Source organism: Dermatophilus congolensis (assembly GCF_900447215.1).
GTDB classification, from domain to species: Bacteria; Actinomycetota; Actinomycetes; order Actinomycetales; family Dermatophilaceae; genus Dermatophilus; species Dermatophilus congolensis_A.
In genome coordinates, this window is record NZ_UFYA01000001.1 from 2,303,373 (window position 1) to 2,418,715 (window position 115,343).

The following is a 115,343-nucleotide window of genomic DNA, read 5'->3' on the forward strand; positions in this document are numbered from 1 at the left end:
ATATCTGTGGTCACCATAGCCACTCGTTTTCCCGATTTCTGATCAGCCACGACGAAAGCACGTGAGTACAAGCGCATATGCAAGCCATCGACTTCTTGTGATGCCGCATACCCGAACATTCCTGTTTCCGCAGCAGCACCGGTGATGTCATACATACCTGAACCAACAAGATAGGAAGCTGACCCATCAGTCTTCACCGCAGACGTGTGAACGCCATGTGGTTGTGCAGCAAAAGCTGTTCCTACAGGTAAGGCGAGCGCAACAACCACTGCTGGAGCCATGATTTTTGACAGGGTGATTTTTCGAGTACTTCGCGTCATTGCGGGCCTTTCAATTCCTGTGGGCATGAGGTCGATCTCAGATCGGGAGTACATCGTCCGCTGTGTGGTTCGAACTGTGTGGTGCACCACAGGAATCCAGGTTTTTTGATGTGCCAGGAACCATATGAAGTTCACTTACGCAAGCCTGGTTCAAAGCTGGTGGTATTAGCGTTAGGTATCAGTGATGAATGAGCACACATCCGTGGTAGATGTTTAAAGACTTTGCAGGCTTCAAGATCGAGTGAGTTTTCTTTTAAATAAAATTGGGGGTGATGGTTCCAAGAGTCGAACATCTCCCATGAGCAGCTAATGACGGGAGGCGCGCATATGGGACGTCATGTTTTTCGCGGTTATATTGCCGGGGTTGGAACGCAAGAAGGCACTCGGCTCGTTGTTGGCCGTTGGGTGGAATCTCCTTTAGGGACGTTTACTGATGTGATGGTGGAACGCGCCAATGGCTGGCGAATATTACTTGCTCCCTCAGCTGAGGTGGCTGATTTTGTGACAGCCACCTACACATTCGACGAGGTCATCACAGTGCCGGTTTCCTGTGAAGTGACCACCGTTTCACCAGGCGTAGACCATTGGGGCCTGAAGGCTGGGCCATTGGAGCTGTCATTGACGACGGGAGAACGCACTCCGTTGGGATGGCTGCTGCACCTGATCCCCACCTACGTCGCCACAAGTCCAGCATTTTGTCGTTTAACTGACGTGCCTGCTCGTCTCGTCGGGTTACGTACTGCAGGTACGGCCGGTCATGGGCGCCGAGAGTTCTATGGGGCATGTGATGTGCACGCCATCACCGACTCGATTGCTTCGTGGCAGGGACAGGATCTGGGCTCGTTGCAACGGGTGGCTCCCCCGGTGCGTTTTGGTTTTGGGTCCACTCCCCCACGTCCTGCGATGACGTCAGTAACGACAACGATTATTGACGCAAATTAACGATCAATGATCGCATCGCTACAGAGTTCAGCCCCAGAGCGTCCACGCTCTGGGGCTGAAGAAACGGCTGATTCCGGAGGCGTTAAGCTGCTTCGCTCTCGTTGAAGTTATCGATGATGGAGTGCATGCGGCCGATGAGGGTAGCAAGGCCAGCGTCGTCGTGGCGGTCAGGCAGGTGGAAGCAACGCGCCGCAACATCGTAGAAGCGGCCAAGTTCAGCGAAACCGGAGGCTGAGTTTTCCGTAAGCGCAGCCAGTGCCGGAGCAAGTGCAGCAGCAACGTCTCCCTCGGCTTCACCAGCTTCACCGCGCCACTTTGTGGAAAGACGCAAAGTGCGGTCAGCATCACGCACAGCGTCTTGAACTTGGTCAGGAACAGCCGCCAAAGCCCCACGCACCTGGGTAATTGCCGCAGCAAGCTCATCAGCCTCTTCGCCGAGGGCCTGGGTCAGGATCCGCAATGAGGGCAGAGCATCGAACGACTCTTGACTGTCGATGACCTCAACGCAGAAGCTACCGATCATGCGGTTGTGCAGGCGCAGCAGCGCAATCCGGAACCGAAGACGCGCAACGTCGGTGGCCAGGGCGGTCAGTGCTTCATCCAGCCCAGCGAGTTTGTCGATGGCTGATTCGACTTTCTCCGTCAGACGTGTGGTGAAAGTAGCAATCATCTCCGGAACATCTTCAATGTTTGCCCCGTTTTGTGCAGCGTCAGCGATGATGGTGAGCCGGTCAGAAGCAGGGCCTGCATCAGCAGCAGAAGCTTCCAAGACAGAAATGAGTGAGGCGTACTCATCGAGTTGTGCGACAGACCCGGCAGTGATGTCGTCAATTTCATGCATGAGGTGCAGCATTTCGGCTGCATAACCAGTTGCTTCAGGACGCTGAGGAATGCGTCCTACACGCTCGTGCGCTGCAACCTCTGCGGGAAGAATGCGATAGGCGAGATCTTCAGGAGACCTAATACCTGTTTTAGACAGCTCAGCAATCATGAGCTCCAGGCCCATTGTGGCCGCCTCATCAGCGCTAGCCCCGTTTTCACGAGCCTCATGCTCAGCAGCACGAATATCGGCGTATAGCTTTTCGGCGGCTTTTTTGGACTCATGAACGAGCGTGCCCATACGCACCGAAAGGAATTTCTCCCCCACCGGGATCAACGTGGAAATAAGCCAGTACGTGCTGCCGTCAGCAGCCATGTTTTTCATATAGGCGCAAGCAGGTCGGCCTGCTTTGAGCTGGCCCCAAATAGATTTGAAGACACCAGCGGGCATATCAGGGTGTCGAACGATGTTGTGCGGCGACCCTTGCAGCTGATCGTGTTCATACTGCGAAAGACGGACGAACACGGCGTTCGCGAGTTCGATGATGCCCTTGCGATCAGTGGTGGAGAAGAAGTAATCACTCTCGCCAACGATAGTCTCAACGTTGGTCGGTTGCGGTGCTTCATGATGCGCCATGCCGTGTTCCCCTCTTTCCCGCCGCTACGCGGCGCGGCTCGTCCCGGTGTCCCCAGATGCACCGGTCATGGACGAGTGTCCTACTACGTACTCCACGTTAGGGGTTTTCACCCCAAAGTTGCGCGTCGCTGTGGGTTAACGCAGCGCACTTTCATGGTTTTGGTGCCGTTCCCTAACTCCTCAGTTCTGGCGGCACACGGCGCAGGGAACCATCTTCCTCAATACATGCCAGCGTCGTGAGAGCTTTGACCAGTACTTTTCCGTCCAGGCAGATCTTCTGATGGAAAAGAATCTTGAACGGTGATGGGGTAGAGAGAGAAGAAAGCACCTCTATGGTGTCCCCCAGGCGCGCCGACGCTTTGAAGTCAGCTTCAACCTTGGCGACCACAAAGACAATACCCGCTTCGTTGAGTGCCGAAATCGTTTGGCCTCGCTCGGAGAGATACTCGGTGCGGCCACGTTCGAGAAACCGAAAGTAGTTCGCGTAGTAGACCATACCGAGACAATCCGTGTCCTCGTAGTAGACCTTATAGAAGACAGAGCTGTACTCACTTTCGCGAATTTTGTTTGATTGACTCCCCATTCGTACACCCTAAAGGGGGCAGGGAGTCAAGAATTCACGACCTTGCCGACCGCTCCAACACATATGCCCGCACAGCAATAATCGCCCACGTCACGATCACAAACGGCCAGGTGTACATCGGAAAATGCGCTGCTTCGAATAGCTCTTCCAGCGGCAACGTCACCACTGCTCCTACTGCAGCCAGTACCCATGGAATCCACGCAGGCTTGACGTCAGCGGTGAAAACCGCCAATGCAGCAATCCCCACCAACACACCCGAATATTGACTTAGCCCGTGAGCCACCACATTTGGGTCTATCCCGAAAATCGGCGACACCAATGTCATGACCACCGCTCCCACCACTGCCCCGGCCGCAGCGCGCCAGGAACCTACGAAAAGTCCCAGAAGAATCAGCGCTCCGGCTACATAGGAATCAGCGAAGTGGACTTGCCCGATTCCTTCAAGAGCTTCTTCTACCAGCTCAGCAATACCGCTCACCCCCAGCATCTGCAACGGTGAGGCTGGCGGATGTGGAAAACCTCGCGCAATGATCGCGCTGATACCGCTGACAATGCAGAACGGTGCCGTCAGAACCGGTAGACCATACGCCGACAACTTGCCCGCCCGCAGCAGACGAGCCAATCCAACCTGAACCGGAACCACCACAACTGACCCCAACACGGCCGCAACGATGCCACTGCTCCCGCTACCCCACGTCACGAACGCGGCAGCGCCAACCAGTGCAGAGCAATACCCCCATAAGCCGTTCTCGATCTCATTACGGTCAACGCCCATCACCCATGCGGTGGACATACCAACGAGAATGCCAACCAGCGTGAACAGAGCCAGTTGAACATCGGCTATGCCTACACCGATCAGCATGAGCAGACCTGCTATCGGTTTGTCGATAAAAAACACCTGCCCCTGCCCGCGCAACACGGCCCGTATCCAGCGCACAAAGTCGTGACGAGGAGCAGCCTGCGTCGGAAGAGACATGAAGAAAACCTTTCTTACCCGGCCACTGTCACGCGGCCAAAAATGTCAGTATTTGCGCCGCGGTAGCGGCCCCCACCCGAACCAGTCTGCGCGGAGCTGATCAATCACCGCCCCAATGGCGCCATCAATCACGGCCGTGTTAACTCCCAAGGCACGGATGAGAACCCCGTTGATAGGCATCCTGCTCACCCCTGTACGCAAATGCAGATGCTTACTTTCGTGAGCAGCTAAAACGTCACGAATCGCATCGACAGTCTCGGTATCCACGTAGGGCGAGACGATAAGAAGACTTCCCACGTGAGTAAAGGTTTCTGCCAGCACTGTGTGCTCAGGAGAAATACCGAATCGCTCCGGTGCCAAGAAAAGGTTGTCGCGGGCTAGCAGCTTGCCTCGATGGTGCTCTGACGTAGGCATGCCAACTACGTCGAAGATTGTGTGCAGTTTTCGGTATTGGAAAAGTCGACCATCTGGAGCCCATCCAGGAGTGACGACGTCTTTAGCGAATAATGTCGCTGTTTTGGCCAGTTGGGCACGTGTGCGCTGCACATATCGGGCATCGGCATAGCCAATGAGTTCATCTGGCACGTAAGTCAACACAGCGTCGTCTTCCACGACGAGCTCGGTGTCTTGAGTCACTTCGCTGTGCGGTGTGCGGTAGACCCGGGTCGCGGACTGGGTTGTCACAACTGCTTTGGCCCCGGCTTGGAGGGTTATGTGCTGCCGATACACATCTCCGCCGACATAGCCGCCGCCAGGGTTGAGCACGGTCAGTGTTGCTTCTGCGGCAGCAGCATCATCGGAAAGATAGAAGGGGCGAATTACTTTCAATGCTCCCCGATGGTGCTGGCGGGACAGGATGGTGCGTTCGTTTCGCATCGCGAATGTCACGTCAAGACTGCCCGTTGTTTTTTCAGGCTCCGCAGAGGCTGGGGCAGATGAAGGTAAGCGGGGCTGTGCTGAGCCAGATGTGAGCGTCATGCGTCGGTGAGGTCGGTCATGAGGATGTCGTGGTCAATCCACTCAATGACTTTTTCTAGCCCTTCATCGGTGCGCAGATTGGTGAAGCAGAAGGGGCGATCACCGCGGAATTTTGCTGAGTCTTCCTCCATGACTGACAAGTCCGCGCCTACATGAGGTGCTAGGTCTGTTTTGTTGATGACGAACAGGTCAGATTTGATCATTCCCTGGCCTGCTTTTCGGGGGATTTTTTCCCCTTGGGCCACGTCAATGACGTAGATGGAGAAGTCCACTAGTTCGGGGGAGAACGTGGCGGACAAGTTGTCGCCGCCGGACTCGACAAAAATGATTTCTAGGTCAGGGTGTCGGCGCCGTAGTTCTTCGATCGCGGCGGTGTTGAGTGAGGTGTCTTCCCGAATTGCTGTGTGCGGGCAGCCTCCTGTTTCCACTCCGATGATGCGGTCTTCGGGCAGAACGGAGTTACGGGCGAGGATTTTCGCGTCTTCGATGGTGTAAATGTCGTTGGTGACTGCTGCCATCGATACGCGGTGACTCATCGCGCGGGTGAGACGTTCCACTAGCTGGGTTTTCCCAGCTCCGACGGGTCCGCCGACACCGATGATGATGGGGTCTTGTTCTAGAGGTTCGGTGTGTGTGTCTGTCATAGGTCTTCCTGCGTCAGATGGTTGTTGTTCTCGGGTGTGGATGCTCACCGTCAGCTGGTGAACATTCGAGCATGCTGTCGTTCGTGCCTCATTTGGTCGATTTCCAGACCTGGGCAGGCAGCTCCCAGCAGATCGGTGGGCAGAGTGAGAGCTTCTTCGCATACTGCGGCGATCACTGGGTGGAGGTAGGCGATGACACGTTGGCCTGCCACCTGCCCGAGCGGGACCGCACGTACTGCGTTCTGCGCAAGTCCGATACTCAGGGAGGTGGCGTAGGTGTGCAGTGTTTCAGCAAGACCGACCCCCATACCCGCGACTGCTAGGGCGTATGCGATGGCATAGTGCCCGTCCGCGTGTTTTTGTCGAACTAACTCGTCGTATGTGGTTAGCGCGGGGGTAGGGAAGCATTCGACGGCTAGCTCTAGCAGTCGTGCACCCATTGACCAGGATGCTTCTCGTACTTGAGATGCCAAGGACACGGCGGTCATCGTTGCATCCAGGTCGAGAAGCTTTCGCTTATCGACGTTTTCTTCCTTAACCAGAGCGAATGTTTCTCGCACGGCTAGCAGGTCAGTGGTCAGGACTTGCGATTTCAGGAAGGAAGCCAGCCATGCCGCTACCTCTACCTCGTCTGTGACTGTTCCATCCGCCAGGGCTGTCTCCATACCGAAGGAGTGCGCGAATGTTCCTACCGGCAGGGCGGAGTCAGCGAGTTGGATGAGGGCCAGGTGAGGGTGGGTAGCAGTGGGCGTCAGTCTGGGGGCGTGGCGTCGGGAGCGCCTGGTCGTGGGGGTGGTCACGGGTTTTATGAGTTCCGGTCAGTGTTGGTGTTCTGCGTGGCGGAAGGGGGTGTCGAGTTCGACATCTTCGATGGTGTAGTCGACGTGGAGGCTTTCGAGGTGGTCGGTGACGGTGTGGTCGTAGGGAGTGAGGAAGACGACTTGGCCGAACTGTGCCCCGAATTGCGTGCTGTCGTCGAAGAACTGAACCTGGCGGTGCCGGTTCCCCAGGGCGTGTGCGGCTTCTCCCATCTGACGAATGCAGCTGGGCCGCACAACGATGACTCGTGTGGTGGTCGTTTCGATGGTGATGAAGCTGGTGTCAGTGACGGCAATGACATCTCCGGGGCGTAGAGCTGGCGATCCGGAGGGCAGGCGTAGGGATATTTCTCGACCTTTGTCAGTACGTAGTCGCTGGACTCGTTTGGCGAGAGCTTCGTTGTGGAGGCGAATGGTTTCGCGCTCTCGGTGACCGTGATGGTCTCCGGGAGTGTGGATGAGGTGTTCAGGTGTGCCCTCAGTGATGTTGAAGATGACGGCGGTTGAGTGAATGGGGGGTAGTGATTCCTGGGTCTGTATTGCTGGGGTGATGGGTGTGTCAGTCATTAGAAGAGCCAATACCTTTGTGCGCCTGCCAGGGTGGTGGCGGGGGTGGATGTAATGCGTTCGCCGTCTACGCGCACTTCGTATGTTTGTGCATCGACTTCAATGTCGGGAGTGGCGTTGTTGAATTTCATGTCCGCTTTAGTGAGCTGACGGATGTCTTCAACGGGGGCCACATGCCGTTTGAGGCGGAGCCTGCGGGCGACGCCAGCGTTGACTGCTGCCATGGACATGAAGGAAATGGAGGATTCAGCCAGTGCGCCGCCGTAGCTGGCAAATTGCTGTCGGAAGGTTTGTGGCTGGGGGGTGGGAATGGATCCGTTGGGGTCGCCCTGCATAGCGCCGAGGATGAGTCCACCTTTAATGACCAGATCGGGTTTGACGCCGAAGAAGGCAGGTTCCCAGAGCACCAGGTCTGCCCATTTCCCAACTTCGACTGATCCGATGAGGCGGGACATACCTTGGGCGATAGCGGGGTTGATTGTGTATTTGCTGATGTATCGCTTGACGCGGTTGTTGTCGTTGTATTCGCAGTCTCCAGGCAGGTGACCGCGGGTTTTGAGCATGTGGTCGGCAGCTTGCCAGGTGCGAAGCACGACTTCACCGACGCGGCCCATGGCTTGGCTGTCGGAGCTCATCATGGAGAACACGCCCATGTCGTGCAGGACGTCTTCGGCAGCGATGGTTTCTGGGCGGATGCGAGAGTCGGCGAATGCGACGTCTTCGGGGATTTCTCGGGAAAGGTGGTGGCACACCATGAGCATGTCCATGTGCTCGTCGATGGTGTTGCGGGTGAAGGGCATTGTGGGGTTGGTGGATGCGGGGAGCACGTTTTTCAGCCCGGCCATCGTGATGATGTCGGGGGCGTGGCCACCGCCTGCGCCTTCGGTGTGGAAGGTGTGAATGACGCGTCCATCTATGGCCCGAATGGTGTCTTCGACAAAGCCACCTTCGTTGAGAGTGTCGGTGTGGATAGCTACCTGGATGTCATATTCGTCGGCAACTTTGAGGGAGTTGTCGATGGAGGCATGGGTAGCTCCCCAGTCTTCGTGAATTTTTAGACCGCAGGCCCCCATGACGATCTGTTCTGCCAAGGGGGAGGTCATGGAGGCATGCCCTTTACCGAGGATTCCCACGTTGATGGGTAGTCCTTCAAAGGCTTGCAACATGCGGCCGATATGCCAGGCGCCGGGAGTGATGGTGGTGGCCTTGGTTCCTTCGGCGGGACCAGTGCCTCCGCCGACGAAGGTGGTGACTCCTCCGGCGAGCGCGGTGGGGACTTGTTCTGGGCTGATGAAGTGGATGTGGGTGTCAATGCCGCCAGCGGTGAGGATTTTGTGTTCGCCGGCGATGATTTCTGTTGATGGGCCGATCGTCATGTCGACGTCGTCCATGATGTTGTTGTTTCCGGCTTTGCCGATGGCGCAGATGCGTCCGTCTCGGATGCCAATGTCGGCTTTGTAGATGCCGGTGTAGTCGATGATGAGAGCGCCGGTGATGACGGTGTCTGGGATCATTTCGGCGCGGTTGACGTTGCCGTCTTGGCCCATGCCATCGCGGATGGTTTTTCCGCCGCCGAAGACGGCTTCGTCTCCGTATCCGGTGAGGTCTTTTTCGACTTTGACGAACAGGTCTGTGTCGGCGAGACGGACCGAGTCGCCGGTGGTGGGGCCGTAGAGGTCGTTGTACTGGCGGCGGGGGATCCTGAGGGTCATTTTTCTGCCCCTTTCAGGGTGGTGGGGTGAGCCCAGGCTTGTTCTTCGATGATTTCGGGGGCGTCGAGGGGGCCGTTCACGCGGTTTCGGAAGCCGTAGACGCGGCGCAGTCCTGCCAGGGCGACGAGTTCGACGTTTTTGTGGTCGCCGGGTTCGAATCGCACAGCGGTGCCGGAGGGAATGTTGAGGCGGAAGCCACGGGTGGCGGGGCGGTCAAATTCCAGGGCACGGTTGACTTCATAGAAGTGGTGGTGGGAGCCGACTTGCACTGGTCGGTCGCCGATGTTTACGACGTCGATGGTTTTTGTTTCTCTGCCGTGGTTGGCAACGATTTCTTCGTCGCTGGCCACGATTTCGCCAGGGATCATGATTGTCCTTGCTGGGGGTGTTACGGCGGGTGGTGTTTAGCGGATGGGGTCGTGCACGGTGACGAGTTTGGTGCCGTCGGGGAAGGTCGCTTCGATTTGTACGTCATGGATCATTTCGGGCACTCCTTCCATAACGTCTTCGCGGGTGAGGATGGTTGTTCCCCAGCTCATGAGCTCATCGACAGTGCGGCCATCGCGGGCTCCTTCGATGAGTTCGTAGCTGATGATGGCAACGGCTTCGGGGTAGTTGAGTTTCAGGCCGCGGGCTTGGCGTCTGCGGGCGAGGTCGGCGGCTACGACGATGAGCAGTTTGTCTTGCTCTCGTGGGGTCAGGCGCATGGTGCTCCTACGGGGCGGGACGGTAGTTCGTTCAGACCGTAAACCCGGTGGGGGGCACCTATGGCACACAATAAGCGCAAATTATTTTCGCAATAATTTGCGTTTATTCAGCAAGGACTCAGTTATTCCACATGCAGGAATAGATATTAGAAATATCCATTAATAACCCGGCGAGGGCAGAAAATGAGCCCACTTCAAAAATCACCAAAAAGCTCATTTGGTTGGATTTTTCGCGAATAAGATTCGCGCAACCAAACCTCTGTGCATCTTCAGATAAAAGGAGGGAGTGGACTGTTTTTCAGCCCACTCCCTCCTTAAAGAAGCATTAATGAAAACTATTTACAGCCGCCTCACTGAAAAGCGTGGTATTTGCGGCTATTTCCAGACATCGGTAGGGATATCACGCGGCAAATTCGAGTTACCTTCACCGCAGAAGCGTGGCTCATCAATACCAGCCGCCTTTTGAGCTTCGTAGTCACGAAGCGCTCCAACAACCCACTTCGAGAGTGCAATGAGACCAATGATGTTGATGAGCGTCGTTAAAGCCATCGCGGTGTCCATGAGCGCCCACACTGTTTTTAACGCCAGTACAGACCCGACTCCGGTGGTCAACACAACCAAGGTGGCAGCTAGGCGGTTACGTGTGTTGTAACCGCGCAGGAAGTCGACGTTGACGGAGGCATACGCGTAAGCACCCAGAATCGAGCTGAATCCGAAGAAAAAAATCATGATCGACATAGGCCACACGGCCCAGCTGCCCAGCTGTGAAGTAACTGCGTTAACGGTCAGGCTGGCGGCAGCATTTTCAGCTTCCGATGCAGCTGGCACTACACCTGGCACATACACGCCTGATCCGCTGGACAAAATGATGAACGCAGTGGCAGTGCAGATGATCATTGAGTCGACGAGAACACCGAGAGATTGGATGAACCCCTGCTGCACCGGATGAGCAACCGTGGCAGTGGCGGCCGCGTTGGGATTGGTTGCCATACCTGCTTCATTGGTGAAAAGCCCGCGTTGAGCGCCGTTAAGCACAGCTGCGGTGACTCCGCCTGCCACCCCGGCCAGGCCAGGTCGAATCCCAAAGGCACCGGAGATGATGTCAGATAGGAACCTCGGAACACTGCCGATGTTCATGATGACAACTGTGACAGCGATACACACGTATCCGATAGCCATCATGGGGCTGAGGATTTCTGTCGTGCGGGCTACGCCGCGCATCCCTGCAAAGACCACAAGCGCTGTTAGAGCCATGAGCAATAGGCCAGTAGCCCATGCCGGAATACCGTGAGCGTTTTCCAGAGCGAGGGCGATGGTGTTGCCTTGAACCATGGGCATGGCGATGACCATGCAAAACACGAGTGCAGACGCGATACCTACTCCCCATGCACGAGATTGCAAGCCGTAAGAGAGGTAGTAGGCGGTGCCGCCACGGTAGGTGCCGTCTGTGTTGGAGACTTTAAATACCTGGGCCAGGGTGGCTTCAAAGAATGAGGTGGCCATGCCAACAGCGGCGATCACCCACATCCAGAAGATCGCTCCGGGGCCGCCGAGCACGAGCGCCAAGGCCACACCGGTGATGTTGCCGATGCCGATACGGGTGGCCATGCCCATGGCGAATGCCTGAAATGAGGAGATCCCTCCGTTGGCTCCTTTGCGTGAAGCTAGTGAGTGACTCAGCAGGTGGTGAAAGTGACGTATCTGCACAGCACGGGTGCGCAGGGTGAAATATAGGCCTCCGCCGATAAGGAGGGCAACGAGGAAGTAGGTGTATACGAAGCCGTTGAGGGCGCCAAGGTAGGCGGTGAGGGCGTCAATCATGAGGCGGCGGGTCCCTGTGTTGTTGTGGGCGAATCGGTGTTGCTGTGTTGAGGTTGTTGTGGTGATTACGCGCTTACGCTGTCACCCTTTGAATCTCGAGCTGGATGTAGTCCTTTGAGCGAGATGTTGGTCGGGGTCTGCGTTGCAGAGTGCTAGTCAGTGCGCCAGACGTCCCAGTAGAGACTGTTCACGCAGTTTTTTGCGTGCTTCGACGGCAGGTCGGCGCCGAGAAAGTGGCTGGCATACGGGGCACCAGAAGAGGTTGCGGTTGCCGATGACAGTGCTGCGCACCTGGGTGTGGCAGATGTAGCAGGCTTGTTCGGCACGGCGGTAGACATAGACTTCGCCGCCGTGGGGGTCTTCTCGAGGTGGCCGGTTCATGGCTTCAGGCGTGTGTTCTGGGCGGACGGTGTCGATTTGTCCATGGTTGACGGCATAGCGCATGAGCTGGACCAAGTCTGTCCAGAGGTCATCGAATTCGCTTTTTTTAAGGGCCAGTCCCGGCAGCATGGGGTCTAGGCCTGCGCGGTAGAGAGCTTCAGCGCGGAAGATGTTGCCTACTCCGGCGAAGATTTTTTGGTCCATGAGGAGCAGGGCGATGGGCTGTTTGGATTTACGAACTAGGTTCCAGGCGCGATCGGGGTCTGCGTCCTCGCGCAGTGGGTCAGGGCCCAGGCGTTTGAGAACTTTGTTGAATCCGTCGGAATCGAGGATTTCGCAGATGGCGGGGCCGGATAGGTCAGCCCAGGCGGTGTCGTTTTCTAGTCGCCACCTGATCGCCCCGAGAACGGGACGGTCCGTTTCGCCAGAGAAGGCAGGGGTGGTTTGAGGGTCGAGAGTGATTTTTTCGCCGAGGCGTTCGGTGGCGTCTGTGGTGTGGTGAACGCTGATGCGTCCGGCCATGCCGAGGTGAACGTGGATGGTGCGTGGGCCGAAGTGGGCGAAAAAGTGTTTACCGACTGCTTCAGCGCAGACGAGTTCGAGGCCGTCGATGCTGGCTGCGCCGTCGCTGAAGCGTCCTTGGGGACTGCTGGAGCGGGTAATGGTGCCGGCGAATGCTCGGTCGTAGGCGCTGGCCATGCGGTGAATGACGTGTCCCTCGGGCATGGGTTAACTGTAGTGATTCAGTGGTGCGCTGATGCTGGCCAGGCGTAGTCCTCGATTGGTAGGTGTGTGGCGACGCGTGTGACTGGTGCGTCGCCACCGTTCCCCTGCGGTTCGCCGTCGGTTCCCGTTAGCCGTCGGCGGTGGCCGGTCGCGAATCCCCCGATAACGCGTTCGGCCTGCTGGGACGCTTCATTACCCGCCTTGGTTGTGAAGCGTTGACGGTGCCGTGCGCACCGGTTTCACGGTTGTCGTGCCTCAGCCAAGGTGTGGACGGACCCCCGTTCGTCTTTTCCTCGCTGTTGTGGCTGCCGTGTAGTGGTGTTCTTTCGTGTCACGTGTCTTATCGGTTTCCGGACGGGTGACTTGAACTTTTGGCTGAAATTTTTTTGGCCGGTTGTCCAGGTTGGGTGTTTCTAGATCCGATTAGGTTTTGCGGCAGGTTGATTGGCGAATGATGAGGCGGGATCCGGTGAGGGGGGCGGGCTCGATGTGGCGGGCTTTGTGCTCAATGAGGGCTGCGAGGGTTTCGATACCGGCTTGCGCCATTTCGGTCACGGGCTGGGTGACGCAGGTTAGCGGCGGGTTGGTCAGTTCGAACCAGGGTTCGTCGTCGTAGGCGGTGAGACCGACTTGGGGGCCGACGTCGATGTTGCGGCGTTGGAGCTCGTGTAGGGCTCCTTGGGCAACGAGGTTCGATAGCGCCACGATGACATCTGGTGGCTGTGGGGATTCGAGGAGTTTTGTGGTGGCTTGGGTTCCGTGTTCTGCGGTGAAGTCCCCGTGGTGGATAGGGATGGGAAGGTCGTTGTAGCCAGCACGGGTTAGCGCTTGGAGGGCAATGTGGGCGCGGCCGTGACCGGTGGATACGGAGGTGGGGCCGCTGATGATTGCGGGGCGTTGGTATCCCTGCTCGTACAGGTGGGTGGCGAGGTCTCCCAGCGCGCAGGTGGGGTCGTTGAGAATGCTGGCGTGGGCTTCGATGGTGGTGCGTCGGTCGATGGCGACGATGGGGGTTCCTGATTGAGCAATGCGGTCCAGGCTGCCGGTGCTGTTGTCTGCTAGGACGATGAAAAGTCCGTCAACTTGTTGCCTGAGCAGTATGGAAGTCACGCGGGCTTGCTCGTCAGGGTCTTCACTGCCGGTGGCGATGGTCAGTGTCCATCCTCGGGCACGACATTGGGCTTCAATGCTGGCAGCCAGGCGGGTAATGAAGGGGTTAGCTAGCGAGGCAACAACGAGTCCGACGGTGCCGGTGCGTCCCGTGCGCATTGCTGCTGCAACAGCGTTGGGGTGGTAGTGAAGCTCAGCGGCTGCGGCTTGGACACGTTGACGAGTGGCAGGGGTGACTCGATCACTGCCGGACAGTGCGCGGGAGACGGTTGCTACGGACACTCCGGCTAGTGCCGCCACGTCACGAATAGTGGTCATCGAGTATGAGCCTAAAGGGGCTGCGGGATGCCTTGTTACGCCCCACAAAACAAGGGCACACCTAGGCGATGTGTCGGTGTGCGCTGGTGTGAGCGTGTTGTGTTGTGTGTTTGCGGTTTGATGGGGGTGTGATGTCGCAGGTATTTGCTGGTTTGTGTTGATGGGTGGGCTGTGTGGTGAAAGCTCGTTGGTTGATCGGTGGTGTGGTGGTGGCGATGTGCATAGCTGGGTGTGGTGGGAAAACGTTGGAGCCGAACGGTTCATCGGGGGTGGTGACTGTGTTCGCTGCAGCATCGTTGAAGGAGTCGTTTACGCGGATCGGTGAAGAGTTCTCGCGTACGCATCCGGGGGTGCAGGTGCGATTCAATTTCGGTCCTAGCTCTGGCTTGGCGCAGCAGATTGAAGCGGGGGCGCCTGCGGATGTTTTTGCTTCGGCTAGTCCAGTTCCGATGGAACTGGTGCGTGGGGCTGGCCTCGTTGATGAGCCGGTGTCGTTTGCGCGCAATTCTTTACGTATTGCTGTTCCTGCTGGTCGCGCTGGTCGGGTGGAAAAAGTGGAGGATCTTGGGCGCTCAGAGGTCAAGGTTGCCATGTGTGAACAGTCGGTTCCGTGTGGGGTTTTGGCGGCGAAGGTGTTGGAAAAGGCGTCTGTAGATGTGCAACCGGTTACGCGTGAGGTCGATGTGAAGGCAGTGGTAACGAAAGTTGTTTTGGGGGAGGTTGATGCCGGGTTGGTGTACGGGACGGATGTAGTTGCCGCTGCTGGAAAGGTCAAAGGTGTGGAGATTCCCGAGCAGATGAATGCGTGGACTTCATATCCGTTGGCAGTGGTACGCCGGGCACAGAATGGGCCTGCCGCGCAGGCATTTGTGCAGGCGGTACGGGGAGAAGTGGGTAAAAAAATCTTGACTTCGGCGGGGTTTGGTGCGCCGTGAGTAACGGTCGTTCACCGTTGGGGGGTACGCCGTGGCCAATGCGTGGGGTTGCGCTGGTAGGGGCAGCGTTTTTGTTGCTTCCGGTTGTGGCGTTGGCGGCGCGGGTGCCGTGGGGAGAGTTGTTTTCGTTGGTGTTCGCGCCAGCGGTTTTAGTGGCGCTACGGCTTTCGTTGGTAAGTGCCTCGGTGGCGACAGCGCTGTCGTTGGTTATGGGGGTGCCGTTGGCGTGGGTGTTGGCACGGTCACGGCGCCGTGGTGTGGGGGTTTTGCGTGCGTTGGTGACGTTGCCGTTGGTGTTACCGCCAGTAGTGGGGGGAGTGGCGTTGTTGTTGGCGTATGGGCGTGCAGGGCTGGTAGGGCGGTGGCTGGATGTGTGGTGGGGGATCAGTCTTCCTTTCACGGTGGTGGCGGTGGTGGTGGCCGAAACATTTGTTGCGATGCCGTTTTTGGTGGTGACGGTAGCTGGTGCGTTTGCGGCGGTGGATCGGGGGCTAGAGGAGGCTGCGGTGACGTTGGGGGCCTCGAGGTGGCGGGTTTTTTGGTCGGTGTCTTTGCCGTCAGTGGCGCCGTCATTGGTAGCCGGGACGGTGTTGTGTTGGGCGCGGGCGTTGGGTGAGTTTGGCGCCACGGTCACGTTTGCGGGCAGTTTGCCGGGCATTACGCAGACGATGCCGTTGGCAGTGTATTTGGCGATGCAGTCAGATCCGCGGGCGGCGATTGCGTTGTCGCTGGTGCTACTGGGTGTGTGTGTGACTGTGTTGGTGGGGTTGCGTTCGTATTGGTGGCCGGGGGTGGGGCGGTGAAGGAGTTGCTTTTTGATGGGCGGGTTCGTCGTGGTGGGTTTGTGGTGCAGGCCTCTTTTGAGGTGTATCCGGGGCAGGTGTTGGCGTTATTGGGGCCCAATGGTGCTGGCAAGAGCAGTGTGCTGCGTGCGGTGGCGGGCCTGGAGGTGCTGGATCGTGGACAGCTGCGGCTAGGTGAAGTGACGGTGGATGATTCGGAAGCGGGCGTGTTTGTGTCTGCACAGCAGCGGAATGTGGGGGTGATGTTTCAGGATTATCGGCTGTTTGGGCATATGAGCGTGGTGGGAAACGTTGCTTTTGGGCTGCGGATGCGGGGGGTGTCTAGGCGAGAGGCAACGGCGCGGGCGTTTCAGTGGCTGCAGCGGTTGAGGGTTGGGGATCTTGGACGCAGGCGTCCAAGGGAATTGTCAGGAGGTCAGGCTCAGCGGGTGGCGCTGGCAAGGGCGTTGGCTTGTGAACCGGATGTGTTGGTGTTGGATGAACCGACTGCTGCGTTGGATTCATCTACGCGCCGGGAGGTACAGGGATGTGTGCGCGAGCATGTGGCGCAGTTTCGTGGGCCGGTTTTGCTGGTCACTCATGATCCGGTGGAGGCGATGGTGATGGCCGATGCGGTGATGGTTGTGGAAGAGGGCAAGGTAGTTCAGTACGGCCCCACGATGCAGGTAGCTGAGCATCCGGCAACAGAGTTTGTGGCGGATCTGGTGGGGGTGAATCTCTTTGAGGGGGTTTGGGGGCACGGCGGTGCGATACGCCTTGCCGGGGGTGGGGTGTTGCATGCGGCGGCCGGGGTGAGTTTTCCGGATGGGGCACGTGTGTTTGCTGCGGTTCGGCCAGAGTCGGTGTCGGTGTTTGGGGAGCGTCCGGGGGTGGGCTCACCGCGGAATGTGTGGTGTGGCCGAGTGCTCACGGTCGACATGGTGGGTGCGCGGGTGCGGCTTCATGTTGCTGGGCCGCCTGATATTCGGGTTGAGGTGACTACTGCTGCGTTGGTTGAACTGGGATTAGCTCCTGGCATGCAGGTGTGGCTTTCGGTGAAAGCTACAGAAGTGTCCGTGTATTTTCCAGACGCCTAAAAGGTCCTTTTCTGCGACGCACCGACCCAGCAAGTTATGCCGTACGTCTTTAACGGAATTTCTGTGACAGTAACCACGTGTGCAGATAATGACTTTATAGGGCAATGAATTAGCCTGCTTTTCTTATCAAGCTCGGTGCGTTCATCTTTTCTGCTTCGCCACAACGCAGACTCGCATATCACGTGGCCGGACAACTGTTCAGATTCACATTCTTTCTGCTCCAACGAAATACCCACCCAAAGAGCATGGACGTATACGCAGCCCACGCCGTGGGTCACTGCTGCGCTTCTAGTCTGAACCGTGAACAGGCCCACCGACTGGGTGCACTGCCCTACCGGGCCAATCCGTGTGTCAGGAACACCTCACACGACACAACACGCAGATCACGAGGTACTACCTACATGCCCACCAACACACGCCCCACCCTTGGCAAGTTCGTCGCAGCCGAATGCCTCCAGCAGATGCGTCTGCACGTCGAAGACCTCGCTGGCCCGGGTCCCGTCCTCGGCGCTGGCCGTATGCGCGGCGCTGGACTGGTCGAGCTTTTGGGAAAAACTGGCGCTTCCCCCTCTATTGATGACGCCACCGAAATCCTACAGAAAGCTCTGGGCCTGGACGGCACCCGTTTAGCCATTGTCGATGACATCACCGAAGACAACGGCACCTACACCGTGCGCATCCACGAAGGTGCCTGCTCTTTTGACCGTAAGTCCGACGAGCCAATGTGCGCTTACACCCTCGGTGTTTTCGTAGGCGCTATCGGCGGCCTTTACGGCGCAACCATGACCGGCAAAGAACTCGAATGCGAGGCCATGGGCGACTCACAGTGCGTCTACCGCATCAAGCGCCACGTCGCCCTGGACTGAAAACCTTCCATCCCCTCCCTCTCCTTTTCTTTACTCTCCAACACAACAACTGCTGGACCGAGTCAGCACGGAACGCCCTCCTGTGCTCACTCGGTTCACGCAAGCCCGCGCCAACACATCAGAACCTCACCCCCAACCGCACTACTTCAACTCCTTACTAGACTGATTACTAGACTGAGTCACCATGGCGGCAGAGAGCTTCAGCGTCCATCCCCTCGAGGCAACCACTCCCCTCATCCTGGCCATCGATATCGGATCCACCGGCAGCCGTGGCTGTATCTACGACGCAACCGGACGCCCCGTCGATAAACACCGCATTAAAGTCCGCCATGCCTTCACCACCGCCCCCGACGGACACTGCACCCTGGACCCCAGACACACTCTTCACGAAGTCATCGACATCATCGACACCCTCACGAGCAGTGACATCGCACCTCACATCGCTGGTGTCGCTATGGACACTTTTGCCCCCACTCTCATCGGCATGGACACCGATAACTACGCCATCACCCCTTGTCTGACGTACGCCGACTCACGCGCCAGCAGCCAAGCTGCTGCCCTGCGCCGTCATCTTGACCCTCACGAAATCACTCAACGCACCGGAGCCCACCTGCACACCGCTCACTGGGCAGCGACTATTCGTTGGTGGCATGACAATGACCCGCAAGTCGCTCACCGCGTCCACCGCTGGGTCACCCTCGGCGAATACATCTGGCTCCACCTGCTTGGAGTCACCAACATCGCGACCTCCACGGCTGCGTGGAGTGGTCTGCTCAACCGTTACACCTGCCAGTGGGACGCTCCTCTTCTCGAGGCCGCAGGAATCGTCGAGGAACATCTGTCTCCCATTGCAGACCCTGACCAACCCAGCTTCCCTAGCACCTCTTATGTGCCTAACCGGTGGCCAGCGCTGGCGCAGGTTCCCTGGTACCCAGTTATCCCTGATGGTTTTGCCGCCAATCTTGGGGCTGATGCCACAAGCACTGCCACTCCCCTAGCTTCATTCGCTACTTCCGGAGCAATACGTGTCATCACCGGCAACACTCCTACAGTTCTTCCTCCTGGACTGTGGTGTTACCGCGTTGATCAACAACGCAGCATCCTTGGTGGTGCACTCAATGATGTAGGCCGCATGAACACGTGGCTAGAAAATGTTCTGCGGTTACCCGATTCAAGAACCTGTCACGACATCCTCATGGCCGACCCCGCGTCCATGACTCCCCTGGTATTGCCTTTCCTGACGGGTGAACGCTCTACTGGGTGGGCAGGCCATGCTCGGGGCGCGCTGCGCGATGTGAGTTACAGCGACACTCCTGCCGCTCTTTACCGTGGCTGTTTTGAAGGGGTTGCTCTTACGTATGCGCGTTTGGCGCGGCAGCTTTTTGAGGTGGTTGGTGCACCTGATCGGCTCCGCGCTGCAGGGCGCGTCTCTACTAGTGTTCCGGCTCTGCTACAGCTCGTTGCTGATGCAACTGGGGTGCCGGTTGAGCCTGTGGCTATTAAACGCTCCACTATGCACGGGACTGCTTTGTATGGCTTGGCGTCGTTAGCGCCTGAGGTTCCTCGTTGTGAGGTTTTTGTTGACGCTGAGGCTAGGCCGTTTGCGCACCGCGAGCAGTACTACGCAGACCGGATGCGGCGTTTTGAAGATCTTTATGATGCCGCCATCGTGCGGAACATTGGAGGAGCGAATTTGTGATCCTTGTTGACTGGCCTCAGTGGCCTGCACACGGATTTTTGTGGGCGCATCTCATTTCCGATACGTCTGTCGATGAGCTTCATGCTTTTGCTCGCGCCAATGCGCTCTCTCCGCGTGCTTTTGATCTGGATCACTACGATGTCGCTGCTGAGAGCATCGAGGGGTTGATCGCTGCGGGAGCCAGGCGGGTTTCTTCTAAAGAGCTGCTGCGCGCTCTGGTGGACTCTGGTTTGCGGGTGCCAGCGCATCGTCGGGATGTTGAGAGGTTCCGATATCGGCAGCGGGATCTGTGGCAGCGGTGGGCTGTGCTTGGTGATGTGGTTCCTGTGCTTTCACGCTCGTTGGATTGGCGTGCTCGCTGGTCTTCTCTTGGTGAGCAGGTCTTGCAGTGGTGGTCAGAACCTCACCGGCATTATCACGACCTTGATCATTTGCATGATGTGCTGCAGTGTTTGCAACTGCTTGGTGATCTGGGTGTTGTGATCTCGGATGCGTGTGTGGCTGCGGCGTGGTTTCACGATGTGGTGTATGAGGCGTCTCCGGGTGAGGATGAGCGTGCTTCGGCGGCGGTAGCTGTTGATTCTTTGTGGCGCTTGTCTGTGAAGTCGTCTTTTGTGGATGAGGTGCGGCGGTTGATCTTGTTGACGGCTGAGAGCACTGCTGTAGCTGTTGATGATCCTGGGGCTGCGTTGCTGGACGCGGATTTGGCTGTTTTGGCTGGTTCGCCAGTGAGGTATCAGAAGTATGTGCAGGGGGTGCGTCGTGAGTACGGCGTGATTCCTGATGAGGTGTTTTGTTCGGGCAGGGCTGCGTTGCTGGAGCGGTTCCTGGAGCAGGAGTGGATTTATCGCACGGACGCAGGGCGGCAGCGGTGGGAGCGCTGGGCGCGGGTGAACGTGGCTCGTGAGGTCGCGGAACTGTCTGTGCAGTGAGGTGTCAGCGGCGTCGCGTGGGTGAGGTGTCGGGGTTGGGGGCGGTGCCTGCGCAGATGGCCAGGAAACGTTGGGCGACGCGATCGAGTGAGTATTCCTGCATGCGGTGGCGGGCTGCTTGGGTGAGGTTGGGGGCTTCACCGGCGAGGATTGCGCGGGCTTTGTGTTCGAATTCTTCGAGGTTGCGTGCCTTGTGGACGATTTCGTTTTCGGGTAGCCAGGAGTCATAGACGGGGATGTCGCGGACGAGGGTGGGGGTTCCGGAGGCGAGTGCTTCGAGAACGACGATGCCTTCGGTTTCTTCGTGGCTGGCGAAGCAGAAGAGGTTGGCTGCTGCGTAGGCGTCGCGGACTTCGGCTGCGGGTACGTAGCCAGGTAGGTGCACGTTGGGGGGTGCGGTGTCGATGGCTCGTTTGACGGCTTTGGACATGGTGGCGCGGGGGGTGTGGCCGAACCAGTAGAACTGGGCTTGTGGGATGCGTCGGGCAAGGTTGATCCAGTCGGTGAATCCTTTGCGGACCATGAGGTGTCCGACGGCTACGACGAGAGGTGTGTGGGGGGCGATGTTGTGACGTTCTCGGAATTGTTTTCCTGCTGTTGGTTTTCCGTGGAAGAAGTCGATGTCGACGCCGTTGGTGAGGGGGTAGATGGGAGCGTCGAGTTGATAGCGGGTGAGGAGTTTTTTGGCGTAGGGGGTGGGGGTGATGATGGCGTCTCCGCCAGCGTAGACATGTCCGAGCCAGCGCCCGAAGAGCGGTGCAATGTGGTTTGCTCCAGCCCAGGAGTTTTCAAAGTCTTGTTGGGTGGAGTGGGCGAATTGGATGACGCGGATGCCTTGTTTATGTGCCCAGCGACCGACGATGGCTGAGTCAGGGAAGACGGTGTTGAGGACGAGTACGTCGGGGTGTTCGTTGAGGCGGACGAGACGGATGCCAGGGTGGTGGAGCATGTGGCGTTGGTGGCGCATTGCTGCGCCGAGTCCGCTTTGGGTGACGAGGCGTCCGGTGCCGTTGTAGTGGTGGACGCGTAGTTGGTGGCGGGGGTGTGTGTCGGTCATCGGTGCTTCCTACGGGGCGGGTGGGCTAGGCGCCGATGCCGGGGAAGATGAGGTTGATGAGTGCGAGCACTCCGAAACTGTAGGCGAGGATGGACCACGGTTTGAGCAGGATGATGATGAGGGAGAAGGTACGTAGTCTCATCGTGGTCAGGCCTGAGAGATAGCAGAGGAAATCGTCAGGGGCCACGGGCATGGCGATAGCTATGGCGAAGTAGCGGGTGTAGTGGGGGTGGGTGAGCCAGCCGAGGTATTTGTCGAGTGTTTTGGGGCTGAAGCGTGCGCGTAAGACATCCATGCCCAGTTGTCGTCCGATGAGGAAGGCGCCGATGGAGCCGATGACGGTTCCGAGGTAGGCATAGATGCTTCCTTTGACGGCTCCGAAAAGTACAGGGGCGGCTATGACGGTGATCCCCCCGGGAAGGATGGGGAAGATGGCTTGGGCGATACACAGGCCGACATAGCCCAGGGGAGCCAGGATGCCGAGGCGGTCGAGGAAGTCTCGTAGGGCTGGGACGGAGTGGAAGATTCCGGTGAGGAATCCGTAAATGACAAATGCGGCGCAGGCCAGCAGGCTGATTGCGGTGATCCAGCGGGATATGCGCAGGAATGTGGCTGCCTGGGGGCTAGTGGCCTGGCGGCGTTGGAAGTGTGCGAGGCGTTTTTCGCGGTGTGTTTGGTGGTGGTGTTCGGGTGAGGGGGGTGTGCTGTTGTTCATGCGACGCGACCGATTCGGGGTGAGATGCGGCGGCGGTCGATGACCTCTTCGTAGGCTTTGATGATTTTGTGGACGAAGGCGGTTTCGGAGTGGTTGAGAGCGGTAGCGCGGGCTTCTTGACCGAGTTGGGTGCGCAGCTTTGGGTTGGTGAGTAGTTCGGTCATGCGGTCGGTGAATTCTTCGGGGCTGTGGTATTGGTAACCGTTTACTCCTTGGGTGACGAGGTCATCCAAGACGGGGTCAGCTGCGCAGAGGATGGGTAGTTCGCTGGCAAGGGCTTCGAGGTAGGTGAGTCCTTGTGTTTCGCTGCGGGAGGAGGAGACGAATATGTCGCCGATGCGGTAGAAGGCGCAGACATATTCGGGGTCGACAGCGCCGGTGAAAATGACTTTGTCGTTGAGTCCCATGCGGTGGGCTTGCTGGTGGAGGTTGCTTGCGTAGGGCCCGTCACCGACGACGACGAATCTCCATGGGATTTCCTCGGGGAGAGTTTTGAGGAGGTTGAAGGTTTCGACGAGGCCTTTTTCTTGGGCGAGCCGTCCGACGTAGAGGATGACGGTTTCGTTTTCGTTGATGCCTAGGCGTTTGTGTAGTTCGGGGCGGGTGGTATGGGCGTCGGTGGGGGTGGGGGTGTTTATGGGGACGGTTCGGTGCAGGTGGTTGGGCACTGATGGTCCGGCGTCGGTGGGGGTGGTGCGGGGATGATCTGTGGTACCTAGTTCGGTGTGGCCCAGGCTAGAGGTGAATCTAGTGAGATTAATGCCGGTAGGTATGACGGCTACTGGGGTGGTGACGCCGTAGCCATCGAGGAGACCTTTGACTTTGCGGGTGGGTGAGATGACAAGGTCGGTAGCTCCCATCATGTGGCGGGAACCGATGGCGACTGCCCCTTTGCCTACTTTTTCGCTGGGGCTGAAGTAGTGGGTGTAGTCCTCGTAGACGGTGTGATAGGTGTGCACGTGGGGTGCATTGGTGTGTCTGGTGAGGCGTCGTGCCCAGAGGTAGGCGGTAAATTCGGTGTGTGAGTGGAGGATATCTGGGCCCCATTCGCAGATGCTGGTGAGCACTTTGCGGTCGGTGGGGCGGGCGAGCCGGGCGCCGGGGTAGATGGCCCCGATGCCGATGGAGGCGAGTCGGTAGACGTCTCCATCGAAGGAGGAGGTGCGTGCGTCACCGGGGGTGATGACGCGGACGTCGTGTCCTTGGGCGATGAGGCCGCTTTGGAGGGTGCGCACGGAGGTGACAACTCCGTTGACCATGGGCGAGTAGCTGTCGCTGAGTAGCAGGATTTTCACAGCTGTGCTCCCTGTTCTCCTGTGCGGTTGGTGTGGCGGGCTGTACTGGTGGTCTTGTTGTGGGGGTCACATGGGGTCGACCTGCCTGTGGGGCGGGTCGTTCGAGTGTTTCGCGGACTGCTGGAGGTCCGGCTGTCTCGGGTTGCGGCCATCAGGGTCAGAATGTCATGTCGAGGTGGCGAGATGCTGAAATTGGTGGGGTGTGCCGGGCTCTGGGTCGTTGTTGGTAGCTGGTATTGCGCTGTGGGCTGGGGTGGTGGTCATGTTCTTTCGTTGTTATTGATGTCGTTGTGAAGTTGGCCTCAGGAGAGGATGACGGGTTTGGTGACTTTTTTGGGGGTTGTGGGGGAGATTTCGTTTTTTGGGTGGCTGTTTTTGTGGTGATTACGCGCTTGGCGAAGGATGACCACGGCTGCGTGTTGTGAATGAGGTTGGGTGGATTTGGTCGAGTTGGTTTGACGCATGTGGCTTTTACTATGGGGTGTTTTGAGGCTGGTGCGCCAGGCAAGCGTTTCGAGCTGCTCAATGCGAGAACGCGTTTTATGGTGTGAGTATGTCGAAGATCGGTATACGGCGTTCTCCGAGTTTGGTGATGGGTCACGCAGTGAAGGTTGCTGCGGTGACGAGCTTGGCAATTCAGGCGGGGACGGTCGCGGGCCTCATTGCTTTTGATGCATATAAGAAGCGAGGGCGGCGTAAACGCGTCCAGTTCACTCGGCCGGGAACTTTCGAAAACCGTGTGGGTGAAAATGGTGTTCAGATCTTCACATATGGCGCTGATCTATATGAAGAGATGATTTCCGATATTGAGAAAGCAAAACATTCTATTTTGCTTGAAACTTACCTATGGAAGAGCGATGAGGTAGGTACTCGCTTCCGTGATGCATTAAATGACGCAGCTCGGCGAGGAGTTGAGGTCAAAGTAATTTTTGACGGAATGGGAAACCTAGTAGTTAACCCATTTTTTTACAAGTTTGATCCCTCTGTGCAGGTATTTCGCCTTCCGATTTTTCGACCTCAGTTTATTTTTAACCCAATTGATTTCTCAGGATTAACGCATCGGAAAATGCTTATTGTTGATCATGAGTGCGCCTACGTGGGGGGCTACAACTTAGGGTCCCTGTATGCAACCCAGTGGCGAGACACCCACGTGAAGCTAACGGGACCAGAAACATGGGAGCTACAGCATTCTTTCCGCGTAGTGTGGAATAGGCTGGCAGCACGAGGGCGGGGCCGCGATGTGATGCCCCGAATCGACTCAAATGAGGCTTGGGATTCAAAAATTCGTTCGGTTGATAATATTCCTGCTCGACGAACCTACCCAATTCGGTCAATGTATTTGTCAGCTATAGATAAGGCCGATAATCACATTTTCTTGACCACTGCTTATTTTATCCCAGACCAGCAAGTTCTGGATGCACTTATTCAGGCCAGCCAACGTGGAGTCGACGTACGTATTTTGATTCCTAAGGATTCGAATCACATTTTGGCTGACTTTGTGTCGCGGGGATATTGGCGAAGGCTACTTGATGCAGGGGTGACGGTACTGCTGTACGAGGACGCCATGATTCACGCGAAGACGATGACGGTGGATGGAAAGTGGTCCACGATCGGCACTGCAAATATTGACCGGCTGTCTTTGTCCTTCAACTATGAAGTCAATACAGAAATCACTGATGCTGGGGTAGCCGCATCTATGGAGAAAATTTTCCACGCAGATGCAGGCAACGCTCACGCACTGACCCGGGAAGAGTGGCAGCAGCGTCACCGGTTAGCAAGGTTCGCGGAGATCGTGGTAGCTCCATTCGCCCCACTTATGTGACTCCTCCCCTGGGGGATCTAGTGGTTGGCAAGAATGTCTTCATAGCGTCCGCTGTTGCATTGAATGTGCTTACGCATGAATGAGCATTCCGGTACTACCCGGTAGGTTTGGCCAGTTTTGACATCTTCCAGGGCCCCTTCAACAAGGGCGGTCCCTATGCCTTTTCCTTCGAATTCGGGCAAGACGATCACATGGGTGAAAGTGATGATGTTGTTGTCGGTTGTGTAGGTGGCGATTCCAGCCAAAGTACCGTCGTGGCGAGCTTCGTAGCGTGTTTCGTTGGGGTTATTGGTGACGCTGATCTCAGACATGAGGTAAGGACTCCCTGCAGAAGCTATCGGATTAGAAACCGTGAGCGGTAAGCCACTCTTTGGCCACATCGCTAGCGTTGCGTTTATCGATGACTACTTTGGCGACCTCTTTGGTGAGATCTTCAGTGCTCAAGGCAGCGCTGACTTTATTGAGCCCTTGGGTTGCTTTCTCGTTTTTTGCGATGTCGGCGCTTACGAGTGGGGTGATTTGTTGTGATCCGAAGAGGTTTTTGGGGTCTTTGAGCACGACGAAGTTGTTAGCGGTGATCTGGGGGTCGGTGGTGAACAGGTTAGCTGCGTCTACTTGACCGTTTTTGAGAGCGGTGACAGTCAGCGCTCCGGCGGAGTCCAGGGGTTTGAATTCTTTGAAGTTGAGGCCATATTGCTTGGTTAGGCCTTGTAGGCCATCGGGTCGTTGAGCCCATTCCGGGGGGCCGCCGAGGATCATGTCACCGGCTAGGGGGGCGAGGTCTTCGATGGATGTGAGGTGATGGATATTGGCGGTTTCTTTAGTAACGACGACGGCGTCTTTATTTTCAGCTTGTGAAGGTTCCAGAGCTGCCAAACCCTCTGGTAGGGCTTTTTTAAGGGAGTCGATGGCTTCTTTGGGTGTAGATATTTCGGCGTCTTTGTTGAGGTATTTAGCAAGGTTGCCGGTGTACTCGGGAATTACGCTGACGGAGCCGTCTTTGAGTGCGCCCATGTAGACCTCGCGGCCACCGATGTTGAGTCGGGTAGTGACGTTAAGGCCGGCTTTGCTGAGGGCTCCTGCATAAATCTCTGCGAGGAGTTGGTTTTCGGGGAAGTTGGCTGATCCGACAACGATCTGGCCAGTTCCAGAGGTGTTGTTGTCGGTGGAGGCGAGGGGGTCGTTGCTAGCTCCGCAGGCGCTGAGGGCAAAGGCTGCAACAACAGATAGGGCACATATTCGGGTGCTGCGGTGCATGGTTACTCCTGAAGTGGTCGGGGCGAGGTGGGGATGAAATTTAGGTTTTTTGACGGTTTTGGGTGCGGATGCCTGGGGAGACGACAAGCCGTTCTACGGCGATGAGAGAGAGGTCGATTGCAAGGGCTAAACCGGCTACGAGGATGGCCCCGCTGCTCATCATGGCGAAGTCGCGGAAGGCTTGTCCGTCGATGAGGAATCGCCCGAGTCCGCCTACGCTGACGGTTGCTGCGATTGTGGCTGTGGCGATGACTTGCAGCGCGGCTGATCGTAGTCCGCTGAACAGGAGGGGAAGGGCGTTGGGCAGTTCGACGCGCCAAAGAATATGCATGGGGGTCATCCCCATGCCGCGTGCTGCGTCGCGGGTGGCGGGGTCCAGTGAGCTGATGCCGGTGTAGGTTCCAGTGAGGATGGGTGGGATGGCTAAAAGGACGAGTACAGCGATGCTGGGGCCGAGGAAGGCCAGGTTGCTGTTCAGGTGTGGGCTGATGAGCAGGACGGTAACGAAGAGCAGCCCGAGGGTGGGGACTGATCTCATGCCGTTGGCGAGTTGTACGCCCCAGATGCGGCCCTTTCCGGTGTGGCCGATGTAGAGGCCGAAAGGTATAGCGATGAGAGAGGCGATCAACAGACTGATTGCGCAGTATTGAAGGTGTTCTATCAGGCGGTTGGGGATGCCGGTGGTGCCTGTCCAGTTCATGGGGTCTGTGAGCCATGTCCAGATTTTGGTGATCATGTTGGGTCTTTTCTGGTCCAGGGGGTGGCCAGGGAGCTGAGGATAACGATGGTCAGGTCGAACAAAAAGTGCCAGGAGTATGCAGGCGATGGTGCCGGCGATGATGGGGGCTGGGTAGGTGCGAGCGAATCCATCGGTGAAGAGGGTGCCGAGTTGGTTGACCCCGATGATGGCGGCAACGGAGACGATGGAGACGTTGCTGACGGCAGCCACGCGTAAGCCAGCGCTGATGATGGGGGTGGCCAGGGGCAGCTCGATGGTGAAGAAGCGGCGCAGGGGCCCAATTCCCATGGCGGTGGCTGCTTGGGTGATGGTGTCGTCGATGGCGTTGAGGGCGTCGGCGATGGTGCGTACGAGGAGAGCCAGGGTGTAGAGGGTCATGGCCACGATGACGTTGATGGGGTCGAGAATTTTTGTGCCCAGGATGAGTGGCATGAGGATAAACATGGCCAGGGAGGGGATGGTGTAGAGCAGCGAGCTGGTGAGGATGATGGGCTGGTAGGCGTGGCGGTATTGGTGGGCGATTCGCCCTAGGGGGATGGCTAGGAGCAGGCCTATGAGTAGCGGGGCTGCTGCTAGGAAGGCATGGTGGGTAGTGAGATTGAGAACGTGGGTCCAGTTGTCGTAGAGCCAGTTCATGAGCGTTCCTGGCCGATGGAGTGGCTTCTCGTGTTTTCGATGGCATCCAGTAGTTGGTTGGCGTGAATAGTGCCAGCGAATGTGCCATCGGGGTGGGTGAGTACGCCGCGTCCGCTGGGTGAGGATAGGGCAGCGTCGAGGGTTCGGCGTAGGGAGGAGTTGGTGGTGGCTAGGGTGCCGCCGCGGTGGAGGTGGTGGCTGGCCAGTGGCTGATTGAGGCTGGTTGTCTCAACCCAGCCGAGTGGTTTGTTGTTGTTATCGAGGGCGAGGATCCAGTGTTGACCGGCTGCGGCGGTGGTGATGTGGGTGGGGGTGTCACCGAGGCGGACGGTTGTTTCGTGGGTGAGGGGCAGGTTTGGGGTTGCGGTGAAGGCTAGGCAGCGGTATCCGCGGTCGCTTCCGATGAAGTCGGCAACGAAGTCGTCGGCGGGGTTGGTGAGTAGTTCGGTAGGTGTGCCGATTTGAGCGAGGGTTCCCCCGACGCGCAGGACTGCGATGTGGTCGCCAAGGCGGATTGCTTCGTCGATGTCGTGGGTGACGAGGACGATGGTAGTGCCGAGTTCGTGTTGGAGTCGGCGTAGGTCGTCTTGGAGTTGGGTGCGTACGACGGGATCCACGGCGCTGAAGGGTTCATCCATGAGGATGAGTGGTGGGTCTGCGGCTAAGGCGCGGGCGACGCCGACGCGTTGTTGTTGTCCGCCGGAGAGTTGGCGTGGGTAGCGGTGGGCGTGTTCGGGGTCGAGGCCGACGAGGTTGAGGAGCTCGCGGGCGCGGTCGCGGGCTTTTTTCTTGGGGGTTCCTAGCAGGAGGGGGACGGTGGCGATGTTGTCTAGGACGGTGCGGTGGGGGAATAGTCCCCCGGCTTGGATGACGTAGCCGATACCGCGGCGCAGCTGGTCGGGATTCATCTCTGCGGTGTCGCGGCCGTTGATGGTGATGGTTCCGCTGGTGGGTTCGACCATGCGGTTGATCATTCGCAGGGTGGTGGTTTTTCCGCATCCGGAGGGGCCGACCAGGACGGTGACTTTTCCGGTGGGCGCTTCTAGTGAGAGCCCGTTGACGGCTGTTGTTCCGCGGGGATAGGTCTTGACGACGTTATCCAGGTGAATCATGCGGGTCTTCCCATGCTTTCGGAAGAGAGCCGGTGTGCTCTCTGCTGTGCTGGGACCTTATCGGAGTAGTGGCTGAGGACTCCGTTGGGCAGGTGCAGGTGGGCGTCGTGTCGTGGTGAGTTTTTGGTGTGTATTGGGGTAGTGATGGGCAGTGTTTGGTTGGTGTTTTCGCAGGATGGGTTACTTGCAGGGGGTTACTCGTCGCGTAAGTGAGGGTTTGTGCGTCCAAAAAGGAAGAGATTTTTCATCTCTGCTGAGAAAGCGTTCAGCTTATTTTTGGTCTGCTGGGAGAGAACATTTCTGTCGGATTTTTAGGGCCAGCGCAGTAAATTTCAGGCGCGTTTTTGTCTATGTCCCGATAGTTACCTGTTCTTTGAAAACACCGATCTTCTGAATGGCTGTCGTACCTTCGCTGTGACTTTTTTCAAACACAAAACCCCCGATCAGACTTGGTCTGATCGGGGGTTTTGAAGATGATCTGTGGTGCGCGAGGGGGGAGTTGAACCCCCACGCCCTTTCGGGCACACGGACCTGAACCGTGCGCGTCTGCCTATTCCGCCACTCGCGCGCTGCGATTTATCCTGGCACGTCACAACAGATTCGACAAATTCAGAGTTCGCCTCATCCGAACAGCCCATCACAGTCCCCACAAGACACCCACAAAACTGCAGGTCAACAACATCAAGTCCTCATACACCAGATACAACAGGCATACTCACACCGATAACAACGCAATTAAAGACATCACGTTCCCAAGTAGTCCACGCCATTCCGGATAATCTGGAAGGAACCGCCACCCCGGATCAACCACGTGATCCGGCACCAGCGAGAGGAGGCACGGTGGGACTCTTCGACCGCATAGAGGCCAAACTGGCCTCAACCATCAACGGAGCATTCGCACGCGCTTTTAAAGCTGAAGTGCAACCCGTCGAGATCGGCGCAGCCATGCGTAAGGCCATGGACGACAAAGCCGCCATCGTTTCCTCCGACCGGGCCATCGTCCCCAATAACTTCGTCGTAGAGCTATCCATCAGCGACTACGACCGCCTCACTGCCTACGAAGACCTGCTCACCGAGGAACTCATCGCCAGCGCTGAAGAACACATCCACACCCAGCGTTACCACCCTGCAGGGCCCATACGTGTATCTTTCATCGACCTTGATGACCTCGAAACTGGCGTCTTCCGTGTCCGCTCCACCAGCGGATATGACAGCCCTCCCCCGGCGGAACGTCGCCGCGGCCGCGGACCCGGTGAAGCCATCGAAACTCATTACCCCCACGATGACCCCCGCAGCCGTGTATCCCCCAACCCAGTCTTTCCTCCCGATGCCGTCGCTGACCCAGACAGCCCATACGACATCGCAACTAACGCAGCACACGCGGCCAACAACGCTGCCAAAGGCACCGCCGAAGTCAACCGCATGTACCAAAGACGCAACGACTCATACCTCACCCCCCACGAACGTGAAGCACAACGCCAAGACGACCTCTCTTACTGGGGGCCAGACGAGGACGACGCACGCACCGCACGTAACCCCATTATCGAGGAAGGCCCAGCACCATTTCCTCCCGACATCCTTCCCGATCCATCCAGCCGCCCTTGGATCGACGTCGATGGCGATGCTTACCCGCTTCTAGGCCCCATCACCATCATCGGCCGTGACACCAACGCCCAGATCTCCCTCGAAGACAGCAGCATCAGCCGCCGCCACTGCGAGATCCGCATCACTCACGACGGCCCCCACCTCATCATCGGGCTACGTGACCTGGGGTCCACTAATGGCACCTTCCTCAACGGAGAACGCGTCCCCAGTGCAAGACTGTCTGATGGCGACCGCATCACCATTGGCCGCATCAGTTTCGTCCTACACACGCGGAGGAGGTGAGTCCACTGGGTGAATTCACACTGACCGTCGTCCGCCTCGGCCTACTCATCGGCCTATGGCTCTTTATCTTCGCCATCGTTGGTGTACTACGCACCGACCTTTACGGAACTCGCATCGTCCACCGCACACGTAACGGCGACTCCATCATCCGCCCAGCCGCAAGCACCCCTAGCCGCGGCCGAGGCAGACGCCGAGCATTCACACACCTAGCCGTCATCGATGGACCACTACGCGGCGTCACCGTGCCTCTCAAAGAATCAGGAGTCCTCCTGGGTCGTAACCCCGAAGCCACCCTGGTCCTCGACGACGACTACGCCTCAGGCCGCCACGCTCGCATCTACTACGACGGATCCGACTGGTACGTGGAAGATCTCAACTCCACCAACGGCACCTTGGTCGACGGCGCCGCCATCGACCAACCCCAAAAAATTGGAGAACACAACCAGCTCCGCATCGGCACCACCGTTCTCGAACTGAGGCGCTGACGCATGGGTATCGCGTGGAATTACGCGGCACGCACCGACGTCGGCCTCGTCCGCAGCCGCAACGAAGACTCCGGCTACGCAGGCCCCCACCTCATCGCCATCGCCGACGGCATGGGCGGTCATGCCGGCGGCAACGTCGCCAGCTCGCTAGTCATCTCCAGAATCGCCCGTCTCGACGGAGACAGCCACGGTTGCGATGACGCCCTCGAACTCCTGGCCCGTACCGTCGCAGAAGCCAACAACGACATCAACACCGCTGTTGAGGAACACCACGAACTCAACGGCATGGGAACCACCTTCACCGGTCTTATGCGCTGCGGCGCAGACAACCTTGTTCTCGTCCACATCGGTGACAGCCGCGCCTTCATGGTCCGCGACGAGCAATTCACCCAAATCACCATCGACCACTCCTTCGTACAATCACTCGTCGATGCAGGACGCATCAGCCCCGAAGATGCAGAGAATCACCCCCAACGTTCCCTTGTCACCCGTGTACTTACCGGCGCGCCTGAAGATGAACCCGACCTATCAGTACGCCGCGCCCGCCCTGGTGACCGGTACGTCATCTGCTCAGACGGCCTGTCCGACTACGTCAGCCGCAGCACTATCGAAGAAGTCATCACCGCCGGTATGCCGCCGGTTGACACCCTCAAAAAACTTATTGACCTCGCGCTCAAAGCAGGTGCTCCTGACAACGTCACCGTCGTCATCGCCGATGTCACCGACGAAAAACCAGACTCACCCCATCACCCCATCGTCGTAGGCGCTGCCGCCGAAAACGGCGAACGCCCCGACCCCACAGCTGCCCTCTCCCCCGCCCAAAAAGCAGCTGCATTCCAGGCCCAAACTACGGGCAAACGTACCGAACCTGACACTGGCGAAGAGATCGATGACGGCTCCTCCGCTACTGACCGGCGGACCCGCCGCAGCGGTATCCTCATCACCCTGCTCACCCTCGCCACCGTCACCCTCGGACTCGTCGGTGCCTACGCCTGGACCCAACAGCAGCGATACCTCGGCATCGCTGGCGACATCGTCGGGGTGTACCGCGGAATCCCCCAAAGTATCGGCGCGATTCCCCTATCCCACGTCGAACGCGACGTCAGCGACATCAAAATCGAGAACTTGCCCGACTACTACCGCAGCAGGCTCGCCGCAGCCATCCCCGCAGCTGACGACGCCGACATCGAGAACCAAATCCAAGTTCTCCGCGTGCAACAAGCACAGTGTCTGACCCGCATGGCTGCAGGAGCCCCCTGTGGAGTCGATGCAACCCCCGCACCTCCAACTTCACAGCCAAGCCCCACCAGCACTACCTCATCACCTTCAGGGTCCGCTGCACCCACCGTGATTCCCGCATCACCGCCCACAGCCGAACCTCCGCTGCGTACTCCACGCACCGCACAGCCAGTCCCCCACACCAGCCGACACAATAAACCGCCCGCAAAGGAGGTACGACCATGAGCACCATCTCTTCATTCCGGCCACGAACACGCCGTAACCTCGAACTTCTGCTCATTCTCGCCTCCGTAGGGCTGGTCCTTCTGGCCTACCTCAACGTCGGCCTGTCCACTGTCGGCAAAGTCCCCGTGGACCTCTTCACCCAAGGCGGTTGGCTCCTAGCTTTCACCCTAGGCTTCCACGGTGTTCTTCGCTGGCGTGCCTCCTACGCCGACCCCCTCATCCTTCCCATCGTCACGCTCCTGAACGGGCTGGGAATCGTCATGATTCACCGCCTCGACGTTGCTCACCACCGTGACGCCGCCACCGCTGGCGCACCCCGCCAAATCATGTGGACCGGTGTCGCAATGGCTATCGCCATCGCGATCGTCCTCATCCTCAAAGATCACCGCGTTCTGCGCCGATACACCTTCAGCATGATGGCTTTGGGCATCATCTTCCTGCTCCTGCCGCTGACGCCCTTCCTCGGGCAAAACATCAACGGTGCCCGCATCTGGATTCACATCGGACCTGCATCTTTCCAACCCGGCGAAATCGCCAAAATCGTTCTCACAATTTTCTTCGCCGCCTACCTAGTCCAAACCCGCGACGCGCTTTCCCTCACCGGACGAAAATTCCTCGGCATCACTTTTCCCCACGCTCGTGTTTTCGGCCCCATCCTTATGGCATGGATGGCCAGCCTCTTGGTGCTGGTCGGCCAACGCGACTTGGGCTCATCACTGCTGTTCTTCGGGCTGTTCGTGGCAATGCTCTACATCGCCACTGAACGAACCAGCTGGATTGTCATCGGGTTGACGATGTTCAGCGCTGGAGCAATCGTTGCTTACACTCTCTTCACGCACGTACAACAACGCGTTTTGTTCTGGCTTGACCCCTGGTCCAAGGAAGCCCTCAGCCAATCTGACCAGCTCGTACGCGGTCTCATGGGGATGGGTGCAGGTGGCCTGCTTGGCACTGGATTCGGTCGCGGACGCCCGGATCTGACCTACTTCGCCGAATCCGACTTCATCATTCCCAGCTTCGCCGAAGAACTCGGCCTCATCGGTATCTTCGGCATCCTCACCCTCTACATCCTTCTCGTAGAACGAGGGCTACGCACCGCTCTAGGAACTCGAGACGGATTCGGAAAACTTCTCTCTGCAGGACTCGCCTTCTCCATGACCATGCAAATCTTCGTCGTCGTTGGAGGCGTCACCCGTGTCATCCCCCTTACCGGTCTAACCTCACCCTTCTTATCGCAAGGAGGATCGTCCCTCTTGGCGAACTGGGCCATCGTTGCCCTGCTGCTGCGTATCAGCGACCACGCACGCCGTCCCATCCCTGAACCTCGCCCCACACCCGAAACAAGCACCCCCACGACCACTACGGAGGTGCAAGCATGAACAACCCCATCCGTCGCGTCGCGATCCTCGCCGCAACAATGTTCGCGGCCTTACTGATCTCCACCACGATCATTCAGTTTTTCCAAGCACAAGAACTGCGAGACAAACCGAATAACACCCGCACTCTTCTGGCCTCTTACGCCACCGCGCGCGGATCAATCCTCATTGGCGGCAACGAAATCGCCTCGTCCCGACCCGTGGATGACCAATACCGATACCAACGCGTCTACCCCAAAGGTGACCTATACGCACACGTCACTGGCTACTACTCGCTCGTCTACGGAGCAGGAGCTGGCCTGGAGAAAGCAGCTCACGATCTCCTCAGCGGCCAAGCAAGCTCACTCATCTACCGACGCCTCGGCGATCTCATCACTGGCCAAAACCCCAGCGGAGCAACCCTGGAACTGACCATCAACCCAGCTGCACAGAAGGCAGCCGAAGCAGCACTCGGTGAACGTCGCGGAGCCGCAGTCGCACTCGACCCCAAAACTGGCGCCGTCTTAGCCATGGTCAGCCACCCCACATTCGACCCCAACTCCTTGGCAGGCCACGATCGCAGCAAAGTGACCAGTGCCTGGGAACGGTTCTCCAAAGCTAAGAGCAACCCCACCATCAACCGAGCTATCGGCGGTAACCTCTATCCACCCGGATCCACTTTCAAACTCATCACAGCCGCCGCAGCTCTCGAATCACAAAAATACGGAACCCAAACCCAACTACCCGGACCTGAACGACTCCCCCTGCCAGGCAGCAGCACAAGCCTTCCCAACGCGGGAGGTGGCGCATGCGACAACGGCACAGTCACTCTCGCACGCGCTGTACAAATGTCCTGCAACACAGCTTTCGGCTACCTCGGACAGCAACTCGGCGGTGACGCCATCCGCAGCCAGGCAGCAAAATTCGGGTTCGGTGAACAACTCAAAATTCCCATGTCAGTTACCCCAAGCACCATCCCTAAGAACAGCGACACAGCACAGAACATCCAAATTGCTATCGGCCAGTTCGATGTCCGCGCGACTCCCATGCAAATAGCTATGGTCGCTGCAGGCATCGCTAACGGCGGCGAACTGATGAAGCCATACCTCATCAGCAAAACAATGGGCGCAGACCTTGATGTCATCGAGGAAACACGTCCACAAAAACTCAGCACAGCAGTCAGCAAAGAAACAGCTAAAAAACTCACCCAAATGATGGAAGGCGTCGTGGAAGGCGGAACTGGCACCAAGGCACAGATTTCCGGCGTCAAAGTCGCTGGAAAATCTGGTACCGCCGAACACGGAGAAGGGCGCCCACCACACGCATGGTTCACGGCGTTCGCGCCGGCAAACGACCCACAGGTCGCCGTCGCCGTCGTGGTCGAAGACGGCGGAGTAGCAGGAAGCGAAGGGGGCGGCGGCAAGGTTTCGGCACCGATCGCCAAAAAAATCATGGAGGCAGTGATCAACCGATGAGGTACGAGACCGGTCTAGAATTCGGCAACCGCTACACACTCGGCGATCGCATCGCAGTAGGCGGCATGGGTGAAGTGTGGCGTGCCCGTGACAAAGTGCTCGAACGTGACGTCGCCATCAAACTTCTCAGCCCCACCCTTGCTGGCCAACCCGGGTTCGCTCAACGGTTCCGCGAAGAGGCTCGCAACTCCGCAGCTCTTGGCCACCCCAATATTGCCAATGTCTACGACTATGGCGAAGACTCTGGTGCTCACTGGCTTGTGATGGAGCTGGTGGAGGGAAATAATCTCGCGCATATCCTCAAAGATGAAGTACGCATCGACCCAGATCGCACCTCTTCAATCCTTGCTCAGGCTGCGCTTGGTCTTCAGGCAGCCCACGATGCAGGCGTGATTCACCGCGATGTCAAGACCGCGAACATCATCATCCGCAACGATGGCGTCGCCAAGATCACCGACTTCGGTATTTCTCGTGCTATCGATGCGGTTCCGATTACTCGCACCGGCGAAGTTATGGGAACCGCTCAGTACATCTCCCCTGAGCAGGCCACCGGTAAACCAGTAGGCCCTGCCAGCGATATCTACTCGCTGGGTGTGGTTGCCTACGAGATGGTTGCTGGGCACCGTCCTTTCGAAGAAACCAGTCCAGTTGCTACAGCAATGGCGCATGTCCAGGATCCTGTCCCACCGCTACCTGGATGGGTTCCTGAGGACCTCTCGACGGTGATCATGTCGTGTCTGAACAAGGCACCTGAGGATCGTCCTGCTTCGGCCGGCGATCTGGCCCGTATGTTGACTGGCGGCCCCTCTGCAGCTGGATTGCTCGCAACACAACGCATCACGCAACCTGGCTCTGGACAGCGCATCACCACTCGCCCCCAGACACACCCCGTCCCTACTTATTACGAAGACGACATCGAGGAATCACCTCGTAACAAATCATGGCTATGGTTCCTCATCGCCATCGCAGTCATTGGGTTGCTTATCTTCGGAGGTATGGCTTCTGGCCTGCTCGGAGGTGGCTCGAAAACACCTGATTCACCCGAAACGATCTCTCCCACGTCCACAGCTCCAACCACATCAAGCCCGAGCTCCACAACGGCAGACAGTAGCGGCGAATCCAGCACTATTGATGCACGTGACTACATCGGTCTAACTGCTGATGAGGCGAGCGCGAAACTGCGTGAACGTGGGTTTGTTCCGAAGATCAACCACATTGATGCACCACAGTCTGCTGAAACTGTTGTATCCATTGATCCCACCGGATCTGTTTCTAAGGGCTCTGAAGTCAAACTCAACGTTTCGCGAGGTAAGGGCAGCGGCAGCAGTAAGCCTGGCAGCACAGCTACCGTCACGGTGACGCAAGCTCCAAGCCACACTCGTACGCAGAACCCAGCTCCTAGTGACAAGCAACCCCCGTCAGACCAGGAGCCGGACTCTTCAGACAAAAGCCCTGACAACAGTGGGAAGCAGAACCCTGCTCCTCCCGGTGGTGGAGCCAACGGCTTCCCGCACATGCACTCGGCACAGCAGGATCAATCGGCACAGCAGGATGCAACGCCTTTGGATGAAGGAATGGCCCAAGACAAGTGACCGACGAGACCCGCAAACTCGCCAATCGCTATGAGGTCCGTGGCCTCGTAGGCCGAGGCGGCATGGCCGATGTCCACGCCGGATTCGACACACGGCTTGGGCGCGAGGTCGCAATCAAAATTCTTCGCTCCGAACTTGCTCGCGACCCTGCGTTTCTTCACCGTTTCCGCCGTGAAGCGCAAGCGGCTGCAAGTTTGAACCACCCGTCGATCGTGGCTGTGTTCGATTCAGGCGAAGATGAGCACACTGATACGCACGGTCAAACTCTTGTTCAGCCGTTCATTGTCATGGAGTACGTTCACGGAATCACTTTGCGTGAACGTCTGGCTGAGGCAGGCTGCCTTTCGCTCAAGGAAGCCTGTGACACCCTGACTCAGGTACTCGCTGCGCTCGGGTATAGTCATAGTCACGGCATCGTTCACCGCGATATCAAGCCTGGCAACGTGATGGTTACTCCCACTGGCGTCGCCAAGGTCATGGACTTTGGTATTGCTAGGGCTATTGCGGACTCTGCAGCAACAATGACGAACACTTCCGTAGTCATTGGCACTGCTCAGTACCTCTCGCCCGAGCAAGCCCAAGGCCGTGAAATCGATGCGCGTTCAGACATCTACTCGGCGGGTTGTTTGCTCTATGAACTCGTAACTGGGCGCACCCCGTTTATTGGTGAGTCGCCGGTGTCTATCGCCTATCAGCACGTAGGTGAGCCACCTCAGTCTCCTTCTGTTTTCAATGAAGAGATCCCCGCAGCGCTGGATCATGTGATTCTTCACGCGTTGGAGAAGAGCCCCGCAGATCGCTATCAGAGCGCTGAAGAGTTCGATGATGACATCAAGGCTTTTCTCAAGGGCGATTCGCCTCAGGCACATGGATCAGATTCAGCGACTGCGGTATTCGGCGCGGCCAAAAATGGCGAAGCAACTGATGTTCATCAGGTGGTAACAGCTAAGCCACAAGAACCTGCCCGCCGCAAGCGACGCTGGTTAATCCCTCTGGTAGCTACTTTCGTAGTTGTTTCTGCTTTCTTAGGGGTCCTTGCTTCTCAAGGTTTGTTGACGTTTGCTGAGAAAACTGTCGCTGTGCCCAATCTGGCGCAAAAGACAGACGCCCAGGCACAACAGGCTCTTTCTGAACTTGGGCTAGCTGCGGGGAAAGAGACGACAAGTAATCCTGCCAAGGCCGGGACTGTACTTTCTCAAAATCCGGCGGCAGGAAATCATGTTCAGGTTGGGAGCACCGTTTCGTATGTGGTCTCTTCAGGACCGGCGACTTTACAGGTGCCAGACTTGCGTAATTTTGAGCAGGCTGCTGCACGTCAGACGCTGGAAGATCGTGGTCTTGCAATTCAGGCTGTCGAACCTATCGATAGCAAGGATGTTTCGGCGGGTAACGTTGTTTCTACTGACCCGCCAGCAGGAGCATCGGTGAAAGAGGGCACCAAGGTCACACTGAATGTCTCCACTGGCCGGGTAACTGTGCCGAACCTAGTTGGTTTGAGCAGAGAAGACGCGATCCGCAAGTTGAAGGAAGCTGGGCTTGGCCGAGTGTTCACTCCCGTGCGGGGTAACGGCAAGCCAGGAACGGTACTGTCGCAGAGTTACCAAAAGGGCGAGAAGGTCCCGGTTGGTACTGTGATCGAACTCAACATTGTTTCGGAGCCGCCTCCTGCGCCTACTGCTACTGCAACTGTCACGGTTCCGCCTTCTCCTTCTCCTTCTCCCCCGGCGAGTGGCCCGATTGGAGAGGGAGATGACCCTGGTGAAGAGCCGGATCCTAACCACTCGATAAATTCGGGTAAGCCTTGATAACAGAGGCTTTAGTTGCTTCCAGGGTTTGACAGTCGTGGAGCGGCGTTGTGGTCGTACACCTCTAGCTTCATCTGGGGTGAGCGGTCAGAACGCCGCTTCTTTGATGAGGGGACTCATTGTTGCGCTAGCTTCAATAACGCCGGAGACACCGGTGGTTGCGAGCCAGTTGGCTAGTAACCGGTGGCCTTGAGCAGTCATGACGCTTTCGGGGTGGAACTGCACGCTAGATAGAGGAAGGGTTGCGTGCCTGAGTCCCATGATAATGCCGTTATCGGTGCGGGCATCGACGATGAGTTCAGGTGGCAGGGTCTTTTCGTCAACGGCAAGTGAGTGGTATCTGGTGGCGCGGAAGGGATTACTGATACCTGCGAATACCCCTGTATTGTCGTGAAATACGTCGCTTACTTTGCCATGGACGAGTTCTGGTGCACGTGTCACTGATGCTCCGTAAGCTACAGCGAGTGCTTGCAGGCCGAGGCAGACCCCAAACATGGGTACGTGTTTTTGGGCACATGCGTGGATAACGTCGATGGATTTGCCTGAGTTTTCTGGGGTTCCTGGACCTGGTGAGATAAGCACGCCGTCGTATTGGCCCACTGTCTGTGGGATAACGATGTCGTTGCGGATGACGTGACACTCGGTTCCTAGTTGTTCCAGATACCCCACAATTGTGTAGACAAAGCTGTCGAAGTTATCGACTACTAGTACTTTGCTTCCGGCACCTGTTGTCACGTGTGTTGCCTTTCTTTTCCGATCTGTTTTCGGGTCGTTGGTGACCGCGTGTAGATCGTCCACAACCGTAATCCAGGTGTGGCGTCTAGAGGATGGCCACGTTGGTCGGGCTGCTTTGTGTGTAGGCCGTAATGTTGGTCTCTGGAGCCATCAAAAGTGTTCTTTGAGAGCACTTACACTTCGATCAGCGCAGGAGATTTCGCAGTGTCTAACCTATCCCGCAATGAGCCCGCGGACGTGGCAGGCTCGCCGTCCGGCTACGCATCAGCTATGGACGACTACGACAACCTTTCTCCGAAGGAGCAGAAAGCCCTGCGCAAAGCCCAGAAGAAAGAGGAGCGAGCACAGCAGAAGATCGCTCGCAAATCGATGGGTGGCAATCGTCCTTGGTTTGTCCCGACGATGCTTGGCTTGATGCTTATTGGTCTTGTGTGGGTTGTTGTTTTCTACTTGAGTAGTTACAAGTATCCAATTGAGTCGTTGCAGAACTGGAATTTAGGTATTGGCTTCGCGTTCATCATGGCTGGTTTTTTGATGACGACTCAGTGGAAGTAAGACCGGTTCTCACTTCGACTTCATTGGATGGTGGGTGCTACTGCGGTGGCCCCACCATCGTCGTATGTGAACGCTGGGCCATCTCGGGATGGCTGTAAACCGTTTTTGTGGAGTTTCGTATCGTTCTCCACAGGCTTGTGCACAGCTGGGGATGAATTACATGGATGTAAGAGAACCTGGCCTCGTCGAGCGTGAAGCATGGTTGACCTGCACTTTCAGCATTAATTGGTCTTACTCAACGTTCTCGTAGTGTTTCTTTCCACCGATGTGGATATCCCTCCGGATGTGCTGCTGTGGAAATCAGCTGCTGCACTCACACGGTCACCAACTAAGGTGAGTGATGCTTCCGACTACCTCGTACTTGTGCCAGGCAAGGGCTATGAGTGCTGCTGCGATGGCAGCAAGTCCCAGCCAGCGCAATGTGCGGATGCAGATTTTGCGTTGGAGAGCGCAGAGGGCACCGATCATGAAGCCGGTGAACAAACCACCGAGTTGGCTTTGCCAGACGATTCCTTCAATGAAGAGGGGCAAAGTTGCGTTGATGAAAAGAGCTGCAAGTATGCCTCGTATGTCGGCGCCAACTGTTGGTGCGAGGACAAAGAGTATCGCGAAGAGACCGAAAATGGCTCCGGAAGCGCCGACTGTTGCCTGCATCCAGGTTCCGTTGGGGTCGGTAATAGAGGTGGAAAACCAGATAGATCCGACTGATCCGCCGATAGCGCACACGCAGTAGGAAGCCAGGAAAAACTTTGTGTTTATTGCTGGTTCAAGTGTGCGTCCCAGTACCCAAAGACAGAGCATATTGAACAGCAAGTGCCAGATTTGGGGTGCGTGGAGGAAAGATGCGGTCAGGAAACGCCATGGTTCTAGTGCCCCGAGGGAAGGCATAAAGGCACCATTTTGGAACAGAAGATGGTCGAGGCTGGGGATGAGTTGGGCGAACCAGACTAGGATGCAGAGCGCGATGAGGGTGTATGTGACCGGTGTGGTGAGGTATTGGCGCGCGGTGAGGGCTGCGTAGTGGCTACGGTTGGTGGGGGGTGAGGGGGCCTTCTGGTCCACCGTTGTCTCTGCTTTCGGCGTATCGCTTTGTGGGTGGGGCGCGTTGTGGTGGATAAGCGTGCGGGGCACCTGCAGCGTGTGCTGCGGATGCCCCGCACGTTATCGAGCCTAGGTGGCCATGGATTGTGCTTTCACGTGGTGTGTCAGCGTGTCGTTGTCACTCGGTGATGGTGACGGACTGGATAGTGATGTCTTCGGTGGGGCGGTCCTGCGCACCGGTCTGAGTGGCGGCGATGGCATCGACAACGTCGCGGCTTTCCTGGTCGGCAACTTCGCCGAAGATGGTGTGCTTGCCCTGCAGCCAGGTGGTGGGGGCAACGGTGATGAAGAACTGAGAGCCGTTGGTGCCGCGCCCCATGCGTTTGCCTGCGTTAGCCATGGCAAGGATGTAAGGCTTGGAGAAGTCCAGGTCAGGGTGGATCTCGTCGTCAAACATGTAGCCGGGGCCACCTGTGCCGATACCCAAGGGGCATCCGCCTTGGATCATGAAGCCGGGGATGACGCGGTGGAAAATCACACCGTCGTAGAACGGTTCCGGGGACGTTTTGCCGCCGTCTGCCTGGTATTCCTTGGTGCCGTTGGCAAGGCCGACGAAGTTTTCTACGGTCTTGGGCGCGTGGTCGGGGAACAGGGTCAGGTTGATGTCGCCCTTGTTCGTGTGAAGTGTGACGTTCATGGGGTCCATCCTTCCATGCCCTCGGGAGCGGGTCGACAAGAGTTGGTGGGATACATTTCGCCCATGGCTGCACCCCTAAGGGTGTAAATAGTGCGTTTTTGTGCAGCTGGCGGTCAGTTGCAACTTTTAGGGTTGAGCGAAATGCAGTTATTAGGACTGTCTTTTGAGTGCTTTACGTGCAGGATGGTAAATACACAAATCCGCAACTGACGCACAGGAGGCCAGTGGTGGCGAAGAAAAAGAAGACGTACAAGATTCCGTCGCTCAAGGTGACCGTGCCCACGTTGGCTGGTCTGTGGGAAGCGGCCGAGCCGAAGCTGAGCGACGCGGCCGATACGGCTAGGGAGACCGCGACCTCCGTGGCGCAGCGCGCTGAGGAGAGTTTCGAGAAGGCTCGCGTGGCTGCGCGTGACACTGCGGATTCTGTTGCAAGTCAAGCCGAGGGGCGAGCTGGTGACTTGCGTTCAAAATGGAGCGAGATCGTAACGCAGCTTGAAGAGGCCAGTGATGTTGATCCTCAGGTGTGGCGCGAACGTGCCGTTGGTGCTCGTGCGGTGATGCGTGGCGATGCGGTAGCAACTCCAGTGAAAAAGAAGTGTGCTGGTTTTGGTGGAGTGCTGGGTGTTGTTGTTGTGCTCGCGGCTGCGGGGGCGGCGTACTACGTGTTGAAGCAGCGTCAGGCTGAGTATGAAGACCCATGGGCACGTCCGTTGACTGACCCTTATGCTGCGCCCACTAGTGGTCGAGCTTCGAGCGTTTCGGATGGTGCTGCATCGGGGCCGAAGCCTGGACAGATCTCCACGTTGGGTGAAGCACCGACGGGTGATGGCGTGGCTCCAACGAATCCTGAGCAGGTGCATGACGCTTCGGTTGAGGCGCCGGAGAACCCGAAAAACAGTTAATTTTGGTGATGCGTGAGGCGGGGCTTGAGTTTCTAGGCTCCCGCCTCACGTGTGTTCAGGCTCGCCGCGCGGCGAGGTATTCGCTGATACGGCCGATGGCGTCGGTAAGGGTTTCTTCGTCGGGTAGGAAGGTAAGGCGGAAGTGGTCGGGGCGGGGCCAGTTGAAGCCTGTTCCGTGCGTGACGAGGATTTTTTTGGAACGGAGCAGGTCGATGACGAAGGTTTCGTCGTTGTCTATGGGGTAGATGTCTGGGTCAAGGCGGGGGAAGCAGTAGAGGGCTCCTCGGGGTTCAATGCAGCTCACTCCGGGGATCTCGTTGAGTAGGCGTGAGGCGAGTTTTCCTTGTTCGTAGAAACGCCCGCCGGGTTTGATGAGTTCGGTGATGGATTGGTATCCGCCTAGGGCTGATTGGATGGCGTGTTGGGCGGGCACGTTGGCGCACATGCGCATGTTGGCGAGGAGGGTGAGGCCTTCGATGAAGTTGGTGGCGTGTTCTTTGGGGCCGGAAATCATGACCCATCCGGCGCGGTAGCCGCAGACGCGGTAGGCCTTGGAAAGTCCTGAGAAGGTGAGGCAGAGCACGTCGTCGCCGGCATAGTGGGCTGTGTGGTGGTGAGTGGCGTCGTCGAAAAGGATTTTTTCGTAGATCTCGTCAGAAAAGATGGCCAGTTCGTGGCGTCGGGCGATATCTACGATGTTTTTGACGGTTTCTGCGCTGTAGACGGCGCCGGTGGGGTTGTTTGGGTTGATGAGGACGATGGCTTGGGTGTTAGGGGTGATTTTGGATTCGATGTCGGCCAGGTCGGGGTTCCAGTTGTTGTTTTCGTCGGCGAGATAGTGGACGGGGGTTCCGCCGGCGAGAGAGACTGCGCCTGTCCATAGGGGGTAGTCGGGTGCGGGTACGAGGATTTCGTTGCCGTCGTCGATGAAAGCGGATAGGACCATGCTGATGAGTTCGGAGACTCCGTTGCCGATGAAGATGTCGTCGACGTCGACGTGGTGGAGGCCTTCGGCTTGGTAGAACTGGGCGATTGCGGTGCGGGCGGAGTAGATACCGAGGCTGTCTGAGTAGCCTTGGGCCTCGCCCAGGTGGCGGATCATAGCGTTGGTGAGGGCGGGTGGGGCTTCAAATCCGAAGGGGGCGGTATTGCCGATGTTGAGCTTGAGGATTTTGTGTCCTTCGGCTTCGAGTCGTTCGGCTTCGACGAGGATGGGGCCGCGGACGTCGTAGCGGACTGATTGGAGTTTTTTGCTCTGGACGAATCGGCGCATGTGGGTCAGCTTCTCACTGGTGGATGGTTGTGGGAGGTGTTTAGGGGGTTTTCTTAAGGGTTGGTTTCTTCTTGGCAGGTGTGGTGGCTGTTCAGGGGAGGGTGGGTGCGATGGTGGGGCGGTTGGGTAGGAGGCGTTCGAGTTGGGCAGCGAGGGTTAGCAGGCGTTGTTCGTCGCCGCCAGGGGCGTAGAGCTGAATGCCGATGGGTAGTCCGTCGGGGGTGTAGCCGGCTGGGAAGGATAGGGAGGCGTGGCCGGTGGTGTTGGCGAGGGTGGTGAAGGCGACCATGGGTAGTGAGCGGATGAGTGCGTGAAAGCTGCCTGTGGTGTCAAGTTGTCCGAGTTTGGGGGGTGCTGTGGCGATGGTGGGTGTAATGACGATGTCGTATTCAGCGAAGCGTGTTTCGATGTCGGTGGCGAGTTTGGTGGCAGTGGTGTGGGCGTGTTTGAGCAGGGCTGGGGGGATGAGCCGCCCGGCATTAGCGGTGTGGCGGGTACGGGTTTCGAGGCGGTTGGGGTGTTCGACGCGTTTGCGTTCTTGGGCGAGGGCGTGGGCGAATTCGATGAGGTAGTTGGGTTGGTCATTGGGCCATCGCTGAGTGAGGTGGGTGATGGTGTGGCCTGCTTTGGCGAGTGTGCGGGCTACGTCGTGAACGGTTTTTGCGATGTGGCGCTCGACGTGGATGAGTGGATTGGCTGGGGTGGTGAGCCAGGCGATGCGTAGGCGCTGGGGGGCTTGGTTGGCGGCGTCGGTGAAGGTGTTGTAAGGGCGGGGTAGCGGGAAGGCGTCGTGGTCGCTGGGGCCGGCAATGATGTCGTAGACGAGTGCTGTGTCGGCAGTGGTGCGGGTTAGTGGCCCGATGGTTCCTAGTCGTCCCCATAGGTCTGGCGACGGGGAGGTGCTGACTCGCCCTCGTACGGGTTTGAGGCCGATGAGTCCGCAGCAGGCGGCCGGAATGCGGATGGATCCGCCGCCGTCGCTGCCGATGGCGAAGGGAACGCATCCGGCTGCGACTGCGGCTGCGGATCCTCCGCTGGAGCCGCCGGTGCTGTGGTGGGGATTCCAGGGGTTGCGAGTGTGGCCGAATGAAGCTCCTTCGGTCCATGGGAATTGGCCGAATTCGGGCATGTGTGTGGTGCCGAGGATGATGGCGCCTGCTGCTCTGAGTCGTGATACGACGGCGGAGTCATGTTGTGCAGGTGTGCTGTTGCCGTATCCGCCGAGAGTGGTGGGGATGCCTTTGATGTCGTGTTCGGCTTTGATGAGGGTGGGCACTCCTGCTAGGGGGAGGCTTGGGTCGATGGTCTCGGCATCAGCGAGCGCTTGCTCTCGTAGGAGGGTGTGGACGGCGTTGATGTGAGGGTTAGCGCGTTCGATGCGGGCTATGGCTGCTTCGGTGACGAGGCGGGCGGTGGCGCGGCCCTCGCGGATGGCTGCAATGGTTTCTGTGATGCTCCAGCGAGCCATTTCTTCGATGTGCGTGGGTTTTTCGGAGGCCATGTGCACATGGTGTCATCGTGGACGTGAAGAGGCTTTGTGCATGGAGAATTGTGGTGGCGTTCCCAGGCGCTCGAGATATTTGGTGACTTTGACCGTCTTCACAAGGTCGGAGAAAAAGCAGCACCCACCAGCTGCTGATCTGTCAGCTACTGGTGGGCGGCGGTGGAGCCTAGGGGACTCGAACCCCTAACCCCCTGCTTGCAAAGCAGGTGCGCTACCAATTGCGCCAAGGCCCCGAAGCGAATTTCGCTTGGTCGAGCTTTTCAGCTCCGTACTAATCTTACGAGTGTTTTTTTACTGTGTGGGCAACTTGTTCCCACATAGCGTTTTCTGCGCTTCGAGTGCGCGCATGCTTCCACGTTACTAGACCGCCGACAGCTGCTGCGACTAGTGCGAGGTATCGATGCATGTGCACCTCTTGCTTATCCTGGACTACTTTGAGGTAGTCGGATTGAGTCACTCGGATACACAAGCAGGGCAACTCCATTATGTGGGAATTGCCCCGCTGTGAATCGTGGGCCTAACAGGACTTGAACCTGTGGCCTCTTCCTTATCAGGGAAGCGCTCTAACCGTCTGAGCTATAGGCCCTCAACAAGGTTTTACATTACCCGAATGTTGTCTCGGTTCCCAAATCGGCTGCGAACCACACAGGTACGCCCCTCCCATCGACTCTAAAGAACCAGTTCAGAGCCGCATCAGTCATCGACGAGAGTCACCTGCGCGCCACCAACCAGAGCAGCGCACATGTTGTAGATGAAAGCCACCACGGTCGCGATTGCTGTCAGCAAAATCACGTCAACCACGCCAAACACGATCGTCAAGGAGAGCACACGACCGAGGCTGAGAAATTCAACGAGGTTAAACCGCGCGTCTGCTTCTCCCCCTTGCTGCAAGTGCAGGCTCTCTACCGCAGCATTAATCTCTGCAAACACACCCATGCTGTTGAGCATTAACCACAGCGCAATCACAACGATGACCATGGCAATCCCAAATGCCACTGATAGCAAGAATGAGATCCGCATAACAGAGATCGGATCCACGCGCGCCAGCGTGAGCTTAACGCGCCGTGGATCTGCATCCCCAGGCGCAGCCGTAGGACCTATACGCCCTGCCGGGCGCGCACCAACTCGAACACCGCCTACTGTCATTGTGCGCGGTGCAGCGGCTGGCCCATTGGCTTGCCCCTTGGGATTGCTCATGCCTGACCTCCGTCATCGTCCTGCATCGTGGCAGCAGCCTCCTGGGCATGAGCGGATTCGGAGTCCTCTCCTCCTTCGGTACCGATGTCGGTCCTCGGCTGGGCCGGGTCGTGCATCGCCGCTAATGCTTCGGCGCTGTCCGTGGTATCGCCGTCCTCGATGGCTTCGACATCGGCTTCGGCAGCGGGCTCGGGGTTACGCGCCACCGCAACGATGGCGTCGTTTCTATCCGGCTTCGCGAACTGCACACCCATGGTGTTACGTCCAGTGCGTCGAACCTCGTCGACACGCGAGCGAACGACCTTGCCCTTTTCCATAACGACCATGACTTCTTCATTTTCACCAACGGTCAACGCACCAACGAGGTCGCCAGCCCGTTCACTCATCGAAGCAACTTTGACGCCTAAGCCCGCGCGACCTTTCACCGGATAGTCGGAGGCAGGCGTGCGCTTGGCAATACCGTTCTCAAACACAACAAATACGTCCGGATCCATGGCATCAGGAACTAAGCACATAGCTAGGAGTTCGTCTCCGGCACGGAATTTCATACCCGTAACACCGCTGGTGGCACGCCCCATCGGACGAAGAGTGCTGTTGTCCCCCTTAACCCGTAAAGACTGGCCTTTGCGAGAAACGAGTAGCAGGTCATCTTCATCATGCAAAGCGGTTACTCCGATGAGCTCATCACCATCGCGTAGGTTCACGGCGATCAGGCCACCCGAACGGGGCGAGTCGTACTCGCGCAAGTAGGTTTTCTTAATCAACCCCTTACGTGTAGCCACAACCAAATACGGAGCTACCTCATAGTTCGGGATCGCCAGCACAGCAGCAATACGTTCATCGGGCTGGAACTCGAGCAGATTCGCAACGTGCTGACCCTTCGAATCCCGCGCACCCTCAGGCAATTCATACGCCTTGATCCGGTATACCCGACCGAGGTTAGTGAAGAACAAGATCCAATGATGCGTTGTCGTCACAAAGAAGTGCTCAACAATGTCATCGCCTCGCAAGGTTGCTCCGCGAACCCCTTTACCACCACGTTTTTGTGATCGGTACTCATCGACTCGTGTGCGCTTGGCATACCCGCCGCAGGTGATGTTGACAACGACGTTTTCTTCAGGAATGAGGTCTTCCATCGAGACTTCACCGTCGTAGGGCATGATCTGCGAACGACGTTCATCGCCCCATTTCTCGACTGTCTCGGTCAGCTCCTCGGAGACGATCTGCCGCTGCCGCTCAGGCTTGGCGATGATGTCTTGGTAATCCTTGATAAGGGCGGCGAGTTCATCGTGCTCTTCAAGGATTTTCTGCCGTTCCAGGGCGGCCAAACGACGCAGCTGCATGTCAAGAATCGCGTTTGCTTGCAATTCATCAATGCTCAGTAGCCCCATCAATCCAGTTCGGGCTTCATCAGGCGTGGGCGAACGTCGGATAAGAGCGATCACCTCATCGAGCATGTCCAACGCTTTGAGCAGCGCACGCAGAATGTGCATACGTTCCTCGGCCTTGCGCAGACGGTACTTAGTACGGCGCAAGATGACGTCTACCTGATGGTCGACCCAGTGCCGAACGAATGCTGAAATCGGCAGCGTACGCGGAACACCGTCGACAAGTGCAAGCATGTTTGCGCCGAAGTTCGTCTGTAGTTGCGTGTGCTTGTACAAGTTGTTCAGTACAACTTTGGCAACTGCATCTCGCTTCAGCACAATCACCAGACGTTGTCCGGTACGCCCAGAAGACTCATCGCGAATATCGGCAATCCCCGACACACGCCCTTCTTTAGCTAGCTCCGCGATTTTTGTAGCCAACGTGTCCGGGTTAACCATGTATGGCAACTCGGTCACCACCAAGCATGTACGCCCTTGGATCTCTTCAACCAGCACACGCGCCCGCATGATGATTGACCCTCGGCCTGTGCGGTAAGCGTCTTCAATTCCTTGACGCCCCATGATCAAACCGGCCGTGGGGAAATCTGGTCCCTTAATAATGGAAATACATGCTTCTAAACGTTCTTCTTTTGTTGCGTCAGGATGTGCCAGCACCCATTGGGCTGCCTCGGCGACCTCACGCAAGTTATGTGGAGGGATTAAGGTAGCCATCCCCACAGCAATTCCATTAGACCCATTGACCAGTAGGTTCGGAATTCGTGCTGGCAGGATGTCTGGCTCTTGATTCTTGCCGTCATAGTTCGGCGAGAAGTCGACTGTATCTTCATGGATGTCACGAACTAGCTCCATTGCTAAGGGAGCCATCCGGCATTCGGTGTATCGCGCGGCAGCAGGGCCGTCGTTGCCTGCGTTACCGAAGTTTCCTTGACCGTCAATGAGCGGATATCGCATCACCCATGACTGGGCCAAACGTGCCAATGCATCGTAGATAGCCGAATCACCGTGTGGGTGATATTGCCCCATCACTTCACCGACAACGCGCTGACACTTGTTGTAACCGCGGTCAGGCCGGTACCCACCATCAAACATCGCGTAAATAATCCGCCGATGTACCGGCTTGAAGCCATCTCGTACATCTGGCAATGCGCGGCTGACGATCACGCTCATCGCGTACTCGATGTAGCTACGCTGCATCTCGGTGTTCAGGTCTACTGGCGCGACCCGGTCGTAGCCGGATCCAGCTGCCTCAACATCGACACCAGGAGGCTGTTCGTCGCTCACAACAAATCCTTCACAATCATGTTCGGGCGGAGATCGACACGATCACCAACGGGAAAGACCAACTGACATTTGTGGGTGGAAGCGGAAAACCAACGTTGAGAGCCGATCTCTGCCTCTGCCCCTGCGGTAATCGCTACGCGTCAAGGAACCGAACGTCCCGCGCGTTCCTCTGGATGAAGTCACGTCTTGACTCAACGTCTTCTCCCATAAGCACGGAGAAGATTTCGTCAGCTGCAGCCGCATCGTCGAGATTGACCTGGAGAAGCTCACGGTGCTCTGGGTCCATCGTGGTGTCCCACAACTCACTGGAGTTCATTTCTCCCAGACCCTTGTACCGCTGGATGCCATCTTTGGGCAGCCTCCAGCCGGCGCTCTTACCGGCTTGGAGCTGGCGGTCTCGTTCCTCATCGGAGAACACGTACTCGTGTGGATGGTTGATCCATTTGAGTCGATACAACGGAGGCTGGGCTAGGTACACGTATCCGGCCTCAATGAGCGGTCGCATAAACCGGAACAACAGTGTCAATAGCAACGTACGGATGTGCATACCATCCACGTCGGCATCGGCCATGAGTACAATTTTGTGATAACGCGCTTTCTTCAGATCAAAGTCTTCACCAATACCAGTACCAAACGCGGAGATCAATGCTTGCACCTCCATGTTGCTCATAATTCGGTCGATGCGAGCTTTTTCGACATTGAGGATTTTTCCACGAATAGGAAGAATCGCTTGATTAAAAGGATCGCGGCCATCTTTGGCAGATCCACCGGCGGAATCTCCCTCGACAATGTAGATCTCACTGACGGATGGGTCTTTTGATTGACAGTCACGCAGTTTTCCTGGCAGTCCCCCGGACTCCATCAGGCCTTTGCGCCGTGTTGCTTCACGCGCTTTACGCGCAGCTAGCCGAGCATGTGCAGCATTAATTGCTTTCTTGACGATCTCTCGACCTTCGTTTGGATGACGTTCAAACCAGTCGCCTAGGCCTTCTGTCATGGTCCCTTGCACGAAACCACGTACTTCAGAGTTACCCAATTTGGTTTTTGTTTGTCCTTCAAACTGGGGTTCGCCGAGTTTCACAGAGACGACTGCGGTAAGGCCTTCACGTACATCCTCACCGGTGAGGTTGTCGTCTTTGTCTTTCAGGAGGTTCTGAGCCCGCGCGAACCTGTTGACCAGATTGGTCAGCGCAGATCGGAATCCTTCCTCGTGTGTTCCGCCTTCATGGGTGTTGATCGCATTTGCGTAAGTGTGCACCGACTCGGAGTAAGCCGTTGTCCACTGCAAAGCGATTTCCACAGACATGGATCGCTCTGAATCTTCACGGTTGAAATCGATGATTTGTTCATGCACTGTCTCGCTGCGCTTACTGGAGTTCAAGTGCTGGACGTAGTCAACGAGTCCACCGTCGTAGCGATAGGTGATGACGACTGGTTTCCACACGCTTTCTGTGAGTTCGTCACTGCCCTCAGCGTCCTTGGGAACGGAGAGATCAGCTTCGTCTACAGCATCGTCGACTACTGATTCGTCGTGCTCTGGACGGCGCTCATCCGTAACAGAGATCGTCAGCCCTTTGTTAAGGAATGCCATCTGCTGAAACCGAGCACGGACGGTTTCGAGATCGTAGGTTGTGGTTTCGAAGATCGCCGGGTCAGCCCAGAAAGTGATCGTCGTTCCGGTTTCTTCTGCCGGTATCTCTTCCATTTCCTGCAGCGGCCCGGTGGGGACTCCATGTTCGAAGGCCATGCGGTACACATGGCCTTTCTGTCGAACTTCGGCTTCTAGTCGAGTGGACAGGGCGTTGACGACAGAGGACCCCACACCGTGAAGACCGCCAGAGACTTTGTAACCTCCTCCACCGAATTTTCCGCCTGCGTGCAGCTGGGTAAGCACAAGTTCGACAGCAGAGACTTTCTCCACAGGGTGGATATCAGTGGGGATGCCTCGCCCATCATCTTGGACTCGTACGCCCCCGTCGTTCAGCAGTGTCACATCTACGCGAGTGGCATACCCAGCGAGAGCTTCGTCTACACAGTTATCGACGATCTCCCAGATGAGGTGATGTAATCCTCGCTCGCCTGTAGATCCGATGTACATGCCGGGGCGTTTACGAACCGCTTCCAGGCCTTCCAGGACGGTGATGGCGCTGGCATCGTAGGCAATGGATGTGTTTTCAGATGCAGGAAACGCCTCTGCACCGGTCACGGGTTCAGAGCTCGAGTCGGTCACAGGACTCCTCGGTACGCAGGCCGCTGGGGCGCGGGATCAGAACAGCTGACCACAGAGAAGCACGCATGAATGCTGCCCTCTCATACACGGTCGAGCATTCAGTCTACCTTCACTCCACAGCGAATATCGCAATGGGGCTCTCCTCAAGCCCTTGAGTCGCATTGAAACCCGAGACATGTGGGTGGGTATGCAGAAGATCTTTGCGGACCAGAGATCGGCTCAGGTCGCTTTAGTGAGTTCTTTGTGGGAACTTTATGGGGTGACGTGCCTTTTCGACTAGCCGTAAGTATCTCGAGGCCCTGGGCCCCGACTACGCCTTGGTCCTCGTTTCCAGGACGGCGCACTGGGCCCTGTTACCCGAATATTGGTGACTACTCCGTTACCTATCGCGTCATCAATGCGGGCCTGCAGTTGCGGAATCATGTAAGTCAACTGCGTAGCCCACGCTGTTGATTCAGCGCGTACTACCAAAATTCCTTCTTCAAAACTCACCGGTACTGAATGTCGAGCAATATCGAGTCCAGCTACTGCTGGCCAGCTCCCCATAACCGACGCTGCGGAGACATCTTTGCGCCATCCGCGTGTTTCTATTAATCGGCCGAGTTCATCACCGAGAAGCTGTGGGTCTCGTCGATCGGGGCCAGCGGAGCTGGTTAATGGCTCGCTGTTTCTTCTTCGACGTTTCCGTGGAAGCATGCCAGGCCGAAGTCCTGCTTCACGGGCTGTATTTCGTGCGCGTGCCAGAGCTGCACGCGCGGCATCATCGCGCAGCGCGGAGTCTTCACATAAATCGGGTGTGGGAGGTGTAGGCGCATGTTGATATGCACCTACACCTAGGAAAGATGAAACTTGACGAAAATATTTTTTCTCATTCATCTCGCACATTTCCGGCGAAGATATTAAGTGTCTTTCCCTGCAGTAGAGGAGGAAGATCCTCCTCTACTGCAGCGGTAATTAAAACTTGTTCAGCATCTTCGATCAGCTCCGCTAAACGTGCACGACGACGAGCGTCAAGCTCAGCAAAAACATCATCAAGAATCAGAACAGGATCTTCTCCGAGGTCATGGCGAAGAAGATGATACGAAGCAAGCTTCAACGCGAGGGCAAAAGACCAAGTTTCTCCGTGCGAGGCATATCCCTTTGCAGGCATCTCCCCAAGAGAAAGCTCTACTTCATCTCGATGCGGCCCAAACAGGGTTACTCCCCGTGCGAACTCAGCTTGATGAGATCCTTGCAAGGATTCAAAGAGGGCCTGTTGTAAATCTTCTACATCAGGAGTCTCGTTAGAATTAATGAGGGAAGAAACTTTAAGAGAGTGTTCTAAGGTAAGACTTGTTCTATACGTAGCACGCGCGAAAAAGTTTTCTGTTTCGTCTTCAGAAATTGAAGAATAAGCGTCCTTCAAACGGGGAGAAAGATCATGAAGAAGCCTGAGACGCGCATACATAAGTCGCCCACCTAACCCCGCAAGCTGGTCATCCCATATAGATAAAGTCGACTCAAAATAAGGATCTTTTGGATAGCTAGTTTTTTTGCCACCTCCACCAAGGGACACAGCTTTCTTCAATAAAGCATTACGCTGCTTCAAAGCTCGAGCGTAGTCTCCTTGAACTGACGCCCATTTGGGCTGCCGCGCAACAAGAAGCGTATCTAGAAAATCACGTCTTCCAGATGGATCACCTTTAATAATCGATAGATCCTCTGGGGCGAATAAAACGGTCCTTACGTTACCCAGAATGTCTCTAGGACGCGAAACTTGAGTTCTATTAATCCCAGCTTTATTTGCGCGACCAGGAATAATGTCAACCTCAACAGTGGTACTGCGCCCTCTTTTACTAACAGCTGCCCTGATGACGCTATGATCTGCGCCGAATCGAACAAGTGGACCGTCACTGGCGACTCTATGTGATCGAAGAGTTGCGAGGTATCCGATAGCTTCGACTAGATTTGTCTTACCTTGACCATTGGGGCCAACGAGAAACGTGACTCCTGGCTCGAGGGAAACATCTGTGGAGATGTAGTTACGAAAGTCTGCAACCCATAGATGTGTGACGTGCATAATCCACTTTCTTATGAGTTTTACTATCGGAATATTGTTACAAAATAAATTAAATGGTGGAGAGGATCCCCCTCCCCACCATTTAATAAAGATCAGTTAGTAAAACGCACTGGCATGAGTACATATCGGTACGAAGAGTCACAGTCACCATCTGCTTCTCTTTGACCGCTGAGAACTGCTGGCTTACCAGGCTGAGTGAAAGCAAGTCTGGTAAAGGGAGATGAAACAGCGTTAAGCCCATCGATCAGGTAAGTCGGGTTGAAGGCAATTTCGATGTCAGGCCCAACTAACTGACACTCAACCGCTTCGCTAGCCTGTGCATCCTCTCCTGTCCCCGCATCGATGCTCACTTGTCCATCAACGAATCGAAGACGAACGGGTGTGTTTCGTTCTGCAACAATGGAGACTCGCTTGACAGCTTCGATAAGCACTTGAGTATCCACAATTGCTTCGGTATCGACGCTATTAGGGAAAATCGCTGAAACTTTGGGATAGTCGCCATCGAGAAGGCGACTAGTTGTGCGACGTTGCCCTGCATCAAAGCCAATAAGGCCGTCACCTCCAGCTGCTTCCCCAAGGGCAACCGAAACCGAGCCAGATGCCCCTAGAGATTTTGCTGTGTCGGAGAGCGTCCGAGCAGGAACAAGAACAACGGCGTTAATGTCCTCATCATCAGGACGCCAAGTCAGCTCACGCATGGCCAAGCGATAACGATCTGTAGCCAACAATGTCATGCGCTCACCGTCGACCTCCATGCGAACACCCGTAAGAATGGGAAGCGTATCTGAACGATCAGCAGCAACACTGACCTGGGCTACTGCATGAGTGAAGACATCACCAGGAATGTGACCGCTCGGCTCAGGAGATACCGGGAGTGTGGGATATTCTTCCACGGGCATTTTTAGCAAGGAAAAACGACTAGATCCACAAGCGACAGAAACTTTATTTCCGTCAGTAGTCACATCGACGGGTTTTCCTGGAAGTGTTTTTGAAATATCTGAAAGCATCCGCCCTAAAACTAATGCTCGGCCTGGTTCGTGCACATCTGCCTCAACAGTTATACGTGCAGATACTTCGTAATCGAACGCAGATAAAGTCAATGACCCGTCAGCGTCAGCTTCGAGAAGAATTCCGGCTAGAACCGGCGTAGGTGGACGATTAGGCAGGCCACGAGCTACCCAAGTGACTGCTTCAGTCAGCACGTCGCGCTCTACACGGAATCTCACAGTCACCGCTCCTCAAACTCAACACAGCGCGTGGGGCCACATCAATGAATCCACTTCGGTGGCCATGGTCGTTTCGGTTTCAGGCTTTCGGCTCGAAACGGTTTGACACATCGATGCTAACCACCTTGGAGCCTGCTCTTCTCCCAAAGTGGCCCAAATTTTGGAACTTTACCTAGTCGGGCCACCTACCTCGAGGTGCTTCCGTACGCAGTCGCGCATAGCTAGAGGTATAGATTCATCGTCTTAATAAGCCCTGTGGATTTTGTGGATTTCCTCGATATGACCAGTTCAAGGGCCCTTAAGGGTTGGGGATTTTGTCTGTGGATTTTTAGTGGATGACCTATACGACCCTGTGGAAACTCTCACTGCATCCACACTGCATCCACAGTCTTGTATCTATCTTTCCTCATGCAATACGCACTTCTCCCCAGGGTTACCCACTGATTTATCCACAGGGAAGAGCAAGGAATCTTCACAAGATATCCCCAATCTTGTCCCCAGTTGTGGATCCAACAAGGCAGGTCAAGGGCTAATTAGATCCGCAGTGGATTACGAAAACGATTACCCTCCTGACTTATGAACAAGTATGTGGATAAGTCAGGAGGGTCCCCTTGCAGTGGAGAATAGCAACTCTTCAACCCCTAAAATCCGACCCAAAAAGGATGAAAAATATTTGAAGAGTCAGTGTGGTGGTGTCTGTTTTTCGCGCGTGTCGCTGCCTACGTGCCAGTGAGGCATTGCGAGGGGGGGTTGGGAGATGACGTCATCTCCCAACCCCCCCTCGCAGGTGAAACTAAGTCGTCTAAGTGGACTGTTGAGATCGGATACGCGTGGTTAGCTCTGTTACCTGGTTATAAACAGAGCGCCGCTCTGCCATGAGCTGCCGGATCTTCTTGTCTGCATGCATGACAGTTGTGTGGTCACGCCCACCGAACTGCTGGCCAATTTTGGGTAGAGAGAGCTCAGTCAGTTCACGGCATAGGTACATAGCAATTTGACGAGCATTGACGAGAGTGCGTGACCTAGAGGCGCTGCACAGATCATCAATAGTGAGGTCAAAGTACCCAGCTGTTTGCGCCATGATTGTCGCAGCTGTGATCTGACTAATTTGTTGATCAGGCATGAGATCACGCAAAACAATTTCTGCTAGCCCGAGATCCACTTCTTGTCTATTTAAGCTGGCGAAAGCAGTTACGCGTATGAGCGCTCCTTCTAGCTCACGAATGTTGCTAGATATCCGACTCGCAATGAATTCAAGAACTTCGTCAGGAACTTTTAATTGCTCCTGACGTGCTTTTTTTGAAAGAATCGCGATTCGCGTTTCTAAATCTGGCGGTTGGACATCAGTAAGTAAGCCCATTTCGAACCGAGACCGCATGCGCTCTTCGAAGCCAGAGAGCTGCTTTGGTGGAACATCGGAAGTGATAACTACTTGCTTATTGGCATTATGTAAAGTGTTAAAAGTGTGGAAAAACTCTTCCTGAGTTTGCATTTTTCCTGACAGGAACTGAATATCGTCAATAAGTAGAATATCAGTTTCGCGATAGCGGCGCTGAAAGCTGCTAGCGCGATCATCGCGGATTGAGTTGATAAAATCATTTGTGAATTCTTCAGAGTTCACATATTTAACTCGAACTTTTGGGTAGAGATTCTGTGCGTAGTGGCCTATCGCATGCAGCAGGTGTGTCTTGCCTAGACCTGAATCGCCATAGATAAAAAGCGGGTTATAAGCTCGAGCTGGGGCCTCAGCGACAGCCACTGCGGCCGCATGAGCAAAACGGTTACTAGAGCCAATCACGAATGTGTCGAAGGTGTATTTAGGATTGAGATGGTCGCCACCTGAATCATTTGTTGTTTGATTCTTGGTGTTACCTCCTGCTGGTTTACGTGGCCTGTCTGGTCCAGAATCGTGATGAGCAGTTTCCGTGGAAACAGTATCCGCCACCCCCCCAAAGCGTTCTTGAGCGGCAGCAGAAGTTACGGGAAGCGAATTGTCTCCGCTGGTCTTGCTTGAGGAATGGATATCTTCAATTTTCCAACTGTCGTTTTCGCTGTACATATCAAGAGTTGGCTGACTCGATTCCTCGATAGCTCCACGAATAGAGGAATCTACTGTTACTGCGAGGCGAATATCACGGCCAGTTTCCCGCGCTAGGGATTCCGTAAGAGACTCGCGAACGCGTGTCTCCACAATGTCTTTAGTGAATTCATCAGGTACAGCAATGATTGCGGTTGAGTCGAGAATTCCAACCAGCGCACATTGTGCGACGAAAGCTCGTTGCGGAGCAGGGATGCCTGCTTCCTGCAGAGAGTGCAGCGTCGCCGTCCAGATCCGGCTGGTGTCGCTTTGTTTTTCCGACACGTTGTGCCCTCCTGCTGAGTATGTAATGCGGTGATAAGTCCTAGGACACGTTAGGTGTCCACTGCGCGAGCATCTTGTGGGAAACCCTGTGTGTACCTGCCCGCGCAGGGCATCAATTTTCTCGAGAAGTTTTATTGAAACATGCAGGCTACAGTGCTGCCCAGGCTGTTTCCACAGCTGTGGAAACAGCCTGGGGGTACAGGATACGGGATATCCACAGGCTACTAGTGCTCGACCATTGACAAAGTCAATTAAGGTCATGAAACCTGCTGCTTAGGTGGGTATTTGACGAAGTATTAAGGGCAGTGCATGCATGTGGATGCCCTGTGGGAATCTCTCTCGCTTAGGTTTTCGGGTCACTTGGCCGGTGGAAAATAGACAGCGAGTCGTGCTGGCTAGTCGTAAGCAGAATCTGTCAATCGGGTCGGCGGATAGGTTTGCGTTCAAATGCACGAACTCATCGGCCGCTGGGTGAACTGCCAGATGAGGTAGCTGTATTCGCTGTGGTTCGAGTAAGTTAGCCCAGCAAGTTTGACCTCTATTTCCTATTTCACGTAACGTGGTGTGTCAGTCGGTTTCGACGGGCGGTTTCGTGTGCCCGTCTCCAAGCTGTGGTAGTCAAGACGTAACGTGCGCAGAAGTCATGAGTTTCTCTCGCGCGTAGTGACTAGAATGAGAGTGGAGACGGACCTTCGATCCCGACCGTCGGCGGCGAGGCTTTCTCAATCGTTCGAGATTTGCGTCGCGTCATGGTCGAGCCGACTTAACCGACTCGTCGACGAGACCCAACGGAGTTCAACGTGAGCAAGCGCACTTTTCAGCCCAACAACCGTCGTCGCGCTAAAAAGCACGGCTTCCGCAGTCGTATGGCCACTCGTGCTGGCCGCGCTATTCTTGCCTGCCGTCGCCGTAAAGGCCGCGCCAGCATTTCCGCCTGAATCTTCCGGGCAGGATCGTGCTCTCCGCATGTAACCGGCTATGTGAACCTACAGATTTTCACGTAGCGGTAAAAGGCAAGAGAGCAGGTGGAAAACTGCTTGTTATTCATGTTGCTCAGCCTGAGGGCAGACGAAGCCGACCCCCGCGGGTCGGCTTCGTTGTGTCGAAAGCGGTGGGCATTGCTGTTGTGCGAAACAGAGTAAAGCGCCGTCTACGCCATTCTTTGCGTGCACGTATTCCTTCTCTCCCCCAAGGTGTCGACCTCGTCGTTCGAGCTAACCCTGCGTCCGCGCAAGTAGACTTTCTACGCCTTGAGACTGAGCTAGAACGTCTTCTCACTAGGGTGATGAAAGACTTGAATGAAGTTTCAGTGGGTCACAAAAAATCAGTGATGGGTCGATCTGTGTGAGTCCCCTACTAGTCGATCGCTTACGTGGCATGCTAGCTAGGCCGTTTTTATGGGCGATTCGGGGGTATCAGCTATTTATTTCTCCCCTGATACCCCCTAGATGCCGTTTCTATCCCAGTTGTTCCACGTACATGCTTGTGTCTATTCAGCGTTTTGGTGTGGTCAGGGGGCTTGGGCTGGGGGTCAGACGTTTGGGGCGTTGTCATCCTTGGAATCCAGGTGGTGTTGATCATGTACCTGCGCGAGACGCTAAAAGACGCTCGGCGCGTCAGAATGGAACTATCTCAGACACCACCGACAGGTGATGAAACTTTGACAATAAACTTCGGTCATATCTGGTCTGTAGAGATACCCGAAGATGGAACGAAGAGACCGTAGAGGAAAATATGGAGAGGTCCTTTTTCGAGACGCTGATGCTTCCACTTGAATGGTTTGTCGAGTGGGTGCTGGTTGCTTTCCACAGTCTCTTCTCGTGGGTTGGAATGCCTGCAGAGTCAGGGTGGACGTGGGCGCTATCCATTGGTGGATTGGTTATTGTCATCCGCGTCCTGTTGATGCCCTTGTTCTTTAAACAAATCCAGTCGTCACGTCGTCTGCAGCTCATTCAGCCTGAGATGCAGAAGATTCAAGCAAAATACAAGGGAAAAACTGATCCAGAATCTCGGCAGCGAATGTCTGAAGAAACAATGGATCTGTATCGTCGAACAGGGACCAACCCTTTTGCATCTTGTCTGCCGATTCTTGTTCAGATGCCTTTCTTCTTTGCGTTGTTTAGCGTTTTGAACAACCTTGGTCGAGTTGCTTATGGACAGCGTTTGTCTGCAGGACCATTGAATCCACAGCTAGCAGGTCAGGCAGATGCATCGACTCTTTTCGGAGCCCCGCTGTCAGCCACATTTATGACCTCTCATTCCATCGAGGCAAAAATTCTTACAATTGTGCTGATTCTGTTGATGTCAGCCACTACATTTATCACGCAGCATCAGCTGACGATGAAAAATATGCCTGCTTCGGCACTTGACAATCCGATGGCTCGGCAACAAAAAGTAATGTTGTATGTTTTCCCCTTGATTTTTGCGGTTACAGGTGTCAATTTTCCTGTAGGTGTTCTTATCTACTGGTTCACCACGAACGTCTGGTCAATGGGGCAGCAGTTTTGGGTGATTCGCCGGATGCCAACTCCTGGATCGGAAGCAGAAAAAGCATTCCAAGAAAGACGCCGTCGTCAAGGAAAACTGCCGGCAGAAAGTCGCATGGATGCAGTAGAAAAAAATATTGCATCAGAGAAAAAACGTTCGTGGTTCAAAAACAACACAGATGTCTCAAACATTGCAGGTGAGTATCGCGATAGCCCTGCAGCGGACAAGCTTCGACAAGGTGGTCAGCGTCAGCAGCCTCGCAGGACCAGCCGTTCGCGGCGAAAATAACTTGTATTCCCGCGCTTTGCGCGGCCAGGCCACACATAATCGATCTGGCAGCGGATAGAACTGCCTATTCATTGGAGGGACAGCATGAGCGAGGGAATTAGTGCTAGCCGCACAGAGGAGCTAGAGCGTGAAGGTGAAATTGCGGCAGACTTCCTCGAGCGTTTACTTGATATTGCCGACTTGGACGGTGACATTGATGTAGATATCGATGGCGACCGGGCTTCAGTTGCCATCGTAGATTCAGAAGATGGTCGAGTACCACGTCGTTTAGTCGGGCAAGACGGCAAAGTTCTCGAAGCATTACAAGAATTAACTCGTATGGCAGTACAGGCTGAAACTGGTGAGCGTAGCCGGGTAATGCTTGATGTAGCTGGCCACCGTGCTGAGAGGCGCGAAGCAGTTATATCTAGTGCACGAAAAGTGATCGCTGAGGTAAAAAAATACGGCGAGGCTCGATCGCTCGAACCTATGTCTGCATTTGAACGTAAAGTAGTTCATGACGAGGTGCTTCGCGCAGGACTCGAATCAGAATCCGAAGGCAGTGAGCCTCACCGTTTCGTTGTTGTACTTCCCCTGGTTTAAATCACACCTTCTCTGATGGCAGTGGCAGCTAGGCGCGGCCACTGCCATCATTCGCCTTCTTAACGATGGATCAACCAACCGTGGATAATTCGTTTTCCTCTGAACTTTCCCTTCCTCCCAGGATTGCTCATCTGATCTATAAAGATCGCCTAGATATAGCTGTAAAGTTTTCAGAATTATTAGCTACAACGGGAGTGACTCACGGACTAATAGGTCCTCGCGAAGTTCCACGATTGTGGAGTAGGCACATTCTAAATTGTGCAATCGTGCAAGATGTACTGGAACCTGGTGTCGCCGTGGCAGATATTGGCTCTGGTGCTGGGCTGCCAGGATTAGCTTTAGCTATTGCACGGCCTGACCTGCAACTACATCTGATTGAGCCACTTGCGCGACGCACAACATGGCTTTCATCTGCTGTTGAGGAATTGGGACTTACAAATGTGGTAATTCATCATGCGCGCGCCGAAGCTTTAGCCGGCCAGCTCGCTGTTCCTGTTGTAACTGCACGAGCAGTCGCTCGTCTTGCAAAACTGGCAATGTGGGCTGCCCCCCTATTGAGCCCGGGAGGCGAACTGGTTGCTCTCAAAGGCGCATCTGCTTATCGTGAACTGGAAGAGGACCGTCAGCAAATAGCTGTCTCTGGTGGCTGTGATAGCAAAGTTGAGCTTCTTGGAGAAGGAACTTTAGAAGATCCCACGACGCTTGTACGTATTCGTTTTATCTCAGCCCAGAAGGGAAATGTTCGAGTGAAAACTTCTGGCAAGAAAAAGTCACGCCATAGTCGCAGAACTCAAAATCAGTAAGGTCTCAGTTGACCTCTCGGCCCACTTAGGTGAGTCGAGAGGTTTTTGATGCCCAGAATCTCTCTGTTCCGTAATTGTCATGTCGTCATGTCACCAGAGCTAGCTCTGAGGGTACCGTAGGTCCTTGAAGGCATCGTTCTATGCATGTTTCACGTGAAACTTCTTGTCGGAGCTCTGTTTCTCGTGAAACGCGTTGACGTTAGAGACAAGGAGGAGCTGTGCCCCAGGAGTCACCAGCACTGACAGTAAAAGATCATGCTGACCCCTTAGACGAAAAGGAACCAGATGAATCAGCGCTGAACAGGGTCGTTTCCCAGCCGAAGCGGCGTTTGATTCGACCTAAAGGATCTCCCTGGAAGAAACCTGCGCATACCAGGATCATCACTATCGCAAATCAAAAAGGAGGCGTTGGGAAAACAACTACAGCAGTCAATCTTGCAACAGCTCTGGCACTTGGAGGGCAACGAGTATTACTTATAGATTCGGACCCACAAGGCAATGCAAGCACCGCACTAGGGATCGAGCATTCCTCAGAGGTCGACAGTATTTATGATGTTCTGATTGAAGATGCTTCGCTGATTGATGTTGAGCAACCTTCTGCGTTAACCCAAGGACTAACGTGCGTACCTGCCACGATTGAGTTAGCTGGTGCTGAGATAGAACTAGTTTCATTCGTTGCACGTGAAACACGACTGCAAAGAGCAATTGAGTCTTATCTGCTGCAAAAAAATAAAGACAAAGATCCAGTTGATTATGTGATTATCGACTGCCCCCCAAGCTTGGGACTTCTCACGCTTAATGCTTTTGTGGCTGCTCGCGAAGTGCTTATTCCGATTCAGTGTGAATACTACGCTTTGGAAGGTTTGTCGATGTTGATCCGCAATATCGACATGATCCGGCGACACCTCAACCCTGTGCTTCACATTTCGACGATCTTGCTCACGATGTATGACGGGCGCACCAAGCTTTCATCGCAGGTAGCAGAAGAAGTTCGCTCAGTTTTCCCAGATCAGGTACTCAATGCGATGGTGCCGCGATCTGTTCGGATATCTGAAGCTCCAAGCTACGGCGAAACCGTTTTGACTTACGATCCGATGAGTACGGGATCCTTAGCGTATCTAGGTGTTGCTCGAGAGTTTGTTGAACGCGATCCAAGTTCTCAATCGTAAGTAATGTTTCACGGGAAACATATATAGCAGCGAGTTTAGCGAAACGGCTATTAGCTGGTAGTGGGCACGAGGAGGAGGAAGAACGTATGAGTAGTGATCGGCAGCGTGGTTTAGGGCGGGGGTTGGGGGCTTTGATTCCCACTGATGTCCCGCGAGAATCACTTGCAGCTAAACCACGAAGTACAAGGCCCTTGACTGAGTCAGTTCCTGCAGTGCAAACCAGGCCAGCAGATTTATTCTTTGAAAGCGACGTTACTCGGCGCACACGAGAATCTGCTTCTTCATCAGCAGCTGCATCTGGACGAAAAAATAAGTCGAGTGCTCCTACAGATAGTCAGGGACGTCGTGCTGCTTTAGATAAAGCTTTCGAGAGTGTAGGACGTGCAGGGGCGGATGTCAGTTCTTCAGAATCTGATGTAGTTCAAAGTAGTTCTGATGTTTCACGGGAAACCAAAGAACTAAGTAAAATTCATCTCGAATCTGAAGGAGAAATAGTCATAACTTCCACAGAGCCCCGAGAGGGAGTCGTGGTGAAAGATGACTTGTCTCCTGTTCCAGGGATTGAGCTTGCTCAGATTGATATTGATGCAATTCACCCGAATGCGAAGCAACCTCGAACAGTTTTTGATGAGCAAGAGCTAGATGAACTTGTTGCCAGCATCAAAGAAATTGGAATACTCCAACCAATTGTTGTTCGGCATAGTCAAGAAATTGAATCTGGCTATGAGTTAATTATGGGTGAGAGGCGTTGGCGCGCTTCCCGAATAGCGGGGCTGCAATCAGTGCCTGCAATCATCAAAAGCACACCTGATGACGCAATGCTGCGTGATGCGCTTTTGGAAAACTTGCATCGAGTTCAGCTCAATCCTTTGGAAGAAGCCGCTGCCTATCAGCAACTGCTTGATGATTTTGGTTGCACCCACGAAGAACTCGCAGATCGTGTAGCTCGATCACGCCCTCAGATTAGTAATACATTGCGACTTCTGAGGCTTCCGCCTCTTGTTGCTCGGCGTGTAGCAGCTGGTGTTTTAACTGCAGGCCATGCTCGTGCCTTGTTGGGTCTTTCAGATGCAGCAGCGATAGAGCGTCTAGCTCAGCGAATAGTGGCAGAAGGCCTATCTGTGCGAACAGTAGAAGAAATTGTTGCCGTTTCGTCAAATAATGCTAGTAGTAAACCTCGTCGTCCGCGCAGTTCTCAACATAATCAGGGGTATGAAGATTTAGCAGCAAGACTTACAGATCGCCTTGATACTCATGTGACCATAAATATGGGGAGAAAAAAAGGGAAACTAACGGTTGAGTTTGCTGGTCGAGAGGACTTAGACCGAATCTTGAAGGCAATTGACTCGACCTGTTTAGCTGAAGAGAGCGAATCTATCCAGGAAACTTAAAATTAACAAGGGTTGGGGTGTTGTTTCATGTGAAACAACACCCCAACCCTTGTTATATCAGGCAATGAAGTCTGCGATTTCGCGGAGCAACTTTGGCTTCGGGTGGGCTCCGACAATTGTTTTCACAATTCCCCCGCCCTGGAAGACGTTCATCGTAGGAATACTTACGATTCCGTACTTAGCTGCAGTTTTCGGGTTTTCATCAGTGTTGAGTTTGATAATTTCGATCGAACCAGCATTCTCGGCTGCGATTTCTTCGAGGATTGGAGCTACAGCACGGCAAGGACCGCACCATGGTGCCCAAAAATCGACAAGAACGGTTTTTTCATTCTTGAGAACGTCAGCTTCGAAATCAGCATCACTGGTCTCTTTAATAGCTGCCATGAAATCTCCTGGTTGATTAACTGACTGAGAGTCAGACTAAAGTGTTATCACTTACCCACGACTGATAGGTCTCATGTATGAGATTAGATAGTTTCCAGATAACGTTCTGCGTCGAGTGCAGCTGCGCATCCGCTACCTGCTGCTGTGATTGCCTGTCGATAAGTGTGGTCTACAAGGTCACCGCAGGCGAAAACGCCAGGAATATTAGTGACACTGCTCCGACCTTGCGTTAACACATATCCTCCCTCATCGATCTCAACAGCGTCACAGACGAGTTCATTGCGAGGATCGTGACCAATAGCTACAAAAACAGCACGAGTTTCCACCTCGCGGGTCACCCCAGTTATTGTATCTCTGAGGGTAATAGATTCGACTTTATCGACTCCGTTAATTGATGTAACCGCAGAGTTCCAGAGGAATTCAATTTTCGGGTTATTCATGGCTCTTTGTGCCATGATGGCACTTCCTCTGAGCTGATCACGCCGGTGTATCACTTTGACTGACTTGGCAAATTTTGTAAGAAAAGTTGCTTCTTCAAGTGCTGAGTCACCGCCACCGACTACCACGATGTCTTGATCACGGAAAAAGAAACCGTCACAGGTGGCACACCAAGAAACACCTTTTCCTGAGAGCTCTTTCTCACCAGGAACATGGAGCTCGCGGTAAGCAGAACCCATAGCAAGAATCACAGCTCGAGCACGGTATGAGTTACCGCTTCCATCTGTAGCTGTTTTTATGTCGCCGGATAGATCAAGAGAAACTACATCATCGATGATGAGTTCTGCTCCGAAATGTTCTGCTTGTTTCTGCATTTTTTCCATGAGGTCAGGCCCCAGTATTCCATCGGGAAAACCTGGAAAATTTTCCACCTCAGTGGTATTCATTAGAGCGCCGCCGGCTGCAACTGATCCTGTGATTACGACAGGAGAAAGATTGGCACGCGCTGCGTATATGGCTGCGGTGTAGCCTGCAGGTCCGGAACCAACAATCAAGACGTTGTGGATATCCTCGCTCATGGAAGTCCTCTCAAATAGAAGTATAGCTAGTCAGCGTTTGAACTGTCGAATACTTACAACGCGCTGGAAAAGTTATTTACCCGCTCAACGATTATGAGGGTAGACCTATTCCAGGCGTCTGTTAGATGCGGCGTTCTTACTGTTGGAGACAGGATCTGCTGTTGTTTCCTCTTCCAAAAGGACAGGGCTTCTGAAAACAGGGCATGCTGGATCGATCACGCGCAGGCGTCGTTGCCCTTGGGTGTTTGTGGTGACAAAAGCAGCTGTGATGCCGTTGTACGGTGCGATCTCTACCTGCTCAACTTCATTAACGTCAATACGAAGATGTCTGAGGCAATTAAGTATTTGTCTCGAAAGGATTTGACTATCTTTTGTTGGGGTTGATTGAGAAGTCTCGACAGGTGGAGAGTTATGAGGTGCAGATAGCGCAGCCACAGCTTTGGAAGGTTCCGGGATGGGGGCAGAGCGCTCGGTGAGTGGAATGCCTTCTTGCGCGAGCGTTGTCGTCATGCGACTTTGAGTATCTAACTGAGTCATCCCCGCAGTGACAAGCAGAGTTGTTCCGATAGCTGCAAGTAGTAGTGAAAAGCTCACCAGGAGAGGGACCGGTAACCTAGATCTGCCGTGCAAACGGTTAGGAATAGGTGGTGGTGGGATTTTTCGATTTTGTGAGGATAACTGTTCCTGTGAAACAGCTTTTTTTAGACGTTGGGTGAGGCCTGCGGGCGTTTGAGGCGTGTGTGCTGACGCCAGAAGTCGGCGGATTTCCTCGTCTTCGGGGTAATTGTGCCTCATTCCGTCCTCCTCCCGGTGGTGGTAAGTTTGGGGATTTTCCCCGATCGGTTTCACATGAAGGACGTACAGGCTCTATTCCGGGTTCCCCGAGAAGTGTGCGTGTTAGTAGACCGTGATTTCTGAGATGCTGCCGCGGTATCGGCCGTCTTCTCCTTGGGGCAACTTAGTGAGGAGCACAATCAGGTATTGGGCAGGTTCAGTGCTGCTAGCGCGAATATCGCTTTCACCTTTTGGTGCATTTTCTACTTTCCCGATTTCCGTGGCTCCTTCGATGGAGCTTGAGTTATTCGATAATACAGTGATTGATTGCCCCTGGCGGCCGTTGATTTTTACGCCTTTAATTGATCTCTGATCTTGTAATTTAAGTACAAGTCCTACTCCACGTTTGTTCCCACCAATAATGTCAGGAGAGTCATATCCTTCGGTATGCCACTCAGATGACGTATTTTGATCAGTTGCTCGATGTGTTTGATTTTCGTTCTCTGCCCCGTCGCCTTGGGGGTCAAAAGATCTTACATGTGATATAGCGATAGGAGTTGAGTTATCGGTATGAGTAGCTGAAGCATTAGGGGTTGCAGGTTTCGCTGGTGCAGGTGTCGTTGGTGTTGCACTAGTAGTGGATTCCGGAATCGTGTTAATAAGTACGGGTATAGCTGCGGCAGTAGCAAGGAGTATTCCTGCTAAAACTACCGCGACGATAGGGCGCGCATATTTTCCGTCTTTGTATGAGGGCGCAGCAAAACCTGGAGCGATGGCATTTTCGTTGTCGGTGCCAGTGCCGACCGCGAGTGCTTCGCGGATGTTTAGATATGAAGGGTCAGATCGTCGTTCTTCAAGGTCACGTCGTTCTGCAGCAATACGTTCATTTTTTCGGTCTTTTAGGCGAGTGGTGATTGAGGAAGCGCTCTTGTTAGATGGCGTTGCGTCTGGTGTGGTTTCGGTTGTTTTTTCCGTGTTTTTGGAATGAGAAGCTTTAGTGACGCGAACGCTGGACCAAGGACGTAATTGTGCTGCGACTTCAGCAGGAGTTACAGGGCCAGAATTGTGGTTGAGAGTACTTCGGCAGACCGCATCGATTTCAGGAGGAACCGCGCTTACTAGTTCGGAGGGCACTGCGATCGCTGTTCCGACGCGGGGAGCTGTGTCAAGTCCTCGTACAGGACTGGGAAGAGGCCACCGTGCAGTGATGGCTGCATACATGAGGGCAACGATGGCGCAAGCATCAGTGCGTTGTGCATCTTCGGTGTTGAAGTTTTCGTTTCCGCCAGCGATAGCGTCAGCGACTGCAAGTCCCGCAATTTTTACGAGTCCGCTGTCTGTGATGCGAATAGCGTGAGGGGTGAGGTGGAGATGGTGAACATTGCGGCGTGCGGCTGTGGTGAGTGCGGTAGCGATTTCACCGGCAATGCGACGTCCCTCTTCGGGGGGGAGAGGACCAGTTTCTAGAAGCTGGGCGAGGGTACGCATGTCTGCGAGAGATTCTTCGACGACCCAACTCATGCGGATATCGGAACCAACATCAAGTACGCGCACAAGTCGGTGATCGGCAATTGCGGCTGAATTGCGTGCGGCTTTGACGATTTCTTGGGCTTGAGGATGCGAGGTTGGAAGAACAGTGACTTCGACTTCTCGTCCTAGGGTGTCATCAGTGGCGGCCCATACATCTATGTCGCCGATTCGGGCTCGACGGTTGTTGAGCCGATACCGTCCTGCAACGACTTGTCCTGCTCCTACGCCCTGCACGGCACCTGCCTTGTCCTAGGTCGATTTCTTCACGGTGCCGCGTCTTGCGGCGGTGTCTTTTTCGACCGCATTGTGGCGGTGGGCCGGAATGGGCGGTCGCGTCCCCTTGCTGGGCTTGTGGGACAGTCTAGGCCTGGCCGTGTGTTGGCTTGCGTTTTGGTAGGCGAGTCGTGATCAGCTGAGTGATTTGTTTTACTTCGTCGATGCGCATCCGGTGTGCCCCGATGAGGTATATCGGGATAAAGATCGCGGACCCCAGGGCGACTTTCAAGGTGGATTCGAGGGCCCGGATGGGGATGATGTTTTCGATAGCCAAGAAAGCAGCGTAACTAGCGAGCGTTGCGGGTATACACGCGACTATGACGCGTACCCATGTGCGGGTAATGCGGTACATGCGGAGACGGCCCATGCGTTGTTGGACCCACATGGTCGCGATGATTGCGCTAATGATGTTGGCAATTGCTTGGGCTCCAGCTGCTGCTACTCCGCGCCATTCATCAGTGAGGAGTAGAGCGGCGATAGTGAGCACTGTTCCGATGCTGGTGTTGAGAACTTGCATACGAAAAGGAGTTCGGGCATCGCTGTGTGCAAGGAAAGCTCGTTGGCAAAGGTAGTAGACGCCGTAAGCGGGCAGGCCGAGCATCATGGCCATGGTGAGGTATCCGATTGCGTCAGTGGCTTCTCGTGAATTTCCGAGGAAGATCAGTCCGGTGAGTGCAGTTCCGATAGCAAGGGTGCCGAACGCGATGGGGATCGTTGTTACGCCGATGAGGTTGGCACCTCGCCGGAGGTCACTTCGGATTGTGTCTCTGTCGTCGATGGCTACGGCTTTGGCCATAGAGGTGAAAAGCGCGGTGGCTAAGGAGACAGTGATGAGTCCGTGGGGAGTCATGAAGAGGAGAAATGCCTGGTCGTAGGCAATTTTTCCTGGATAGTACTGGGCGACTGAAGTGAGGACTCGTGTTTGAATGATGAGGCCAAGTTGGGCGACGGCCAAGGAGGCAAATGTCCATCCGGCGACGCGTCCGACTGCTCCGAGGCCGACTCCTCTGAAACCAAAGCGGGGGCGGTAGCGGAATCCACTTCGGTGGAGAGGCCATATGAGGACGATTGCTTGGAGCGCGACACCGAGTGTGAGGGAGCCTCCCAGAAGGGCGATCATGGCGGGAGTGAAGGTGGTGGGGTCACCGTTTCCGCGCCCGTAGGCGTTGATGAACCATCCCAGGGCGACGATCCAGACAATGTTGCAAAGCACTGGTGACCACATGAACCACCCGAATTTTTCTCGGGCGTTGAGGACTTGACCGAGGATGGCGTAGAGGCCGTAAAAAAAGATGGCTGGCATACAGATGTAGCTGAATGCCACGGAGAGGCCGTAGGTGGGTTCGTCCCAGTTAGCGCTGGAGAGGAGGTTAACGAGGAAGGGAATGAGGGGTATGCAGATGGCGGTTACGCCGAGAAGTACGAGGATAGACAGAGTGATGAGTTTATCGAGGTATTCCTGTCCACCGTCGGGGTTTTTTTGTGCTGCTGCGATTTGTGGAACGAGGACAGCGTTGATAACGCCGCCAGCTAAGAGTGTGTAGATGGTGTTGGGCAGCATGTTTGCGACGGCCCAGGAGTCTCCGGCGAGGGTGAGCCCAAAGACTGCGAGGATCATGGATTGACGAGCGAGTCCGAGTACGCGGGAGACGAGGCTTCCTGATGCCATGAGGGCGCTGGCGCGTGCGAGGCTGCCGTTGGAGCTGCTCATTCCAGGTCGACCCCTTTGATGTCGGCGTCGGTGACGCGTGTGCGGCCTCGGCGGATGGTTCGTGCGAGGCCGAAGGTAAATATGAGCGCAACGAGTATGGCGCCGATAGTGATAGTGATGCCGCCGCTGGGTTGGACTCGTACTTTGACGGTGGCGTCGGTGCCGAGCCTAGTTCCGGCTGCGGTTTGTAAGTGGGTGGAGATGGGGACGAGTCCTGCTGCTATTGCTTCGACGGGTACTTTGACGGTGGTGCGGCTTTTGGGAGAGATAGACAGGGGAGTTGGTTGGGTTATGTGGAGTCTGGGTGTTCGTTGGTCAGGTTCGAGGATGAGTCGTACGTCGTGAACAGCTACGTCGAGGTTGTTGACTATGGTGACTTGGAGTACGCCGGAGTCTGCAAGGAAGTTGACGGTACTTGGTAGGACGTTGACGCCGGTGGTAAGGGTGTGGATGCGGTCGGTGGTTGTGGTGAGTGCGGTGTCGTGTTGTGTGGGGTGTCCTCGCCAGCGGGCTGAGGCGAGGGCGTGTGTGGTGGTCGTGGTGGGAATGAGGGTGGATTTGTTGGTTGGGGTGAGGACGGTTTCGAGGCCGTTGAGGTGGCGCTTGGCGTCGAGAATGTCCTCGATGGTGTTTGGAGTGATGGGGCTGTTGTTGTTGGGGGTGTGGTTGGGGGGTTCTGTGGTTGGTGTTTGGGGCTCGTTGGTGCGGTGAAGGAAGTCGTTGGTGTTGGTGAGGGTGATCCAGGGTGTATTGGATATGTCGGTTAGGAGGGTGTGGAGGGTGTTGGGGTTTGGGTTGAACCCTCGGGGGCTGTGACGAGGACGTCGCGGGGTTTGCTTGGGTTTTGGGAGAGGAGGGTGAGTGTTTCGGCGAGGAATTGTTGGGTGATTTCGCCGGTGTGTGTGGGGTTGGTGGCGCGGTTGAAAAGGTTGTTGAGGCCGCTGTCTGATACGAGGAGGGGGTTTCCCTTGGGGGTGCGGCGGGAGGCTGGGCCTGTGCGGTCTGGGTCGGGGTCTATGTGTGTGTTGTCGGTGATGTAGGTGGTGGGATTCTGTTTGTTGCGGGGGTGTAGCGCGTTATTGATGGTGGTTCGCTGTTGAGTGGTGAGGGCGTTGTCGATAGGCCAGGCAAGTAGGGGGGCGGTGTCTGCTGCGCGTGCTTGTTCGGGGGGCGCGCCAGTTTCGGTGAGGAGTTTGCCGAGTTGGGGGTTGGTTTTTCCGATCGCTTTGAGGAGGTTGGGGTTTGCGTCGGTTGTGGTGAGTGGGTCGATGTCTGGGTCGGTGGGGGGGAGTTGCCAGATGGTTGAGGTTGGGGTGGTGATGTTTTTGGTGATGTTTTTGGTGAGTTGTGTTGGTGTGTCGGGGGTGTCTGTGTTCTTTGTGGCTGGTGGGGTGGTGTTTGGGGCTAGGAGGGTGGGGTCGAGTGCGTAGGTGGTGGTGTGTCCTTTGGTGCCGTTGAGGATGTTATCGATACGGCTTCCTGGGCCTGCGAATTCCGTCCAGGCTTTGTCGAGTTCTTCTCCTGTTGCGGTGACGAGGTGGGGGTCTGGGTCGGTGGTGAGTGGTATGAGGAATCCGAGTTGGAGAGGTTGGTATTCCTTGCGGGTGTGGGTGGGCAGGAATGAGCGTGTGGTTGTGGTTGTGGTGGGGTTGGCGGCTTCGAGGATGAGGGGACGTATGTCGTAGGCGTTGGTGGTGGTGATGTTGTTGCCGTCGATGGTGAGGGTGGCGGTTTGGGTTTTGCCAGGTGGGAGGGTGATGGGGGTTTTGCTTGTGGCTACGTGGGTGGTGTCCAGGGGTTTGTTGCTTGTGGTGTAGGTATTGATTTCGCTGCGTGTGGTGAGTTTCTGGTTGCCGAGGAGTGCGCGTATTTGGATGTTGGGTAGTGGTTTGTTTCCGCGGTTTGTCAGTGTTGCGCGGATAGTAATGGGTTCTCCGGGGGTGGCGATGGTGGGAGTGACTCGTGTGAGGGCGAGTTCGAGGGGGTTTTGGGTGCTGTTGCGTTCGTTGGGTGTGGCCGCTGGTGTGGAAATGCTGGTGAAGATGGTGGCCAGGATGAGTGCGGTGAGTGCGCGGTGTGTGTGTTTGCTCATGGGGTTCCGGCGAGTCGTTCCCAGGCGAGTTGGGCGATTCGGCGTTCGTTGGGGAACGTGAGTTGTTCTTGTACGCGGTGGAGGGGGAACCATGCGACGGCGAATGCTTCGTGGTCTGGGTCGTTTTCGACGGTGAGCCCGCCTCCTGTGGCTTCGAGGAGGTAGTGGTGGACTACTTTGTGTACGCGGCGGTCATGGGTGGAGAACCAGTAGTCAATGGTGCCCAAGGTTGTTAGGACGCGTCCTTGGATTCCTGTTTCTTCAGCAACTTCGCGCTCCGCTGTTTGTTCTAGTGTTTCGTCACCTTCTTGGTGCCCTTTGGGAAGGCACCATTCGACGCGTCCTGCGCGGTTGCGGCGTGCGATGACGGCGATATGGGCTTGGCCTTGTTGGACGTCGACGACTATGCCTCCGGCGGAGCGTTCGAGCACTGCGGGGACGCGCCGCACGGGGCGGCTCGGTCGCGGTGCGGTGGTCATCTTTTGATTCTAACGAGGTATTTGGCAACCGCACTCATACGGGCTCTTTGGTGATGAGTTAGTGGCGTATTGGTTGTTGACCTGCTGTTTTGTGGTGGCGTGTGACGCGGTGATTGTGTGTGTTTGTGTATTGAGGCTGTTGAACGGGGCTGGCGTCTGGCTTTGTTGAGGGTGTGCTGAGGGGCGGGGGTGGTGTGGCTGCGGCTATCCTTGCGTGCCGTGTCGGTCCACCATATTGATCCTGCTTTGCGCGAGGCCATTTCTCGGCTGACGCCGCATTTGCCTGTTCTTCTCGACCTCGGTGGGAGGTTTGCGGCTGAGGGGTTCGAGTTAGCACTGGTTGGGGGGCCGGTGCGGGATGCTTTTTTGGGGCGTGATGCTCCTGATTTGGATTTGACGACTTCGGCGCGTCCTGATGATTCGGAAAGAATTCTTCGTGCGTGGGGTGATGCTACGTGGGATTTGGGGCGTGAATTCGGCACTATTGCTGCGCGTTTGGGTGATGTGACGGTTGAGGTGACGACGTATCGGGCTGATGCGTATGACCATGAGTCGCGTAAGCCGGTGGTGTGTTTTGGTGACAGTTTGGTGGAGGATTTGGTTCGTCGTGATTTCACGGTGAACGCGATGGCTTTGCGGTTGCCTGGGCTGGAGTTTGTTGATCCGCACGGTGGGTTGGATGACTTACTGGCAAAGCGTTTACGGACGCCATCAGCACCGGAGGTGTCTTTTGCGGATGATCCATTGCGGATGATGCGTGGGGCTCGTTTTGTTGCGCAGTTGGGTTTTGAGCTGGATGAGGGTGTTCGTTCGGCGATGGTGGAGGCTGCTGATTCTTTGGAGATTGTCTCTGCTGAGAGAATTCGTGATGAGTTCTGCAAGTTGGTATTGGCAGAGCATCCGGTTGCGGGGTTGCGGGTTTTAGTTGAGACAGGTTTGGCAGACCGCATGCTTCCGGAGTTTTCGGTTTTGCGGTCGACGGTGGATGAGCATCGGCGTCATAAGGATGTGTATGAGCACACGTTGATGGTGTTGCAGCAGGCGGTGGATTTGGAGCAGGAACCTGGGGAGGGGTCTGTGGTTCCTCGTCCGGATTTGGTTTTGCGGTTGGCAGCGATTTTTCACGATATTGGTAAGCCGCCAACGAGGAAATTTGAGGAGGGTGGGGGCGTTAGCTTCCACCATCATGAAATTGTCGGGGCGAAAATGACGCGTAAACGTATGCGTGCATTGAGGTTCGATAAGGAGACGATTAAGGCAGTTGCTCGGTTGGTGGAGTTGCATTTGCGGTTCCATGGATATGCCGACGGTGAGTGGACCGACTCTGCTGTACGGCGCTATGTGACGGATGCGGGCTCTCTGTTGCAAAGGTTGCATCGGTTGACTCGGGCTGATTGCACTACGCGTAATCGTCGTAAGGCGGCGCGTTTGCGGCAGGCTTATGACGCTCTTGAGTCTCGTATTGAAAAGTTGATGGCCGAGGAGGAATTGAAGGCTGTTCGGCCGGAGCTGAATGGTAATGAGATTGCTGAGTTGTTGGGAATTGAGCCGGGCCCGTTGCTGGGCAGGGCGTATAAGCAGGCTTTGGAGATTCGGCTGGAGGAAGGGCTGATTGGCCGCGAGGCTGTGTCTGAGCGGCTTCGTTTGTGGTGGGCAGATCAGCCAGAGAACCGTGATTGATTTGTGTGAAGTGTGGTGATTATTACTCAAGGATGGCGATGACGTCGCCTTCTTGGATGACGTCTCCTGCTATGACCTTGACTGCGGTGATAGTTCCGTTGTGTTCTGCGATGACGGGGATCTCCATCTTCATGGATTCTAGGAGTGCGATTTCTTGTCCTGCAGTTACCTTGTCGCCTTCATGGATGTTGATGTGAAGGACGTGGGCAACGAGGTCAGAAGAGATTACGAATGTCATGTGATGGAGTCTTCCGTGAGAGGGAGTTACCGCCAAGTATGTGCTGGAGGGCTCCTTTGAGAATGTGGGTTTTCTTGTGTGACGTGTTGTTGGCTGAGTTTGACGTGTTGTTGGCTGAGTTGCTTTGGGAGGAAGAAGAATAAACGTGGGCGTGCGTTGTCATGATTCGCCGGTCATACTGGGGCGGTTAAGGTAGTTGATCCCTACCTGGGGGTCCGGAGGGGAGTGACGTGAGATCTCGCGTCGTCGTCGGTAGAGGCGGCAAGGTCCGCAAGGGTCGTTTCCGTGCCCTTAAGGTGTTTTCTGCTCTTGTTCTGAGCCTGATTGTTCTTGCAATTGCAGGAGTGGTTTTCGCCTTCGTGGCTATTAAGGTGCCTAATGCCAACGAAGTTGCTAAGCAGGAAACGTCGATTTTCTACTATTCGGATGGTAAGACTGAGATTGGTCGTACCAGTAGCGTAAACCGTGTCTCGGTTACGCAGGACCAGATGCCAAAGCTTCTGCAGAAAGCTGTCTTGGCTGCTGAGGATCGTAGTTTTTATGAAAACCCAGGTGTCTCTTTTATTGGCCTTGGTCGCGCAGTAGTGGCGATGGTTACAGGTGGGCCGACCCAGGGTGGATCTACTATTACCCAGCAGTATGTCAAAAATTATTTCTTGACGCACGATCAGACTTTTGCTCGTAAGGGTAAGGAGCTGGTTATTGCATTAAAGCTTGAGCAGGAGATGTCCAAAGATCAGATCCTGACTGACTATCTAAACACTATTTATTTTGGTCGACTTTCTTACGGTGTTCAGGCTGCATCGCAGGCGTACTTCAACAAAGATGTCAAGAATTTGTCCACTTCTGAAGCGATCTTCTTGGCTTCGATTATTCAGTCTCCGGGAAACTTTGATCCTTCAAATGGGGAGAAGACCGTTGGGCGCCTGAAGAGCCGTATGAAGTATGTGGTTGATGGAATGCTTGAAGAGGGGTGGATATCGGCTGAGGAGGCGCGGAATGTGTCTGTTCCTCAGACAGTTGCCCCTAAGCGCAAGGTTTCTTTGGGTGGCCCGGGTGGGTACCTGGTTGCGTTGGCCCGTGATGAGCTGGTGAGTAAGGCTGGTATTGGAGAGGCAGAGCTGGAGCGTGGTGGCCTTCGTGTAGTGACCACTATCGATAAGAAGGCTCAGGACAATGCTATTCAATCGGTGGAGAATAATAAGCCAGGTGAGGCTCGTATTCGCACGGGTCTGGTGAGCATTAAGCCTGGTGACGGTGCAATTCAAGCTTTGTATGGCGGTTCGAACTTCTCGAAGAACCCATACTCTGCTGCGCATCAGGCGCAGTTGCAGGCTGGATCTACATTCAAGGTTTTTGCTGTCGCTGCGGCTTTGGAGCAGGAAATCAGTACGCGGACAGTGCTTCATGGAGACAGTCCGCATACTTTTGGCTCGGAAATCACGGGCGCGGAGCCGTGGGATGTTCGGAACTATGCAAATGTCAGTTATGGAAATGTTTCTGTTCGGCAGGCCTTGGCTCACTCTGTGAATACAGCGTTTGCTGAATTGAACTTTAAGGTTGGTCCACAAAAGACAAAAGACATGATGGTAAAGCTCGGGATCCCTGAGAATTCTCCAGACTTGGTTGCTTCAGGTTCGAATGTCTTTGGAACAGCTTCCATCCGTGTTATTGACCTGGCGAACGCATATGCAACTATTGCCGCGAAAGGCATGAAGGCGGAACCGTACATTGTAAAGTCGGTTAACGACAATGTTGGAGTCATGAAAGAGTATGTGGCTTCGCCTTCGCCGACTCGGGTGATTAGTGAAGCTGTGGCTGCAGACACGATCGAAGCTATGCGGCGGGTTTTGTCTGACGAAGGTACGGCTAAGAAAGCATCTGGCCTTTGGTTCCCGGCTGCTGGGAAAACAGGAACCACGGATAATTCGAAGGCAGTTTGGTTCGGTGGATTTACTCCACAGGCATCTACAGCTGTGGCTCTGTATATGCCTGATGAGAAGGGTATTCCGCAGCCGATGCATGGAATCGGCGGCAAGGCCGAGCTAACGGGTGGAACTTATCCAGTGAGTATCTGGATGGGCTATATGCGCCGTTTCATGGAAGGGAAACATGTCATTGCTTTCCCTGAACGTGTAGGAATTGGTGACTCTCAGGTGCCGTCTTGGTCGGAGAGCACTCCGCCTGCCACTCCGACCGGGACCTCGACCACTGCTACGACTAAGCCGGGTGAAAGCCCGACAACGGACGACAGCAACGGGAAAGAGCCCAAGCCGACGGGCGTTCCTACAGGAACGCATTCTCCAGCACCGACACGTGGCGGTAGCAGCTCTGACCGCGGTCGAGGTAAAGACAGACCTAGTCGCCCGGACCCGGGTGATTCTGATGGCGAACAGTCACCGCGTGAGCCGGGAGGCTATATCAGCGGTGGGGCCTCCCGTTTGGAGGAGTAGTGCTTTGGCTCCGGTCGAGATATCTCGACCGGAGCCAAAGCACTACTGGGGGCTTCTTTGTTAGCAAGTAGGGTTCTTCTATGAGCTCTCAGGGTGATGCGAGCGCCTCGGCGCCTGAGCAGTTGTCATCGGTGCAGGGTTCTCGTGATGAGAACTCGGTGTTAGGTGGTCCACTTGGTCGCTATGCCAGATTGCCTGTTGTTGAAGTGAAGAAGGGGCGATGGTCTGGGCGTTTAGTCCCAGCATGGCAGCCAGTAGCTGCGGTGTTGAGCTTTATGGCTGCAGTGATGGTGGCTCTGGGAGTGTTGCAGAAGGCGCATTGCTTTACTCATGGCTGGGCTGGGTCGTCGGTTTTTTGGCGTGCGTGCTATTCGGATTTGCCGACGATGTTTGTGACTAGTGGTTTGTCTTCGGCGGCTTTTCCTTATGAAGGTGAGCTGTCGCTGTCAGAACCTTTGGGAACGGGGGTGCTGTTGTGGCTGCTGTCCTTTTTTGCGGTTTCTAGTGGCAGATCGGTGGATTTTGTCGCGGCTTGGTCTGTTGTGGCATCGATCTTGGCGATGGGGTTGGTGGTTGTCACTGTGCTGACAGCGCGGCGCGACCCATGGCGGGTATGGATGGTTGCGTTTAGTCCTTTGCTGATCACTGTGGTTCTTGTTGGGCCGGAGTTGGTCGGGGTGTTTTTGGTTTCGGTTGCTTTGTTTTTTTGGAGTCGTGAGAGAGTTGTCCTCTCGGGGGCAGTGTTTGCTCTTGCAATTTGTTCGCGTAGTTATGCCTTGATTGTGTTGGCGGCGGTGGTGTTCTCTGCTGTGCGGGCGGGAGCTTATGCTGCTGCTCGACGCTTAAGTTTTGTGGCTGTCGTGGGTGCAGCGGCTGGTCTGGGTGTTTTTGCTGTGTGTGGTTTCAGGGTTTTCGGTCCCTATGAGTGGTGGCTTGGTGCTGAGGCAGAGTTTGGTTCATTGCAGTATCTCTTCACTCTTCTTCGTGTGCCTTTGTCGCCAGTAGTCGCGTCGGTGGTGGCGATTACAGGATGGGTATGCGCGCTTACGGTAGGGGCTTTCATGATGTTGTCGCTGCCACGGCGTCCCATGATCGCTGAGGTTGCTGCGGTAATGATGGTCGTGGTGGCGTTGTTTTCTAAGGCGCTTTCTCCTCAATGGGCTTTGCTGTTGTTGCCATTGGTTGCTTTGGCGCGTTTGCCCTGGAAGGTCTTTGCGGTGTGGTCTTTGTCTGAGTGCGTGTATTTCGTCATGGTATGGATGCACTTACCATTGCAAACTGAGCCATCGCGGGCTTTGCCTGAGGGGTGGTATGCCTTGTTTTTAGTGGTTCGCGTGGCAGTTCTTCTTCTGGTTGGTTGGTCATGTTTTTCGCGGGCTATCACGCGTCGTTCAGTGCGCCAGGCTCCTGCGAACGATGCTTTGGTGACGGAGCCAGATGATGTTGCTGGTGTGGCAGCGGGGCGTTCAGACAGGCTCGTGATTACTTTTTGAGCCAATGAGGAAATGAGGAGTAGTCAGTTCCCTTGTGGGGTTGTGTGTTTTTCACATGGGGGTGCCGGATTCGTCCGTGGCTGTCTAAGCCAGGTATTCTGGTGATGTTCACTCGTCTCCCTGCCCTTAGGGCCCGGCTGCTTACTCTTCGAATAGGTTGCGCGTGTCGGTAGTCGGAGGTGGCGGCCTCTTCAGTTTTTCTGGTGGGGCTCGGTGCTGATGCTTGTTGGTGCGTCGGTACAGGTGAACAACGCACTCAACCCTCCTGTCACGGATCGACCGTGACCGAACAAGACCAAAGGAGGTGGGTTAACGAGCATGCGTAAGTACGAAATCATGATCATCGTGGACCCCGAGATCGACGAGCGTTCGATCACCGCTTCTCTAGAGCGTTACATCAACGTGATTAAGGCTGGTGGCACCGTCGATAACGTCGATGTGTGGGGCCGTCGTCGTCTTGCCTACGACATTAAGAAGCACTCTGAGGGTGTCTACGTCGTCATCGACTTCACGTCGGAGTCGGCTGTTGCGCAGGAGCTTGACCGTCAGCTCGGCTTGTCTGAGTCGATTCTGCGTACCAAGTTGCTGCGTCGCGACGCAGCCTGAATCGATTCGAAAGGAACCCGCCCATGGCCGGCGAAACAGTAATCACGCTCATCGGCAACCTAACGGCCGACCCCGAGCTGCGTTTCACTCCGTCCGGGGCCGCGGTCGCCAGTTTTACCGTTGCATCTACTCCTCGCACGTTTGATCGCAACAACAATGAATGGCGTGATGGTGAAACGTTGTTCATGCGTTGTTCGGTTTGGCGCGACGCTGCTGAGAACGTTGCCGAATCCTTGGAGAAGGGGCATCGGGTGATTGTTACTGGTCGCCTGCAGTCTCGCTCTTGGGATGACAAAGAAACCGGTGCACGTCGCACTGCACTAGAGCTGCAGGTAGATGAGGTTGCTCCCTCTCTTCGTTATGCTACGGCTAAGGTCACGAAGACCAGCCGCGGTGGCGGTGGCGGTTTTAACAACGGTGGTGGTTTTCAAGGTGGTCACAATGGTGGTGGCGGATTTTCGCAGCCTAGCCGTGGCCCTGTAGACAACGACCCTTGGGCGACGGGTGGTCAGGGTTCTGGTGGGGGTCAGCAGGCTCCTTCCGGTGGCAACCGTGGTGGCTGGAGTAATGGTCCGGCTTACGACGAGCCACCGTTCTGATCGACACTCAATTATTCGTAGTATCCATCCCGGACTGCTATGTCCGGGCTCACCCAGAAGGGAGAGCACCACGATGGCTAAGCCCGTAGTGCGTAAGCCGAAGCGCAAGGCAAATCCGCTTAAGGCGGCGAAGGTCGAGAACATCGACTACAAGGACACAGCGCTTCTTCGTAAGTTCATCTCGGACCGCGGCAAGATCCGTGCTCGTCGCGTCACAGGTGTGAGCGTGCAGGAACAGCGCCTCATCGCGAAAGCAGTGAAGAATGCTCGCGAAATGGCTCTTCTGCCCTACACGAGCTCGGCTCGCTGAGCGAGAGTAAGGGAGGAATAGCTATGAAGCTCATTTTGACGCACGAGGTTTCTGGTCTCGGCGCTGCTGGTGACATTGTCACTGTCAAGGACGGCTATGGCCGTAACTACCTGCTTCCTCGTGGTCTGGCTACGCCGTGGACCAAGGGTGGCGCTAAAGAAGTTGAGCAGCTTCGCGCTGGTCGTGAGGCCCGTGCGATTAAAGATCTTGACCAGGCAAAGGGTGTGAAGGGGCAGCTTGAGGCAACTCCGCTGAACCTGATTGCGCAGTCGACAAAGTCTGGTCGTCTTTTCGGTTCTATCACGCAGGCTGATGTTGCTGAGGCGGCTAAGGCACAGCGTGGTATTTCGATTGACAAGCGCAAGGTTGAGTTCGCCACGCCTGTTAAGTCTGTTGGCATGCACACAGCTACAGTGTCGCTGCATCCGGAAGTTAAGGCGACTGTGAAGCTGAACGTTAAGGCTTGATTTATTGCAGCGAGGGGCGTGTCTCTGTCAGCAGGGACACGCCCCTCGTTATGCGGTTTAAGCTCCAGTGATCATCCATGTGTCGGAGTGTGCTCGTGCGTGGAGTGTAGCCGCGCGAGCGGCCATAAAAATCGAGTAGATAACCCACAGTGCTGCGAGTGAAACAGGTGGGCCTGCAGCCTGTAGACCATTTCGGAAAGCAATGAGCAGAAAGATCAGGGGTAGGTAGCTAATGAGAAGCAGTATTTGTGTGCGAGCAAGCCATGGGGTGTCTCCTGCTCCGATAAGTATTCCGTCAAGTAAGTAGGCATATGCGGCGATTGGCTGTAGGGCGGCTATAACTAGTAATCCTGCTTGTGCGGCTGTATGAATGTTGTAGTCGGGTGTGAAAAGTGTGGGGACAAATGGTGCGGCGATAAAAGTAAGCACGCTGAAGGTGAGTCCAAGGCGCAGTGCTGCTCGAGTGAGAAGACTAACGGTGTGTCGCGCTTTTCGCGTTTCGCTAGCTCCGAGATCTTGGCTGACAAGTGTTTGTCCTGCGATGGCCAAGGAGTCAAGGGCGAACATTAGGAATGTCCATATGGATGTTATGAGTTGGTGAGCGGCTAGGGTGGTGTCACCGAGTTGTGCTGCACTCCAGGTGGTTGCGAGAAGAACTCCCCTCAGTGCGAGTGTTCGAACAAGTAGGGGTGTTCCAGCGAGAGCAGCCTTCAATACGCGTCCAAGGTGGGGTTTTAATGAGATTTTTTCGCCGCTGGTTGTTTTGAAAGATGCATAGACGAGTCCGATTGCCATACCAGTCTGGGATATAACGGTTCCGCAAGCTGCGCCTGCGATGCCCATTTTTAGGCCGTGGACGAAAGTGACGTTGAGGATGATGTTGGCGGTGAAAGCTACGGTTGAAGCCACTAGCGGTGTTTGGGTGTCTTTAAAACCTCGAAGTAGGCCTGTTACTGCCAGTATGACGAGCATGCTAGGTAAGCCCCAGGCGGATATCTGCAGATAGATGCTGCTTTGATCTGTGGCAGCGGGAGAAGCGCCAAAAGCGCCACTGATGGGTGCTGCGAAGATGTTGAGAAAGAGACCTGTAGCTATACCAAGTAACAGTGCGAGCCAGATGCCGTCGACACCGCTGTGAAGTGCTTGGTTTATTTTCCCAGCTCCGATGTTTCTCGCCACGACAGATGTAGTTGCATATGCCAAGAAAACAAAAGTTCCTACGGCTGTTGATAGGACAGTAGTGGCAACAGCTAAGCCTGCCAGTGGAGTAGTTCCCAGATGTCCGATGATCGCGGAATCTGCGAGAAGAAAGAGTGGTTCGGCTACGAGGGTGAGAAAGGCTGGGAAAGAGAGTCGCCAAATATCGCGTTTGAGCGCGGCGTCGGAAAGAGGTGGCACGATCCCAGGTTATGTGTGCTTGGCCCGGAGCAGCTGGGTGGATCAGTCAGCGTTGTAGGTAAAGGACGGGTCCTGGGGTAGGAGGCTGTTGATGCCCTGTGGATAAGATGCAATGCTTGTGGGGCTTCAAGGCAGGTATAGAGAAAGACACGCCAGCATCGAAGTTCAGTCTTAAATTCTTGTATTTATGTTTCCCACAAGCTTTTGGGGACATTTATGCACTTGAATGCGTTGTTACTTCGTCTAAGTCAGATGTTTGTCCCACAGACATCCACATTATGTGCACCGAAAGCTGCCGTTACTCCACATGGTATCCACAGTCTTTTCCACAGCTGTGGGTGGTTTGTGATGTTGCGTGCTTGAACGGGTGTGGATTGTGCGCCTAAGTTGACGGGGGCGGTTGTTCCCCGCCGTGGTTTGGAGGGTGGTTGTGTCGTTGTCCAAGGTGGGCGAGTCTGCTTTTGATACCGCATCGACAGGTGATGCGGATCGTTTGCCTCCTCAAGACGTGCATGCAGAGTCGAGCGTGCTTGGCAGCATGATGCTTAGCAAGGATGCTATTGCTGACTGTATTGAGGTGGTCAAAGGGGCTGATTTCTATCGGCCCAGCCATGAGATTGTTTATGACGCGATCATTGACCTGTATGGTCGAGGAGAACCTGCAGACGCTATTACCGTCGCGGACGAACTTGGGAAGCGTAATGACTTGGCGCGTATTGGTGGCCAGTCATATCTACATGAGTTGATTTCGTCTGTACCGACCGCTGCTAATGCCTCGTACTATGCCGAGATTGTCGCTGAGCGTGCTGTTCTTCGTCGGCTTGTGAATGCCGGAACTAAGATCGTTCAACTTGGTTATGGACAAGAGGGTGGGGATGTCGAGGAGATCGTCAACGCTGCTCAAGCCGAGGTGTATGCCGTAGCAGATAAGCGTGGCGGCGAAGATTATGTAGTTCTTGGTGATTTGCTTGAGGCTGCAGCGGATGAAATCGATAACAATTCAGGGCGGAGTGGTGAGCTTGTCGGCGTTCCTACGGGGTTCACTGATTTAGATGAATTGACGAATGGTCTGCATCCCGGACAGATGATCGTTATCGCTGCCCGGCCTGCGATGGGTAAATCTACATTGGCCTTGGATATTGCTCGGGCTGCGGCTATTCATAATGGATTGGCTGCTGTGGTTTTCTCGTTGGAGATGAGTCGCAACGAGATCACAATGCGACTTTTGTCTGCGGAGGCTGGGATTCAGCTTCAGCACATGCGTAAGGGCACGATGCGTGATGAGGATTGGGTAAAGCTGACTCGGACGATGGGAGAGGTCTCCGAGGCACCTCTGTTTATCGATGACTCTCCCAACATGTCGTTGATGGAAATTCGTGCAAAGTGCCGACGGTTGAAGCAGAGGCACAACCTCAAGTTGGTGATTATTGACTATTTGCAGTTGATGAGCTCTGGCAAGCGGGTGGAATCGCGTCAGCAGGAGGTATCGGAGTTTTCGCGTGCATTGAAGTTGTTGGCGAAAGAAATTGAGGTTCCTGTTATTGCGTTGTCACAGTTGAACCGTGGCCCGGAGCAACGTCAGGACAAGAAGCCTCAGGTAAGTGATCTGCGCGAATCAGGTTGTTTAACTGCTGATACGAGAGTGCTTCGTGCTGATACTGGTGCTGAAGTCACACTGGGGTATTTATTTGCTTCGGGTGCGAAAGATGTGCCGGTATGGGCGTTAGATGACAAGTGTCGTTATGTGGTGCGGCCGATGACACATGTCTTTTCCACGGGAATTAAGCCTGTGTATCGGTTAACGACATCGAGCGGTAAGACGATTCGTGCTACGGAAAATCACCCGTTTTTGACATACTCAGGTTGGTCATCGTTGGGGAAGTTGGTGTCGGGTGAGCGGATTGCGGTACCGCGGCATGTTCCTGCGCCAGAAGTGGTGGATGCCTCTTGGCAGGACGCTGAGGTAGTTGATCTAGCTGTGGTTGTTTCTGGTCATGTGGATGCTTTGGTGCCTGCTGCGGTTTTTTCGTTGCCTAAGCGTCAGATTGCGCTATTCTGCCGATCCTTTTTTTCCTGTTCGGGTGGAGTCACTTTGTCCGATACGAATCCAGGGGGTGAGATTTTTGCGTTTGCAGATGAGCGTTCGTCGTTGGATTCGGTGTCGCGGCTGTTGTTGCGTTTCGGGATTGAGACTGTGATTTCTGGCGATGAGTCTGGGTGGGTATTAGACGTGGTGGGTGTGGATTCGCAGCGGCGTTTTTTGCAGGAAGTAGGTATTGAGGGTCCGGCAGCTGATGACGCTGGGCGGTTGCTAGAGATTGTGCGTGATGTTTCTGGTGCGAGGGATCCTGGCCCAGGGCAGTTGCCGTTGTGGGGTGAGGTAGCTGAGGTCTTGAAAGGCGAAGATCCTGTTGTTTCGACGAAGGTGGGGGTGAGTGCACCTCTTGGGCGAGTTGTATCAGTGCTTGATGCGGTCGATATGGATCTTGAGGCAGTAAATGATGTGGCTTGGGAAATAGTCACGGGCATTGAGCTGTGTGGGGAAGAAGAGGTTTTTGATGCCACGGTAGTGGGAGCCCACAATTTTGTTGCTGATGGGATAGCAGTTCATAACTCGATTGAGCAGGATGCTGACATGGTGATGTTGTTGCATCGAGAGTCCGTGTATGAGCCAGACTCTCCGCGTGAAGGTGAGGCTGACATCATTGTGGCAAAGCATCGTAATGGTCCTACTGCCACGATTACGGTGGCTTTCCAGGGGCATTTCAGCCGCTTCACCAATATGGCGACAAATTTCTGATCGGTCTTGGGGTCCTCTAGTTATTAGGCGAGGGGCGGGCATACTTGCTCAGGTCGTGGTGTGTGTCAATGAGTCTTTCGGGTGCGATGTGTGCCTGGCGGTGGATTAGACCACGTGCAGCCCGGTTTGTGCGGGGTTGTTGGCGGATATGGCGCCTGTGAGAATTCCATGGGTTGCGGCGAAGACGGTGAAGGGTGGTCCGCCGAATGTGCCTCGTGTGATGTGTGCGGTGGATGGATTATGAGGGTGTAGATCGCCTGTGATCTCTATGTGGTAGCCGTCTCGGTCTGTCCCGGACCAGGGTCTTTGTTCTTGTGGTGGTGGTATTCCTGTGATGTCAGCTGCTGCTCGTATGGCGTCGTGTATGGCGCTTTCCCAGTGTTCGTTTGGATGTAACAAGGTTCCGTTGGGGGCGGAGAGTCGGGTGCAGCCGCCGATGGCCCAGATGTTGGGGCAGCTAGTGCGTTGATTGGGGGTGACGATAATGCCGTTATTGGTGGCTATTCCTGCTTTTTCTGCGAGTGTTGTTTCAGGTGTGAACCCTATGCAGGTGATTGCGATGTCGGTGGTGATGGAATAAGTGGTGTTGTCGTTTGCGTGGATGTCAGCGGTGATGTGGGTGTCTGAAGTGGTTATGTGGGTTACGCGCCCGTGGATGAGGTGAGCACCGGCTTGGGCGTGTTGTTTATGTAGCCAGGTTGAAATGGTGGTTCCCAGAAGATTTTCGAGAGGGAGGGTGGGGTCTACAAGCGTGACTTGAGTTCCAGTTGCGCTTGCTGGGGAAGCGGCCTCAGCACCGATCAGAACTGCGCCAGTAATGGGATATGTGTCGGTCTTTGCCGAGATATGGTTGCAGCCGCCGGGCGTCTTCGAGTGTGCGGAGAGAGTGGAAAAAGGTGAGTGTGTGTTGAGACTGTGAAGCGGGGCGGGCTGTCCCGCCAGTGGCGAGGACGGCGATGTCACAAGCGAGGTGTGTTCCGTCTGCGAGCCTGACGTGATTTTTTCTAGCGCAGTGACGTGAGTTTGGGTGAGTAAACGGATTTTGTTTGTAGCGAACCACTCTTTTGGTCACAGCGCTAGCTGCGTTTCTGGTACGTGGCCTAGTAGATATTCCTTTGACAAGGGTGGTCGGTCGTAGAGAAGTTTCCCGGTTTCGATGATGACGATGGGGCCTGAATATTTATGTCTGCGCAGTTCTTCTGCAAGGGTCACTCCCGCGATGCCCCCGCCGATGATGACGACGTTGCTGTCTCTGATCATGCAGGCATCTTGCTGACCTTTTTGGGGTGGGTAGCTGTGGAAGCTGGTGAAACGTGAGTGGCTGGGGTAGGGGTGCTGGTGGGAAGTGATCGATGGCCATGCAGTAGTGATCGCTGTAGGTAGGCAGGATTCACGAGTTAGCTATCGAGATCGCTCCAGGTCGTGTGCACCTTGGGATAGAACGACGCACAGGGGGCTGGCATGTTCTGTGCCACCGCGTCGTTAAAAAAGTCGCATCTTGCGATTTGGTGTTCACCGCTAGGTCACTCTAGAGTAGTGATTGTTCGCCCGGCAGGGAAGAACAGGAACGGCTTCTCGGCTGTGGCTAGTCTCGCTTCGAAGTTACCTTCGAGAAAAGCGGGAAGTTGCACCGAGCTGAGTGGCCTGGTAAGATTGCTTCTCGGCTCAAGCGCTTAAGTAGCGCTGGTCGAAGATAGTCGATTGCCTCTGATGGGGAAATTCTTGTACTAGAGTTTCTTAGTCGTGTGCGTCCGATGCTTGAGAACTCAACAGCGTGCCATGAATAATCGATGCCAATTGTTTGTTGGTTGAAGTCAATTCGGACAATAGTCGCTATAAAGAATGTAGTGACATTAATTGTCAGTGTTGTTTCGGCCAGGATTTTCCTGCGTTCGTGGTAACTAGTTCTCTAGTTACGTGTACGTGGGCGTGATTTCTTTTTGGAGAGTTTGATCCTGGCTCAGGACGAACGCTGGCGGCGTGCTTAACACATGCAAGTCGAACGATGAAGCCCAGCTTGCTGGGTGGATTAGTGGCGAACGGGTGAGTAACACGTGAGTAATCTGCCCCTCACTTTGGGATAAGCCCCGGAAACGGGGTCTAATACTGAATATGACCTTTCCTCGCATGAGGTTTGGTGGAAAGTTTTTTCGGTGGGGGATGTGCTCGCGGCCTATCAGCTTGTTGGTGAGGTAACGGCTCACCAAGGCGACGACGGGTAGCCGGCCTGAGAGGGTGAACGGCCACACTGGGACTGAGACACGGCCCAGACTCCTACGGGAGGCAGCAGTGGGGAATATTGCACAATGGGCGAAAGCCTGATGCAGCGACGCCGCGTGAGGGATGAAGGCCTTCGGGTTGTAAACCTCTTTCAGCAGGGGAGAAGCGAAAGTGACGGTACCTGCAGAAGAAGCACCGGCTAACTACGTGCCAGCAGCCGCGGTAATACGTAGGGTGCGAGCGTTGTCCGGAATTATTGGGCGTAAAGAGCTTGTAGGCGGTTTGTCGCGTCTGCTGTGAAAATCCAGGGCTTAACCCTGGACGTGCAGTGGGTACGGGCAGGCTAGAGTGTGGTAGGGGAGACTGGAATTCCTGGTGTAGCGGTGAAATGCGCAGATATCAGGAGGAACACCGATGGCGAAGGCAGGTCTCTGGGCCATTACTGACGCTGAGAAGCGAAAGCATGGGTAGCGAACAGGATTAGATACCCTGGTAGTCCATGCCGTAAACGTTGGGCGCTGGGTGTGGGGTCCATTCCACGGATTCTGCGCCGTAGCTAACGCATTAAGCGCCCCGCCTGGGGAGTACGGCCGCAAGGCTAAAACTCAAAGGAATTGACGGGGGCCCGCACAAGCGGCGGAGCATGCGGATTAATTCGATGCAACGCGAAGAACCTTACCAAGGCTTGACATACACCGGAAAAGTGCAGAGACGTACTCCCCTTTTTGGTCGGTGTACAGGTGGTGCATGGTTGTCGTCAGCTCGTGTCGTGAGATGTTGGGTTAAGTCCCGCAACGAGCGCAACCCTCGTCGCATGTTGCCAGCACGTAATGGTGGGGACTCATGTGAGACTGCCGGGGTCAACTCGGAGGAAGGTGGGGATGACGTCAAATCATCATGCCCCTTATGTCTTGGGCTTCACGCATGCTACAATGGCCGGTACAGAGTGCTGCGATACCGTGAGGTGGAGCGAATCACTTAAAGCCGGTCTCAGTTCGGATTGGGGTCTGCAACTCGACCCCATGAAGTCGGAGTCGCTAGTAATCGCAGATCAGCAACGCTGCGGTGAATACGTTCCCGGGCCTTGTACACACCGCCCGTCAAGTCACGAAAGTTGGTAACACCCGAAGCCGGTGGCCTAACCCTTGTGGGGGGAGCCGTCGAAGGTGGGACTGGCGATTGGGACTAAGTCGTAACAAGGTAGCCGTACCGGAAGGTGCGGCTGGATCACCTCCTTTCTAAGGAGCCCCTCTTAATAGAGGCACCCTTTATGTTCGTCGAGTGTACGAACTGGGGTGTTGCTCATGGGTGGAACATCGATTATGTGGCTTACCTGTTTTTGGTTTTGGAGTACTGCTTCTGTTTCTTTATTGAGACGTATGAGCGTGGAAACAAAGACAGTTTCGGTTAGGTCACGTTTGGCGCGTTGTTGGGTTTTGAGGTATCGGCCGTATAGCTGGTAACTCTACGAATGTGCCTCTCTCGAAAACGGGTAGGTTTTCTACTTGGATTCGGGTGTGGGCTGGTGTTTTGAGAACTGCACAGTGGACGCGAGCATCTGATTCTTTGTGTGTCAAGTTTTTAAGGGCGCACGGTGGATGCCTTGGTACCAGGAACCGATGAAGGACGTAGTAATCTGCGATAAGCCTCGGGTAGTCGATAAACAGGCTGTGATCCGAGGATTTCCGAATGGGGAAACCCGGCTGGAGTCATGTCCAGTCACCTACACCTGAACACATAGGGTGTGTGGAGGGAACGCGGGGAAGTGAAACATCTCAGTACCTGCAGGAAGAGAAAACAATAGTGATTCCGTGAGTAGTGGCGAGCGAAAGCGGATGAGGCTAAACCGATTGCATGTGATAGCTGTCAGGCGTTGTGTGATCGGGGTTGTGGGATCGTGCGTGCACCACTGACATGGTGCGGCGGAGTGATAAATACGTGTCATAGTCGAAACGTCTTGAATGGCGTGGCGTAGAGGGTGCGACCCCCGTAGACGAAATGGCGTGTACTCCGTGTGCGTTTCCCGAGTAGCACGGGGCCCGTGAAATCCTGTGTGAATCTGTCGGGACCACCCGATAAGCCTAAATATTACCTGGTGACCGATAGCGGACTAGTACCGTGAGGGAAAGGTGAAAAGTACCCCGGGAGGGGAGTGAAATAGTACCTGAAACCGTGTGCCTACAATCCGTTGGAGCCTCTTTGTGGGGTGACAGCGTGCCTTTTGAAGAATGAGCCTGCGAGTTAGTGCTTCGTGGCGAGGTTAACCCGTGTGGGGTAGCCGTAGCGAAAGCGAGTCTGAATAGGGCGTTTGAGTCGCGGGGTCTAGACCCGAAGCGGAGTGATCTACCCATGGCCAGGTTGAAGCGACGGTAAGACGTCGTGGAGGACCGAACCCACTTAGGTTGAAAACTGAGGGGATGAGCTGTGGGTAGGGGTGAAAGGCCAATCAAACTCCGTGATAGCTGGTTCTCCCCGAAATGCATTTAGGTGCAGCGTCACGTGTTTCTTGCCGGAGGTAGAGCTACTGGATAGCTGATGGGCCTTACCAGGTTACTGACGTTAGCCAAACTCCGAATGCCGGTAAGTGAAGCGTGGCAGTGAGACTGCGGGGGATAAGCTTCGTAGTCGAGAGGGAAACAGCCCAGATCATCAGCTAAGGTCCCTAAGCGTGTGCTAAGTGGAAAAGGATGTGGAGTTGCAGTGACAACCAGGAGGTTGGCTTAGAAGCAGCCATCCTTGAAAGAGTGCGTAATAGCTCACTGGTCAAGTGATTCCGCGCCGACAATGTAGCGGGGCTCAAGTACACCACCGAAGCTGTGGCAACGAAAGTTGGGTAGGGGAGCGTCGTGTAGCGTGTGAAGCTGCGGAGTGATCCAGTGGTGGATGCTACACGAGTGAGAATGCAGGCATGAGTAGCGAATGACGGGTGAGAAACCCGTCCGCCGAATAACCAAGGGTTCCAGGGTCAAGCTAATCTGCCCTGGGTAAGTCGGGGCCTAAGGCGAGGCCGACAGGCGTAGTCGATGGATAACGGGTTGATATTCCCGTACCGGCGAAACACCGCCAATACTGAGGCCTTTGATGCTAAGCGTGTGATGCTTGCTTATGGCCCTTCGGGGTTGTTTGCGGGTTGAGTGCGTGATCCAATTTGGTAGTAGGTAAGCGATGGAGTGACGCAGGAAGGTAGCCTCCGCGTGGCGATGGTTGTCCACGTTCAAGCATGTGAGGTGCCGGGTAGGTAAATCCGCCCGGTGTGTCCTGAGGTGTGATGATGACCCCTTTTGGGGGAAGTAGGGTGATCCTATGCTGCCTAGAAAAACTTCTAGCGAGGTGTGAGCCGCCCGTACCCTAAACCGACTCAGGTGGTTTGGTAGAGTATACCGAGGCGATCGAGTGAATCATGGTTAAGGAATTCGGCAAAATGCCCCCGTAACTTTGGGAGAAGGGGGGCCGGAGCCCTGAAGACTTTTCTGTCTAGGGGTGATGGCCGCAGAGACCAGGGAGAAGCGACTGTTTACTAAAAACACAGGTCCGTGCGAACATGTAAGTGGATGTATACGGACTGACGCCTGCCCGGTGCTGGAACGTTAAGGGGACCGGTTAGCCTTTCGGGGTGAAGCTGAGAACTTAAGCGCCAGTAAACGGCGGTGGTAACTATAACCATCCTAAGGTAGCGAAATTCCTTGTCGGGTAAGTTCCGACCTGCACGAATGGCGTAACGACTTCTCTACTGTCTCGACCATGAGCTCGGCGAAATTGCAATACGAGTAAAGATGCTCGTTTCGCGCAGAAGGACGGAAAGACCCCGGGACCTTTACTATAGCTTGGTATTGGTGTTCGGTGCGGCTTGTGTAGGATAGGTGGGAGACTGTGAAGCATGCACGCTAGTGTGTGTGGAGTCGTTGTTGAAATACCACTCTGGTCGTATTGGATGTCTAACTTCGAACCATGATCTGGTTCAGGGACAGTGCCTGGTGGGTAGTTTAACTGGGGCGGTTGCCTCCTAAAAGGTAACGGAGGCGCCCAAAGGTTCCCTCAGCCTGGTTGGTAATCAGGTGTTGAGTGTAAGTGCACAAGGGAGCTTGACTGTGAGACGGACGTGTCGAGCAGGGACGAAAGTCGGGACTAGTGATCCGGCCGTGGTTAGTGGATACGCGGTCGCTCAACGGATAAAAGGTACCCCGGGGATAACAGGCTGATCTTGCCCAAGAGTCCATATCGACGGCATGGTTTGGCACCTCGATGTCGGCTCGTCGCATCCTGGGGCTGGAGTTGGTCCCAAGGGTTGGGCTGTTCGCCCATTAAAGCGGTACGCGAGCTGGGTTTAGAACGTCGTGAGACAGTTCGGTCCCTATCCTCTGCGCGCGTGTGAGATTTGAGAAGGGCTGTCCCTAGTACGAGAGGACCGGGATGGACGAACCTCTGGTGTGTCAGTTGTCCTGCCAAGGGCATGGCTGATTGGCTACGTTCGGGAGCGATAACCGCTGAAAGCATCTAAGCGGGAAGCGTGCTTCAAGATGAGATCTCGATGCCTCCTTGCGAGGTGTGAGGCTCCCACTAGACGAGTGGGTTGATAGGCCAGGTGTGGAAGCGCAGTGATGTGTGGAGCTGACTGGTACTAATTGGCCGATGGCTTGATACACACTTTTAAGAGTTTTGTTCGCGTCGACTGTGCGGTTCTTGGGGCATCAGCCCTACGGGATCATGAAGGATGTTTTTCTGATTGGTTCTGTTGGTTTTTCGGTGGTTATAGCGTTGGGGAAACGCCCGGTTACATTCCGAACCCGGTAGCTAAGCCCTTCAGCGCCGATGGTACTGCACTGGGGACGGTGTGGGAGAGTAGGTCACCGCCGGAATATATGTAATGGAAAGGGCCTGGAACATTGTTCCAGGCCCTTTCCTCATACCCAAAAACACTAGTTAAGGGGGTGAGGGGTAAAGCATCAGATGCTTTACCCCTCACCCCCTTAACTCTTCTTTTATTCTGCGTGAGTTGCCTCATCGTAGTGAGTCTTCAAAATATTCACACTCTGTTCGAAAGCGGCGCGCTCTTCCTCATCCAAGTCCAACTCCACAATGTGTTTCACCCCACCACGAGACAAAATGGCAGGCACACCAACAGCCACGCCTTCCTGCCCATACTCACCATCAAGAATTGCACTCACAGGCATCGTCGCTTTTTCATTCTTCAAAATCGCACGCGTCACCCGAGCCAACGACATGCCAATTCCGTAGCTAGTCGAACCCTTCGCATCAATAATCTCGTAAGCAGACTTCCGCGTCCGCTCAAAAATTTCATCCAAGTCCGACTTCAACTGTGGATCATTCTTAAACTGACGACTCAAAGAACGACCTGCAACCGAAGCTGAACTCCACACAGGCAACTCAGAATCGCCGTGCTCACCAATGATCGTCGCATGTACATTCGCGGTCGACACCTCAAAGTGACGTCCCAAGTGGAACCGCAAACGAGCAGTATCCAACGTAGTACCCGACCCCAAAACCTGCTCACGAGGCAGGCCACTAAAACGATACGTAGCAAAAGTTAAAATATCGACAGGGTTCGTAGCCACCAAGAAAATACCGTCAAACCCAGAAGCCATTACCTGAGAAACAACACTCGAATAAATCTTCAAATTAGTGTCAATCAAATCAAGACGCGTCTGACCAGGCTTCTGCGCCGCACCAGCACAAATAACTACCATGGCTGCGTCTTTACATGCACTGTAATCACCAAAAGTCACATGTACCGGCGCCGGGGCCCACGCTTCGCCATGGTTCAAATCCAACACATCGGCACGCGACTTAGTCTCATTCAAATCAATCAAAACAAGATCTTCACAGATCCCCTGATTTACCACTGCATACGCATACGCCATTCCCACAGCGCCCGTACCAATAAGCACAACCCGATTCGGCACATACTTCACTGCCAAAACCTCCATAACGAAGACACAAATACGATCACCAGCATCCCCCACCCCCCACCATCAAAGCCACCCAGACCACCACCCCACCCACGCCAAATACGCCACATCCCACCCCAGCGCACCCCCGCACTCCCAACAAAACAACCACATAAAATGCGGCATTCTGGAACCGGAAGCGCCACGCCAATGAAGGGAACACCCATGACGCTCACCGAGATGCTCGCCAACACCATCGCGACACACGGTGATTGCCCAGCCCTCAGCGACAACACCACCACCCTCACCTACACCCAACTAGGCGAACGCGCCGACACCATCGCACAACACCTCATCAACGCCGGCATCAAACCCGACGACCGCATCGTCCTATCAATCCCAAACACCGTCGAATTCGCAGACTGGTACTACGGAACCCTCCGCGCAGGAGCCATCGCAGTTCCACTCAACCCCGCCCTACACACCACCGAAATCGAAGCACAACTACGCCACGTAACCCCCGCCCTCCTCATCACCCGCCCCGACACCCCCAATAGCCACCAAGCCGCCCACAACACACAAACCCCCACCATCACCATCACCCCCGGCCAACCACCCACCACCTACCTCAACACCACCAAACCCGTCACCACCTACCCCCACCGCAGCACAAACGACCTCGCAGTCCTACTCTTCACATCCGGCACCACATCCACACCCAAAGCCGCGATGCTCACCCACAACAACCTCGTCACCAACGCCACCATCTGTGCCGACATCATCAAACTCACCCCCAACGACACCATGCTCGGCTCCTTGCCCCTATTTCACGCCTTCGGCCAAACCGTCTGCCTCAACGTCGTCCTCGCCACCGGCGCACACACCATCCTCCAACCCCACTTCAACCCCCGCCAAGCCCTCAACCTCATCACCAAACACGCCATCACCTGCATCACCGCAGTCCCATCCATGTACAACGCCCTCGCTTTCGTCCACAACCACCCCAACCACACCTACAACCTCAACACCATCAAATGGGGAATCAGCGGCGGCGCACCCCTAGCCCCCGAACTCCACGACCGCCTCACTCACACCCTCGGATTCCCCATCATCGAAGGCTACGGACTCTCCGAAACCTCACCCGTCGTCCTACTCAACCAAGGCACACACAACCGCCCCGGAAGCGTCGGAACCCCACTACCCGGAATCACCATCAACATCATCAACCCCGAAACCGGCGAAACACTACCCACCGGCCACGCCGGCGAACTCACAGTCCACGGGCATGCAGTCATGCGCGGCTACTGGAACGACCCACAAGCCACCAACGAAACCCTCCACAACGGCACCCTCCGCACCGGAGACATCGCCCGCATCAACCACGATGGATACGTCGAAATAGTCGACCGCCGCAAAGACCTCATCATCGTCGGCGGCGAAAACGTCTATCCCCGCGAAATCGAAGACACCCTCTACACCCACCCCGCCGTTGCCGAATGCGCCGTCCTAGGCATCCCCGACCCCACACGCGGCGAAGCAATCATCGCCGCCATCACCACCCACGACAACATCACCACCAACGAACAAGAACTCCGCGACCACGTACGCAAACACCTAGCCCCCTTCAAAGTCCCTCGCCACATCTGGTTCACCACAGAAATCCCCAAAGGAAGCACCGGAAAAATCCTCAAACGCGCTATCGCCATCCCCAAAGAAATACACCCCAACAACTAAAACCCCACACCACCAACCAGAAATAAAAAACATGAAAAACAAAGAACTCCAACAACACATCATCAACGAACTCCACGTAACCAACCCAGCAACATTTGACCCCGCCGAACAAGCCGAAAAACGCATCACATTCCTCACCAACTACCTTCAACACACCCAAGCACGCGGATACGTCCTAGGAATCAGCGGCGGAATCGACTCCACCCTCGCCGGACGCCTATGCCAACTCGCCGTCGAACGCACCCGCAACACCGGCACAGACGCCACCTTCATCGCCATGCGACTGCCCTACAACACCCAAGCCGACGAACCAGACGCCCAAGATGCCCTCACCTTCATCAACCCCGACCAAACCCTCACCGTCGACATCGCCCCCGCCACCGACGCCATGTGGAACACCTGCACCCACGCCGGAATGACCCAACTCACCAACCCCCACTTCATCCGCGGCAACATCAAAGCCCGCCAACGCATGATCGCCCAATACACCATCGCCGCAGCCCACAACATGCTCGTCATCGGCACCGACCACGCCGCCGAAGCACTCGTCGGCTTCTACACCAAACACGGCGACGGAGCCTGCGACCTCACCCCCCTCGCCGGCCTACCCAAACGCCGCGTCCGACAAATCGCCCACCACCTCGGCGCACCCGAACACATCATCAACAAAATCCCCACCGCCGACCTCGAAACAGACAAACCCCTCAACCCAGACGAAACCGCACTCGGCGTCACCTACGACCACATCGACGACTACCTCGAAGGCCACACCATCCCCCCCCACGCCGAAACCACTATCACCAACTGGTACACCCGCACCGCACACAAACGTGCCCTGCCCCTCACCCCAACCAACACCCACTAACCCCACCCCCACCCAAAAACCATCCCCACCACACCCCAACCCTCCCCCCAAAACGCCGCCACTGGGAGTAGACAAGAAACATGACAAACCCCACCCCCACCAAAAACCTCCGAGCCGGCAACACCACCATCCCCATGCCCCAACTCGGCTACGGCACCTGGGAAGTCCCCAACCAAGACGCCACAGACTGCGTCCTGCACGCCCTCAACACCGGCTACCGCAGCATCGACACTGCCGCCATCTATGGCAACGAAGAAGCAGTCGGGCGCGCACTACGCCAAACCCCCATACCCCGCGACCAAATCTTCCTCACCACCAAAGTCTGGAACGACGCCCAAGGCACCCACACCACCAAAAAAGCCCTCGAAGAATCCCTCCGCAAACTCGACACCGACTACGTCGACCTCTACCTCATCCACTGGCCCACCCCCGCCAAAGACGCCTACGTCGACACCTGGAAAACCCTCATCGAACTACGCGACAGCGGAAAAACCCGCGCCATCGGCGTATGCAACTTCAAAGAACACCACCTCCAACGCCTCGCCGAGGAAACCGGAGAACTACCCGCCATCAACCAAATCGAACTCCACCCCTACCTCACGCAAAACCCCATGCGCGCCTACCACGACGCCCACGACATCATCACCGAAGACTGGTCCCCCCTAGGCGCACGCCTCAACATCATCGACGACCCCACTATCACCTCCATCGCCCAAGCACACAACGTCACCCCCGGCCAAATCATCCTGCGCTGGCACCTCCAAATCGGATCCATCGTCATCCCCCGATCCGTCAAAACCACCCGCATCGAAACCAACTTCGACCTCTTCAGCTTCGAACTCAACAACGAACAAATGAACGCCATCAACGCCCTCGACCAAGGAAAACGCTCCGGCCCAGACCCCGACGACATGAACATCGGCGCCTAAAAACCACCCAACCAGGCGGGCCGCCCCCACCCCACCCCACAGCCGCGGCCCGCCTGGCCCATGTCCCCAAACATCAACCCACCACCCCAGCACAAGTACAGTGAACTCCCGAATCGCAGACCCAAAAGACAACCCGTCACAAACCAGGACAGCGATACGTAACAAGCAGCAACAGGCCACACACCAGGAAGGCCACCCACGTGACCACCCACACACCAACAACAGGCCCCACGGCCAAAGAGCTCACCCTCCGCGGCATCATCATCGGCGGCATCATCACCCTCGTCTTCACCGCCGCCAACGTCTACCTCGGACTCAAAGTCGGCCTTACCTTCGCCACCTCAATCCCCGCCGCAGTCATCTCCATGGCGATCCTGCGCTACTTCGCTGACCACACCGTCACCGAAAACAACATCGTCCAGACCATCGCCTCCGCCGCAGGAACCCTCTCCGCCATCATCTTCGTCCTACCCGGCCTCGTCATGCTCGGTTACTGGTCCGGCTTCCCCTACTGGACAACCGCCGCAGTCTGCTTCTTCGGCGGAGTACTCGGCGTCATGTACTCCATCCCCCTACGACGCGCCCTCGTCACAGGCTCCGACCTGCCCTACCCCGAAGGCGTCGCAGCAGCAGAAGTGCTCCGCGTCGGCGACACCGCCTCCGGAGCCCAAGAAAACCAACGCGGACTCACCGTCATCAGCGCCGGCGCACTCTCCGCCATGGGGTACATCCTCCTCGGCAAACTCCGCCTCGTCTCCGAATCCATCTCCCGCACCATCCGCATCGGATCAGGCGGCACCATCATCGGAAGCAGCCTCTCCCTGGCCCTCATCGGCGTCGGCCACCTCGTCGGCATCACCGTCGGCATCGCCATGATCATCGGGCTCATCACCTCCCACGGCATCCTCCTACCAATCCTGAGCCCCGAAGCCATCGCCAACGCAGGCAACGAGCCCCTCGCCGACACCCTTCAACACGTCTTCAAAAACGACGTCCGCATGATTGGCGCCGGCGCCATGGCCGTCGCCGCCCTATGGACCCTCCTGAAAATCATCGGCCCCATCATCAAAGGAATCACAGGAGCCCTCGCAGCCAGCAACGCCCGCGCACTCGGCGAAGAACTACCCCTGACCGAACGCGACATCCCCATCAAACTCGTCGCCACCGTCACCATGGCCTCCATGCTCCCCATCGGCGCGATCCTGTGGCTCTTCACCCGCGGCACCCCCCTCCAAGACAACGCAACCGGCCTAATCATCACCTCCATCCTCTTCATCCTCATCATCGGACTCTTCGTCGCCTCCGTCTGCGGCTACATGGCCGGCCTCATCGGCGCATCCAACTCACCCATCTCCGGCGTAGGCATCATCGTCGCCATCGCCATCGCCTTACTCATCAAAACCGTCCACGGCGCAGGCACCGGAGACACCACCGCAGCCCTCGTCGGCTACACCCTCTTCACCACTGCCATCGTCTTCGGCGTCGCCACCATCTCCAACGACAACCTCCAAGACCTCAAAACAGGACAACTCGTTGGAGCCACCCCCTGGAAACAACAAGTCGCCCTCATCATCGGCGTCGCCTTCGGCTCCCTAGTCATCCCGCCCATCCTCCACATCATGAACACCAGCTTCGGATTCGTCGGAGCCCCCGGAGCCGGACCAGACGCCCTAGCCGCCCCCCAAGCCTCCCTCATCTCCACCCTCGCCAAAGGCGTCCTCGGTGGAGACCTCAACTGGGGACACATCGGACTGGGAGCCGCGCTAGGCGTTGCAGTCGTCATCATTGACGAAACACTCCGCGCTACCAGCAAAAACCGTCTCTCACTACCGCCACTTGCCACAGGCATGGGCATGTACCTACCCATCAGCCTCACCCTCATGATCCCCATCGGTGCACTCCTGGGAATGATCTACGACCGCTGGGCCGAACGCCGAGGAAACCCCGAAAGCGCCAAACGACTCGGCGTCCTCATGGCAACCGGCCTCATCGTCGGAGAATCCCTCTTCGGAGTTCTCTTCGCCGGAATCGTCGCCACCACCAACAATGAAGATGCACTAGCCATCCTTCCCAAGAGCTTCGAACCCGTCGCAGACATCATCGGCGTCGCCCTCTTCGCCATCATCATCGTCGCCGCCTACACCTGGATTCGCTCCGTAGCACTCAAAAACGACGTCCCTACCCCCACCACAAACAACAACCCCACATAACCAACCCCCCAAACACCAGCGGCCCGCCACAACAACGTGGCGGGCCGCTGACACATCACCCCAAACTCAGCCGTCAGCCTCTTCCTTCGTGGCATGCCCACCAAACTGTTTACGCATAGCCGCAACCATCTTCATCGCCGGACTATCCTTCTGCTGCGACACAAACCGCGCAAACAACGCCGCCGAAATAGTCGGAACCGGAACACCCAAATCCACCGCAGCATTCACCGTCCAACGCCCCTCACCCGAATCCGCCGCATACCCCTCAATCTTGTCCAAATGCGGATCCGCATCCATAGCGTTATCCATCAAATCAAGCAACCACGAACGAATAACCGTTCCCTCACGCCAACTCTTGAAAACCTCAGGAACATTCACCACCTGCGGAGCCTTCTCCAGCAACTCCCAACCCTCGGCATACGCCTGCATCAACCCATACTCAATGCCGTTATGCACCATCTTCGCGAAATGCCCTGCACCATGCCCACCAGCATGCACAAACCCAAACTCACCCTGCGGGCGCAACGCATCAAAAATCGGCTGAGCCAACGCCACCGCCTCATCCGGCCCACCCACCATCAACGCATAACCGTTCTGCAAACCCCACACACCACCCGAAACACCACAATCCACAAAATGCGCACCCTTCTGCGCCAACAACGCCGCATGCGCCTCATCGTTGTACCAAGGTGAATTACCCCCATCAATCACCAGATCACCCGAGGACAAAAACCCCGCAACCTCCTCAATAACCTGACCCGTCACAGCATCAGGAACCATCACCCACACCACCCGAGGAGACGGAAGCTCAGCAATCATCTCCTCCACCGACGACACATCAGCGATCTGCGGATTTGTGTCAAAACCGACTACCTCATGGCCAGCACGGCGAAGACGCTCCCGCATATTGCCACCCATTTTTCCCAACCCGATCAAACCCAGCTTCATTGCAATCTCCTGTCCGCCTGGCCAAGCACACGAACCACAACCCGCGACACCGCAGTGAACGAGCCCGACCCGTACAACCCACCAACGGCATTGTCGGCAAAATCACATGTGGCAGGATGCGCCACATCCTTCATAAATGATAAAGGGGCCTTGTCAAAGACAGGTCATCCGGACGTTCATAACCGTCCCCGACATCCAAACGAAAAACCCCGCGCCGTAACCCAACAGCACCCCAAACAGCACCAATACTGGAACTGTGCCCCCCGCAACACCCACCCCCCGCCACCGCAGTCAACTACTACGCACCGAAGCCGTCCTAGCAACCCGCTTCCTCGTCACCGTCGCCGCGCTCCTGCTCATCATCTGGATCGCCGTTCACATCTACATCGTCACCATCGCAGCATTCCTCGCCTTCGTCCTGGCCTCCCTCCTCTGGCCCGTCACCAAGCCCCTCAGCCGCCCCCTCAGCCGCCCCGTCGCTGCCATTCTCGTCGTTCTCACCACAGGACTGCTCGTTGCCGGACTCCTCTGGGCCACCATCATCCAACTCATCAACGCCGCCCCCACCATCTCCACCGCCGCCGTCGGCAGCGTCGAAGCCACCAACAAATGGCTCATCAAACAAGGCTGGGTCCTACCCCAACACACAGTCGACAACCTCCAAAACCAAGTCGCCTCCCGAACAGACCAACTCATCACCAGCCTCAGCGGAGCCGCAATCACCAGCCTCAACATCGCCACCGCCACAGCATCCATCACCGCCCTCGCCCTGGCCGCCACCGTCTTTACCCTCATCGGCGCCGAACAACTCACCAACGCCATCACCCACATCGCCCCACCCCGCTACCAAAACGCAGCCCGCAACGCCCTCCACGAAGCCACCATCACCGCCCGCTGGTGGACATTCGCCTCCACTCTCACCGGACTCGTCAACGGCATTCTCATCGGCATCGGTCTCGAATGGCTGGGAGTCCCTCTCGCAATCCCCCTCGGACTTGTCACCTTCATCCTTGGCTACGTCCCCATGATCGGATCAACCATCGCCGGCGCCATCTGCATTGCCATATCCCTCTTCTTTGGCGGTATCAACCTCGGCCTCGAAACACTCATCCTGGTCACCATCGTCATCGCCACCGAAAGCAACCTCCTCTCCCCACTCCTTATGTCACGCGCCGTCCGCTTCCCACCCGTCATCACCCTCTTCCTCTCCACCGCCGGCGCCGCCGCCCTCGGAATGATCGGACTCTTCCTCTCTATCCCCGTCGTCGGCATCACCGTCGCCGCATACAAAGGCTTCCACCACACAGTGCACACCGCCTCCGACACCATGCCCATCGCCATCCCCGCCATCGAAACCCACCCCCAACCACCACACACCCCCTAAATCGACCTCGCCGCCTCCACAAACGCAAATACCTTCTCCGGCTCCTTCACACCCGGACGAACCTCCACACCACTGGCCACATCCACCCCCCACGGCGAAACCACCCGCACCGCCTCAGCCACATTCCCCGGATGCAGACCACCCGCCAACATCCACTCACCTACCGGGCACTGCGACCCCAACACCGACCAATCCCACGCCAGCCCCTCACCTGGCCGCGGCGCATCCAACACCAACACCTCCGCCCCCCAAGCCCGTGCGTCCAACACCCCCGCCTGCGAAAAAGACGTCGCCCGCCACACCCGCGGAAAAACCTCCGCCGCTGCCACGAAATCCTCAAAACCATATGCACTGCCATGCAACTGCAAAACCGAAAACCCCAATCTCTGCGCAACATCAACAGCCACACGCACAGGCAAATCATTCGTCACCAACACCGTCGACACACGCCCACCCACCGTCTCCACCACCCGACCAGCCACCTCCACACCCACCCCACGCACGCTTGTCTCACTCATCACCACACCCACCGCATCAGCCCCCGCCTCCACCACCACACAGGCATCAACCACCGACGTAATCCCACAAATCTTCACGAACACGACTGCAACGCCTTCTCCAACGCAGGCTTATCCGCCCGATCAAGCTTTAAACCGTACGCCTTAGTCACCTTGATGAACTTCACCGCATAAGCACAATGAAACCCCTTATTCGGCGGCATCCAATCACCCGGCGTCTTATCACCCTTCGACCCATTCGCCGGACCATCAGCCGCCAACAAATTCAACACCGGATCATTCGCGAACTTCGCCCGCTTCGCCGCAGACCACGACGACGCTCCCAAGTCATAGCTGGCAGACAACGGAAAAACATGGTCGATCTGCACCGCCGAAGCCTTCTGCTTAGAGAACCGAATCGTCTTACCCGTATACGGATCATCCAAAACACCCGTCAACACAGTGCAGCCTCGCGCATCCTCCTTAAACGTCACATCACGCAACTGCTGCGCCAACACGTCATTACGCGTATCACAACTGTTGTGCCCCAACTCAGCATCCGTGTTATCACTCCACGCAGGCCCAAATACCTCCCGCGAATACCCCTCCACCCGCCGCCGCGTCACCACAGGCAACTGCTCCAACGCACCCTTAGCCTCCGCCACCTCCGCAGCAGAAACCTTCGCCTGCACACCCCCCGCCGAACCCACCCCACCCGGAAGCCAATCCTCAATCCCAGGCACCACCACAACTGCCACCCGCCGAAACGCAGCAAACGCCGCAGCTACCCGCGGATTATGCGAAAACAACGACAACCCAATCCCAACCACCACAACCGCCACCACAATGACACTCCACGCCCGCTTACCCACCAAACGCTGCACATACGTCACTTCAGGACACCGGCCCCATCACAAAACCAACACCAAACATGGCCGTGATCTTTTCACCTTCCCGCCATGTGGGCCCTCCAACGTGGGAGTCAAACCCCAATCACCACAACGCCCCCCACACGCGCACACCCCCAACACAACAGCCAACGAATGTGCTTGCCTGTGCAAATGACTTCTCTAATCAACAACCCCGCAGACGTGGTTCCCGAACTGTTGGAAGGAGTCGCGCTCACCCAGCCAGGACTAGCCCTGCTCAAAGACCGCACCATCGCCGTACACGCCGCCACCGCCCACGCCATCGCCCAAGGACGCCGCGACCAAGTACCTGTCGCCATCATCTCCGGCGGCGGCGCCGGCCACGAACCCGCCCACGCCGGATACGTCGCCGACGGAATGCTCACCGCCGCCATCGCCGGAGGAATCTTCGCATCCCCCAGCGTTGACGCCATCCTCGATGGCATCCGCGCCGTCACCGGCGAGGCAGGCGCACTCCTTGTCGTCAAGAACTACACCGGCGACCGCCTCAACTTCGGTATGGCCGCCGAAGTCGCCCGAAGCGAAGGCCTCAAAATCGAAGTCGTCACCGTCGCCGATGACGTCGCCCTCGCCACCTCCGCAGACAACGCAGGCCGCCGCGGCCTGGCCGGCACCGTGCTTGTCCACAAAATCGCAGGAGCCCTCGCCGCCGCAGGCGCACCCCTCAACGAGGTTGCCGCCACCGCGCGACGCGTCGCCGAATCTGTAGGAACCATGGGCGTCGCCCTCACCGGCGCCACCGTCCCCGGCGCCACCGACGCCGGATTCGACCTGCCCACCGGCGAAGTTGAACTCGGACTAGGAATCCACGGAGAACCCGGCGTCAGTCGCGAAAAACTCACCAACGCAGACGAACTCGTTAAAACCCTCGTTACGCGCATCGCCGCTGACCGCGGCTACGCTCCCGGGCAAAAAGTCGTAGCCCTCATCGGCTCAGCAGGCGCCACATCCGCCCTCGAACTCGACATCGCTACCCGTGCCGCCGCCAAAGCCATCAACAACCTCGACCTCGACCTCACCCGCATCTGGGCCGGACCCGTCATGACAAGCATCAACATGATCGGCATCTCCGTCACCCTCCTAGCCATCGACGAGGAACTCCTCACCCACCTCGACGCCCCCACAACCTCCATCGCCTGGCCAGGAGCCGGACCCCACAACGCCCGCATTACCTGGATCGAAGCACCCGAAGACCCCACCAGCGACCACTGCGAAAACAACACCGACGAACGAATCCACAACGCCATCGACACCGCTTGCGCGATGCTCCTGGACAACCGCGAAAAACTCGACCACGCCGACCGCAACGTAGGAGACGGAGACCTCGGCTCCACCCTCGCCCGCGGAGCCGCAGCCTGGCAAAAAAACCCAGGAAAAGGCAGCGGAGCAGACCAACTCCGCCGCCTTTGCCACATAGCCCGACGTGACGTCGGCGGAACCTCCGGACCGCTCTACGCCATCATGTTCCTACGCGCAGCCGAAGCCCTCGACCAAGGAACCCCCTGGCCTGAAGCATTCTCCGCAGGCGTACACGCCATGTGTGAACTGGGAGGAGCCAAACTCGGCGACGGAACCATGGTTGACGCCCTCCTGCCCGCAGCCACCGCTGCATGCGAAAAACGCACCTGGAACGATGTCGTCAACGCAGCTGAAGAAGGCGCTGCCTCCACAGAAGAAGGCGTCTCCCGCAAAGGCCGGGCCAGCTACGTCGGTGAACGAGGACGCGGCTACACCGACCCCGGCGCTGTTGCCGTTGCCATGTGGCTCGCCTCGCTACGCGACAGCCTCTCCTAACAAACATGTCCGCGTGGCAAGACCACAACGTCACACCAACAGCCTTGCCACGCGGACCCACTCACTGATGCGGGGGAGTGGACCCATCATCGAAAACACTCACCGGCCCCACCGACCGCACAATCTGATCCGCGAACGCCGTCACTTCCGGATCAGAAACCTCAATACCCAACACAGACAAGCGCGAGCGCAGCTCTTTTTCCGCTGCATCCGTGGAGGTGAAACCAGCGGCAGTCAGCTTGGTGAGCATACTTCGAAGCTGCTCAGCTTTCTCGACCCCCACCTCGTCAATAAACGCCTGGTTGAGCTCAAATTGGGTGGCGATGTTTGCGTCGTGGCGCTCGCCCTCGTCACACAGGTCAGGTTTATCCGGCATGGCTAGCTCCTTGCAGTTTGGGGGTAACGGCAAAACTCCACGACAGGACACCCGCCGCAGAGACGCAGTACATCTCCGACCATCCCATGCCGCAGGGCACCTAGCCGTGATGACGTGGCCGAATGGCACCAGGCATACACATACAAAAAACCAATCTCGGACAAACTTGTGTCAAATAATAAGACGACACTGCTCAGTGAGCTATGAAAACGCATACATGCGTACCGTGTAAGCAAGCGGCACCGTAGCCGCGATACCTAACGACGCAAACTGAGGACGGTCGACAACGTGGTTGATGTAGTTGCAGCGATGGACAAGGCCGGATTGACGAACGCGTCCGTGCGCGAATTCGTCAGTCACTGGGCAGAAATTACCGGAGCGAAAAACGTCGAAGTGGTCAGCGCATCCGACGATGCCCGCCTCATCCAAGAAGCACTCGACGCCGGCGAACTTCAACCCGCAGGCCAAGGGCGTTACTACTCACGCAGCTACTCCAAAGACACCGCCCGATCAGAATCACGCACCATCGTTGCCACTGCCGATGAAAAAGATAAAGGCGTCTACAACAACTGGCGTCACTCCAGTGAAATGAAGCCACTGCTCGAAAACCTCATGCGCGGTGCGAGCGAAGGCAAAACCATGTACGTGATCCCCTACCTCATGGCACAGCCCGGATCACCCCTGGAAAAATACGCCGCCGGAGTCGAACTCACCGACAACCGTGCAGTCGTACTCCACATGATCCGCATGGCCCGTGTCGGCGTTGACCTCATCAACAACCTCGAAGACCCCGACACCTTCGTCCGCGCCGTTCATGTCACCGGCGACCTGGAAAACCTCGGCCAAGGAACCCCAGAAGACAAGCGATACTTCGTCACCGTCGCCGACGAACGACTCATCCTGCACTTCGGATCCTCCTATGGCGGCAACGCCCTCCTGGGAAAAATCGCCCACGGCCTACGCCAAGCCGCCTACGACGGCTGGGCCAGCAAAAAATTCCTTGGCGAGCAGTACCTCCTCCTAGGAATTGAAGACAAAGAAACCGGCAAGAAGTACCACATCACCGGTGGATTCCCCAGCGCATCTGGCAAAACCAACCTCGCCATGACATTGCCGCCAGATGCACTCGGCGACCGCTACAGCGTCAAGTTCTACGGCGACGACATTGCCTGGCTCTGGGTTGACGAAAAGAGCGGCAAACTCATGGGCCTCAACCCCGAAAACGGTGTCTTCGGTGTCGCAAAAGACACCAACGAAAAAACCAACCCCACCGCCATCGCAGCCGTCCAAGAAGGCAGCGGCGCGATCTTCACAAACATTGCCTACAACACCAAAACTCACGAAGTCTGGTGGGAAGGCCGCACCCCAACCCCGCCAGCCGACCTCGACGGCTGGTACGACTGGAAAGGCCAGGCCATCGCCGAACGCAGCGAGGCCGAAAAAGACGAACCCTGGGCCCACCCAAACAGCCGCTTCACCAGCACCCTAGCCAACGTTCCCAACGTTGCGCCTGACTACAACGACCCCGTCGGCGTTGAAATCGACGCCATCATTTTCGGCGGCCGTACCCGTGACCGCGAACCCCTCATTCGCGCCATCACCGATCTGGCCGAAGGCGTCTACGACGGCCTCACCCTCGGAGCCGAAGCCACCTTCGCCGCCGAAGGTGTCGACGGACAACTGCGCTACGACCCCATGTCCAACCGACCCTTCATGTCTTACTCCGAAGGTGACTACGCCCGCCACTACCTCGACGTCATCGGTCGAGCCACAGACAAACCGCTATTCGCCCACGTCAACTGGTTTGCCCGTGACCCTGAAGACGGCCACTACCTCTGGCCCGGATTCCGCGAAAACCTGCGCGCACTGTTGTGGCTAATGGACCTCAAAGCAGGTAAGGCCAAAGGCCGTAAAACCGCCGTCGGGGTCCTCCCCACCCAAGATGAGCTCAACCTGGAAGGACTTGACATTCCCCAGGAAGACCTCGACCGCATCCTTTCCATCGACGTGCCTCGCTGGAAGCAAGAGATGGGCTTCCGTGCCGAGCACCTCGAACAATTCCCCAACCTGCCCGAAGAAATTTGGGAAGCCCACCGCCGCGTCGAAGCAGACCTCAATAAAGAGGACTAAGTAGGCACGCGCGGTACTGGTTCACCTCGTAACTGGAGGTGCGAGGTGAACCATGCGGTGGTCTGCACGGTGCGTTCGAGGAGCCGTGTCGTGCAGACCACCAACTCACTAAGCACCCAAACCCAGAAAGACAGATGCTCGACCCCCGTCACGACACCATCTGGCGAGCCCGACACAGTGTATGGATGCTGCCCATCCTGCTCGGCGCAGGCCTCATCGCCTGGTCAGGGTTCGCCTGGATCGCATTCCGTGCTCGTCAGAAAAGCTGGTGGATCATCGCCGCCGCATACCTGCTAGGCGCGGCCGCGGTGCTGCTTTGGCCTCCAACAGCACGTGGAAAACAAAGCACAGCGCTCCTAGCCCTGTGGGCTTCAGCCATCGTCGTCGCAGCCATTCTGCGCAACCCCTACCTTGAATGCGCCTATAAGCGCCAGGTCAGCTGCGCCTACCACACCTACATATAACAATCCGGCAAGCGCTCTACATGACGAGACCGTCGGCGACACATGTCGCCGACGGTCAGTTCTCCCTCATGCGGGAGGCGTTACTTCTCAGTGATAGTGACCTTCTCTACCTTGTGCACCTTGCTCGGTACACCAGCCTGGTCGCCAGCCTCACCGCCGTCTGCCTCGATTTTCTTCACGACGTCCATTCCCTTAGTGACCTGACCAAACAGGGAGTAATTCGGAGGCAGACCCACGCCTGCCTCACCAGTCACCACAAAGAACTGGCTCCCGCCAGAGTTGGGCTCGCCTGTATTTGCCATCGCAATCGAGCCAACTTTGTACTCGCCTTGCTGCGGGAACTCATCTTCAATTCGGTACCCGGGGCCACCTCGACCAGTTCCTTCATGGTCACCACCTTGGATCATGAAGTCTTTGATTACGCGGTGGAAAGGCGTGGTGTCGTAGTACTTGTTCCGTGCGAGGAACACGAAGTTATTCACCGTTTTTGGTGCTTTCTTCTGATCCAGCAGTACATCGAACTCACCTACGTCAGTTTTCACCGTCGCGGTATACGTCTTTTTGTCATCGATGCATTGCGGCGCTGGCCCAGGGAACTGGGTAGTCCGCTTCTCTGCGCCATCGGCAGGAGGACATTCCACCTTTCCCGTAGGAGCAGCACTGGCTGGTTGCGACGCTGAGGCGCTCTGGGAGGATGAATCTGCTCCGGCATTGTTAGACGACGAGCCGCACGCCGTGAGGGTCAATGCGGCCAAGGACACGACAAGGGCTGTAGTCGAGATACGCACAAAACAAAGGTAGTTGCTGGCAGCGGCCCACGCCGTATAAGCCAGCTACGACGCGCCTGATCTGTTCAGCTAAGAGAAGACTCTCTTGTATTTCATCCACGATGAATACAGGAGACACCTCCCGGCAGAAAACTTGTCCATACACGGTGAGAAAAACTCGATTACCTCAACAAAAAGACCCACGATCTTCGAAATTGAGCGCCCTCAATGCGGTGAAAATAGAGGGCTTGACCTGCGTGTTCACCGGATAAAACAGTTCGTCCACAATGTGGAGAAGGTATGTGGATAGAACAGACTTACGGGATCATTCCGCATCCAGCACAGTTGCCCTGAAAAACCGTCCTGGTCGACTGTCTGTAGCGGCCCAACGCGTGACGCTCACAAATATGCACCCATCGCAGCTAAAGCTTCATTCCCGTATGAACCCCCAAACATGATGGTGTGTACCAACAAAGGAGGAAGCTGATACCACCGCACGCGCGACTTCCAACCGTCCGCTAATGGCGCAACTTCTTCATAAGCAGCAAAAGCCCGCGAACCAAACCCACCAAACAACATCATCATCGCCACGTCGTACTCTCGGTGCCCCCAAAAAACAGCCGGATCCACCAACCAATTCCTGCCATTCACATCAACAAGACGATTCCCCGCCCATAAATCCCCATGCAATAAAGCAGGCGGCTCCACAGCCCCACATAATTCATCTGCCCTTTGTGCCAACCGCTCCACCAAGCCCCGCGCACGTGGATCTAACCTGCCTACCGCTACTGCCTGCTCCGTCAAAGGCACCAGCCTGCGTTCTGCGAAAAACTCCGACCACCGGTCACAGGGGCGCTCATCCAGGCCGACCGTCCCTAAAACCCCCCGAGTATCGTCACTGACCCCACCAAAAAACTCATTCGACGAACCATGCAGCCCCGCCAATCCTCGACCAAACTCCTCCTCAATCACTGCCGACCCGCGCTCACCTTCATCAACCCACTCCAACACCAACCCCCGCCGCGATGAAGACAGCACCCGCGGCACATTCAAAGATGCCGGAGCATGCTCTCGCAATGCCTGTAGTCCCAATGCTTCATGCTCAAACATCCCCGGCACCGGATCTGGCAATACCTTGATAAACACAGCACCATCGGGAGTCTGAGCCCGAAAAGACCTCGCCACATCTCCGCCGCGCACCGGAGTCACATCGAAAAGACGAAATCCTTCCCACACATCCCTGAAATCCCGCAAGCCATCAGGGATAACCCCAATACTCATTCGACTTCCTACCTCGTCTAAGCCGATCAACGCCCACAGCGAGCAACCCTCCGCCCCGCCATGCTGTCCCGATACGCTAAACCGATGGCGGAGAACAGCACAGTACGGATTGACGTGTGGCTATGGGCTGTCCGCGTCTATAAAACACGTTCACTCGCAGCCAGCGCCTGCAAAAACGGGCGAGTCACCATTGATGGAAACAAAGCCAAACCATCCTCCAACGTCAAAATCGGCAGCAAAGTCGAAGTTCGTAAGATTGAAGGCACGCGCATTCTGCAGGCCGTGCAGCTGCTCAATAAACGCGTCGGTGCGCCAGTAGCTGCCGAAGCAGTCATTGATACTTCCCCGCCCGCGCCCCCACGCCAATTCCGCCCCGCTGCAGTAGCTGTCCGGGAACCCGGCGCGGGACGTCCCACCAAACGCGAACGCCGCGAACTTGATCGCCTCCGCGGTCGCAGTGGCAACCGCATCCGATAGAGCCCCAATTTCACTGTGCCTGGCGCTTCTTTGCTGCCAACAGGGTGCCGATTGTTTTCCTAAAGCACCCCACCTCAATAGTTGCAGTTTCAACTAAAATGAGATGGAACCCACCCCAACCACCAAGGACACCCCATGGAAAACACCAACCAAGGAAGCTACGTCACCGCAGGAAAACCCTACGAGCGCGACACCCGATACATCACCACCCGCATCACCCGCGACGGCCGCGACGGATACCCCGTCGAACCACACCGCTACCGCCTCATCGTCTCCAGAGCCTGCCCCTGGGCCAACCGCACCATGATCGCCCGACGCATCTACGGACTCGAAAACGTCCTCAGCATGGGGATCGCCGGCCCCACCCACGACAAACACAGCTGGACCTTCGACCTCGACCCCGAAGGCAAAGACCCCATCCTGGGCATCCACCATCTCAAAGACGCCTACGAAAAACGCCACCCCAACTACCCACGCGGAATCACCGTCCCCGCCATCGTCGACACCCACAACGGCGCCGTCGTCACCAACGACTACAACCAAATCACCCTCGACCTCGGCGAAGAATGGCGCCACCTCCACCGCGAAGGCTCACCTAACCTCTACCCCCACCACCAACAACACGAACTCGACCAACTCATCAAATACATCTACACAGAAATCAACAACGGCGTATACCGCGCCGGATTTGCAGGCAGCCAAGAACAATACGAAGCCGCCTACAACCGACTCTGGACAGCCCTAGACACCCTCGAAGAACGCCTCGCCACCACCCGCTACCTCATGGGCCCCCAGATAACCGAAGCCGACCTACGCCTCTACCCCACCCTCATCCGATTCGACCTGGCCTACCACGGCCACTTCAAATGCAACCGCCAACCCCTCTCCACCATGCACAACCTCTGGAACTACCTCAAAGACCTATTCCAAACCCCCGGATTTGGCGACACCAACGACCTCCTGCACATCAAACAGCACTACTACGGCGTCCACACCGACATCAACCCCACCCAAATCATCCCCAGCGGACCCGACATGAGCGCTCTCCTAGACCCCCACGACCGAGAACGCTTCGACACCAACACCTGGGGAGACCACGGCACCCCACCACCCCCACCACCTGCCACCGAAATCGTTGACCCCACCCATACACCACTCCACATCACAAAAAGATGAAACCTCAAACTTCCACGCAGCCACATGCTGAATACTTACTCAACGTGACCGCCCCGAACTCCGGACCCAACCGCACAGCCGCACGCGAACGAGCCCGGCTCCTCGGAATCAACATCGGAGTTCTACTCCTCGTCGCCGCGATCGTGCTCATCGTCGCCCAACTCCTCCCAGCCCTACCCGCACCCATCTACCCAACCGTCTTCACCGCCGTTGCCGCCATCCTCATCACAACAGGAATCCGCAATGCCCGCCGCGGCAACACCGAAATCGCCCACACCCTCGGCGGCTGGGCCGGCATCCTCACCCTCCTGCTCACCCTCACCTGGTCATCACTCCTAGGCTGGGGCGGCGCACTCACCTCAACCCTGCTCATCGCCATCACCCTCAACCTAGCCATCGCCGCCACCCTCCGCTCACCCATCCACCTAGCCATCACCATCCTCACCGCCCTGCCCTGGGCCGCCATCGCCCACCTCTACGAAATCCCACCCATCCCCGCACTCATCCTCAGCGCCATCGGACTCTTCTGGCTCACCAACATCCAGTACTCCCACATCCTGGCCATCACCACCACACTCACCTTGCCCGTCAGCCTCACTCTCCTCCTGCACCCCTGGACCCACGACACCATCGCCATCGACGGCGCCGACATCGCAACCATGGCCGGACTCATCCTCCTGTGCTCCACCCTGGCCGGACTCACCACCAAAAAAACCCCCGACGAGCGCCTCTGGCCCACCACACGCACCACCATCCTCACCGCCCTCATCATCCAAACTCTCGCCGGGGCCGTACCTGCCATCGCCAGCCACCTCACTCCCACCCACCCCTGGCCAGGCCTGCTCCTCGGCGCCGCCTGCGCCCTCGCCGCCTGCGCCCTCGCAGTTCACCACGGCACTCGAACCGGCTGGTGGACCCTCACCGCCCACGCCGCCCTCCTATGGGGATCAGTCCTGACCACCCTGACCACCCCCACCCCCTGGACCACCCTCATCATCGTCATGGCCTACGGAACCCTCCTCATCCGCATCACCCGCCACGCTGGCGCAGACACCCGCACCGGAATTGCCGCCCTCGCCGCCCTCGCCGCCCTCGCCACCGCAACAACCCTCATCACCCAACCTGCCCCCTACACCGCCGCACTCATCCTCGCCCTCATCGGCGCCCTCATCATCACCACAGCCCTAAGCCGCGGCCCCGTACCACCCACCGGCCGCACCGACGGACGAGAGGTCACCCCATGATGGTCCCCCGCCGAAACCTCCTCACAGCAGGACTCACCGCCGGAGCAACCCTCGCCGCAGCCAGCGCCGCAGCCCTACGCCACGACTGGGTCCCCACCCCCAACGCCGGCCCCCGACGCCCCACCATCGACAGCTCCGCCACCGACAACCGCACCGAATACGACTACATCATCATCGGCTCCGGAGCAGGCGGCGGCCCCCTCGCCGTCCGACTCGCCGAAGCAGGACACACCGTCCTCGTCGTCGACGCAGGCCCCGCCACCTCATCCCGCGACGTCTACGACGTCCCAGCCTTCCACCTCTTCGCCTCCTCCGACCCAGAAATCAGCTGGGACTTCTGGGTCAAGCACTACACCGACCCAACCAAACACGGCAGCGCATACATTCCCCAACACGGCGGAGTCCTCTACCCCCGAGCCTCCACCCTCGGCGGATGTACAACCCACCACGCCCTGCTCATGCTTGCCCCCGAACTCGAAGACTGGAACTACATCGCACGCCACACCGGCGACCCGTCCTGGAACGCCGCCATCATGAACAAATATCTCCAACGCGTCCGCGAATGGCTCCCCATCGAAACCAGCCCCGCAGCCCTGCTCGCCCGCGACACCACCCTCGCCCGCATCGTCACCGCAACCATCACCCAACACCCAGCCCACAACCTCACCCCCGCAGACATCGACCTCAACAACCTCACTGCCAAAGGCACCCTCTTCGACCCCAACGACCCCGCCGCCGTCGAAGCAACACGAACCGGTGCATGCCTCGTACCCCAATCCAGCCGCAACGGACACAGATACGGCACCCGAGACCGTCTCCTCGACGCCGCCCCACGCCTCACCAGACACCTCTTCTTCCAAACCGACGCCCTCGTCGAACGCATCACCTTCGACCGCGGCCGCGCCAACCGCCCCCGCGCCACCGGCATCGACCTGGTCATCTCACCCCGCGCCTACGGCGCCAGCCCCATCCAACACCGCATCAACACCGACCAACGCAACAAAAATCGCCGACACATCACCGCCCGCCGCGAAGTCATTGTCGCCGCCGGCGCATTCAACACCCCACAACTGCTCATGCTCTCCGGCATCGGCGACCCCAAACAACTGCAACGCCACGGCATCCAAACCATCATCGCCTTACCCGGCGTTGGCGAAAACCTCCAAGACCGATACGAAATGACCGTCGTCACAGAATTCGACCGCCGATTCGCCCTCCTACGCGACGCAGCCTTCGGCGCCCCCAGCGACCTCGAACTCCAACGCTGGCGCTCCGGCGACCCCAACGCCCTCTACCGCTCCAACGGCCTACTCATCGGACTCAAAGAAAAATTCGACGGCGGCTCCGACCACCCAGAACTCTTCATCTTCGGTGCACCCTCCCACTTCACCGGTTACCGACCCAACTTCGCCGAAGACGGAGTCCGCAGCCGCCGCCACTTCAACTGGGCCATCATCCGCGGATACCAACAAAGCATGTCCGGATACGTCCGCCTCCGCTCCGCCGACCCCACCACCACACCCGACATCAACTTCCGCTACTTCGACGACGGAACCAACACCCCCGGCGCACAAGCCGACCTCGCAGCCATGCGACAAGGCTTCCGCCACGCCCGCTCCGTCAACGACCTCGCCCGCAAACTCCGCTTCACAGACGCCGCCCGCGACCACGAAATCTACCCAGGACCCACCATCAACGGACCCGACCTCGACAACCTCATCCGCCGCGACGCATGGGGCCACCACGCCTCATGCACCGCACCCATGGGCCCAGACAACAACCCCAAAGCAGTCCTAGACTCCCGCTTCCGTGTCCGCGGCGCCGAAAACCTCCGCGTCGTCGACGCATCCGCCTTCCCTAAAATCCCCGCACTCTTCCCACTCATGGCCATCTACGCCGCCAGCGAACGCGCCGCCGATGTCATCCTCAACGACGCCCGAACTACCCACACCGCATAACCATGACCACAACACCAACAACACCCAACACACACACCACCGGCCCCCACCCCACCTGGCCACGACTCGAAACCGAACACCTCCCCACCGACGCCGACACCGTCATCATCGGCTCCGGATTCGGCGGCTCCGTCGCCGCCGCACGCCTAGCCCAAGCAGGAAAAGACATCCTCCTACTCGAACGTGGCCGCGAATGGATACCCGGCGAATTCCCCGACGACTTCGCCAGCGTCCGCCGCAACATCCGCACCCGCCACAACCCCATGGGCCTATTCGACCTCGCCCTAGGCCTAGACGTAGACCGCCTCATCGCCAACGGTCTCGGCGGCGGATCCCTCATCTACGCCAACGTCATGCTCCCCCCAGAACCAGAAGTCTTCAACGACCCCCACTGGCCCGAAGGCATCAACCTACGCACCCTCACCCCCTACATCGGGCGAGTCCGAGCCATGCTTCGCCCCGAACACGTCCAACGAGCCCCCAAACACGTCGAACCCCTCACCGGCCTAGCCCACCACCACAAACTCCCCGTCAAACCCGTCCCCGTAGCCGTCAACCTCACCCGCCCCAACGAACCCAACCCCCACGGAATCCAACAAAACACCTGCACACACTGCGGAAACTGCGTCACCGGATGCAACGTTGGCGCAAAAACCACCATGCGAGCCAGCTACCTACCCCTAGCCCACAGCGCAGGCGCCCGCATCGTCACCCGCACCGAAGTCCGCACCATCGAACCCTCACCCAACCCCCACCATCGCTGGCGCCTACGCGGATGGCGCCTCAACTACGTCGGCGCCCACTACGAACGCACACCCTTCACCCTCGACTGCACCACCGTCATCCTCTCCGCCGGAGCACTAGGAACCACCGCCCTGCTCCTACGCAGCTCCGCCGCCGGCCTCGCCCTCTCACCCAACCTCGGACACCGATTCTCCGGCAATGCCGACTCCCTCGCCCTCTCCTACAACGCAGGTATCACCCGCCAAGCAGGAATCGGTGCCCGCGACCAATTCGCCCCTGACAGCGAATACGGCCCCACCATCGCCCGCATGATCGACCGCCGAAACGGTGCCCACGGCCACCTCATCCAAGACGCAGTCATCCCATACCCCATCGCAACCATGTTGCGCCGCCTCCTCGCTGGACGCTTTGCCCTCAGCGGAGACGAACGCATCTACTGCGACCTACGCCCTGGCGGATGCCCACCCGGCTGCAGCGCCATCGAACACTCTCAACTCTGGCTAGCAATGGGAACAGACGAAGCCAACGGCACCGTCCGACTCGGACCCCGCGGCGAACCCACCGTCCACTGGCCCGACGCCCACCGCCAAAACATCTACCGCCAACAACAAGACGACTTCGCCCACCTAAGCGAAACCGGAGAATCCATCCACATCTCCAACCCTCGACACCTCGTCCGACGCAGCGGAATCCCCGCACAATCCCCCGTCACAGTCCACGCCCTCGGCGGAGCAGCCGTGGGGCCCAACGTCGATACAGGCGTCATCG

The 115,343-nt window shown here is 56.4% G+C and carries 100 protein-coding genes, 3 tRNA genes and 3 rRNA genes (2 of these 106 cut by a window edge); 49 read left to right on the plus strand and 57 right to left on the minus strand.

The features are described from left to right. Positions 1-374: the start of a neutral/alkaline non-lysosomal ceramidase N-terminal domain-containing protein gene (locus DXZ77_RS10090; RefSeq protein ID WP_220181633.1), read on the minus strand. Its footprint begins 1,798 nt before the window's first position; only the first 374 of its 2,172 coding nucleotides appear in the window; it begins with the start codon at positions 372-374; its stop codon lies off the left edge, out of view. Between the two features lie 255 nt (positions 375-629). Here DXZ77_RS10090 and DXZ77_RS10095 point away from each other — a divergent pair, with 255 nt between their 5' ends. Then, complete coding sequence (locus tag DXZ77_RS10095) at positions 630-1,262, plus strand: hypothetical protein (protein WP_258553264.1); 633 nt, start codon at positions 630-632, stop codon at positions 1,260-1,262. A gap of 82 nt (positions 1,263-1,344) precedes the next feature. Here the strand turns inward: DXZ77_RS10095 and DXZ77_RS10100 are convergent, their stop codons facing one another. The 13 genes from DXZ77_RS10100 to DXZ77_RS10160 all read right to left on the minus strand — a co-directional run bounded on the left by DXZ77_RS10100 (position 1,345) and on the right by DXZ77_RS10160 (position 14,059). Beyond that, positions 1,345-2,718 carry a PAS domain-containing protein gene (locus DXZ77_RS10100; RefSeq protein WP_115031914.1) on the minus strand — a complete coding sequence of 458 codons (1,374 nt, stop codon included), beginning with the start codon at positions 2,716-2,718 and terminating at the stop codon, positions 1,345-1,347. Positions 2,719-2,890: 172 nt separating this feature from the next. Continuing rightward, on the minus strand, positions 2,891-3,301 hold the full coding sequence (locus DXZ77_RS10105) for a YbgC/FadM family acyl-CoA thioesterase (RefSeq protein WP_115031916.1): 411 nt from the start codon (positions 3,299-3,301) through the stop codon (positions 2,891-2,893). 34 nt (positions 3,302-3,335) lie between these two features. After that, entirely contained in the window at positions 3,336-4,277 is a 942-nt protein-coding gene (locus DXZ77_RS10110; RefSeq protein WP_115031918.1) for an urea transporter, read from the minus strand. A 45-nt stretch (positions 4,278-4,322) separates the two neighbouring features. Then, on the minus strand, positions 4,323-5,255 hold the full coding sequence (locus DXZ77_RS10115) for an urease accessory protein UreD (protein WP_115031920.1): 933 nt from the start codon (positions 5,253-5,255) through the stop codon (positions 4,323-4,325). After that, complete coding sequence (gene ureG / locus DXZ77_RS10120) at positions 5,252-5,899, minus strand: urease accessory protein UreG (protein WP_115032873.1); 648 nt, start codon at positions 5,897-5,899, stop codon at positions 5,252-5,254. The genes DXZ77_RS10115 and ureG overlap by 4 nt, the downstream gene beginning before the upstream one ends. Before the next feature lie 50 nt (positions 5,900-5,949). Then, a complete protein-coding gene (locus DXZ77_RS10125; protein ID WP_115031922.1) occupies positions 5,950-6,699 on the minus strand; it encodes an urease accessory protein UreF in 750 nt (249 codons plus the stop codon). 18 nt (positions 6,700-6,717) lie between these two features. Then, a complete protein-coding gene (locus DXZ77_RS10130) occupies positions 6,718-7,284 on the minus strand; it encodes an urease accessory protein UreE (RefSeq protein ID WP_115031923.1) in 567 nt (188 codons plus the stop codon). Further along, complete coding sequence (ureC, locus tag DXZ77_RS10135; protein WP_115031925.1) at positions 7,284-8,996, minus strand: urease subunit alpha; 1,713 nt, start codon at positions 8,994-8,996, stop codon at positions 7,284-7,286. The genes DXZ77_RS10130 and ureC overlap by 1 nt, the downstream gene beginning before the upstream one ends. Further along, entirely contained in the window at positions 8,993-9,364 is a 372-nt protein-coding gene (locus DXZ77_RS10140) for an urease subunit beta (protein ID WP_115031927.1), read from the minus strand. Before DXZ77_RS10140 ends, ureC begins: the two co-directional genes overlap by 4 nt. Positions 9,365-9,400: 36 nt before the next feature. Continuing rightward, positions 9,401-9,703: an urease subunit gamma gene (locus tag DXZ77_RS10145; protein ID WP_115031929.1), complete on the minus strand. Its 303-nt coding sequence runs from the start codon at positions 9,701-9,703 to the stop codon at positions 9,401-9,403. 375 nt (positions 9,704-10,078) lie between these two features. Next, the gene (locus DXZ77_RS10150; protein ID WP_115031931.1) at positions 10,079-11,524 is read right to left on the minus strand and encodes an alanine/glycine:cation symporter family protein; all 1,446 of its coding nucleotides are present in this window, start codon (positions 11,522-11,524) and stop codon (positions 10,079-10,081) included. A 156-nt stretch (positions 11,525-11,680) separates the two neighbouring features. Then, positions 11,681-12,631 (minus strand): Fpg/Nei family DNA glycosylase, encoded by a 951-nt coding sequence (locus DXZ77_RS10155; RefSeq protein WP_115031933.1) that lies wholly within the window; start codon positions 12,629-12,631, stop codon positions 11,681-11,683. Between the two features lie 423 nt (positions 12,632-13,054). Further along, positions 13,055-14,059: a LacI family DNA-binding transcriptional regulator gene (locus DXZ77_RS10160; protein WP_181816119.1), complete on the minus strand. Its 1,005-nt coding sequence runs from the start codon at positions 14,057-14,059 to the stop codon at positions 13,055-13,057. A gap of 173 nt (positions 14,060-14,232) precedes the next feature. Here DXZ77_RS10160 and modA point away from each other — a divergent pair, with 173 nt between their 5' ends. From modA to DXZ77_RS10190, 6 genes are all read left to right on the plus strand, one after another. Further along, complete coding sequence (gene modA / locus DXZ77_RS10165; protein WP_220181634.1) at positions 14,233-14,994, plus strand: molybdate ABC transporter substrate-binding protein; 762 nt, start codon at positions 14,233-14,235, stop codon at positions 14,992-14,994. Between the two features lie 38 nt (positions 14,995-15,032). After that, on the plus strand, positions 15,033-15,797 hold the full coding sequence (locus DXZ77_RS10170) for an ABC transporter permease (protein WP_115031937.1): 765 nt from the start codon (positions 15,033-15,035) through the stop codon (positions 15,795-15,797). Beyond that, positions 15,794-16,873, plus strand: a complete 1,080-nt coding sequence (locus tag DXZ77_RS10175) for an ABC transporter ATP-binding protein (RefSeq protein ID WP_220181635.1) — start codon at positions 15,794-15,796, stop codon at positions 16,871-16,873. Before DXZ77_RS10170 ends, DXZ77_RS10175 begins: the two co-directional genes overlap by 4 nt. 401 nt (positions 16,874-17,274) lie before the next feature. Beyond that, positions 17,275-17,739: a V4R domain-containing protein gene (locus DXZ77_RS10180; RefSeq protein ID WP_115031939.1), complete on the plus strand. Its 465-nt coding sequence runs from the start codon at positions 17,275-17,277 to the stop codon at positions 17,737-17,739. Between the two features lie 184 nt (positions 17,740-17,923). Then, the gene (locus DXZ77_RS10185; RefSeq protein ID WP_115031941.1) at positions 17,924-19,438 is read left to right on the plus strand and encodes a gluconokinase; all 1,515 of its coding nucleotides are present in this window, start codon (positions 17,924-17,926) and stop codon (positions 19,436-19,438) included. Then, positions 19,435-20,370, plus strand: coding sequence for a DUF4031 domain-containing protein (locus tag DXZ77_RS10190; RefSeq protein WP_115031943.1), 936 nt, complete (start codon positions 19,435-19,437; stop codon positions 20,368-20,370). Before DXZ77_RS10185 ends, DXZ77_RS10190 begins: the two co-directional genes overlap by 4 nt. A gap of 4 nt (positions 20,371-20,374) precedes the next feature. Here DXZ77_RS10190 and DXZ77_RS10195 read toward each other — a convergent pair whose 3' ends face one another. The 4 genes from DXZ77_RS10195 to DXZ77_RS12125 all read right to left on the minus strand — a co-directional run bounded on the left by DXZ77_RS10195 (position 20,375) and on the right by DXZ77_RS12125 (position 23,901). Continuing rightward, positions 20,375-21,427 (minus strand): glycosyltransferase family 4 protein, encoded by a 1,053-nt coding sequence (locus DXZ77_RS10195; protein ID WP_115031945.1) that lies wholly within the window; start codon positions 21,425-21,427, stop codon positions 20,375-20,377. Positions 21,428-21,452: 25 nt separating this feature from the next. Continuing rightward, positions 21,453-22,142 (minus strand): TVP38/TMEM64 family protein, encoded by a 690-nt coding sequence (locus DXZ77_RS10200; RefSeq protein ID WP_115031947.1) that lies wholly within the window; start codon positions 22,140-22,142, stop codon positions 21,453-21,455. Further along, positions 22,139-23,437, minus strand: a complete 1,299-nt coding sequence (locus DXZ77_RS10205; protein ID WP_115031948.1) for a glycosyltransferase — start codon at positions 23,435-23,437, stop codon at positions 22,139-22,141. The genes DXZ77_RS10200 and DXZ77_RS10205 overlap by 4 nt, the downstream gene beginning before the upstream one ends. A gap of 302 nt (positions 23,438-23,739) precedes the next feature. Then, complete coding sequence (locus DXZ77_RS12125; RefSeq protein ID WP_181816120.1) at positions 23,740-23,901, minus strand: hypothetical protein; 162 nt, start codon at positions 23,899-23,901, stop codon at positions 23,740-23,742. A gap of 89 nt (positions 23,902-23,990) precedes the next feature. Here DXZ77_RS12125 and DXZ77_RS10210 point away from each other — a divergent pair, with 89 nt between their 5' ends. Next, positions 23,991-25,259: a phospholipase D-like domain-containing protein gene (locus DXZ77_RS10210; RefSeq protein WP_258553267.1), complete on the plus strand. Its 1,269-nt coding sequence runs from the start codon at positions 23,991-23,993 to the stop codon at positions 25,257-25,259. Positions 25,260-25,276: 17 nt separating this feature from the next. Here the strand turns inward: DXZ77_RS10210 and DXZ77_RS10215 are convergent, their stop codons facing one another. From DXZ77_RS10215 to DXZ77_RS10240, 5 genes are all read right to left on the minus strand, one after another. Continuing rightward, positions 25,277-25,570 carry a GNAT family N-acetyltransferase gene (locus DXZ77_RS10215; protein WP_181816121.1) on the minus strand — a complete coding sequence of 98 codons (294 nt, stop codon included), beginning with the start codon at positions 25,568-25,570 and terminating at the stop codon, positions 25,277-25,279. A 31-nt stretch (positions 25,571-25,601) separates the two neighbouring features. Further along, the gene (locus tag DXZ77_RS10220) at positions 25,602-26,516 is read right to left on the minus strand and encodes an ABC transporter substrate-binding protein (RefSeq protein WP_115031954.1); all 915 of its coding nucleotides are present in this window, start codon (positions 26,514-26,516) and stop codon (positions 25,602-25,604) included. A gap of 40 nt (positions 26,517-26,556) precedes the next feature. Continuing rightward, entirely contained in the window at positions 26,557-27,891 is a 1,335-nt protein-coding gene (locus tag DXZ77_RS12645; RefSeq protein WP_306747158.1) for an ABC transporter permease, read from the minus strand. Further along, positions 27,888-29,003 (minus strand): ABC transporter ATP-binding protein, encoded by a 1,116-nt coding sequence (locus tag DXZ77_RS10235; RefSeq protein WP_115031958.1) that lies wholly within the window; start codon positions 29,001-29,003, stop codon positions 27,888-27,890. Before DXZ77_RS10235 ends, DXZ77_RS12645 begins: the two co-directional genes overlap by 4 nt. 481 nt (positions 29,004-29,484) lie before the next feature. Further along, a tRNA-Leu gene (locus DXZ77_RS10240) sits at positions 29,485-29,571 on the minus strand. A gap of 272 nt (positions 29,572-29,843) precedes the next feature. Here DXZ77_RS10240 and DXZ77_RS10245 point away from each other — a divergent pair. The 7 genes from DXZ77_RS10245 to pknB are packed head-to-tail and all read left to right on the plus strand — an operon-like array spanning position 29,844 to position 39,066. After that, positions 29,844-30,890, plus strand: a complete 1,047-nt coding sequence (locus DXZ77_RS10245; protein ID WP_115031960.1) for an FHA domain-containing protein — start codon at positions 29,844-29,846, stop codon at positions 30,888-30,890. After that, the gene (locus DXZ77_RS10250; protein ID WP_306747161.1) at positions 30,887-31,375 is read left to right on the plus strand and encodes an FHA domain-containing protein FhaB/FipA; all 489 of its coding nucleotides are present in this window, start codon (positions 30,887-30,889) and stop codon (positions 31,373-31,375) included. Before DXZ77_RS10245 ends, DXZ77_RS10250 begins: the two co-directional genes overlap by 4 nt. 3 nt (positions 31,376-31,378) lie before the next feature. After that, the gene (locus tag DXZ77_RS10255) at positions 31,379-32,839 is read left to right on the plus strand and encodes a PP2C family protein-serine/threonine phosphatase (protein WP_115031962.1); all 1,461 of its coding nucleotides are present in this window, start codon (positions 31,379-31,381) and stop codon (positions 32,837-32,839) included. Continuing rightward, entirely contained in the window at positions 32,836-34,218 is a 1,383-nt protein-coding gene (locus DXZ77_RS10260; RefSeq protein ID WP_115031964.1) for an FtsW/RodA/SpoVE family cell cycle protein, read from the plus strand. The genes DXZ77_RS10255 and DXZ77_RS10260 overlap by 4 nt, the downstream gene beginning before the upstream one ends. Then, positions 34,215-35,669, plus strand: coding sequence for a peptidoglycan D,D-transpeptidase FtsI family protein (locus tag DXZ77_RS10265; RefSeq protein ID WP_115031966.1), 1,455 nt, complete (start codon positions 34,215-34,217; stop codon positions 35,667-35,669). Before DXZ77_RS10260 ends, DXZ77_RS10265 begins: the two co-directional genes overlap by 4 nt. After that, complete coding sequence (locus tag DXZ77_RS10270) at positions 35,666-37,261, plus strand: protein kinase domain-containing protein (RefSeq protein ID WP_115031968.1); 1,596 nt, start codon at positions 35,666-35,668, stop codon at positions 37,259-37,261. Before DXZ77_RS10265 ends, DXZ77_RS10270 begins: the two co-directional genes overlap by 4 nt. After that, positions 37,258-39,066 carry a Stk1 family PASTA domain-containing Ser/Thr kinase gene (gene pknB, locus DXZ77_RS10275; protein ID WP_115031970.1) on the plus strand — a complete coding sequence of 603 codons (1,809 nt, stop codon included), beginning with the start codon at positions 37,258-37,260 and terminating at the stop codon, positions 39,064-39,066. Before DXZ77_RS10270 ends, pknB begins: the two co-directional genes overlap by 4 nt. Before the next feature lie 87 nt (positions 39,067-39,153). On the opposite strand, the gene DXZ77_RS10280 is transcribed toward pknB, so the two are convergent. Continuing rightward, on the minus strand, positions 39,154-39,801 hold the full coding sequence (locus DXZ77_RS10280; RefSeq protein ID WP_115032879.1) for an anthranilate synthase component II: 648 nt from the start codon (positions 39,799-39,801) through the stop codon (positions 39,154-39,156). Positions 39,802-40,071: 270 nt separating this feature from the next. Between DXZ77_RS10280 and DXZ77_RS10285 the strand changes: the two genes are divergently transcribed. Continuing rightward, the gene (locus tag DXZ77_RS10285) at positions 40,072-40,356 is read left to right on the plus strand and encodes a cell division protein CrgA (protein ID WP_084441127.1); all 285 of its coding nucleotides are present in this window, start codon (positions 40,072-40,074) and stop codon (positions 40,354-40,356) included. Between the two features lie 321 nt (positions 40,357-40,677). On the opposite strand, the gene DXZ77_RS10290 is transcribed toward DXZ77_RS10285, so the two are convergent. Then, a complete protein-coding gene (locus DXZ77_RS10290; protein WP_115031972.1) occupies positions 40,678-41,418 on the minus strand; it encodes a rhomboid family intramembrane serine protease in 741 nt (246 codons plus the stop codon). A gap of 157 nt (positions 41,419-41,575) precedes the next feature. Next, the gene (locus DXZ77_RS10295; protein WP_028327220.1) at positions 41,576-42,094 is read right to left on the minus strand and encodes a peptidylprolyl isomerase; all 519 of its coding nucleotides are present in this window, start codon (positions 42,092-42,094) and stop codon (positions 41,576-41,578) included. Positions 42,095-42,321: 227 nt separating this feature from the next. Here DXZ77_RS10295 and DXZ77_RS10300 point away from each other — a divergent pair, with 227 nt between their 5' ends. After that, a complete protein-coding gene (locus DXZ77_RS10300; protein WP_147279273.1) occupies positions 42,322-42,996 on the plus strand; it encodes a hypothetical protein in 675 nt (224 codons plus the stop codon). A gap of 55 nt (positions 42,997-43,051) precedes the next feature. On the opposite strand, the gene DXZ77_RS10305 is transcribed toward DXZ77_RS10300, so the two are convergent. From DXZ77_RS10305 to dnaA, 12 genes are all read right to left on the minus strand, one after another. Beyond that, positions 43,052-44,269 (minus strand): pyridoxal phosphate-dependent aminotransferase, encoded by a 1,218-nt coding sequence (locus DXZ77_RS10305; RefSeq protein WP_115031976.1) that lies wholly within the window; start codon positions 44,267-44,269, stop codon positions 43,052-43,054. Between the two features lie 91 nt (positions 44,270-44,360). Continuing rightward, positions 44,361-45,770 (minus strand): amidase, encoded by a 1,410-nt coding sequence (locus DXZ77_RS10310; RefSeq protein WP_147279274.1) that lies wholly within the window; start codon positions 45,768-45,770, stop codon positions 44,361-44,363. Positions 45,771-45,933: 163 nt separating this feature from the next. Next, positions 45,934-46,006 (minus strand) — tRNA-Ala (locus DXZ77_RS10315). 44 nt (positions 46,007-46,050) lie between these two features. Next, a complete protein-coding gene (locus DXZ77_RS12740; RefSeq protein ID WP_371667420.1) occupies positions 46,051-46,257 on the minus strand; it encodes a DLW-39 family protein in 207 nt (68 codons plus the stop codon). Between the two features lie 28 nt (positions 46,258-46,285). Continuing rightward, positions 46,286-46,359: transfer RNA gene (locus DXZ77_RS10320), tRNA-Ile, on the minus strand. A gap of 107 nt (positions 46,360-46,466) precedes the next feature. Beyond that, positions 46,467-46,811, minus strand: a complete 345-nt coding sequence (locus tag DXZ77_RS10325; protein ID WP_231935422.1) for a DUF3566 domain-containing protein — start codon at positions 46,809-46,811, stop codon at positions 46,467-46,469. Positions 46,812-46,966: 155 nt separating this feature from the next. Continuing rightward, positions 46,967-49,552, minus strand: a complete 2,586-nt coding sequence (gene gyrA, locus DXZ77_RS10330) for a DNA gyrase subunit A (protein WP_371667524.1) — start codon at positions 49,550-49,552, stop codon at positions 46,967-46,969. A gap of 220 nt (positions 49,553-49,772) precedes the next feature. Then, entirely contained in the window at positions 49,773-51,845 is a 2,073-nt protein-coding gene (gene gyrB, locus DXZ77_RS10335) for a DNA topoisomerase (ATP-hydrolyzing) subunit B (protein WP_258553329.1), read from the minus strand. A gap of 300 nt (positions 51,846-52,145) precedes the next feature. Continuing rightward, the gene (locus DXZ77_RS10340; protein ID WP_306747166.1) at positions 52,146-52,754 is read right to left on the minus strand and encodes a DciA family protein; all 609 of its coding nucleotides are present in this window, start codon (positions 52,752-52,754) and stop codon (positions 52,146-52,148) included. Continuing rightward, positions 52,738-53,928: a DNA replication/repair protein RecF gene (gene recF / locus DXZ77_RS10345; RefSeq protein WP_115031986.1), complete on the minus strand. Its 1,191-nt coding sequence runs from the start codon at positions 53,926-53,928 to the stop codon at positions 52,738-52,740. The genes DXZ77_RS10340 and recF overlap by 17 nt, the downstream gene beginning before the upstream one ends. A gap of 92 nt (positions 53,929-54,020) precedes the next feature. Further along, the gene (dnaN, locus tag DXZ77_RS10350; protein WP_115031988.1) at positions 54,021-55,154 is read right to left on the minus strand and encodes a DNA polymerase III subunit beta; all 1,134 of its coding nucleotides are present in this window, start codon (positions 55,152-55,154) and stop codon (positions 54,021-54,023) included. Positions 55,155-55,956: 802 nt separating this feature from the next. Then, the gene (gene dnaA, locus DXZ77_RS10355; protein ID WP_258553269.1) at positions 55,957-57,516 is read right to left on the minus strand and encodes a chromosomal replication initiator protein DnaA; all 1,560 of its coding nucleotides are present in this window, start codon (positions 57,514-57,516) and stop codon (positions 55,957-55,959) included. Positions 57,517-58,316: 800 nt separating this feature from the next. Here dnaA and rpmH point away from each other — a divergent pair. The 8 genes from rpmH to DXZ77_RS10395 all read left to right on the plus strand — a co-directional run bounded on the left by rpmH (position 58,317) and on the right by DXZ77_RS10395 (position 64,236). Then, the gene (gene rpmH, locus DXZ77_RS10360; RefSeq protein WP_084441032.1) at positions 58,317-58,454 is read left to right on the plus strand and encodes a 50S ribosomal protein L34; all 138 of its coding nucleotides are present in this window, start codon (positions 58,317-58,319) and stop codon (positions 58,452-58,454) included. Between the two features lie 17 nt (positions 58,455-58,471). Continuing rightward, positions 58,472-58,864: a ribonuclease P protein component gene (rnpA, locus tag DXZ77_RS10365; protein WP_115031991.1), complete on the plus strand. Its 393-nt coding sequence runs from the start codon at positions 58,472-58,474 to the stop codon at positions 58,862-58,864. 29 nt (positions 58,865-58,893) lie between these two features. After that, entirely contained in the window at positions 58,894-59,169 is a 276-nt protein-coding gene (yidD, locus tag DXZ77_RS10370) for a membrane protein insertion efficiency factor YidD (RefSeq protein WP_115031993.1), read from the plus strand. 81 nt (positions 59,170-59,250) lie between these two features. Continuing rightward, positions 59,251-60,291: a membrane protein insertase YidC gene (gene yidC / locus DXZ77_RS10375; protein WP_115031995.1), complete on the plus strand. Its 1,041-nt coding sequence runs from the start codon at positions 59,251-59,253 to the stop codon at positions 60,289-60,291. 84 nt (positions 60,292-60,375) lie between these two features. Next, the gene (locus tag DXZ77_RS10380; protein WP_115031996.1) at positions 60,376-60,873 is read left to right on the plus strand and encodes a Jag family protein; all 498 of its coding nucleotides are present in this window, start codon (positions 60,376-60,378) and stop codon (positions 60,871-60,873) included. A 65-nt stretch (positions 60,874-60,938) separates the two neighbouring features. Continuing rightward, positions 60,939-61,676: a 16S rRNA (guanine(527)-N(7))-methyltransferase RsmG gene (rsmG, locus tag DXZ77_RS10385; protein WP_115031998.1), complete on the plus strand. Its 738-nt coding sequence runs from the start codon at positions 60,939-60,941 to the stop codon at positions 61,674-61,676. A gap of 239 nt (positions 61,677-61,915) precedes the next feature. After that, positions 61,916-62,845 carry a ParA family protein gene (locus DXZ77_RS10390; protein WP_371667526.1) on the plus strand — a complete coding sequence of 310 codons (930 nt, stop codon included), beginning with the start codon at positions 61,916-61,918 and terminating at the stop codon, positions 62,843-62,845. Positions 62,846-62,931: 86 nt separating this feature from the next. Beyond that, the gene (locus DXZ77_RS10395) at positions 62,932-64,236 is read left to right on the plus strand and encodes a ParB/RepB/Spo0J family partition protein (protein WP_115032001.1); all 1,305 of its coding nucleotides are present in this window, start codon (positions 62,932-62,934) and stop codon (positions 64,234-64,236) included. Positions 64,237-64,293: 57 nt separating this feature from the next. Here DXZ77_RS10395 and trxA read toward each other — a convergent pair whose 3' ends face one another. The 8 genes from trxA to DXZ77_RS10425 form a co-directional block, all read right to left on the minus strand. After that, positions 64,294-64,620 carry a thioredoxin gene (trxA, locus tag DXZ77_RS10400; protein WP_115032003.1) on the minus strand — a complete coding sequence of 109 codons (327 nt, stop codon included), beginning with the start codon at positions 64,618-64,620 and terminating at the stop codon, positions 64,294-64,296. Between the two features lie 83 nt (positions 64,621-64,703). Then, positions 64,704-65,636: a thioredoxin-disulfide reductase gene (trxB, locus tag DXZ77_RS10405; RefSeq protein ID WP_115032005.1), complete on the minus strand. Its 933-nt coding sequence runs from the start codon at positions 65,634-65,636 to the stop codon at positions 64,704-64,706. A gap of 105 nt (positions 65,637-65,741) precedes the next feature. After that, the gene (locus tag DXZ77_RS11920) at positions 65,742-66,431 is read right to left on the minus strand and encodes a hypothetical protein (protein WP_147279275.1); all 690 of its coding nucleotides are present in this window, start codon (positions 66,429-66,431) and stop codon (positions 65,742-65,744) included. A 102-nt stretch (positions 66,432-66,533) separates the two neighbouring features. Next, positions 66,534-68,174 (minus strand): protein kinase family protein, encoded by a 1,641-nt coding sequence (locus DXZ77_RS10410; RefSeq protein ID WP_115032007.1) that lies wholly within the window; start codon positions 68,172-68,174, stop codon positions 66,534-66,536. A 127-nt stretch (positions 68,175-68,301) separates the two neighbouring features. Then, positions 68,302-69,927 (minus strand): murein biosynthesis integral membrane protein MurJ, encoded by a 1,626-nt coding sequence (gene murJ, locus DXZ77_RS10415; RefSeq protein WP_115032009.1) that lies wholly within the window; start codon positions 69,925-69,927, stop codon positions 68,302-68,304. Continuing rightward, positions 69,924-70,805 carry a DUF6049 family protein gene (locus tag DXZ77_RS12745; RefSeq protein ID WP_371667528.1) on the minus strand — a complete coding sequence of 294 codons (882 nt, stop codon included), beginning with the start codon at positions 70,803-70,805 and terminating at the stop codon, positions 69,924-69,926. The genes murJ and DXZ77_RS12745 overlap by 4 nt, the downstream gene beginning before the upstream one ends. Further along, positions 70,691-72,019 (minus strand): hypothetical protein, encoded by a 1,329-nt coding sequence (locus tag DXZ77_RS12530; protein ID WP_115032011.1) that lies wholly within the window; start codon positions 72,017-72,019, stop codon positions 70,691-70,693. The genes DXZ77_RS12745 and DXZ77_RS12530 overlap by 115 nt, the downstream gene beginning before the upstream one ends. After that, the gene (locus DXZ77_RS10425) at positions 72,016-72,498 is read right to left on the minus strand and encodes an NUDIX hydrolase (protein ID WP_028327202.1); all 483 of its coding nucleotides are present in this window, start codon (positions 72,496-72,498) and stop codon (positions 72,016-72,018) included. Before DXZ77_RS10425 ends, DXZ77_RS12530 begins: the two co-directional genes overlap by 4 nt. A gap of 219 nt (positions 72,499-72,717) precedes the next feature. On the opposite strand from DXZ77_RS10425, the gene DXZ77_RS10430 reads away from it, so the two are divergent. Beyond that, on the plus strand, positions 72,718-74,178 hold the full coding sequence (locus DXZ77_RS10430; RefSeq protein WP_258553270.1) for a CCA tRNA nucleotidyltransferase: 1,461 nt from the start codon (positions 72,718-72,720) through the stop codon (positions 74,176-74,178). A gap of 22 nt (positions 74,179-74,200) precedes the next feature. On the opposite strand, the gene DXZ77_RS10435 is transcribed toward DXZ77_RS10430, so the two are convergent. Beyond that, positions 74,201-74,416, minus strand: coding sequence for a biotin/lipoyl-binding carrier protein (locus tag DXZ77_RS10435; RefSeq protein WP_115032013.1), 216 nt, complete (start codon positions 74,414-74,416; stop codon positions 74,201-74,203). A 230-nt stretch (positions 74,417-74,646) separates the two neighbouring features. Between DXZ77_RS10435 and DXZ77_RS10440 the strand changes: the two genes are divergently transcribed. The 6 genes from DXZ77_RS10440 to rplI all read left to right on the plus strand — a co-directional run bounded on the left by DXZ77_RS10440 (position 74,647) and on the right by rplI (position 80,344). Further along, the gene (locus tag DXZ77_RS10440) at positions 74,647-76,869 is read left to right on the plus strand and encodes a transglycosylase domain-containing protein (protein ID WP_115032015.1); all 2,223 of its coding nucleotides are present in this window, start codon (positions 74,647-74,649) and stop codon (positions 76,867-76,869) included. A gap of 80 nt (positions 76,870-76,949) precedes the next feature. Next, complete coding sequence (locus DXZ77_RS11935) at positions 76,950-78,362, plus strand: glycosyltransferase family protein (RefSeq protein ID WP_147279278.1); 1,413 nt, start codon at positions 76,950-76,952, stop codon at positions 78,360-78,362. A 318-nt stretch (positions 78,363-78,680) separates the two neighbouring features. Then, positions 78,681-78,968, plus strand: coding sequence for a 30S ribosomal protein S6 (rpsF, locus tag DXZ77_RS10455; protein WP_028327198.1), 288 nt, complete (start codon positions 78,681-78,683; stop codon positions 78,966-78,968). A 23-nt stretch (positions 78,969-78,991) separates the two neighbouring features. Then, positions 78,992-79,567 (plus strand): single-stranded DNA-binding protein, encoded by a 576-nt coding sequence (locus tag DXZ77_RS10460; protein WP_028327197.1) that lies wholly within the window; start codon positions 78,992-78,994, stop codon positions 79,565-79,567. A 73-nt stretch (positions 79,568-79,640) separates the two neighbouring features. Beyond that, on the plus strand, positions 79,641-79,877 hold the full coding sequence (gene rpsR, locus DXZ77_RS10465; RefSeq protein ID WP_028327196.1) for a 30S ribosomal protein S18: 237 nt from the start codon (positions 79,641-79,643) through the stop codon (positions 79,875-79,877). A 23-nt stretch (positions 79,878-79,900) separates the two neighbouring features. Continuing rightward, positions 79,901-80,344, plus strand: coding sequence for a 50S ribosomal protein L9 (gene rplI / locus DXZ77_RS10470; protein WP_028327195.1), 444 nt, complete (start codon positions 79,901-79,903; stop codon positions 80,342-80,344). A gap of 57 nt (positions 80,345-80,401) precedes the next feature. Here rplI and DXZ77_RS10475 read toward each other — a convergent pair whose 3' ends face one another. Then, positions 80,402-81,742 carry an MATE family efflux transporter gene (locus DXZ77_RS10475; RefSeq protein ID WP_258553273.1) on the minus strand — a complete coding sequence of 447 codons (1,341 nt, stop codon included), beginning with the start codon at positions 81,740-81,742 and terminating at the stop codon, positions 80,402-80,404. A 430-nt stretch (positions 81,743-82,172) separates the two neighbouring features. On the opposite strand from DXZ77_RS10475, the gene dnaB reads away from it, so the two are divergent. Next, a complete protein-coding gene (dnaB, locus tag DXZ77_RS10480; protein WP_115032022.1) occupies positions 82,173-84,542 on the plus strand; it encodes a replicative DNA helicase in 2,370 nt (789 codons plus the stop codon). Positions 84,543-84,647: 105 nt separating this feature from the next. Here the strand turns inward: dnaB and DXZ77_RS10485 are convergent, their stop codons facing one another. After that, positions 84,648-85,505, minus strand: a complete 858-nt coding sequence (locus tag DXZ77_RS10485; RefSeq protein WP_181816122.1) for an FAD-dependent oxidoreductase — start codon at positions 85,503-85,505, stop codon at positions 84,648-84,650. Positions 85,506-85,610: 105 nt separating this feature from the next. Beyond that, positions 85,611-85,802 (minus strand): FAD-dependent oxidoreductase, encoded by a 192-nt coding sequence (locus tag DXZ77_RS10490; RefSeq protein WP_115032025.1) that lies wholly within the window; start codon positions 85,800-85,802, stop codon positions 85,611-85,613. 677 nt (positions 85,803-86,479) lie between these two features. On the opposite strand from DXZ77_RS10490, the gene DXZ77_RS10495 reads away from it, so the two are divergent. The 3 genes from DXZ77_RS10495 to rrf all read left to right on the plus strand — a co-directional run bounded on the left by DXZ77_RS10495 (position 86,480) and on the right by rrf (position 91,618). After that, positions 86,480-88,000: ribosomal RNA gene (locus DXZ77_RS10495) — 16S ribosomal RNA — on the plus strand. 333 nt (positions 88,001-88,333) lie between these two features. Continuing rightward, positions 88,334-91,404, plus strand: a 23S ribosomal RNA gene (locus DXZ77_RS10500). Between the two features lie 97 nt (positions 91,405-91,501). Next, positions 91,502-91,618, plus strand: a 5S ribosomal RNA gene (gene rrf / locus DXZ77_RS10505). The 16S, 23S and 5S rRNA genes sit together here, the layout of an rRNA operon. Positions 91,619-91,741: 123 nt before the next feature. On the opposite strand, the gene DXZ77_RS10510 is transcribed toward rrf, so the two are convergent. Then, positions 91,742-92,707, minus strand: coding sequence for an L-lactate dehydrogenase (locus DXZ77_RS10510; RefSeq protein ID WP_115032027.1), 966 nt, complete (start codon positions 92,705-92,707; stop codon positions 91,742-91,744). Positions 92,708-92,893: 186 nt separating this feature from the next. Between DXZ77_RS10510 and DXZ77_RS10515 the strand changes: the two genes are divergently transcribed. The 4 genes from DXZ77_RS10515 to DXZ77_RS10530 all read left to right on the plus strand — a co-directional run bounded on the left by DXZ77_RS10515 (position 92,894) and on the right by DXZ77_RS10530 (position 98,406). Then, the gene (locus DXZ77_RS10515; protein ID WP_181816123.1) at positions 92,894-94,402 is read left to right on the plus strand and encodes a class I adenylate-forming enzyme family protein; all 1,509 of its coding nucleotides are present in this window, start codon (positions 92,894-92,896) and stop codon (positions 94,400-94,402) included. A 31-nt stretch (positions 94,403-94,433) separates the two neighbouring features. After that, positions 94,434-95,267, plus strand: a complete 834-nt coding sequence (gene nadE, locus DXZ77_RS10520; RefSeq protein ID WP_115032031.1) for an NAD(+) synthase — start codon at positions 94,434-94,436, stop codon at positions 95,265-95,267. A gap of 80 nt (positions 95,268-95,347) precedes the next feature. After that, positions 95,348-96,196 carry an aldo/keto reductase gene (locus tag DXZ77_RS10525; RefSeq protein ID WP_115032033.1) on the plus strand — a complete coding sequence of 283 codons (849 nt, stop codon included), beginning with the start codon at positions 95,348-95,350 and terminating at the stop codon, positions 96,194-96,196. A 200-nt stretch (positions 96,197-96,396) separates the two neighbouring features. Further along, entirely contained in the window at positions 96,397-98,406 is a 2,010-nt protein-coding gene (locus DXZ77_RS10530) for an OPT family oligopeptide transporter (RefSeq protein ID WP_115032035.1), read from the plus strand. Positions 98,407-98,472: 66 nt separating this feature from the next. Here DXZ77_RS10530 and gnd read toward each other — a convergent pair whose 3' ends face one another. Next, positions 98,473-99,354, minus strand: a complete 882-nt coding sequence (gene gnd / locus DXZ77_RS10535) for a phosphogluconate dehydrogenase (NAD(+)-dependent, decarboxylating) (protein WP_115032038.1) — start codon at positions 99,352-99,354, stop codon at positions 98,473-98,475. A 256-nt stretch (positions 99,355-99,610) separates the two neighbouring features. Between gnd and DXZ77_RS10540 the strand changes: the two genes are divergently transcribed. After that, positions 99,611-100,738: an AI-2E family transporter gene (locus tag DXZ77_RS10540; protein WP_115032039.1), complete on the plus strand. Its 1,128-nt coding sequence runs from the start codon at positions 99,611-99,613 to the stop codon at positions 100,736-100,738. On the opposite strand, the gene DXZ77_RS10545 is transcribed toward DXZ77_RS10540, so the two are convergent. Together DXZ77_RS10545 and DXZ77_RS10550 are read right to left on the minus strand one after the other, a co-directional pair. Further along, positions 100,735-101,334 (minus strand): phosphoribosylanthranilate isomerase, encoded by a 600-nt coding sequence (locus DXZ77_RS10545; RefSeq protein WP_220181637.1) that lies wholly within the window; start codon positions 101,332-101,334, stop codon positions 100,735-100,737. The two genes, DXZ77_RS10540 and DXZ77_RS10545, sit on opposite strands and share 4 nt — an antisense overlap. Further along, entirely contained in the window at positions 101,331-102,128 is a 798-nt protein-coding gene (locus tag DXZ77_RS10550; RefSeq protein ID WP_147279279.1) for an HNH endonuclease family protein, read from the minus strand. The genes DXZ77_RS10545 and DXZ77_RS10550 overlap by 4 nt, the downstream gene beginning before the upstream one ends. Before the next feature lie 168 nt (positions 102,129-102,296). On the opposite strand from DXZ77_RS10550, the gene DXZ77_RS10560 reads away from it, so the two are divergent. Continuing rightward, a complete protein-coding gene (locus DXZ77_RS10560) occupies positions 102,297-103,958 on the plus strand; it encodes a dihydroxyacetone kinase family protein (RefSeq protein ID WP_115032047.1) in 1,662 nt (553 codons plus the stop codon). A 61-nt stretch (positions 103,959-104,019) separates the two neighbouring features. Here the strand turns inward: DXZ77_RS10560 and DXZ77_RS10565 are convergent, their stop codons facing one another. Continuing rightward, positions 104,020-104,334, minus strand: a complete 315-nt coding sequence (locus DXZ77_RS10565; protein ID WP_115032049.1) for a hypothetical protein — start codon at positions 104,332-104,334, stop codon at positions 104,020-104,022. A 288-nt stretch (positions 104,335-104,622) separates the two neighbouring features. On the opposite strand from DXZ77_RS10565, the gene DXZ77_RS10570 reads away from it, so the two are divergent. Next, positions 104,623-106,464: a phosphoenolpyruvate carboxykinase (GTP) gene (locus DXZ77_RS10570; protein WP_115032051.1), complete on the plus strand. Its 1,842-nt coding sequence runs from the start codon at positions 104,623-104,625 to the stop codon at positions 106,462-106,464. 134 nt (positions 106,465-106,598) lie between these two features. After that, on the plus strand, positions 106,599-106,928 hold the full coding sequence (locus tag DXZ77_RS10575; protein WP_115032053.1) for a hypothetical protein: 330 nt from the start codon (positions 106,599-106,601) through the stop codon (positions 106,926-106,928). 80 nt (positions 106,929-107,008) lie between these two features. On the opposite strand, the gene DXZ77_RS10580 is transcribed toward DXZ77_RS10575, so the two are convergent. Next, positions 107,009-107,470: a peptidylprolyl isomerase gene (locus tag DXZ77_RS10580; protein WP_231935425.1), complete on the minus strand. Its 462-nt coding sequence runs from the start codon at positions 107,468-107,470 to the stop codon at positions 107,009-107,011. A 624-nt stretch (positions 107,471-108,094) separates the two neighbouring features. Then, positions 108,095-108,976, minus strand: coding sequence for a fructosamine kinase family protein (locus DXZ77_RS10585; protein WP_115032055.1), 882 nt, complete (start codon positions 108,974-108,976; stop codon positions 108,095-108,097). A gap of 84 nt (positions 108,977-109,060) precedes the next feature. Between DXZ77_RS10585 and DXZ77_RS10590 the strand changes: the two genes are divergently transcribed. The 5 genes from DXZ77_RS10590 to DXZ77_RS10605 all read left to right on the plus strand — a co-directional run. After that, positions 109,061-109,453 carry an RNA-binding S4 domain-containing protein gene (locus tag DXZ77_RS10590; RefSeq protein WP_115032887.1) on the plus strand — a complete coding sequence of 131 codons (393 nt, stop codon included), beginning with the start codon at positions 109,061-109,063 and terminating at the stop codon, positions 109,451-109,453. A 135-nt stretch (positions 109,454-109,588) separates the two neighbouring features. Next, entirely contained in the window at positions 109,589-110,629 is a 1,041-nt protein-coding gene (locus DXZ77_RS10595) for a glutathione S-transferase family protein (protein WP_115032056.1), read from the plus strand. A gap of 44 nt (positions 110,630-110,673) precedes the next feature. Beyond that, entirely contained in the window at positions 110,674-111,873 is a 1,200-nt protein-coding gene (locus DXZ77_RS12130; protein WP_181816124.1) for a hypothetical protein, read from the plus strand. Further along, positions 111,870-113,831 (plus strand): GMC family oxidoreductase, encoded by a 1,962-nt coding sequence (locus DXZ77_RS10600; RefSeq protein WP_181816125.1) that lies wholly within the window; start codon positions 111,870-111,872, stop codon positions 113,829-113,831. The genes DXZ77_RS12130 and DXZ77_RS10600 overlap by 4 nt, the downstream gene beginning before the upstream one ends. Before the next feature lie 2 nt (positions 113,832-113,833). Beyond that, positions 113,834-115,343, plus strand: the 5' portion of a protein-coding gene (locus tag DXZ77_RS10605; RefSeq protein ID WP_115032060.1) for a GMC family oxidoreductase N-terminal domain-containing protein. The gene runs 185 nt beyond the window's last position; 1,510 of the gene's 1,695 nt are visible here — the first part of the coding sequence; its start codon is at positions 113,834-113,836; its stop codon lies beyond the right edge, outside the window.

What these genes read in the sequence shown, in the direction of transcription:
- DXZ77_RS10095 (WP_258553264.1), top strand. Translation starts at nt 630, where the DNA reads ATGACGGGAGGCGCGCATATGGGACGTCATGTTTTTCGCGGTTATATT.
- DXZ77_RS10100 (WP_115031914.1), bottom strand. Translation starts at nt 2,718, where the DNA reads ATGGCGCATCATGAAGCACCGCAACCGACCAACGTTGAGACTATCGTT.
- DXZ77_RS10105 (WP_115031916.1), bottom strand. Translation starts at nt 3,301, where the DNA reads ATGGGGAGTCAATCAAACAAAATTCGCGAAAGTGAGTACAGCTCTGTC.
- DXZ77_RS10110 (WP_115031918.1), bottom strand. Translation starts at nt 4,277, where the DNA reads ATGTCTCTTCCGACGCAGGCTGCTCCTCGTCACGACTTTGTGCGCTGG.
- DXZ77_RS10115 (WP_115031920.1), bottom strand. Translation starts at nt 5,255, where the DNA reads ATGACGCTCACATCTGGCTCAGCACAGCCCCGCTTACCTTCATCTGCC.
- ureG (WP_115032873.1), bottom strand. Translation starts at nt 5,899, where the DNA reads ATGACAGACACACACACCGAACCTCTAGAACAAGACCCCATCATCATC.
- DXZ77_RS10130 (WP_115031923.1), bottom strand. Translation starts at nt 7,284, where the DNA reads ATGACTGACACACCCATCACCCCAGCAATACAGACCCAGGAATCACTA.
- ureC (WP_115031925.1), bottom strand. Translation starts at nt 8,996, where the DNA reads ATGACCCTCAGGATCCCCCGCCGCCAGTACAACGACCTCTACGGCCCC.
- DXZ77_RS10140 (WP_115031927.1), bottom strand. Translation starts at nt 9,364, where the DNA reads ATGATCCCTGGCGAAATCGTGGCCAGCGACGAAGAAATCGTTGCCAAC.
- DXZ77_RS10145 (WP_115031929.1), bottom strand. Translation starts at nt 9,703, where the DNA reads ATGCGCCTGACCCCACGAGAGCAAGACAAACTGCTCATCGTCGTAGCC.
- DXZ77_RS10150 (WP_115031931.1), bottom strand. Translation starts at nt 11,524, where the DNA reads ATGATTGACGCCCTCACCGCCTACCTTGGCGCCCTCAACGGCTTCGTA.
- DXZ77_RS10155 (WP_115031933.1), bottom strand. Translation starts at nt 12,631, where the DNA reads ATGCCCGAGGGACACGTCATTCACCGCATGGCCAGCGCCTACGACCGA.
- DXZ77_RS10160 (WP_181816119.1), bottom strand. Translation starts at nt 14,059, where the DNA reads ATGACCACTATTCGTGACGTGGCGGCACTAGCCGGAGTGTCCGTAGCA.
- DXZ77_RS10170 (WP_115031937.1), top strand. Translation starts at nt 15,033, where the DNA reads ATGCGTGGGGTTGCGCTGGTAGGGGCAGCGTTTTTGTTGCTTCCGGTT.
- DXZ77_RS10180 (WP_115031939.1), top strand. Translation starts at nt 17,275, where the DNA reads ATGCCCACCAACACACGCCCCACCCTTGGCAAGTTCGTCGCAGCCGAA.
- DXZ77_RS10185 (WP_115031941.1), top strand. Translation starts at nt 17,924, where the DNA reads ATGGCGGCAGAGAGCTTCAGCGTCCATCCCCTCGAGGCAACCACTCCC.
- DXZ77_RS10195 (WP_115031945.1), bottom strand. Translation starts at nt 21,427, where the DNA reads ATGACCGACACACACCCCCGCCACCAACTACGCGTCCACCACTACAAC.
- DXZ77_RS10200 (WP_115031947.1), bottom strand. Translation starts at nt 22,142, where the DNA reads ATGAACAACAGCACACCCCCCTCACCCGAACACCACCACCAAACACAC.
- DXZ77_RS12125 (WP_181816120.1), bottom strand. Translation starts at nt 23,901, where the DNA reads ATGCGTCAAACCAACTCGACCAAATCCACCCAACCTCATTCACAACAC.
- DXZ77_RS10210 (WP_258553267.1), top strand. Translation starts at nt 23,991, where the DNA reads ATGTCGAAGATCGGTATACGGCGTTCTCCGAGTTTGGTGATGGGTCAC.
- DXZ77_RS10215 (WP_181816121.1), bottom strand. Translation starts at nt 25,570, where the DNA reads ATGTCTGAGATCAGCGTCACCAATAACCCCAACGAAACACGCTACGAA.
- DXZ77_RS10220 (WP_115031954.1), bottom strand. Translation starts at nt 26,516, where the DNA reads ATGCACCGCAGCACCCGAATATGTGCCCTATCTGTTGTTGCAGCCTTT.
- DXZ77_RS12645 (WP_306747158.1), bottom strand. Translation starts at nt 27,891, where the DNA reads ATGAACTGGCTCTACGACAACTGGACCCACGTTCTCAATCTCACTACC.
- DXZ77_RS10235 (WP_115031958.1), bottom strand. Translation starts at nt 29,003, where the DNA reads ATGATTCACCTGGATAACGTCGTCAAGACCTATCCCCGCGGAACAACA.
- DXZ77_RS10255 (WP_115031962.1), top strand. Translation starts at nt 31,379, where the DNA reads ATGGGTATCGCGTGGAATTACGCGGCACGCACCGACGTCGGCCTCGTC.
- DXZ77_RS10260 (WP_115031964.1), top strand. Translation starts at nt 32,836, where the DNA reads ATGAGCACCATCTCTTCATTCCGGCCACGAACACGCCGTAACCTCGAA.
- DXZ77_RS10265 (WP_115031966.1), top strand. Translation starts at nt 34,215, where the DNA reads ATGAACAACCCCATCCGTCGCGTCGCGATCCTCGCCGCAACAATGTTC.
- DXZ77_RS10270 (WP_115031968.1), top strand. Translation starts at nt 35,666, where the DNA reads ATGAGGTACGAGACCGGTCTAGAATTCGGCAACCGCTACACACTCGGC.
- DXZ77_RS10285 (WP_084441127.1), top strand. Translation starts at nt 40,072, where the DNA reads ATGGACGACTACGACAACCTTTCTCCGAAGGAGCAGAAAGCCCTGCGC.
- DXZ77_RS10295 (WP_028327220.1), bottom strand. Translation starts at nt 42,094, where the DNA reads ATGAACGTCACACTTCACACGAACAAGGGCGACATCAACCTGACCCTG.
- DXZ77_RS10305 (WP_115031976.1), bottom strand. Translation starts at nt 44,269, where the DNA reads ATGCGCCGATTCGTCCAGAGCAAAAAACTCCAATCAGTCCGCTACGAC.
- DXZ77_RS10310 (WP_147279274.1), bottom strand. Translation starts at nt 45,770, where the DNA reads ATGGCCTCCGAAAAACCCACGCACATCGAAGAAATGGCTCGCTGGAGC.
- DXZ77_RS12740 (WP_371667420.1), bottom strand. Translation starts at nt 46,257, where the DNA reads ATGGAGTTGCCCTGCTTGTGTATCCGAGTGACTCAATCCGACTACCTC.
- gyrA (WP_371667524.1), bottom strand. Translation starts at nt 49,552, where the DNA reads ATGCAGCGTAGCTACATCGAGTACGCGATGAGCGTGATCGTCAGCCGC.
- DXZ77_RS10340 (WP_306747166.1), bottom strand. Translation starts at nt 52,754, where the DNA reads ATGTGCGAGATGAATGAGAAAAAATATTTTCGTCAAGTTTCATCTTTC.
- recF (WP_115031986.1), bottom strand. Translation starts at nt 53,928, where the DNA reads ATGCACGTCACACATCTATGGGTTGCAGACTTTCGTAACTACATCTCC.
- yidD (WP_115031993.1), top strand. Translation starts at nt 58,894, where the DNA reads ATGCTAGCTAGGCCGTTTTTATGGGCGATTCGGGGGTATCAGCTATTT.
- yidC (WP_115031995.1), top strand. Translation starts at nt 59,251, where the DNA reads ATGGAGAGGTCCTTTTTCGAGACGCTGATGCTTCCACTTGAATGGTTT.
- DXZ77_RS10380 (WP_115031996.1), top strand. Translation starts at nt 60,376, where the DNA reads ATGAGCGAGGGAATTAGTGCTAGCCGCACAGAGGAGCTAGAGCGTGAA.
- rsmG (WP_115031998.1), top strand. Translation starts at nt 60,939, where the DNA reads ATGGATCAACCAACCGTGGATAATTCGTTTTCCTCTGAACTTTCCCTT.
- DXZ77_RS10395 (WP_115032001.1), top strand. Translation starts at nt 62,932, where the DNA reads ATGAGTAGTGATCGGCAGCGTGGTTTAGGGCGGGGGTTGGGGGCTTTG.
- trxA (WP_115032003.1), bottom strand. Translation starts at nt 64,620, where the DNA reads ATGGCAGCTATTAAAGAGACCAGTGATGCTGATTTCGAAGCTGACGTT.
- trxB (WP_115032005.1), bottom strand. Translation starts at nt 65,636, where the DNA reads ATGAGCGAGGATATCCACAACGTCTTGATTGTTGGTTCCGGACCTGCA.
- DXZ77_RS11920 (WP_147279275.1), bottom strand. Translation starts at nt 66,431, where the DNA reads ATGAGGCACAATTACCCCGAAGACGAGGAAATCCGCCGACTTCTGGCG.
- murJ (WP_115032009.1), bottom strand. Translation starts at nt 69,927, where the DNA reads ATGAGCAGCTCCAACGGCAGCCTCGCACGCGCCAGCGCCCTCATGGCA.
- DXZ77_RS12530 (WP_115032011.1), bottom strand. Translation starts at nt 72,019, where the DNA reads ATGAGCAAACACACACACCGCGCACTCACCGCACTCATCCTGGCCACC.
- DXZ77_RS10425 (WP_028327202.1), bottom strand. Translation starts at nt 72,498, where the DNA reads ATGACCACCGCACCGCGACCGAGCCGCCCCGTGCGGCGCGTCCCCGCA.
- DXZ77_RS10435 (WP_115032013.1), bottom strand. Translation starts at nt 74,416, where the DNA reads ATGACATTCGTAATCTCTTCTGACCTCGTTGCCCACGTCCTTCACATC.
- DXZ77_RS11935 (WP_147279278.1), top strand. Translation starts at nt 76,950, where the DNA reads ATGAGCTCTCAGGGTGATGCGAGCGCCTCGGCGCCTGAGCAGTTGTCA.
- rpsF (WP_028327198.1), top strand. Translation starts at nt 78,681, where the DNA reads ATGCGTAAGTACGAAATCATGATCATCGTGGACCCCGAGATCGACGAG.
- DXZ77_RS10460 (WP_028327197.1), top strand. Translation starts at nt 78,992, where the DNA reads ATGGCCGGCGAAACAGTAATCACGCTCATCGGCAACCTAACGGCCGAC.
- rpsR (WP_028327196.1), top strand. Translation starts at nt 79,641, where the DNA reads ATGGCTAAGCCCGTAGTGCGTAAGCCGAAGCGCAAGGCAAATCCGCTT.
- rplI (WP_028327195.1), top strand. Translation starts at nt 79,901, where the DNA reads ATGAAGCTCATTTTGACGCACGAGGTTTCTGGTCTCGGCGCTGCTGGT.
- DXZ77_RS10490 (WP_115032025.1), bottom strand. Translation starts at nt 85,802, where the DNA reads ATGATCAGAGACAGCAACGTCGTCATCATCGGCGGGGGCATCGCGGGA.
- DXZ77_RS10510 (WP_115032027.1), bottom strand. Translation starts at nt 92,707, where the DNA reads ATGGAGGTTTTGGCAGTGAAGTATGTGCCGAATCGGGTTGTGCTTATT.
- DXZ77_RS10515 (WP_181816123.1), top strand. Translation starts at nt 92,894, where the DNA reads ATGACGCTCACCGAGATGCTCGCCAACACCATCGCGACACACGGTGAT.
- nadE (WP_115032031.1), top strand. Translation starts at nt 94,434, where the DNA reads ATGAAAAACAAAGAACTCCAACAACACATCATCAACGAACTCCACGTA.
- DXZ77_RS10525 (WP_115032033.1), top strand. Translation starts at nt 95,348, where the DNA reads ATGACAAACCCCACCCCCACCAAAAACCTCCGAGCCGGCAACACCACC.
- gnd (WP_115032038.1), bottom strand. Translation starts at nt 99,354, where the DNA reads ATGAAGCTGGGTTTGATCGGGTTGGGAAAAATGGGTGGCAATATGCGG.
- DXZ77_RS10560 (WP_115032047.1), top strand. Translation starts at nt 102,297, where the DNA reads ATGACTTCTCTAATCAACAACCCCGCAGACGTGGTTCCCGAACTGTTG.
- DXZ77_RS10565 (WP_115032049.1), bottom strand. Translation starts at nt 104,334, where the DNA reads ATGCCGGATAAACCTGACCTGTGTGACGAGGGCGAGCGCCACGACGCA.
- DXZ77_RS10575 (WP_115032053.1), top strand. Translation starts at nt 106,599, where the DNA reads ATGCTCGACCCCCGTCACGACACCATCTGGCGAGCCCGACACAGTGTA.
- DXZ77_RS10585 (WP_115032055.1), bottom strand. Translation starts at nt 108,976, where the DNA reads ATGAGTATTGGGGTTATCCCTGATGGCTTGCGGGATTTCAGGGATGTG.
- DXZ77_RS10590 (WP_115032887.1), top strand. Translation starts at nt 109,061, where the DNA reads ATGGCGGAGAACAGCACAGTACGGATTGACGTGTGGCTATGGGCTGTC.
- DXZ77_RS10595 (WP_115032056.1), top strand. Translation starts at nt 109,589, where the DNA reads ATGGAAAACACCAACCAAGGAAGCTACGTCACCGCAGGAAAACCCTAC.
- DXZ77_RS10600 (WP_181816125.1), top strand. Translation starts at nt 111,870, where the DNA reads ATGATGGTCCCCCGCCGAAACCTCCTCACAGCAGGACTCACCGCCGGA.